Below are 115,343 nucleotides of genomic sequence, written 5' to 3'. Positions count from 1 at the left end.
GGCGATGATCTGGCACCAGGCGTGCTGAAAATCGTTAAGGTCTACCTGGCGGTTAAACGTCAGATCCAGCCTGGTGATAAAATGGCAGGTCGCCACGGGAACAAAGGTGTTATCTCTAAGATCAACCCGATCGAAGATATGCCTTACGATGAAAACGGTACTCCGGTAGACATCGTACTGAACCCACTGGGCGTACCATCGCGTATGAACATCGGTCAGATTCTGGAAACCCACCTGGGAATGGCAGCAAAAGGGATTGGTGACAAAATCAATGCCATGCTGAAACAGCAACAGGATGTGACCAGACTGCGTGAGTTTATCCAGCGTGCTTATGACCTGGGTTCAGATACCCGTCAGAATGTCGACCTGAACACTTTCTCAGACGATGAAGTAATGCGTCTGGCAGAAAACCTGAAGAAAGGGATGCCAATTGCGACCCCGGTCTTCGACGGTGCTAAAGAAAGTGAAATCAAAGAGCTGCTGACTCTGGGTGGTATCCCGACTTCAGGTCAGATCACTCTGTTTGATGGTCGTACCGGTGAGCAGTTTGAGCGTCAGGTAACCGTAGGTTACATGTACATGCTGAAACTGAACCACCTGGTTGATGACAAAATGCATGCGCGTTCTACCGGTTCTTACAGCCTTGTTACTCAGCAGCCGCTGGGTGGTAAAGCTCAGTTCGGTGGTCAGCGCTTCGGTGAGATGGAAGTGTGGGCACTGGAAGCATATGGTGCTGCTTATACCCTGCAGGAAATGCTGACTGTTAAGTCTGATGACGTTAATGGCCGTACCAAGATGTATAAAAACATCGTTGACGGCAACCATCAGATGGAACCAGGCATGCCGGAATCCTTCAACGTATTGTTGAAAGAGATCCGCTCGCTGGGTATCAACATCGAGCTGGAAGACGAGTAAGCACTCGCAGCTGTACAGGTTACAGGGTGTCCGGTAAATCACCGGATACCCTGAGAAGTCTCACTCCGACGGGAGCAAATCCGTGAAAGACTTACTTAAGTTTCTAAAAGCGCAAACTAAAACCGAAGAGTTTGATGCGATCAAGATCGCTCTGGCCTCGCCAGATATGATCCGTTCCTGGTCTTTCGGTGAAGTTAAAAAGCCAGAAACCATCAACTATCGTACCTTTAAGCCGGAACGTGATGGTCTGTTCTGTGCGCGTATCTTTGGTCCGGTAAAAGACTATGAGTGCCTGTGCGGTAAGTACAAGCGTCTCAAACACCGTGGTGTGATCTGTGAGAAGTGTGGCGTAGAAGTTACCCAGACTAAAGTTCGTCGTGAACGTATGGGTCACATCGAGCTGGCTTCTCCTACAGCGCACATCTGGTTCCTGAAATCACTACCATCCCGTATTGGTCTGTTGTTAGACATGCCACTGCGTGATATTGAGCGCGTGCTGTATTTCGAATCTTATGTCGTTATTGAAGGCGGCATGACCAACCTCGAAAAGCGCCAGATTCTGACTGAAGAGCAGTATCTGGATGCACTTGAAGAGTTTGGTGATGAATTCGACGCTAAAATGGGTGCAGAAGCGGTTCAGGCCCTGCTGAAAGGCATGGATCTGGAGCAGGAATGCGAACAGCTGCGTGAAGAGCTGAACGAAACCAATTCTGAAACCAAGCGTAAAAAGCTGACCAAGCGGATCAAACTGCTGGAAGCCTTTGTTCAGTCTGGTAACAAACCAGAGTGGATGATTCTGACAGTACTGCCAGTATTGCCACCGGACCTGCGTCCTCTGGTACCACTGGACGGTGGCCGTTTCGCGACTTCAGATCTGAACGATCTGTACCGTCGTGTGATCAACCGTAACAACCGTCTGAAACGCCTGCTGGATCTGGCTGCACCTGACATCATCGTACGTAACGAAAAACGTATGCTGCAGGAAGCGGTCGATGCATTGCTGGATAACGGTCGTCGCGGTCGTGCAATTACCGGTTCTAACAAACGTCCTCTGAAATCTTTGGCCGATATGATCAAAGGTAAGCAGGGTCGTTTCCGTCAGAACCTGCTGGGTAAACGTGTTGACTACTCCGGTCGTTCAGTAATCACCGTTGGTCCATACCTGCACCTGCATCAGTGTGGTCTGCCTAAGAAAATGGCTCTGGAACTGTTCAAACCATTTATCTATGGCAAGCTGGAACTGCGTGGCCTGGCAACGACTATCAAAGCTGCCAAGAAAATGGTTGAGCGTGAAGAAGCTGTCGTCTGGGATATCCTGGATGAAGTTATCCGCGAACACCCGGTACTGCTGAACCGTGCACCAACCCTGCACCGTTTGGGTATCCAGGCTTTCGAACCAGTACTGATCGAAGGTAAAGCGATTCAGCTGCACCCGTTAGTTTGTGCGGCCTATAACGCCGACTTCGATGGTGACCAGATGGCTGTTCACGTACCGCTGACGCTGGAAGCCCAGTTAGAAGCGCGTGCGCTGATGATGTCTACCAACAACATCCTGTCTCCGGCAAACGGTGAACCTATCATCGTTCCTTCACAGGACGTGGTACTGGGTCTGTATTACATGACCCGTGACAGAGTCAATGGTAAAGGCGAAGGCATGGTCCTGACCGGACCTAAAGAAGCTGAACGCGTATACCGTGCGGGTCTGGCGGAGCTGCATGCTCGCGTTAAAGTCCGTATTACCGAATACAGCCTGAATGAGCAGGGCGAACTGATCCCTCAGACCAGCCTGATCGATACTACTATCGGTCGTGCCATCCTGTGGATGATCGTTCCAAAAGGTCTGCCATATTCAATCATCAACCAGGCATTGGGTAAAAAGGCAATCTCTAAGATGCTGAATACCTGCTACCGTATCCTGGGTCTGAAACCTACCGTAATTTTTGCGGACCAGACCATGTATACCGGTTTTGCTTATGCAGCCCGTTCCGGTGCATCAGTAGGTATTGATGATATGGTTATCCCGGCCAAAAAAGCCGAGATCATCAGCGAAGCTGAAGCTGAAGTTGCTGAAATCCAGGAGCAGTTCCAGTCAGGTCTGGTTACTGCCGGTGAACGTTACAACAAAGTCATCGATATCTGGGCTGCAGCTAACGAACGTGTTTCAAAAGCGATGATGGAAAACCTGCAAACTGAAACTGTGATTAACCGTCACGGTGAAGAAGAACAGCAGGTCTCTTTCAACAGTATCTATATGATGGCCGACTCCGGTGCTCGTGGTTCTGCTGCTCAGATTCGTCAGTTGGCGGGTATGCGTGGTCTGATGGCGAAACCAGATGGTTCAATCATCGAAACACCTATCACGGCAAACTTCCGCGAAGGTCTGAACGTACTCCAGTACTTCATATCGACGCACGGTGCCCGTAAAGGTCTGGCCGATACCGCACTGAAAACAGCGAACTCCGGTTATCTGACTCGTCGTCTGGTTGACGTTGCTCAGGATCTGGTGGTTACCGAAGACGATTGTGGTACCCACGAAGGTATCATGATGACTCCGGTTATCGAAGGTGGTGATGTTAAAGAACCACTGCGCGAACGTGTACTGGGTCGTGTCACCGCTGAAGACGTTCTGAAACCAGGTTCTGCAGATATTCTGGTTGCCCGTAACACTCTGCTTGATGAGCACTGGTGTGACGTGTTGGAACAGAACTCTGTCGACAGCGTTAAAGTACGTTCTGTGGTTGGTTGTACTACCGACTTTGGTGTATGTGCTCACTGTTATGGTCGTGACCTGGCTCGTGGTCATATCATCAACAAAGGTGAAGCTGTCGGTGTTATCGCGGCACAGTCCATCGGTGAACCTGGTACACAGCTGACGATGCGTACGTTCCACATCGGTGGTGCGGCATCTCGTGCGGCTGCTGAATCCAGCATCCAGGTGAAAAACAAAGGTACTATTAAGCTTATCAACGCCAAGTCGGTAACTAACTCAGCTGGCAAGCTGGTAATTACCTCACGTAACGTTGAACTGAAGATGATCGATGAATTCGGTCGTACCAAAGAAAGCTATAAAGTTCCTTACGGTTCTGTGATGGCCAAAGGTGATGGTGAGCAGGCGAATGCCGGCGAAACCGTAGCTAACTGGGATCCACATACCATGCCAGTTATCACCGAAGTGAGTGGTTTCCTTCGCTTTGTTGATATGAATGATGGCCAGACAATCACCCGTCAAACGGATGAGCTGACCGGTCTGTCTTCAATCGTGGTTATGGATACTGCTGAGCGTACTTCAGGTGGTAAAGATCTGCGTCCGGCACTGAAAATTGTCGATGCGAAAGGCAACGATGTGATGCTGCCAGGTACTGATATGCCTGCACAGTACTTCCTGCCTGGCAACGCGATTGTTCAGCTGGATGACGGCGTACAAATCAGTTCCGGTGATACCCTGGCGCGTGTTCCTCAGGAATCCGGCGGTACTAAAGATATTACCGGTGGTCTGCCACGCGTTGCTGACCTGTTCGAAGCTCGTCGTCCTAAAGAGCCGGCGATTCTGGCAGAAATCAGCGGTATTATTTCCTTCGGGAAAGAAACCAAAGGCAAACGTCGTCTGGTGATCACACCTGTTGATGGCAGCGAACCTTACGAAGAGATGATTCCGAAATGGCGTCAGCTTAACGTGTTTGAAGGTGAGCGTGTTGAACGTGGTGACGTAGTTTCCGACGGACCTGAATCACCGCACGACATTCTGCGTCTGCGTGGTGTTCATGCGGTAACCCGTTATATCACCAACGAAGTTCAGGATGTTTACCGTCTGCAAGGCGTTAAGATTAACGATAAACACATCGAAGTTATCGTTCGTCAGATGCTGCGTAAAGCGACCATCGCCTCTGCCGGAAGCTCTGAGTTCCTGGAAGGCGAACAGGCTGAAGTTTCACGTATTCTGATTGCTAACCGTGAACTGGAAGCGAACGGCAAAATCGGTGCAACTTTCCACCGTGACCTGCTGGGTATCACTAAAGCTTCACTGGCAACCGAATCGTTTATTTCTGCGGCATCGTTCCAGGAAACGACTCGTGTGCTGACCGAAGCAGCAGTGGCTGGTAAACGCGATGAACTGCGTGGTCTGAAAGAAAACGTCATCGTGGGTCGTCTGATCCCTGCCGGTACGGGTTATGCCTACCACCAGGATCGTATGCGCCGTCGTCACTCAGGTGAAGCACAGGTAACTCCTCAGGTTACAGCAGATGAAGCATCTGCCAGCCTGGCAGAGTTGCTGAATGCCGGCCTCGGTGGCAGCGACGAGTAATATCGCATGACATCATGATATAAAACCCTGCTCCGGCAGGGTTTTTTTATATGTCGTCAGACAGGGAAATGGAGCAAATCATGAGGATCCTTTGTGTGCCCGGCATGTTGTTGGCAATGCTGGTGGCTGCACCTACAGTAAATGCTTCAGAACCAGTTCAGAGAATGTTCCAGGACTGGCAGGTTACCTGTAATAACCTGAATGATTGTGATATCCGCAATGTGGATGAAAATATGCGTGTGGTCCTGAAACACGAAGCCGGTCCGCGGGGAGATATCTCGCTGGATATTATGGGGTTTGATATTGATAAACCTTCAGGTATCTGGCTGGACGGCCAGTTATGGGATAACTCTCTGACTCCGATCAGTTCTGATGAAGAACATGATTATGCAGGCTACCATACTGATTCACTGCAGGATGTTCAGGCCTTTATTCAGGCCGCCAGAAATGCTAAGCGAATTGCTTTAACTCCGGATGAAGACGACGATACCGGATCGTTAAAAGGTTTAGATGCATCGTTGCTGTTTGTTGATGACATACAGGGGCGGTTAGATAACCAGACAGCTCTGCTGCGCGTTGGTGCCGGTGTCCCGGCGCAGGTGCCGTTACGTTATGCGTTTGAAATTCCGCCGACCAAAGTTCCGGCGATTTTCCCGGTCAGTGATGCCAATGCACTGATTAATGAAGTGTTGCAGACCCAACAATCGGTACTGGATGATGAAGAGTGCTCACCAGAAGCCGACGATATTGCGCGCAGTAAAGTGGAACCTCTGGATAAGAAAAATGTGCTGGTCATGATTAACTGCGTCACCGGCGCTTATCAGTCATCAGGCATTTTATTTGTGACGCCACGGAATCATCCGGATCAGGCAAAAGAAGTCGAACTCACATTACCACTGAAAGATGATCAGGGAGATCCTCAGACGATCAGTTGGTTCACAGATGTCAGTTATGATCCTAAGACGGCAATGCTGACGCATATTGCTCGTGGCAGAGGGATCGCCGATTGTGGTGAAAGCGGTGCCTGGCGCTATGACGGGCATAATTTTCAGCTAATGAGTTATCACAATCAGCCGGACTGTGATGGTGGAGCTCCCGGTAACTGGCCTTCTGTCTGGCTGACTCCGGGATTCAAAGAATAACGCCGATGATAAAACGGGCGCTATGCGCCCGTTAGTTTTTTCAGGCAGACTCTCTGCCAAAATAATATTCCCAGTCTTTCCACACCGGTTGTAGTCCCGCCCGCTGCAAAGCCGCAGCGACTACCTCTGGCCGACGATGATCATCTGGTGAGAACTGTTCCAGTGCATCATTGTTCTCTGCATAACCTCCGGGTGCTGTCTTTGAAAAGGCGCTGGCAGTGGTAACCACAATCGGAATTGCATGATCGCGAAATGTCGGAGATTCGCGGGTAGAGAGTGAGATATCCGTTTGCGGAGAGAAAATGCGAAATGCACACATGCTCTGCAACAACTGTCGTTCACTCATCAACGAGGCCGGGGTAATTCCCCCGGCACAAGGTCGCAGACGAGGGAAGGCAACGGAATAACGTGACTGCCAATAGTGTTTCTGTAACCAGTTAAGGTGCTCGCCCATCATCAGACAATCGGTGCGCCAGTGGCCTGACAATCCGGCCAGCACCCCAAGACCGATTTTATCAATCCCGGCACGGCCCAGCCTTTCAGGGGTTTGCAGACGAAATAAGAAATCCTGCTTATTCCCCCGTAGATGGTGTGTCGCATAGCAGGAGGCATGGTAGGTTTCCTGATATACCAGCACACCGTCCAGACCCAGGCCGCGTAACTCCCGATACTCCTGTTCCTTTAATGGCTGAACCTCCATCATCAGTGAGCTGAATCTGCGTCTGATATCCGGAAGATGCCGGCGAAAGTAATCCATTCCCACTTTGGTCTGATGTTCACCGGTTACCAGCAGTAGCTGATTGAAACCCAGTTGACGTATCGCTTCACACTCCTGGCTAATCTCCAACCCGTCGAGTGTTTTGCGCCGGATGCGATTGCTCATTGAAAAGCCGCAGTAGGTACATTCATTAGCACACAGGTTTGAAAGATAGAGTGGTGCGAAAAAATTAATCGTGTGACCGAAACGCTGGCGCGTCAGTTGCTGTGCTCTGGCAGCCATAGGTTCGAGATAAGCTTCCGCGGCAGGGGAAAGTAATGCCATCAGGCCAGTGATACCACTCACCGCACCAGACAGTGCGCGTTCTACCTGCTGCTGCGTCTGGCTGTCGATTTGCAGACGTAATGCATTCTGATCCAGCGTTTGCCAGTAATCAGAGAATTCAGCCATTGCTGTTCTCCTCTACCAGCCCTGCATCAAGAAATGCCGTTAACGGGCTACTTGGGCTGGCGTGATGCTGAATAGCGGCAGGGCCTCTGGCCAGGTAACCGGCTTCGGTGGCTAGCGCAAAAGCTCTGGCGGTAGCGACAGGATCGCGGGCAGTGGCAATGGCAGTATTCACCAGCACAGCATCAGCTCCGTACTCCATAGCTTCGCAGGCATCCGAAGGCAAACCAATTCCGGCATCTACAATCACCGGGACATTGGCCTGCTCTATGATGATTTGCAGAAAGTCGCGGCTTAGCAGCCCTTTATTACTGCCGATTGGCGCACCTAATGGCATAACCGCAGCACACCCGACGGCTTCCAGCCGCTTACACAACACAGGGTCAGCCCCGCAATAGGGTAGTACCACAAATCCTTCTTTTACCAGCTGTTCTGCGGCTTTCAGGGTTTCTATCGGGTCTGGCAGCAAGTAGCGACTGTCGGGGTGAATTTCGAGTTTTACCCAGTGAGTACCCAAAGCTTCCCGGGCCAGGCGTGCGGCGAATAATGCTTCACCGGCAGTCTTGGCTCCGGAAGTGTTTGGCAGCAACATCACGCCGGATTGCAACAGTGGCGCCAGAATATCATCCTGTCGGCTGTTGAGATCGATTCGCTTCATTGCCAGGGTGGCCAGTTGAGATCCCGATGCCTGCAATGCTTGCTGCATAACGGTTGGTGAAGAAAATTTTCCGGTGCCCGTCAACAGACGAGAGCTGAAAGTTTTATCTGCTATTTTTAACATTGTTAGCCTCCGGCAATGACCTGAAAAACCACGACATCATCATTCTCCTGCAGCAGATATTCTGGCCAGCCAGCGGCGGGGATTATCTGGCCATTGACCGCCAAAGCCGTACCTTTCTGGCGTACCCGGAGTTGTTGAAGCAACTGGCTAAGGGGACAGGAAGGGCTGACAGATATCAGTTTGTCATTAAGCGTAATCTGCATGGGCTTCTCCGCATACCGGACAGTCTGCAGCCGGTGTGAGTTGCAGACGACGCCATTGCAGTTCACGACCGTCAAACAGAATCAGTTGCCCTGACGCAGCACTGTGACCGGTAGCGATCAGCTTGATTGCTTCCAGCGCCTGCAGGCTCCCCATCATGCCAACCACCGGCCCTGCGACTCCACTGTTACGGCAGTTTCGCTCTGGTTCTGCCGAATCCGGCCACAGACAACGGTAACATCCCTGCGTCCAGGGAGGCGTCAGTACCAGCAACTGCCCGCTGAATCCTACCGCACTGGCAGAGACCAGCGGGATCTGTTGTTCAATACACCAGCTATTCAACAACTGACGGGTCGCCATATTGTCACTACAGTCGAGGACTAGTGTGGGTCTGGCCGGTAAGCGGTTTAGCTGCTCAGCATCTATCCGTTGTGCCAGGGCATGCAGGTGAACCGAAGGATTGAGTTCATGCAGTGTGCTGGCTGCCAGTGTCGCTTTCTGTTTGCCGGTGTCATTGCTACGGAACAGGATTTGCCGTTGAAGGTTGCTGATGTGCAATGAATCATCATCAGCCAGCAACAGTGTACCTACACCGGCAGCTGCCAGATACAGAGCGGCTGGTGAGCCTAGCCCTCCCAGCCCGACGACCAGAACAGTTGAGTTGGCCAGTTGTTCCTGACCCACCGGGCCAATTTCCTCCAGCAACAGTTGGCGGCTGTAACGCATAAAATCCTGGTCACTGAGCATCTGCGGTACCTCTGTGTGCTTCAGCCACCCGTGACTGCAACTGTGCCACGGCATCTCGCCAGTCTGCCGCTGCCGTAATCGCACTGACGACGGCAATACTACCTACTCCGGTGGCCAGTACGTCAGCAGCTCTGTCGATACTTATCCCGCCAATCGCGACGGTAGGTATTCCGGCCAGTTGCCGGACATGATGACGCAGGTTGTCCAGCCCCTGAGGCTGAGATGGCATCTGTTTGGTATTTGTCGGGAAAACATGACCGAGCGCGATATAGGAAGGGTGAAGAGGTAAAACCCTGGCGATTTCATGACTATCATGGGTTGATACCCCTAAACGCAGGCCAGCCTGCAGGATCGCATCCAAATCCGCAGTGTCTAAATCCTCCTGTCCGAGGTGTACGCCATAGGCACCATGTTTAATGGCCAGTTGCCAGTCATCGTTAATAAATAACCGAGCCTGGCGGGCAGCCGCCAGACGGATACTATCGATGATGGCCTGTTCTTTTTCGGCGGCACTGCCTTGTTTCATCCGCAACTGCAGGGTCATTACCCCGGCATCCAGCAGCCGGGCTATCCATTCAACACTATCTACTACGGCGTATAACCCACAGCGCAGTGGTACCGGCGGAAATTTCTGCGTCATTATTTCGCCTCCGCATCCGCCACTACCTGCTGATAAATTTCACTACCGCTGTCGCGGAAACGCTGAGACATTTCCAGCATACCTTCATCAATCACGACCGCCGGCCCCGGGTTTTTGCTGGCAAAATCACGGACTTCCTGGCTTATTTTCATTGAGCAGAATTTTGGTCCGCACATCGAACAGAAGTGAGCGACCTTACCGGATTCCTGTGGCAGGGTTTGGTCGTGATAGTTGCGGGCAGTCTCCGGGTCGAGAGCCAGGTTAAACTGGTCTTCCCAGCGGAACTCGAAACGGGCTTTAGACATAGCATTGTCGCGGATTTGTGCTCCGGGATGCCCCTTAGCGAGGTCAGCGGCATGAGCAGCAATTTTGTATGCGATCAGTCCCTGTTTTACATCTTCTTTATCCGGCAGGCCGAGGTGTTCTTTCGGGGTGACGTAACACAGCATTGCGCAGCCAAACCAGCCGATCATCGCGGCACCTATGCCTGAGGTGAAGTGATCATAGCCAGGCGCGATATCTGTGGTCAGCGGGCCGAGGGTATAAAATGGAGCTTCATGGCAATGCTCCAGCTGCTCAGTCATATTCCGCTGAATCATATGCATCGGGACGTGGCCCGGACCTTCGATCATGACCTGAACATCATACTCCCAGGCAATTTTAGTCAGTTCTCCCAAAGTATGCAGTTCAGCGAATTGTGCTTCGTCATTCGCGTCCTGAATGGAGCCCGGACGCAGCCCGTCACCTAATGACAGAGAAATATCGTAGCTGGCACATATTTCACAAATCTCCCGGAAATGGCGATAAAGGAAGTTTTCCTGATGATGCGAAAGGCACCATTTCGCCATAATGGAACCACCACGGGAAACGATCCCCGTCAGACGTTTTGCGGTCATCGGGACATAGCGCAGCAGGACACCGGCATGAATAGTGAAGTAATCGACACCTTGCTCAGCCTGCTCCAGCAGCGTGTCTCTGAAGATCGGCCAGTTGAGATCTTCAGCGATCCCGTTAACTTTCTCCAGCGCCTGATACACCGGTACTGTTCCTACCGGGATCGGGCTGTTGCGCAGGATCCACTCACGGGTTTCATGAATGTTCCGACCGGTAGACAGATCCATCAGGGTATCAGCCCCCCAACGGGCAGCCCAGACCAGCTTTTCGACCTCTTCTTCGATAGAGGAGGTAACCGCAGAGTTACCAATGTTGGCATTGATTTTCACCAGAAAATTACGACCGATAATCATCGGTTCAGATTCCGGATGGTTAATATTGGCCGGGATAATTGCCCGACCGGCAGCCACTTCCTGGCGCACAAATTCGGCAGTGATGGTTTCCGGGAGCGGGTCAAAAAAATGTTTGCCCGGATGCTGCTGAAGCAATACCTCACCGGAAATCCGCTCACGCCCCATATTTTCACGCAGGGCAATAAACTCCATTTCCGGAGTAATTATTCCCTGACGGGCATAATGCAACTGGGTAACACAGTGCCCTGACAATGCTTTACGGGGCTGAGGCAAATGTTGGAAGCGCAGGTCGTCGAGGGTTTCATCTGCCAGGCGCTCGCGGGTATAGGCTGAGCTGGTGGCAGGAATATCTGCCGAGTCCTGACGTTGTTCAATCCACGCTTGGCGAATTCGTGGAATACCACGATGAATATCCGGGGTAGCGGTTTCGTCACCAAACGGACCTGACGTGTCATATACAGGAATCGCTTCGTTTTCTTCAACAACAGGATTTTCAGTCGTTCCGCCAATCCGGGTTGGGCTTAGTTGTATTTCACGCACCGGAACTCTGATATCCGGGCGTGACCCGGTGAGCCAGCGACGCCGCGAGGCCGGAAACGACTGACTGCTCAGTGAATTAATGAAATTACGTGCTTGTTCGCGTTTTTCACGACGGGATAATTTTTCAGACATAGCTCTATTTCCTGTAATCAAAGAAATACGCTTGTCCGGAGTTCGGATGGAGTGACAGAGAGATATGCCGGCAGGCACACTCAGGCTGAACTGTACTCTTGTTCCCTTCGCAGGTACTAACCTGATCAGGTTCCGCGGATCCCGAATTAACGGTCTCAGCCCCGGGGGGCACTCCGACAAGATAACAGGCTGCAGAAAATTTAGATGATGCAGCCATGGGTGATAAGTCACCGTGGCTCAGCATAGAGCGGTTCAGTGTGAAGTACAAGCCCCTGGTGTTTGTCAGGTTGGTCTTCTGTGTGAACGGCTGCATTTTTCTGCCAGACGCTGACATTACTCTGGTGGGTGGTACTATGGGGTTCACAGTGATCGTCGTGATATATCAGAAAAACAATAAGGTGATGATTGATGGAACGCGAAATAACCGCTTCAGACAGCGGCTGGTGGGTAGTGAGTCAGCTGAATAAACTCTGGTTACCCGGGGGAGAACTTCCCCACGGCAACGCTAAGGATTTTTCGCTCAGTGGTTCTCGTGGCCAGCCGATAGGGGAATGGCAGGGCGAAACTGTCTGGCTGGTGGATGACTCAAAACCTCAGGATATGGCGTCACTACGCCAATTGCTACAGGGTGACAGCGGGTTATTCAGAATGGCCGGACGCGGAGTTCAGCTGGCAGAATTTTATCGCTCTCATCGCTATTGCGGTTATTGTGGCCAGGAAATGCATCGTAGCAGGACAGAATTTGCCTGTCTGTGCGGGCATTGTCATGAGCGTTATTACCCACAGATAGCTCCCTGCATTATTGTTGTTATCCGCCGGGGAGATCAGTTATTGCTGGCGCAGCATGTCAGGCATCGTAACGGAATTTACACCGCCTTAGCCGGATTTACCGAAGTCGGAGAAACTCTGGAACAAACTGTTGCCCGTGAGGTTATGGAAGAGAGCAATATTAAAATCAAAAACCTGCGTTATGTCGCCTCACAACCCTGGCCTTTTCCACAATCGCTGATGATGGCTTTTCTGGCTGATTATGACAGCGGCGAGATACGCATCGATCCGAAAGAGCTGCTGGATGCTGGCTGGTATCGTTACGATGAATTACCACAGCTTCCTCCTCCGGGAACTATTGCACGCCGGTTGATTGAGGATACGGTAGCATTATGCCGGCAGGATGAGGAGTAACCGGCAGGTAACAGAAACGTTACCTTACTGGTGCAGAGTTAGAACAAGTATGGGTTTGTGTATATAATACGCGCCTGATTTCGAGAGAGCCTGATTATGAGCGAATTAAAAAACGACCGTTATCTGCGTGCCTTACTGCGGCAGCCAACGGATGTGACTCCGGTATGGATGATGCGTCAGGCAGGCCGCTATTTGCCTGAATATAAGCAGACCCGGGCAGAAGCTGGTGATTTTATGTCACTGTGTAAGAACGCTGAACTAGCCTGTGAAGTAACTCTGCAACCTTTGCGCCGTTATCCTCTGGATGCAGCTATTCTTTTCTCTGACATTCTGACAATTCCGGATGCGATGGGGCTGGGGCTGTATTTCGAAACCGGTGAAGGGCCCCGTTTTTCTTCTCCGATAAGCTGCGCGGCAGATGTCAAAAATTTGCCAATCCCGGATCCGGAGCAGGAACTGGGTTATGTAATGAATGCAGTGCGTACCATCCGCAAAAATCTGCAGGGTGAGGTTCCGCTGATTGGCTTCTCCGGCAGTCCGTGGACGCTGGCCACTTATATGGTCGAAGGCGGCAGCAGTAAGGCCTTTACCAAAATCAAAAAAATGATGTACAGCGATCCTTCGGCATTGCATGCCTTGCTGGATAAACTGGCAGAGAGTGTCATTCTGTATCTGAATGCACAAATCCGTGCCGGAGCGCAGTCCGTGATGGTATTTGATACCTGGGGTGGCGTATTAACCGGTCGTGATTACCGGAATTTCTCGCTCTATTACATGCATAAAATTGTTGATGGTCTGCTGCATGAAAATGAAGGCCGCCGGGTTCCTGTGACTCTGTTTACTAAAGGTGGTGGGCAGTGGCTGGAGGAGATTGCAGATACCGGATGTGACGCGATTGGTCTGGACTGGACAACTGATATCGCCAATGCCCGCCAGCGGGTCGGACATCGGGTGGCTTTGCAGGGCAATATGGACCCTTCGATTCTCTATGCCCCTCCGGCGCGTATTGAGCAGGAAGTCTCGACCATTCTTGAAGGATTTGGTCAGGGTGAAGGACATGTATTCAACCTCGGTCACGGTATTCATCAGGATGTACCTCCTGAGCATGCCGGAGCTTTTGTTGAGGCCGTTCACCGCCTGTCTGCGGCATACCATAAATAATGTCAGCCGACGTTGCGGCGCTTAAAGCTGAACAGCTTTCACGGGCAGCAGAAGTTGTCCGTGAAGGACTGAGCGAGGATTTCTCTCCGGCCTTTATTGGTGGAGGAGATGTCGGTTTTGAGCAGCAGGGCGCCGTGGCAAGGGCTGCATTTGTGGTGCTACGCTGGCCGTCTCTGCAAATGGTGGAACACCGTGTTGCGCGGGTTCCGGTCACCTTGCCCTATATTCCTGGTTATCTCTCCTTTCGTGAATGCCCTGCTTTACAGGCAGCCTGGCAGCAACTGGAACATCGCCCGGAGTTATTGTTTATTGACGGGCATGGTATTTCCCATCCCAGGGGCTTAGGCGTGGCCAGCCATTTTGGTTTACTGGCCGATGTGCCGACGATTGGTGTGGCCAAAAGCCGGTTATGTGGCGACTATTTGCCACTGGCGGAAGAAGTGGGTGCCTGCCAGCCATTATTATTCCGGCAGCAGCAGGCTGGCTGGGTACTGCGCAGTAAGCAACGTTGTAATCCGCTGTTTATTTCTGTTGGCCACCGCGTGAGCCAGCAAATGGCACTTTACTGGACTCAGCAATGCCTGCGCGGCTATCGTTTACCTGAACCCACCCGACTTGCTGATGCCGTTGCTTCACAGCGCAAAGGCTTTCAGCGCTGGCTGGAACCACAATAACGCTGTGAAATGGTGGCTTTTGCGTTACACTTCTGCCAGCTAATTTATAATGAGTACTTGTCATGTTACGTAACCCCATTCACCTGCGTCTGGAAAAACTGGAAAGCTGGCAACATGTGACCTTCATGGCTTGTCTGTGTGAGCGTATGTATCCGAACTATCAGGCATTCTGTCAGCAGACTGAATTTGCAGATCCACATCTTTATCGGCGTATTCTTGACCTCGTCTGGGAAACGCTGGTGGTGAAGGGTGCTAAAGTTAATTTCGATTCTCAACTTGAGAAGCTTGAAGAGGCTATCCCTGATGGAGAAGCCTTTGATGTTTATGGTGTCTACCCGGCAATAGATGCCTGTGTAGCACTGAGTGATTTACTCCACGCCCTGTTAAGTGGTGAAAGTTTGACCTACGCAGTGGAAGTGAGTAAAACATCTATCACGACTGTTGCTATGCTGGAAATGACTCAGGCTGGCCGGGAAATGACCGATGAAGAGCTCAGAGAGAACCAGGCCGTCATTGACGAATGGGACCTGCAATGGGAAATATTCCGCTTGCTCGCAGACTGCGAAGAACGCGATCTGGAGTTGATCAAAGGGCTGCGTGCTGACCTGCGGGAAGCCGGAATTAGCAATATCGGTATAAGTTTTAACCAGTAAGACGATAAAACGTGATTTCAGGCCTGATTTAGCATACCAGAAGGCTTCACATCAGCCCCCTGTCTGGTCTACATTTGGGGGGCTAAAAATTGTGGCTATCGGTGTGTGCAGACTGAAGGGTGTCGGAACATTTGGCTTTTCACTCGCATTCGTTGCTTAGCAGGCGATAAATACACTTTAAGGATAACTTATGAACAAGACTCAACTGATTGATGTGATCGCAGAAAAAGCGGACCTGTCTAAAACCCAGGCTAAAACTGCACTGGAATCTACTCTGGCTGCGATTACTGAGTCTCTGAAAGAAGGTGATGCAGTTCAGCTGGTTGGTTTCGGTACTTTTAAAGTTAACCACCGTGCAGAACGTACTGGCCGCAACCCGCAGACTGGTAAAGAAATCAAAATTGCAGCTGCAAACGTTCCTGCGTTCGTTTCCGGTAAAGCTCTGAAAGACGCCGTTAAATAAGCGTTGCACCCCGGGTGCGAAACGTTTAGTTAACAGAAGGGGCAGCAATTTGCCCCTTCTGTTTATTATCTTCAGCTTCTGTCTCATCCCTGTCTGCTGCTTTCCTTTGTATAATTATCTCATTCGTTGCTCTGACCGGCTGTCATGAATATGAAGGAGAGAAAATGTATTTCACCGGACGGAAAAGTATTTTTAGCCTGGTCTGTTTGTTGCTGGCAGGCTGCAGTTCTTCCCAGAAACTCCCGCCATTCAGTGCCTCTGGCTATCTTGCCGATCGGGGTGTCGTCCGCTTATGGCGAAAAAATACCGCTTCTGATGATGTCACGATACGTGTCCTGTATACGCCGTTCGACCAGGGAGTGAGCGAAGAATCGGAATATCACTGGCACGATGACAAACTCGTTTCTGTCAGCCGACATATCAGTGGTGCTACATCAGACGATGTGACTCTGAGATTTGATAATCAGGGTAATGTCAGTTTTATGCAGCGTCAGCTGAAAAACCACCGCGAATCCGTCAGCCAGCAAACGATTGAGCTTTATCAGTTTGATGCCGGCAGGATGTTGAGCATCAGTAACGCATTACAGGCAGGGAAAATACGCCTGCAGCAGGGCATATGGCAGCAGAGGAATACGGTCATCACCTGTGATCACCAACAGGTTCAGGCGGGGCTGGGGCCGGAAGCATTACAGGTGATTAGTCAGAGTAAATCTGGTACAGCTCCGTTGTATATCTCCTGGCTGCAAGGTCCGCAGGGCACACAATTACTGAAAGCCACCACCGATAATTTATGCCATAACCAGCCAACAGCCGAAGATCTGTAGCCGGAAGATTGAAGAACGCCAGCAATAAAAAAAGCAGGCCGAAGCCTAATGCCGATCGTTTAAGGATCATTTGACCGATCCGGTGGTTGGTGTAAAAAGGGTTCATGTGCAGACATGGACCCTTTTTAAATGGAACTTTCGCAAGCTCTCGGCATTATTAATCTCACTGCTCCCGAAGAAGTACAAAGCCTCTCTGACCTGCTCTCTCCTGACCTCATCCGACAGGCGTTTTCCCTCACTGATACCGTCACGCTGCGTAAGCGTAAACTTCCCCTTGAGTCGATGGTCTGGCTGGTTATCGGTATGGCCATATTCAACAATAAGCCCATGAGCCATATCGTGAATTTGATGGATATTGTTGACCGGACCGGACGGTCATTTACCGCACCCAGCTCTGTGATTGCCCGCCGAAAAACACTGGGCGAAGATGCCATCCGGGTCCTGTTTGATCTCACTCAACAACACTGGCACGAAGAAGCCAGACATCCCCTCTGGCACGGGTTGACGCTTAATGCTGTTGATGGCGTTGTCTGGCATACCCAGGACACTCCTGAAAATGCAGAGGCCTTCGGCAAAGCATCTAATCAGCATGGTGAACGCGGTTATCCTCAGGTTCGTATGGTGTGTCTGATGGAACTCAGCAGCCATCTGCTGCGTGCAAGTGTGTCAGGTCGCTACGATATCAACGAAATGCGGCTGGCCGCTCAGCTGGCAGAAAATGCACCGGATAACAGTATTACGCTGTTTGATAAGGGCTTTTACTCTTTAGGGTTGTTACATGACTGGCATAATGCAGGTGAAAATCGCCACTGGCTAACGCCGCTGAAAAAGAACACTCAGTATGAAGTGGTACGAAAGCTCGGCAGGCAGGACGAACTGATACGACTGAAAACCACGCCTCAGGCCAGAAAGCAATGGAAAGGCCTGCCGGAAGAACTCATAGTGAGGCTAATCAGGCGGAAAGTGAACGGGACGGAACGGCAGGTAGTCACTTCCATGACAGATGCGATGCGTTATCCGGCGACTGACGTGGCAGAACTTTATAAGCATCGCTGGGAAATCGAGCTGGGATATCGTGAGGCAAAGCAGTTTTTACTGGGAAACCGCTGGACGCTGAGAAGCCGGTTGCCCGATCTGGTGAAGCAGGAGCTATGGGGAATACTGCTGACGTATAACCTGGTGCGTTACCAGATGATTAAAATGGCGTTCAGCCTGAAAGGAAATTACCTGCCTTACCAGTTGAGCTTCAGCGGTGCAGTATCAGAGATATTACGGCTACTGATCGGTCTGCCGTGGGCTTCACCGGGAGCCATCCCGGGTCACCTTAAACACTTTTACAGTAATGCCGGGATGCTGAAACTGCCACCACGACGAGAACGGGAATATGTGAGAGAAGTGAGGGAGAAAAGGTCGAAATATCCCTTTAAAAACAATGCCGGTCACCTTAAGTGACCGGCATTAGGCCGAAGCCTGCTCTGTCATGACGGGTATCGCCTGAGGTTATTTGGAACGATTAATGGCCCGATAGCCAATATCATTACGGTAGAAACTGCCTTGCCATGAGATGGCTTTTGCCAGCACATAGGCATTTTTCTGTGCTTCTGCTACATCAGAACCCAGTGCTGTGATGCAGAGTACCCGTCCGCCGTTAGTAACGACGTCATCACCCTGTAAGGTTGTTCCGGCATGGAACACTTTGCCGTCAAGTTCGTCAGCTGCTTCCAGACCGGAAATAACATCACCTTTACGATACTGGTCAGGATAACCGCCAGCAGCGATAACCACACCCAGTGAAGGGCGTGGATCCCATAATGATTCCTGCTGGTCCAGCTGACCTTCACAGGCCGCCAGACATAATGTCACCAGATCAGACTGCATACGCATCATGATTGGCTGTGTTTCCGGGTCACCAAAACGACAGTTAAATTCGATAACCTTTGGCTGACCTGCGGCATCAATCATCAGTCCGGCATACAGGAAACCAGTGTAAACATTTCCTTCGGCTGCCATTCCACGGACAGTTGGCCAAATCACCTGATCCATGACTCGCTGGTGGACTTCATCGGTCACCACAGGGGCCGGAGAATATGCACCCATGCCACCGGTATTAGGGCCGGTATCTGCATCACCGACGCGTTTATGGTCCTGACTGGTAGCCATAGGCAGAACATGTTCGCCATCGACCATCACAATGAAACTGGCTTCTTCGCCGTCAAGGAACTCTTCAATGACAATGCGGTGACCAGCATCGCCAAAGGCATTTCCTGCCAGCATATCGCGTACAGCATCTTCAGCTTCCTGCAGGGTCATCGCGACGATAACGCCTTTCCCGGCGGCCAGACCATCAGCTTTGATAACAATCGGTGCGCCTTTCTCACGCAGATAATTGAGTGCTGGCTCGACTTCGGTGAAATTCTGGTATTCCGCTGTCGGAATCTTATGGCGTGCCAGGAAGTCCTTGGTGAACGCTTTAGAACCTTCCAGCTGAGCTGCAGCCTGAGTCGGGCCAAAAATTTTCAGCCCTGCGGCACGAAAGGCATCAACCACACCAATAACCAACGGCGCTTCAGGTCCGACAATCGTCAGATCAATCTTATGTTGCTGAGCAAACGCCAGCAGCCCCTGAATATCAGTCGCACTGATATCCACATTTTGCAGGGCAGATTCCCGGGCGGTACCGGCATTACCCGGAGCCACATAGACTGCTTCTGTTAACGGTGACTGGGCGGCTTTCCAGGCCAGCGCATGTTCACGCCCGCCGTTACCAATAATTAAAATTTTCATCGTTACAACTCCTGATCAATTAATGGCGGAAATGGCGCATATCAGTAAAGATCATCGCGATGCCATGTTCATTGGCTGCCGCAATGACTTCATCATCACGGATTGAACCACCAGGCTGGATGACACAGGTAATTCCGACGGCGGCAGCTGCATCAATACCATCACGGAACGGGAAGAAGGCATCAGAAGCCATCGCAGACCCTTTCACTTCCAGCCCTTCATCTCCGGCTTTGATACCAGCGATTTTCGCTGAATAGACACGACTCATTTGACCGGCGCCGATACCAATAGTCTGGTTATCCCGTGCATAGACAATCGCGTTAGACTTAACAAACTTCGCGACTTTCCAGCAGAACAGGGCATCACGCATTTCCTGTGCGCTTGGCTGACGCTGGCTAACAACGCGCAGTTGTGATTCATCGACCATACCCAGATCACGATCCTGAACCAGCAGGCCGCCATTAACCCGTTTGAAATCCAGTGCTGCAGTGCGCTGGTTCTGCCATTCGCCGCAAATCAGTACGCGGACGTTCTGCTTAGCTGCTGTTACTTTCAATGCGGCTTCACTGGCTGAAGGAGCAATAATAACTTCAACGAACTGGCGGCTGATAATAGCCACGGCAGTTTCTTCATCCAGCTCGCGGTTAAATGCGATGATACCGCCAAACGCAGAAGTCGGGTCAGTCGTATAAGCGCGCTCATAGGCCTGCTTAATATCGCTGCCAATAGCCACGCCGCAAGGGTTGGCATGTTTGACAATCACACATGCAGGTTCTGCGAACTCTTTTACGCATTCGAGAGCTGCATCGGTATCGGCAATATTATTATAAGAAAGAGCTTTACCCTGTAACTGTTGGGCTGTTGCGACGGAAGCTTCTGCAACATTCTCTTCTATATAGAAGGCTGCATCCTGATGGCTGTTTTCACCGTAGCGCATATCCTGTTTTTTGACGAAGTTCAGATTCAGGGTACGCGGGAAACGTCCGGAAGGAGTTTTGTCTTCATTATTATAGTAAGCCGGCACCATCTGACCGAAGTAGTTGGCGATCATACTGTCGTAGGCGGCAGTATGTTCGAATGCTTTGATAGCCAGGTCAAACCGGGTTTCCAGTGTCAGGCTGTTATCATTAGCTTCCATCTCTTTAATCAGCAGAGAGTAATCGCCGCTGTTAACCACAATCGCAACATCTTTATGGTTCTTCGCTGCTGAGCGCACCATGGTAGGTCCGCCAATATCGATATTTTCCACTGCATCTTCCAGGCTGCAACCTTCACGGGCAACTGTCTGAGCAAACGGATACAGGTTCACGACGACCATGTCGATAGGTGCTATCTGGTGTTCTGCCATAATCGCATCATCCTGGCCACGGCGTCCCAGAATCCCGCCATGGACTTTCGGATGCAGTGTTTTCACACGTCCGTCCATCATCTCCGGGAAGCCGGTGTAGTCAGATACTTCGGTAACAGGCAGGCCGGCATCTGCCAGCAAACGGGCAGTACCGCCGGTAGATAGCAACTCAACGCCGCAGGAAGTCAGTGCTTTGGCAAACTCAACAATACCGGTTTTGTCAGAGACACTCAGAAGAGCGCGGCGTACAGGACGACGATGTTGCATAGTGAATGTAATCCCCTGGATTGGTTTCATTTATAGAAAGAAAGAAGTCTTAAAGAAATCTCTGAAAGCAAAACTACACATTTATCTGCTTTCACAAACGTCTCAGCCCCCCGTTTCTGCATGGCGGCATTGTAGCGAAAACGTTTGCGTGATGCCCGGCTAAATTTGGATTTATAGCGCTTTGTGAGTAACTTTGTGGATAACAGGGTATAAATGGCATGTTTGCTGTGTATTGCAGCAAACAGTTATTTTTTTTGAAATTAGCAGTTGCGCCTTTTTATGAACTCCCTATAATGCGCAACCACTGAGACGGCAAAGCGCGATGCGCAGCGACGTGACAGGGACTGAAGCGATTCGGTCCGGAGAAAAAATCACGAAATAGTGGTTGACTCCTGAGGTGAAAAGCGTAATATACGCCACCTCGCAGCGACAACCTAAGCGGTTGAGTTGCAACGCTCTTTAACAATTTATCAGACAATCTGTGTGGGCACTCGCAGGATTGATATCAGCGTCTCCGGACGTAAAAAATATCAAGTCTTAAGAGTGAACACATAATGAAATTCATTATGAGTGTTTTACACTTGAGCATCGCTTAACTCGTTTAAGCAAATCAAACTTTAAATTGAAGAGTTTGATCATGGCTCAGATTGAACGCTGGCGGCAGGCCTAACACATGCAAGTCGAACGGTAGCACAGAGGAGCTTGCTCCTTGGGTGACGAGTGGCGGACGGGTGAGTAATGTCTGGGAAACTGCCTGATGGAGGGGGATAACTACTGGAAACGGTAGCTAATACCGCATAACGTCGCAAGACCAAAGTGGGGGACCTTCGGGCCTCACACCATCGGATGTGCCCAGATGGGATTAGCTAGTAGGTGGGGTAACGGCTCACCTAGGCGACGATCCCTAGCTGGTCTGAGAGGATGACCAGCCACACTGGAACTGAGACACGGTCCAGACTCCTACGGGAGGCAGCAGTGGGGAATATTGCACAATGGGCGCAAGCCTGATGCAGCCATGCCGCGTGTATGAAGAAGGCCTTCGGGTTGTAAAGTACTTTCAGTCAGGAGGAAGGGTGTAGTCTTAATACGGCTATGCATTGACGTTACTGACAGAAGAAGCACCGGCTAACTCCGTGCCAGCAGCCGCGGTAATACGGAGGGTGCAAGCGTTAATCGGAATTACTGGGCGTAAAGCGCACGCAGGCGGTCTGTCAAGTCGGATGTGAAATCCCCGGGCTCAACCCGGGAACTGCATTCGAAACTGGCAGGCTAGAGTCTTGTAGAGGGGGGTAGAATTCCAGGTGTAGCGGTGAAATGCGTAGAGATCTGGAGGAATACCGGTGGCGAAGGCGGCCCCCTGGACAAAGACTGACGCTCAGGTGCGAAAGCGTGGGGAGCAAACAGGATTAGATACCCTGGTAGTCCACGCCGTAAACGATGTCGACTTGGAGGTTGTGCCCTTGAGGCGTGGCTTCCGGAGCTAACGCGTTAAGTCGACCGCCTGGGGAGTACGGCCGCAAGGTTAAAACTCAAATGAATTGACGGGGGCCCGCACAAGCGGTGGAGCATGTGGTTTAATTCGATGCAACGCGAAGAACCTTACCTACTCTTGACATCCAGAGAACTTAGCAGAGATGCTTTGGTGCCTTCGGGAACTCTGAGACAGGTGCTGCATGGCTGTCGTCAGCTCGTGTTGTGAAATGTTGGGTTAAGTCCCGCAACGAGCGCAACCCCTATCCTTTGTTGCCAGCGATTCGGTCGGGAACTCAAAGGAGACTGCCGGTGATAAACCGGAGGAAGGTGGGGATGACGTCAAGTCATCATGGCCCTTACGAGTAGGGCTACACACGTGCTACAATGGCGCATACAAAGAGAAGCGACCTCGCGAGAGCAAGCGGACCTCATAAAGTGCGTCGTAGTCCGGATTGGAGTCTGCAACTCGACTCCATGAAGTCGGAATCGCTAGTAATCGTAGATCAGAATGCTACGGTGAATACGTTCCCGGGCCTTGTACACACCGCCCGTCACACCATGGGAGTGGGTTGCAAAAGAAGTAGATAGCTTAACCTTCGGGAGGGCGTTTACCACTTTGTGATTCATGACTGGGGTGAAGTCGTAACAAGGTAACCGTAGGGGAACCTGCGGTTGGATCACCTCCTTACCTGAAGATACGTTCCCGCGAAGTGTCCACAACAGATTGTCTGATAGAAAATAAAGAGAGCAGTAATCTTCTGCAGGCTTGTAGCTCAGGTGGTTAGAGCGCACCCCTGATAAGGGTGAGGTCGGTGGTTCAAGTCCACTCAGGCCTACCAAATTCTTTCTCATACGGCGTTACGACTCCGGCTCGCATAGTTCACTATGCGTCGTGAAGCCATGCCTTGTCTGATAAAGAATTAAGGTACAGAAGTTTACCCATCGATGGGGCTATAGCTCAGCTGGGAGAGCGCCTGCCTTGCACGCAGGAGGTCAGCGGTTCGATCCCGCTTAGCTCCACCATCATTCAGTATGCTCACTGAATACTTATCTTAAAGATGACTTACGAGTCATGTTTAAGATATTGCTCTTTAACAATCCGGAACAAGCTGAAAATTTGAAAACAATGAATGACGAAAGTTATTCAGAGTCTCTCAAAAACTTTTACGATTCATAGTCGTTGCAAGACGTCTGTGGGTTGTGAGGTTAAGCGAATAAGCGTACACGGTGGATGCCCTGGCAGTCAGAGGCGATGAAGGACGTGCTAATCTGCGAAAAGCGCCGGTAAGGTGATATGAACCGATACAGCCGGCGATGTCCGAATGGGGAAACCCGGTGCACTCAGTGCATCATCGTTAACTGAATTCATAGGTTAACGAGGCGAACCTGGGGAACTGAAACATCTAAGTACCCAGAGGAAAAGAAATCAACCGAGATTCCCCCAGTAGCGGCGAGCGAACGGGGAGCAGCCCTGAACCATCATCAGTGTGTGTGTTAGTGGAAGCGTCTGGAATGTCGCGCGATACAGGGTGAAAGTCCCGTACATGAAAATGCACACATCGTGAGTTCGAAGAGTAGGGCGGGACACGTGGTATCCTGTCTGAATATGGGGGGACCATCCTCCAAGGCTAAATACTCCTGACTGACCGATAGTGAACCAGTACCGTGAGGGAAAGGCGAAAAGAACCCCGGCGAGGGGAGTGAAAAGAACCTGAAACCGTGTACGTACAAGCAGTGGGAGCACCTTTATGGTGTGACTGCGTACCTTTTGTATAATGGGTCAGCGACTTATATTCTGTAGCAAGGTTAACCGTATAGGGGAGCCGCAGGGAAACCGAGTCTTAACTGGGCGTTAAGTTGCAGGGTATAGACCCGAAACCCGGTGATCTAGCCATGGGCAGGTTGAAGGTTGGGTAACACTAACTGGAGGACCGAACCGACTAATGTTGAAAAATTAGCGGATGACCTGTGGCTGGGGGTGAAAGGCCAATCAAACCGGGAGATAGCTGGTTCTCCCCGAAAGCTATTTAGGTAGCGCCTCGTGAATTCATCTCCGGGGGTAGAGCACTGTTTCGGCTAGGGGGCCATCCCGGCTTACCAACCCGATGCAAACTGCGAATACCGGAGAATGTTATCACGGGAGACACACGGCGGGTGCTAACGTCCGTCGTGAAGAGGGAAACAACCCAGACCGCCAGCTAAGGTCCCAAAGTCATGGTTAAGTGGGAAACGATGTGGGAAGGCTCAGACAGCCAGGATGTTGGCTTAGAAGCAGCCATCATTTAAAGAAAGCGTAATAGCTCACTGGTCGAGTCGGCCTGCGCGGAAGATGTAACGGGGCTAAACCATGCACCGAAGCTGCGGCAGCGACACTATGTGTTGTTGGGTAGGGGAGCGTTCTGTAAGCCGTTGAAGGTGGGCTGTGAGGTCTGCTGGAGGTATCAGAAGTGCGAATGCTGACATAAGTAACGATAAAGCGGGTGAAAAGCCCGCTCGCCGGAAGACCAAGGGTTCCTGTCCAACGTTAATCGGGGCAGGGTGAGTCGACCCCTAAGGCGAGGCTGAAAAGCGTAGTCGATGGGAAACAGGTTAATATTCCTGTACTTGGTGTTACTGCGAAGGGGGGACGGAGAAGGCTATGTCATCCGGGCGACGGTTGTCCCGGTTTAAGCGTGTAGGCTGAGGTTCCAGGCAAATCCGGAACTTCTTAAGGCTGAGGCGTGATGACGAGGTACTACGGTACTGAAGTGACAAATGCCCTGCTTCCGGGAAAAGCCTCTAAGCTCCAGGTAACACGAAATCGTACCCCAAACCGACACAGGTGGTCAGGTAGAGAATACCAAGGCGCTTGAGAGAACTCGGGTGAAGGAACTAGGCAAAATGGTGCCGTAACTTCGGGAGAAGGCACGCTGGCGCGTAGGTGAAGGGACTTGCTCCCGGAGCTGAAGCCAGTCGAAGATACCAGCTGGCTGCAACTGTTTATTAAAAACACAGCACTGTGCAAACACGAAAGTGGACGTATACGGTGTGACGCCTGCCCGGTGCCGGAAGGTTAATTGATGGGGTTATCCGCAAGGAGAAGCTCTTGATCGAAGCCCCGGTAAACGGCGGCCGTAACTATAACGGTCCTAAGGTAGCGAAATTCCTTGTCGGGTAAGTTCCGACCTGCACGAATGGCGTAATGATGGCCAGGCTGTCTCCACCCGAGACTCAGTGAAATTGAAATCGCTGTGAAGATGCAGTGTACCCGCGGCAAGACGGAAAGACCCCGTGAACCTTTACTATAGCTTGACACTGAATATTGAGCCTTGATGTGCAGGATAGGTGGGAGGCACTGAAGTACGGACGCCAGTTCGTACGGAGCCATCCTTGAAATACCACCCTTTAATGTTTGATATTCTAACGTAGACCCGTCATCCGGGTTGCGGACAGTGTCTGGTGGGTAGTTTGACTGGGGCGGTCTCCTCCCAAAGAGTAACGGAGGAGCACGAAGGTTAGCTAATCACGGTCGGACATCGTGAGGTTAGTGCAAAGGCATAAGCTAGCTTGACTGCGAGAGTGACGGTTCGAGCAGGTGCGAAAGCAGGTCTTAGTGATCCGGTGGTTCTGAATGGAAGGGCCATCGCTCAACGGATAAAAGGTACTCCGGGGATAACAGGCTGATACCGCCCAAGAGTTCATATCGACGGCGGTGTTTGGCACCTCGATGTCGGCTCATCACATCCTGGGGCTGAAGTAGGTCCCAAGGGTACGGCTGTTCGCCGTTTAAAGTGGTACGCGAGCTGGGTTTAGAACGTCGTGAGACAGTTCGGTCCCTATCTGCCGTGGGCGCTGGAGAATTGAGGGGGGTTGCTCCTAGTACGAGAGGACCGGAGTGAACGCACCACTGGTGTTCGGGTTGTCATGCCAATGGCATTGCCCGGTAGCTAAGTGCGGAAAAGATAAGTGCTGAAAGCATCTAAGCACGAAACTTGCCCCGAGATGAGTTCTCCCTGACTCCTTGAGAGTCCTGAAGGGACGTTGAAGACGACGACGTTGATAGGCCGGATGTGTAAGTGCAGCGATGCATTGAGCTAACCGGTACTAATGACCCGTGAGGCTTAACCTTACAACGCCAGAGGCGTTTTGCAGAGACGCAAAAGAATTTTCAGCGAGTTCCTGATAGTTAAATTAAAAAATTAGCAGTGTTCTGCGGACGAACGTCCGAAGGATTTTGCGCTGAGACAAGGCGGCAACTGCGTGATGAGAAGGAGCATACATGAGTATGTGACTGAACAGCACAAAGGCAGTCAACGCAGTATCAGTGAAAAAGACACAGGACACGGCACCAAGATTTGCCTGGCGGCTAGAGCGCGGTGGTCCCACCTGACCCCATGCCGAACTCAGAAGTGAAACGCCGTAGCGCCGATGGTAGTGTGGGGTCTCCCCATGCGAGAGTAGGGAACTGCCAGGCATCCAATTTTGTGTGCTGATATGGCTCAGTTGGTAGAGCGCACCCTTGGTAAGGGTGAGGTCCCCAGTTCGACTCTGGGTATCAGCACCAGATAAAACATGATTTCGGTATAAAAGAATTTGCCTGGCGGCAATAGCGCGGTGGTCCCACCTGACCCCATGCCGAACTCAGAAGTGAAACACCGTAGCGCCGATGGTAGTGTGGGGTCTCCCCATGCGAGAGTAGGGAACTGCCAGGCATCAAATAAAGCGAAAGGCCATCCTCAGGGATGGCCTTTTTGCTTTGGTAAATTCTGAACCCCGGTGATTTATTACCTGTTCTGCTGTTCTGCTGTTCTGCTGTTTCGCGAGAAGCGAAATACTCTCCGGGCGTTGGACAACGTACCGGCTGCTATCTGAACCTGCAGAAACAGAATCAATAAAAAAGCCACCCTGGCGGGTTAATGCCGATCGTTTAAGGATCATTTGACCGATCCGGTGGTTGGTGTAAAAAGGGTTCATGTGCAGACATGGACCCTTTTTAAATGGAACTTTCGCAAGCTCTCGGCATTATTAATCTCACTGCTCCCGAAGAAGTACAAAGCCTCTCTGACCTGCTCTCTCCTGACCTCATCCGACAGGCGTTTTCCCTCACTGATACCGTCACGCTGCGTAAGCGTAAACTTCCCCTTGAGTCGATGGTCTGGCTGGTTATCGGTATGGCCATATTCAACAATAAGCCCATGAGCCATATCGTGAATTTGATGGATATTGTTGACCGGACCGGACGGTCATTTACCGCACCCAGCTCTGTGATTGCCCGCCGAAAAACACTGGGCGAAGATGCCATCCGGGTCCTGTTTGATCTCACTCAACAACACTGGCACGAAGAAGCCAGACATCCCCTCTGGCACGGGTTGACGCTTAATGCTGTTGATGGCGTTGTCTGGCATACCCAGGACACTCCTGAAAATGCAGAGGCCTTCGGCAAAGCATCTAATCAGCATGGTGAACGCGGTTATCCTCAGGTTCGTATGGTGTGTCTGATGGAACTCAGCAGCCATCTGCTGCGTGCAAGTGTGTCAGGTCGCTACGATATCAACGAAATGCGGCTGGCCGCTCAGCTGGCAGAAAATGCACCGGATAACAGTATTACGCTGTTTGATAAGGGCTTTTACTCTTTAGGGTTGTTACATGACTGGCATAATGCAGGTGAAAATCGCCACTGGCTAACGCCGCTGAAAAAGAACACTCAGTATGAAGTGGTACGAAAGCTCGGCAGGCAGGACGAACTGATACGACTGAAAACCACGCCTCAGGCCAGAAAGCAATGGAAAGGCCTGCCGGAAGAACTCATAGTGAGGCTAATCAGGCGGAAAGTGAACGGGACGGAACGGCAGGTAGTCACTTCCATGACAGATGCGATGCGTTATCCGGCGACTGACGTGGCAGAACTTTATAAGCATCGCTGGGAAATCGAGCTGGGATATCGTGAGGCAAAGCAGTTTTTACTGGGAAACCGCTGGACGCTGAGAAGCCGGTTGCCCGATCTGGTGAAGCAGGAGCTATGGGGAATACTGCTGACGTATAACCTGGTGCGTTACCAGATGATTAAAATGGCGTTCAGCCTGAAAGGAAATTACCTGCCTTACCAGTTGAGCTTCAGCGGTGCAGTATCAGAGATATTACGGCTACTGATCGGTCTGCCGTGGGCTTCACCGGGAGCCATCCCGGGTCACCTTAAACACTTTTACAGTAATGCCGGGATGCTGAAACTGCCACCACGACGAGAACGGGAATATGTGAGAGAAGTGAGGGAGAAAAGGTCGAAATATCCCTTTAAAAACAATGCCGGTCACCTTAAGTGACCGGCATTACCCTGGCGAGTGGCTTTATCACTCAGTACTAAAACTAAAACCCGGTCACTCTCATCCTGTGCTGCCGGACGTTTAAGGGGCTGTTGTGCTGACCTTCATTTCCAGGTCACCAAAATAGTGCTGTTTAATCTTTTCCCATTGCCCGTCGGCCATGATTTTCTGTATCCCCTGGTTGATAAGCGCCTGCGTTGAGGTATCTCCCTGGCGGACACCGTAGGCTGATCCCGCGCTGAACAGTTTGTCATCCGTTACTTCCGGGCCCAGCAATGCAAAGTCTTTGCCTGCCGGTTTGTTCAGGAAGCCATAAGTTACAGCAGCCCCCGGAACCAGAGAACCATCCAGTCTGCCCGCTTCCAGATCCTGATAAATCGAGTCCTGATCAGGATAAGTTACGACATCAATCCCTTTTGGAATCCAGTACTGACGCGCGTACATTTCCTGTATTGACCCCTGCAGGACGCCAATATGTTTCCCCTGTAAGGAGGCAACATCCGGTAATAATCCACTGTTCTTGCGAGCGACCAGTTTAGAAGGCGCATGGTACAGGTAATTACTGAATGCTATTGATTTTTTACGTTTTATGGTGGCACCCAGTGGTGAGATAAAATCGACCTTTTTGGCAAGCAGGGCCGGAATTTCTGCATCGAAACTGGTGATAACATAGGTACATTTGATTTGAACTGCCTGGCAAATCGCGTTAGTCAGATCAATTTCAAATCCGGCAGGATTCCCTGAGGAATCACGGAACTGAAACGGCGGATAAGACAAATCAGCAGCGACCCGTAAGGTTTTTTCAGCAGAAAAACAGCTGGTACTGAGTAATAAAGCACAGCCGGCTGCCAGCAGCAGAGAGGTTTTCATAAGCAATCTCCGGTAATTAAACGTTATTTTTCTGCCAGTGATTAAATTCATCACGTACTGACTGTAAATGCCGGGGATGCTGCAAATCACTGGCCGTCATCGCCAGGGCTTTTGCTGCATCCAGCATTGCGGCAATTCCATACTCAGAACCTGCCGCCAGAGCAAATTCCGGGGTGTGTGGCCGGACATCACCAATACGCAGGTAAGGGTGGATGGCCGCTGTTAACTGACTGACATTACCGATATCCGATGATCCAACCCCACCTTGTTCCGGTGGATTTTCGACGGTCAGCCCTAATAATCCCAGATTGTCTGCAAATAACCCTGCCAGTGCCTGGTTATTATTCCGCTCCGCGTAGGTCAGCCCTTCAACAATTTCGAGTCTGGCACCTGTCATCATCGCTGCGCCATTAGCCACCGCATAAACTTTCTGTTTAACCTGTTCCAGCCCAACCCGGGTGGCGGCCCGCAGCAGGAAGCAGGTCTCAGCATACTCAGGGACAATATTGGTTGCACTGCCACCGTGGGTGATAATCCCATGAACCCGCACATCATCAGTGAATAACTGACGCATGGCATTAATGCCATTGAAAGTATGGATCACGGCGTCCAGAGCGCTGATCCCCAGATGTGGAGCAGATGCGGCATGTGCAGCTTTACCGTAGAATTTAAAACAGGCGTCTACACAGGCCAGGGCTCCACGGACAGCCATATTTTTCTCCCGCGGATGGAACATCATTACTGCATCCACCCCGTCAAAAACTCCGGCATTGGCCATGATAATCTTGCCACCACCTTCCTCTTCTGCCGGGGTACCTATAACTTCAATCGTTCCACTAAATTCCGGAAAGGCCTGAATGAATGCCAACGCAGCCGTTACCGAAGCCGTACCAATCAGGTTATGTCCGCAGGCGTGCCCAAGCCCCTGCAGTGCATCGTACTCGGCCAGAAAGGCGATATGCGGACCGGGTTTACCGGAATCAAATGTGGCACGAAACGCCGTTTCAAGCCCTGCCACTGACTGTTGTACCGAAAAACCTGCCGCCTGAAGTGGAGCTATCAGCCGTGCTGCGGACTGATGTTCCTGGAAACTCAGCTCAGGGTTGGCATGTATCTCTTTTGCCAGGTTACCCATCTCACCGGCCAGCCGGTCAACGGATAAAATTATTTTATCTTTTATATCACTCACAGTGCTGCCATCCTGAATATTCTTTTGTCTGTCGCCAATTGATTGTCAAATCATAAGAGTACAGATATATCCTTGTCGCAGGCAAAATCCCAATTCAGATTTTTTATTAAGCAGCGATACTATAATAAAATTATTTTATGATAATGATGCTGCCGTTAAGAGGTGACTGATGAACGAGAAAGACTGGTTAATTATTGCGACTGTCTGGCATCAGCAGAATATTACCCGCGCAGCGCGGCAGCTTTATCTGACTCAACCTGCGCTGAGCTATCGTCTGAAACAGATCGAGCAGAAACTCGAAATTCAGTTATTTGAAGGCAACGGCCGAAAACTGGTTTTTAGCGCACAGGGGCGTTATCTGGCAGAACATGCCACCAAAATGCTGACAGAATCACAACAGCTTCGGCAGACACTTCAGGCACTTCGCCATCCGGGACCGGGAGAATTACGACTGGGCGTGACCAGTAACTATGCGGCATATTGTCTGCCAGAAATACTGGCCGGTTTTTGCCAGCAACACAGTGATCTGCATGTGAACGTAGTTAGCGGTCTGAGCAAAGAGATGTATGAGAAGCTTCAGCGTGATGAAATTGATATTGCGGTAACCAAAGACGATTATGGCTGGAAGGAACAAAAGCGGTTGATCCGAAAAGATCAATATCAGCTGATCAGTGCCAAACCGATCGACATGGAATTGCTGCCGCAGTTACCACAGATTTATATTAATCATGGTGGCCATACTGCTCAGTTGATTGAAAGGTGGTGGAATGCCCATTACCGGCTTGCGCCCAGGATATCGATGCAGGTTGATAAACTGGAGGTCTGCCTGGCGATGGTAGTTCACGGACTTGGATATGCCATTATCTCTGGCTATCAGACGCTGCCAGAGTCTTTGTTTTGCCAGCCACTGAGTCTGGAAGGTAACGATTCTGACAGTTATACCTGGCTGCTTTACCGGCAGCAGGGTTTGCTGAATCCGGCTCAACGATCGTTTATTGAATTATTTTCAGAATTAAGCTGAAAGATTTTCATCATAGGCCGATCTGTATCGACTTTTCAGGCACTGCACGTTAATCTTGGCTGTCTGGATGTCTAAACGTTTATATGGTTAATTGAGGTATCAGGTAATGCCAATCAGAGTGCCGGATGATTTACCCGCAGTTAATTTTCTGCGAAATGAAAATGTGTTTGTTATGACCTCGTCCCGTGCGCTGGTCCAGAATATCCGGCCGTTAAAAATTCTAATCCTTAACCTGATGCCGAAAAAGATCGAAACTGAAAATCAGTTTCTGCGGCTGCTGTCTAACTCGCCTCTGCAGTTAGATATTCAGCTATTACGGATTGATAATCGTGAATCGCGAAACACGCCAGCTGAGCATCTGGATACTTTTTACTGTAATTTTTCCGATATCCGGGATGAAAACTACGATGGTCTGATTGTGACCGGGGCTCCACTGGGTCTGGTAGACTTTGATGATGTCGCGTACTGGCCACAGATTCGTGAAGTGCTGCACTGGGCGAAAGACCACGTGACATCAACTCTGTTTGTTTGTTGGGCAGTTCAGGCAGCTCTGAATATATTGTACGGTTTACCGAAACTGACCCGCGAACAGAAGCTATCCGGGGTATATGAGCATAATGTGGTTCAGCCACATGCGTTGCTGACCCGTGGTTTTGATGATCAGTTTCTCGCTCCACATTCACGGTACGCAGATTTTCCGACCGAAGTTATTCAAAATCATACGGATCTGGATATATTTGCGGTCTCTGAGCAGACCGGGGCCTATCTGATGGCCAGCCGTGACAAGCGTCTGGTCTTTGTCACCGGCCATCCGGAATACAATGCCGATACTCTGTCAGGTGAGTATTTCAGAGATATCGGTGCAGGTATTGACTCAGCATTACCCTATAACTATTTCCCGGAAAATAATCCACATCTGACGCCGAAAGCCAGCTGGCGCAGCCACGGTAATCTGCTGTTTTCCAACTGGCTTAACTATTATGTCTACCAGATCACGCCATTTGATCTGAAACATATGACTCCGACACTGGAATAACCGGTAAGCCCCGGGAAGCTTAATCGCTGTCCCGGGCGAGAATGTCTTCGATCGCTGCCCGTTGCTGCTCAGTAAATTCCGGACTCTTCAGGGCTGAGACCGCTTCATCAATTTGCCGGGTTTTACTGGCGCCAATCAGTACCGATGTCACCAGCCCGTCCCGCAGCAACCATGCCTGCGCCATCTGTGCCAGACTTTGCCCCCGTTCAACCGCCAGGCTATTTAGCTGACTAATAACCGCCAGTTTTGCCTCACTTAACCGTTCGCGGGTGAGGAACGGGCTGTTACCGGCCATTCTTGAATCCGCAGGAATGCCCTGTAAATACCGGTCACTGAGTAAACCACCGGCCAGAGGAGAATAGGCGATACAACCCACGCCTTTATCCTGCAACGTTCGGAGTAACCCTTGTTCCGGCAGGCGTTGGAACATCGAATATTTTGTCTGATGAATAAGGCAGGGGACCCCTTGTTGCTCCAGCATTTCAATAGCGCGCGCTGCAAGCTCGTCCGGGTAATTTGATATACCGACATACAGAGCTTTGCCCTGACGAACAATGTCAGCCAAAGCCCCGACCGTTTCACTGAGAGGTGTATCGGTATCCGGACGGTGGTGATAGAAAATATCCACATAGTCCAGGCCCATCCGTTTCAGGCTTTGGTTGAGACTGGCCATCAGATATTTACGAGACCCCCAGTCACCATAAGGACCTGGCCACATGGTATAGCCGGCTTTGGTGGAGATGATCAGTTCATCACGCCAGGCATGCAAATCCTGTTTCAGAATCCGGCCAAAACAACTTTCTGCGGCACCTGGCGGGGGGCCATAATTATTAGCCAGATCAAAGTGAGTTATTCCTTTGTCGAACGCATGCAACACTAATTCTCTGCCACTGTTGCCAGGGGTTTCTTCCCCGAAATTGTGCCACAGCCCCAGAGATACGCGCGGTAACAACAGACCGCTCACACCACAGCGGGCATAAGTCATACCTTCGTAGCGTTGATTATCAGGTTGATAGATCATGGCAGGTTCTCCGTCACTCAGGGAATGGAATAAATGAACATTGCGGGTAGTTTTACCCGCACTTGATCGCAGAGGGGTCAGTTAATTTCCACATCAACACACAGCGCATCATAACGCCAGTACTCATAATCGCAATCTATCACCTGGCGGTGTTGATTCTGGTTGATACGGGTGATGCAAATACCAGGGCTGCCGGAAGCGACATTCAGTGCCGGAGCAGAAAATGCCGGTAACGGTCCAGGCAACACGGTAAAACGTACTCCGCCGTAGCGTATATTGTAGAGTTTTTCATACAGTTCGGTCAGTGACCGGGTCAGGTCTTCCTGTAATAAACCAGGAAAAAAAGCCGGATTAAGGTAATGCTCGACGTACAGAACTGCCCGACCATCAATTCGTCTCAGCCGGCGAATGCAGTACAGATTCTCTCCCTGGGCAACTGACAGCTGTTGTGCCAGCAGGGGGGTTGCAGGTATTTCACTGGCGCTGAGTACTTCGGTTTGTGCTTCGCGCCCCTGTAGTGCAGCCATTTCATGAAAGTGGCTACGCAGTAACGGGTTGTAAACCAGCCGCGGAGGCGCAATAAACCAGCCCCGGCGCAGTTCCCGGTAGATTTTTCCGCGAGCTTCCAGAAGTGCGAGGGCTTCACGTAAGGTGATGCGGGTCGTGGAATATTCTTCACTTAACCGCCGTTCTGCAGGCAGTCGTCCCTGATCAAACTCACCACTATTCAAACGGTTAAGTAATGATTCCGCGATCATATCGACAGTTTTTATGCTGCTGGTGGTCACGTGTCTGCCCCATATTAGTGCTTATCTGCACTCACTGAATTCATTGTGGTAACCAACGTCAGGCTGAATCACCAACATTGTCAGTTCTGCCAGCCCGCAGAGTATTGTAAAAATCCAGATATCACAACGCTGTCATAAAATTTTCATACTATGTCGCTACATTGGCTTGGATTTTGCTGGACTAGACCAGTGTCCTTTAACCTAATCGCAGGAGCCCGACATGAAAGCCAGTATTTTAACTCTCTTATCCGCTGCCATTTTTGTAGCTTTGCCGGCAGCACATGCGGCAGATACCAACCTTGCCGCGCTGGAAAAAGCAGCACGCAGTGAAGGACAGGTCAATAGTGTCGGGATGCCAGACAGCTGGGCTGACTGGAAAGACACCTGGCATGACATTACGACCAAATACGGTATCAAACACAGCGATACTGATATGTCATCTGCTCAGGAGCTGGCGAAATTCGCTGCCGAGAAAGACAATGCCAGTGCTGATATTGGTGATGTAGGCGCTGCTTTTGGCCCGATAGCCGTTGCTAAGGGACTGGCTCAGCCTTACAAACCTACCCACTGGGACCAGGTACCTGACTGGGCGAAAGATCAGCAGGGTAACTGGATGCTGGCATATACCGGCACCATCGCATTCCTGGTCGATAAACAGCAGGTGAAGGATATTCCGCATAGCTGGGCCGATCTGAAAAAAGGCAAGTATGTAGTCACTATCGGTGATGTAGGCGTGGCTGCTCAGGCTGCTAACGGCGTACTGGCCGCAAACTATGCTCTGGGCGGCACAGAGAAAGATCTGACACCTGCACTGAAATTCTTTGGTGAACTGGCGAAAGAGGGCCGTCTGGGTCTGACTGATCCTGTTATTGCCAATATCGAGAAAGGCGAAATTCAGGTGGCAGTTGTCTGGGACTTTAATGGCCTGAACTACCGTGATCAGATTGATAAAAGCCGCTATGAAGTAGTGATCCCGTCTGATGGTTCTGTGACCTCTGGTTACACCACCATTATCAACAAATATGCCAAACACCCGAATGCCGCCAAACTGGCCCGTGAGTACATTTTCTCTGATGCCGGACAGATCAATCTGGCCCGGGGTTATGCCCGCCCAATCCGTGCACAGTACATTAAATTACCGGCCGACGTTCAGGCCAAACTGCTGCCGGCTGCTGAATATAAAAATGCCCGTCCTATTAAAGATCAGGCTGCCTGGGACAAATCTTCCAAACAGTTACCTGCGCTCTGGCAGCAGGACGTAATGATCAATATGCAGCAGTAAGTCTGTCGAGTAATGAGGTAAATGATGAAAACAATCCTGGTGGTACTTGATGGTCTGAGTGATGTGGTGGCTGAGCATGCAATGGGGTATCTGTATGCTGAATGTGCACAGGGTAATGGGCAGTATTATCCCATGACCTGTGAATTACCGTCACTGTCACGGCCATTATACGAGTGTATTCTGACCGGTGTTCCGCCGGTGCTTAGCGGGATAATTCATAACGGGGTGAACCGCCTGAGCAACCAGCAAAGCATCTTTCATTATGCACGGGCAGCCGGCCTGCGTACTGCAGCGGCGGCCTACCACTGGGTGAGTGAGCTTTATAACCGCAGTCCTTACGATGCGGTTCGTGACAGACATACGCAGGCTGAAGAGTTGCCGATTCAGTTCGGCCACTTTTATTCCGATGACGGTTATCCGGACTCGCATTTGTTTGAAGATGCCGAGAGCCTGCGGCGGTTACATGATCCTGATTTTCTTCTGATTCACCCAATGAATATCGATGATGCCGGCCATAAATTTGGCCTTAATTCATCTCAGTATCGTAACCGGGCACGGATGGCCGATGGTTATTTATCTCACTGGATGCCAGAGTGGTTAGCACAAGGCTACCAGGTCATCGTGACGGCTGATCATGGAATGAATGATGATCGGTCGCATGGCGGAACCTTACAGGAAGAAGTCCGTATTCCGTTGTTTGTATTTGGTGACGCATTTTCTAAACAGAGTGGGCTACAGCCACGTCAGACAGAACTCTGTGGTTCGGTGTGTGAAATCCTTGGGGTAGCGCATGATAAACCAGTGTGTCAGGCACTGCTGTCTGTGACCGCGGGGACGGGTAAATGAAAGGCAAACGGATAGCTCTGTTATGGTTACTGCCATTTGCGGTGTTTTATATTGCGTTTCAGGTGGCCCCTCTGGTGTGGGTCGCCGGCAACAGTTTCTGGAGTGATGTTAACAGTCGCTGGGGTCTGGATAACTACCATGACATTCTGACCTCACCTTTTTATCTGCAGGCCTTACGGTTCTCGCTGGATATCTCTTTCTGGTCAAGCTTTTACGGTTTAATTATTTCGCTGGTGGCAGGGTACTCATTGCATCAGTTGGGTAATGGGCGTTTCCATCGTTTTATGATGGCATTCACCAATATGACCAGTAACTTCGCCGGGGTGCCGCTGGCGTTTGCTTTTATTATTTTACTGGGACTGAATGGCTGTCTGACGCTGCTGATGCGCCATTACGGGCTGGGAAGCAGCTTCCGTCTGTTTTCCCGCGACGGGATGATCCTGATTTATACCTGGTTCCAGATCCCCCTCGGTGTATTGCTGCTGTTTCCTGCATTTGAAGGGCTGAAAAAAGACTGGCAGGAATCAGCGGCATTACTCGGCGCCGGACGCTGGAATTACTGGCGTTTAATCGCCTTGCCGGTGCTTTCTCCGGCATTGCTCGGCACCTTTGTGATCCTGCTGGCTAATGCCTTAGGGGCATATGCCACTATCTACGCGCTGACCAGCGGTAACTTTAATGTGGTCCCCGTAAGGATTGCTGCGCTGGTGTCCGGCGATATCTCTCTCGATCCGTATATGGGTAGCGCGTTAGCAATGTTGCTGGTGGTACTGCTGACGGTGATCACTGTGGTGCAGCAATATCTGGTCCGCCGCAGTTACTTAACCGCTAAACATTCCTGAAGGGAGTCACTATGTCTCGGGCCGAAAATATTTACCACCGGGTCATCAGCAGCCTGTTGCTGATTATCCTTGCTCTGCCACTGGTTGCTACCCTGCTATATGCCTTGTCACGTGAATGGAGCGATACCGTGTTGCCGCAGGGGCTGACACTTTCGTGGTTTATCGAGTTATGGCAAGACCCGCGGTTTATAGCTGCATTAGGACACTCATTACTGATTTGTCTCGGAGCATTACTGGTTTCATTATTGCTGGTGCTGCCAGCAATGTTTGTGATTGCTTACTATTACCCTAAGCTCGACGGGGTGATGAACGTACTGATCCTGATGCCATTTGCTGTTCCACCGGTAGTTTCTTCGGTTGGTTTACTGCAACTATACTCGTCTGAACCACTCATGCTGACCGGCTCTCCGTGGATTCTGATTGGCTGTTATTTCACGATTGCTTTGCCGTTTATCTACCGGGCGATTTCCAACAATATCCAGTCAGTGAACCTGAAAGAACTGATTGATGCCGCTCACTTGTTAGGCGCCGGAACCTTTAAAGCGGCCCTGTTTGTGGTGCTGCCTAACCTGCGTAAAGGTGTGCTGGTTGCAGTATTGCTGTCGTTCTCATTTCTGATTGGTGAGTTTGTGTTTGCTAACCTGCTGGTCGGCAGCCGCTATGAGACGTTACAGGTTTATCTCTACAATATGCGCAATGGCAGTGGCCATTTTACCAGTGCATTAGTGATCTCTTATTTTATTGTCATCCTGGTGGTTACCTGGCTGGCCAATCTGCTTAACCGTAAATGAGGCACAACATGGCCACTTTGAATGTCAGAAAACTGAACAAAAGCTATGGTACCACCCCGGTATTCCACGACATCGACTTTACTGCCAGCGAAGGAGAGTTCGTCACTCTGCTGGGACCCAGTGGTTGCGGTAAATCAACACTGTTACGTTGTCTGGCAGGTCTGACTGAGGTTGATAGCGGGGAGATCCTGCTGGAAAACAAAAACATTGTGAATGTCCCTGTTCAGCAACGTGGTGTCGGCATGGTGTTTCAGAGCTATGCACTGTTCCCGAATATGACCGTTGAAAAGAACGTAGCATTTGGCCTGAAGATGCAAAAACTGCCAGCCGGTGAAATCCGCCAGCGGGTGGCTGAAGCGCTGGCGCTGGTGGAACTGAATGAGTTCGCTTCACGTTATCCGCATCAGTTATCCGGTGGTCAGTGTCAGCGTGTTGCTCTGGCACGCTCTCTGGTGACCCGACCAAAACTGCTGTTACTGGATGAACCGTTATCTGCGCTGGATGCACGAATCCGCCGCCATCTGCGGGATCAGATTCGTCTGATACAGCAGGAACTGAAACTGACGACTATCTTCGTGACTCATGATCAGGAAGAAGCTCTGACCCTGTCAGACCGTATCGTTCTGATGAATAAAGGTAAGATTGTGCAAAACGGGGCTGCGGAGGATCTGTATACTCAGCCGGCAGATTTGTTTGCCGCAGGCTTTATCGGCAACTACAATTTGTTAACGGCCGAACAGGCTAAGCAACTGACCGGACAATCATTCAGTTCTCATGTGGCAATTCGTCCCGAGACACTTCGGTTCTGCCAGACTGACCAGGGATTATCTGCACGCATCCTTAGCAGCAGCCTGCTGGGGAATGTGATCCGCTATCGTGTCGAATGCCAGGGAATTGATCTTTCTGTGGATATCCTCAACCACGGTCACAATGATCTCTATCCTGCCGGCCAACAGCTGGGGCTGCAGTTGGATCTCTGTGCAGTACGCCAGGTCGCCTGAGCAGGAAACAGTGAAGGTTTCACTTCTGGATGTCGATGTTAAGGAATCATCACCCGATTGTCCGGCGCGGCTGGTCGATATTGCGAAATATCGCTGGCCGGAGGAGGAGTACGGACTTTTCGCCAACAGGATGGGAAGTGTGATGGAGAAGGAGCAACCTTAACGTGTTAACTTTACTTAATTTATTATCGGCCGTCGCGTTGCTGGTCTGGGGGACACATATTGTCCGTACCGGAATTATGCGGGTGTATGGTGCTGATCTGCGGCGGGTCATCAGCCGCAGTGTTGAAAAAAAACCAATGGCTTTTCTGGCCGGTATTGGTGTGACTGCACTGGTTCAAAGCAGTAACGCGACCACCTTACTGGTCACCTCATTTGTTTCTCAAAATCTGATGAGCCTGACCCCGGCGCTGGTCGTGGTGCTGGGTGCAGATGTCGGAACGGCTATCATGGCCCGTATCCTGACGTATGATCTCTCCTGGCTGTCACCGCTGTTTATTTTCGTCGGTGTAATTTTTTTCCTCAGTCGTAAACAAACACGGTTGGGCCAGATAGGCCGAACCGGAATTGGCCTTGGGTTGATTTTGCTGGCACTGCAACTTATTGTGCAGGCTTCGCACCCCATTACTCAGGCAGCAGGGGTTCAGGTTCTGTTCTCCTCACTGACGGGCGACATTATTCTGGATGCGCTGGTGGGAGCGGTATTTGCGATTATCAGCTATTCCAGCCTGGCTGCAGTACTGATTACCGCAACGCTGACTGCCACCGATGTGATTTCGTTTAAAGTAGCACTCTGTCTGGTGATTGGCGCCAACTTCGGCAGCGGCTTGCTGGCAATGATCAATAACAGCCGGTCGAATGCCGCCGGTAAGCGGGTAGCACTGGGCAGCCTGCTGTTTAAGCTGATTGGTTGTGTGATTATCCTGCCGTTTGTCAATCTGATTGCCGGTGGGCTGGCACATGTTCCCATGAGTGATGCCGAACTGGTGATCTCGTTCCATGTGTTTTACAACGTGATCCGCTGTATTGCGCTGGTGCCGTTTAGCGGTGCAATGGCAAAACTTTGCACCCGTCTTATCAGTGATGATGTGGAAACTGATCTGCGTCTGAAACCCAAACATCTGGACTACACAGCTCTGGATACACCCGCACTGGCTCTGGTGAATGCTGCCCGTGAGACCCTGCGAATTGGTGATGTTATCGAACAGATGCTGGAAACTCTGACCAAAGTACTGCACGGGGAGGTTCGTGAGGACCGAAATATCCGGCGTCTGGATGACGATGTTGACGTGTTGTATACCGCAATCAAACTCTATCTGGCGCAGATGCCGAAAGAGGATCTTCCTGAGCAGGAATCGCGGCGTTGGGCGGAAATTATCGATTTGGCTCTGAACCTGGAACAGGCTGGCGATATTATTGAAAGAATGTCTGCTGATGTGGCGGCCAAATCTCTGGCGGCACACCGACCATTCTCTGCTGACGGAGTGCAGGAACTGGAAACGCTTCAGGAACAGCTGCTGAAGAATTTACACCTCAGCCTGTCGGTATTTATTTCACGGGATATGCCTACGGCGAAACGGCTGCGTCGGGCTAAACACCGCTTCCGGATACTCAATCAGCGCTATTCTCTGGCGCATGTTAATCGTCTGCACCAGCAAAATGTTCAGAGTATCGAAACCAGCTCTCTGCATCTTGGTTTACTGGGGGATATGAAACGCCTGAATTCGTTATTCTGCGCAGTGGCTTACAGCATACTGGAACAACCGGAAGAGGATGAAAGTCGCGATTAACATTAAGAGATGCCGGATATCCGGCATCTCTTAATCACAGATTATTTCTTTTTAATTGGCTTACCTGACCAGTAGCCGGAAATCAGTGAACCAGACAGGTTATGCCATACTGAGAACAGGGCACCTGGCAGGGCAGCCAGTGGGGTAAAGTAAATTTTCCCGAGGGTGGCTGCCAGACCGGAGTTCTGCATTCCGACTTCCAGCGCCAGTGTCCGACAGGTCGATTCATCAAAGCCGAACAGCTTGCCTCCCCAGTAACCGCCCAGCAATCCGATGGCGTTATGCATAATTACCGCAGCAATTACCATCAGTCCTACCGAACCGATAAACGACTGGCTGCCGGCAACTACGGCACTGATAATCAGCAGAATGCATAACATTGAAAATGCTGGCAGATAAGGCTCAACTTTTTTCACCAGCGACGTCAGGCTGTGGTGAACAATGAGGCCCAGTCCGATTGGGATCAGTACGATTTTTACAATACTCCACAGCATCCCGGCGACATCGACCTGGATATGAGTATCAACATAAAGACGAGTCAGCAACGGAGTCGCAAATACCCCTACCAGAGCGGAAACGGATGAAATGGTGACAGATAAAGCAACATCACCTTTAGCCAGGTAAATCATTACGTTAGAAGCTGTTCCGCTGGCGACACTTCCGACCAGAATCATCCCGGCGGCTAAATCAGGGGGCATATGGAATAGTTTTGCTAAACCCCAGGCCGCCAGCGGCATCACGAAATAGTGCAGAAACGTACCGGCAATCACAGGTGCCGGACGGGTAAGAACCCGTTTAAAATCATCAATATTAAGTGTCACGCCCATACCGAACATGATAAGCATCAGTAACTCACTAACCCAGGGACCGACAGGCAAAAAAGTGCCCGGAGAGTAGTAGGCTGCAACGGACAACAAAATTGCCCAAAGCGGGAACAGGCGGGTGATTTTGGCGAGCATAGCCAGAATTCCTTATTATTTTAACTAAATGAGATACGCATGATTGCCACAGAAAACATGCTTTAAGGGTACTTACAGGTGAAATTTAATCATAACATTTCGATCTGACGACAACAGGGGATTGGCAAAAATTCAGCGTATGTGCTTTGAATATCGGTAAAAGCAGTGAATTATCAGGTGAATGTCAGGAAGGGTAGCGTATGGTTCAGCGAACCTTGCAGACCGCAGAGTATCTCCACGGCCTGCCGGTGATAAATTATTCGAAAATATGCTGATGCAGGGTACGAACTGCAAACTCGGCGTCGTTACCAGGGACCAGGAAGCACAAATTATAGCTACTGGCGCCGTAACAGATCATCCGCAGATTAAACTGCTCCATGACACCAAACACGGCTTTGCCGATTCCGCGGGCATGCGCCAGATGGTTTCCAATCAGTGCAACCAGTGCCAGATTTTCTTCCACTTCTACCCGACACAGTGAAGAGAGCTCAGTCAGCAATCCCTGAGTCAGCAGGCTGCCCTGATGGGTGGATGAACCGGTGGTATCCAGTGTCAGAGCCACACTGACTTCCGAAGTAGTGATCAGGTCTACCGAAATATTGTGTCGGGCCAGGATAGCAAACACTTCCGCCAGAAAACCCCGAGCGTGTAACATGTTCAGGCTATGCAGAGTCAGCAAAGTCTGGTTGCGGCGCAGTGTGACCGCACGGAATAACGGTTGTTGTTTGGTCTCATTGTAAACGATAGTGCCACCGGCGTCGGGAGCTTTACTCGATCCAACGAATACCGGAATTCCGTTTCTGACCGCAGGCAATAAGGTTGCCGGATGCAGAACTTTAGCGCCGAAAGTTGCCATTTCAGCGGCTTCTTCAAAGGTAATTTCGTCGATACGTCTGGCTGCCGGGACGATACGTGGGTCAGTGGTATAGATCCCCTGCACATCAGTCCAGATATCAATACGCTGTGCCTGTAATGCTTCACCCAGTAATGCGGCGGTATAATCGCTGCCGCCACGGCCCAGAGTGGTAGTCAGACCACCTTCTTCACGCCCGATAAAGCCCTGGGTAATCACCAGAGACTCGCTAACCAGTGGTGCCAGTGATGCCTGAGACAACTCTGCGACAGCGACAACATCCGGTTCAGCATGCCCAAAACGGTCACTGGTACGCATTACTTTGCGCACATCAAACCATTGCACAGGGACATCCCGTTCACGGACTATTTCGGTAAACAGCAAGGTTGATAACAGTTCACCATGGCTGACTAATTCATCCGTCAGCTCGGCAGAAGGGGTAAGGGCTGCTTTGTCTGCCAGCAGCGAGACATTTTCCAGAATCCGCGCAATTTCTTCACGGATCACTGCGGCTGCACGAAGCTTATCCACAATGGCATACTGAATATGGCCTAGTTTTTCCAGTAATTGCTGACGTCCTTCAACCGGCTGACCTTCAGCCAGTGAAACCAGCAAATTGGTCACGCCGGCAGAAGCAGAAAGCACCACCAGTTTAACGTCAGAACGGGATAATACGATATCAGCGCTACGATTCATTGCTTCGAAATCAGCAACGCTGGTTCCGCCAAATTTAGCAACGATTAATGCGGATTGGGACATTCAAAACAGCCTCGTGTCAGGATCTTTAATTCAGCCTTAGCACAAGGGAGAGCGGAAACAGGCAGACTGGTGTGACAGAACAACGAGTCAGCCAGAAGCGCCCCACCTTGATAAACGTTTATTATAAACGCTACGACAGTGACAACCCAGAGGATTCAGCCTCTGTAGTCGACAAACAAACACACCGCATGCTTGCAGCCTCGGCGTCACTCCCCATAGTATGCCGTCATTGGATACGGTTCCTCTGACATACTGCCTGGGTGACGCGCCTCTTCTGGTCTACGTAAAATACGTAAGAACTTCTTTAGAAATAGCCGGTAATCCGCTGGCTGTCAACGGCTATCGGCCTCCAAAGCTTCATTTTGTACTAAAGCAATCAATGTGCAGGGAAGTGCCGGACACTGACCACTGCTGACAGGATGCAATTTTTTCTCTTCATCCAGGCTGAACAGTGGAATAGCCCCATGATTTTTCTCCAGATAATCATCCCAGCCAAAGTTTTCACTCAGCCTGGTTGCTTTAATGGTCGCTCCTGAGGAGATTAACCGGCTCAGATGGCCAAAAGTATACTCCGGGCTGAATAAGGTTTCCTGGCGGCGGAAGCGCGGGCTTTCGCGATCATTTTTACCACGGCCGGCTACACCACTGCCGGAACGTATTGCGGCAACCTTATTTTTTCCCAGGATATGGCTGAAATGATACGCTGCCAGTGCGTTCTGGTGCCGGTTAGAGGACATCGCTAATACCCGTGATGTGGTATTCAGGTCCAGATAGTTTTCCGCATGTTCCGACCAGGCATAGCCAAAGTAGGCCGGGAGCCCTTCCATCCTTGCCTGACGATAGTTTTCCCAGCTGTTATCGGTGACCTGTACTGGCAGATCCTGCTTTTGCAGTGCCAGTGCCAGTGCGCGGGCAACAGAGTTTGCCCCGACAATCAGTACCCCACGCGGCTGTTTTTTCTGTACCCGTAACCAACGGGCCATTGGCAGACTGGTCAGACTCTGCAATACCACTGTGCCGATAATGATCGCAAACACTACGCTTATCAGCCGGTCAGCTCCCGGATAGCCATTTTTCGCCAGTGTCAGAGCAAACAGCGAACTGACCGCGGCGGCCACGATACCGCGCGGGGCAATCCAGCACAGTAACAGCCGGTCCCGCCAGTGGAGTGAAGAACCCAGGGTTGAGGCTGCAATACATAATGGCCGTGCCACAAACTGAATGACTAACAGTACGCCGACCAGTGGCCAGCCCATGGCGAACAACCCACCGATATCGACCCTTGAGGCCAGAATGATAAACAGCCCTGAGATAAGCAGTGCCGACAGCTGCTCCTTAAATTCGATGATGTCAGTCAGGTCGAGATCCCGCATATTTGCCAGCCAGATCCCCATCACGGTCACAGTGAGCAGTCCGGACTCGTCTGCCAGTAAATTAGACAGACCAAACACTCCGAGCATAATGGCCAGCACCGCAAAGTTTTGCAGGTAACCCGGCAACCAGACTCTGCGCAGTGCGACTCCGGTAATCCACCCGGCAATAGCGCCGATGGCCAAACCAACGCCGACTGTTTTACCCAGAGTCAGAAACAGATGAATGTAGGACTCTGATTTCTGATGTAATACGATAAATTCAAATACCAGCAGGGTGAAAATTGCCCCGACCGGGTCAATAATAATTCCTTCCCAGCGCAGCACCTGATTGATAGTGTTTTTCGGGCGTACGACCCGCATCAACGGGGCGATCACAGTCGGACCGGTAACTACAGTAACTGCGCCAACCAGTGCTGACAAACCCGCAGGCAGATGTAGCAAAAACAGGCAGGCGAGGGTAATCACCAGAAAGGTAATCAACATTCCGATGGTAACCAGGTTACGCACCACTCCACCCAGACCACGGATTTCTTCAAAACGTAGGGTAAGCGCACCTTCGAACAAGATTATTGCTACAGATAGTGATACCAAAGGGAACAGTAAATTTCCGAATAACAGGTCTGGCTGTAAAATGTGAGTCACGGGTCCGAGCAAAATGCCGAAAACGAGCAGCGGTAAAATAGCCGGTAAACGTAGCAACCATGCCAGCCACTGGGCAGCCAGTGAACTGATGCCAATGATGACCAATAATATCGGGGCCGATAACGCCATAAATTTTTTTCCTTTCAACAGCAAGAGTCGTCATACTGAGTCTAATCTTACGCCGGAGTGGCCGCTGAATTCAGCCACGTCGGGGTAGTTGTTTAATCATAGCTTCACTTTGTGGCAATGTATGACTGCGGTCAGCATATCCGGAAGTGAATTTATGCTGAAGCCAGATTCACAGTTCATTAATCAATAAGAGTGTTGTTATGAAAAATATTAATCCGACACAAACTGATGCATGGAAGGCGCTGCAACAGCATTTCTCCACTATGAAAGATGTGAGCATTGCTGAACACTTCGCACAGGACCCTCAACGATTCTCCAAATTCTCCGCCACTTTTGATGACCAAATCCTCATCGATTATTCTAAAAACCGCATCAACGCCGAAACGCTGGAAAAGCTGTTGGCACTGGCGAAAGAAACCGATCTGAGTGGGTCCATTGCCTCGATGTTCTCTGGTGAGAAGATCAACCGCACCGAAGATCGCGCAGTATTGCATGTTGCTCTACGTAACCGCAGTAACACTCCAATCCTTGTTGATGGCAAAGATGTGATGCCGGAAGTTAATGCGGTTCTGCAGAAGATGAAAAGCTTCTCAGAACGCATTATCAGTGGAGAATGGAAAGGCTATACCGGCAAACCAATCACTGATGTGGTTAATATCGGCATCGGCGGCTCAGATTTAGGGCCGTTTATGGTTACAGAAGCTCTGCGTCCGTATAAAAATCACCTGAACATGCATTTTGTTTCCAATGTTGATGGCACCCATATTGCTGAAACATTGCGGGACCTGAGCCCGGAAACGACTCTGTTCCTCGTGGCGTCAAAAACGTTCACTACCCAGGAAACCATGACCAACGCGCATAGTGCTCGTGACTGGTTCCTGGCCAGCGCAGGTGATGAAAAACACGTTGCCAGCCATTTTGCGGCTCTGTCCACCAATGCCAAAGCGGTATCGCAGTTTGGTATTGATACTGACAATATGTTTGAATTCTGGGACTGGGTTGGCGGACGCTACTCATTATGGTCAGCGATTGGCCTGTCAATTATTCTGTCGGTAGGTTTTGAGAATTTTGAGCAGCTGCTGAGCGGCGCTCATGCCATGGACCAGCACTTTGCTAATACTCCGGCAGAGAAAAACCTGCCAGTGCTGCTGGCACTGATTGGTATCTGGTACAACAATTTCTACGGCACTGAAACAGAAGCCATTCTGCCTTACGACCAGTATATGCACCGCTTCGCTGCCTATTTCCAGCAGGGCAATATGGAGTCTAACGGTAAATCTGTTGACCGTACAGGCAAAGCTGTCGATTATCAGACCGGACCGATTATCTGGGGTGAGCCAGGAACTAATGGTCAGCATGCGTTCTATCAGCTGATTCATCAGGGTACCAAAATTATCCCTTGTGACTTTATTGCTCCGGCCATTACTCACAATGCGCTCAGTGATCACCATCCGAAGTTGCTGTCTAACTTCTTTGCACAGACCGAGGCTCTGGCGTTTGGTAAATCACGTGAAGTGGTAGAGAAAGAGTTTACTGATGCTGGTAAAACTGCCGCAGAAGTAGCGCACATTGTTCCGTTTAAAGTGTTTGAGGGTGATCGCCCGACCAACTCAATCCTGCTGCGTGAAATCACACCTTTCTCTCTTGGTGCACTGATTGCTCTGTATGAGCATAAAATCTTTACTCAGGGTTCAATTCTTAACATCTTCACGTTTGATCAGTGGGGTGTTGAACTGGGCAAACAACTGGCTAACCGTATTCTGCCGGAACTGGGTGGTGATGAAAAAGTCAGCAGCCATGACAGCTCTACAAATGGCCTGATTAACCGTTATAAAGAATGGCGTTAACAGCTAATTAACGATTTAAAAACAAAGCGGCAGCAGTGCCGCTTTTTTTTATGCCTACGCCTGAGGAATACTGCAAGCCGTGCCGGGATGCGCTATTGTGCGGATGAACCGTTTGGTAGTTTTTGCAGGTTATTTTTTTGGGGGGCAGAATGTCAATATCAGAGAATACAGAAAAGAAAACGCTGGGCGCGATTATCGCGACCATTCTACAGTGGATACTGAATATCGGGTTGATTGCACTGGCAATAATCCTGGTAATTTTCCTCGGTAAAGAAACTCTGCATCTGGCCAATGTGTTGTTTCATACCGGCGAAGAATCTTCATCCTATTTGCTGATAGAAGGGATTGTCATTTATTTCCTGTACTTTGAGTTTATCGCCTTGATTGTGAAATATTTTCAGTCCGGTTTTCATTTCCCGCTGCGTTATTTTATCTATATCGGTGTGACGGCGATCATTCGTTTAATCATTGTTGACCATAAAAATCCCTTTGATACGTTATGCTACTCCGCTGCACTGTTGATTCTGGTCGGGACTCTTTGGCTGGCGAATTCAAAAAGACTGAAAAGGGAATAATCGCTGTTTCAGGATTCAGATTATGCTGTTTTACCAGGGTCTACTGCACAGAAGATCCTGCTCAACAGGTGTGAGTCTGCTATAGTGCCGCAGTGAAATGCTCTGCGGCACTCTCCTTAGATTACCGTCGCGATAATAACTGATTTTCCGGGAACCCGAATGTCTGTACAGGAACTTCTCAAACTCTATCAGCTTCAATGGCTGTCACTGAGCGCGCCAGAGCTGTCCCCCGGGGTCCGAAGCTGGCTGTTTGAGGAACTTTCAATGACCACCAGACTGGAGTCTTACTGCCAGTCATTAACGGTTGATGTGCTACGGGAAGGGTTTATCGATAGTCAGTCGTTACTGGCACATGAAGCCGGGGATTGTGCATTTGACCACCAACAACGCTACTGGCTGCGTGAAGTCATGCTCAGCGGCGACAATGTTCCCTGGCTGATGGGACGAACCATTTTGCCGGAATCAACGCTGACAGGACGTGATGCAGCACTGACCTCACTCGGGGAATGCCCGTTAGGTCGTTACTTATTTTCTTCGCCATTACTGAGTCGTGATTTTATTCGTCCCGGAAAAAATGATGATTTGTGGGGCAGATATTCATTACTTCGTCTTTCTGGAAAGCCCCTGATGTTAACCGAAATTTTTTTACCGTCATCTCCCCTGTACCAGGACGGAGTGAAAGGATGACAGGATCTGTGCAGGACACCGTAAAAGTAACCAAATTCCAGGCGTACAAACGCCTGATGCGTATCGATAAACCTATCGGTACTTTGTTATTAATGTGGCCAACTCTCTGGGCGCTATGGCTGGCCGGGCTGACATTGCCGCCGCTATCTGTACTGGTGGTCTTTGTTCTGGGCGTTATTGTGATGCGTGCTGCCGGTTGTGTGATCAATGATTATGCCGACAGAAAAGTAGATGGTCATGTGAAACGGACCAAACTACGGCCATTACCCGCCGGGCTGGTCACAGAAAAAGAAGCAAAAATATTATTTATCAGCCTGGTGCTAGTGGCATTTTTGCTGGTGCTGACCATGGGCAGTCAAACCGTGTTGTTATCTGTCGGTGGGCTGGTGCTGGCCAGCGCATACCCGTTTATGAAGCGCTATACGCATCTGCCGCAGGTGGTGCTGGGGGCGGCATTTGGCTGGGCTATCCCTATGGCATGGATGGCTGTGAGTGGGTGCTTACCTTTAGCCTGCTGGCTGGTATTTCTGGCAAATGTCTGCTGGACGGTCGCTTATGATACGCTGTATGCCATGGTCGATCGTGATGATGATCTGAAGATTGGAGTAAAATCGACGGCAATTCTGTTTGGCCGTCATGACAAACTGATTATTGGTTTGTTGCAGTTAGCAACCCTGGTTCTGCTGATTATTGCCGGTAGCTTACTGGGTCTGAATGGCTGGTTTTATCTCTCTCTAGTGGTCGCTGCCGGTTTCTTTATTTATCAGCAACGTCTGGCTGCCGGACGTGACAGAGATGCCTGCTTCCAGGCGTTTCTGAATAATAATTATGTCGGACTGGTGATTTTTGCCGGCATCGTCCTGAGTACTTTACCTTTTATTAATCTGATGTAGCCGGTATCAGCAAAACAAAAGGGCGCTCCCGTTAAGGAGCGCCCTTTTTGCTGGCGACAGCAATCACCGGTAATTATTCGCTGTCGCTGGCAATACCATTTTCGATGGTCTGACGGACATCGCTGGTGGTCAGGTCCAGCAGAATTTGCCGCATCATCCCTGTTTTCGACAGATCAGCATCATCTTTATCACTGATATAGCCTTCGTCACGCAAAGTAAGCACTAACCCGGTAAATACAGCTTTATCGAAGAATTCTGGTGCATTAATGCCATGCAATACTGACAGTCGCTGTGCCAGGGTCCGGCTCTCTTTTTCCAGCGTTCCCCGGTTAATCGATGGTTTTGCATTCAGTATGGCAAAGGTAATGGCGTAGCGTTGTAGTGTCTCTCTGACACCAGCAGCCAGCAACCCAAGCACCCGGGCATTTTCAGGAACTACTGTGAAGTGATCATTTGCTTGTGAAATCAGTTGTTGATTGACCAGCTCAGCACACAGACTATCAAGTACATCTGGTAACTCCGCAGTTTCCCAACGCAGGAACAATTCACTTTTCAACATCGGATAAATCAGTGTGACTTGCTGCAGCAAATCGTGTTTGCTCACCGTTTTATGCTGATGAATAATCGCAGCAATCAGCGACGGCATGACCAGCAGATGCAGAATATTATTCCGGTAATAGGTCATCAACACTGCCTGCTCTTTCGGCAGGATGATCATTTCACCAATGTTGTCATGTTCGGTAGTGAATTTATTCATGCTCATGGCATGATCAATTAATTCCTGAGCACTCATTTCCGGAACCGTGCTGCCACTGGTGTAAGGCACGTTACGCAATAAGCTGGTGTAACACTCCAGCTGCTGAATCAGCTGCTCACGGGTCAGTGAACGTTGCGGTGATGCCAGCAATGCGGTAACGCACAGGTTCATGGCATTAGCAGCGCCGGCATTGTTAATCCGTACCATCACCTGACGAGCAATGTCATTAACGACCGGGGTCATCCATGCCGGGCGTTGTGGTTCAATCGGATCGATGGCTTCGCGCCATTCCGGGACATTATTATTCAGATAGTTAACCAGCGGCAGAGGCTCTCCGAAGTTAACGTAACCTTGCCCCAGATTGCGCAGCTTGCGTAACCCACGCAACATCTGCAACAGGCTCTCTTTCTCTTTGGTCGCTCCGCGCAACTCTTTGGCATAAGTCGCGACTTCCATTACGTGCTCATAACCAATATAGATGGGGATCAACGTAATTGGCCGGTTACCACCACGCAGCATCGCCTGCAGGGTCATGGTCAGGGTGCCGGTTTTTGGCTCAAGTAACCGTCCGGTACGGGAACGGCCGCCTTCAACAAAATATTCTACCGAATAGCCACGGCTGAATAATTCACCGAGATATTCACGGAATACTGTTGAATACAGTTTGTTGCCTTTAAAGGTCCGGCGGATAAAGAAAGCGCCCAGATGGCGGAAAATCGGCCCGGCAGGCCAGAAGTTCAGGTTAATCCCGGCCGCAATATGCGGAGGTACCAGCCCCTGATGATACAGCACATAGGAAAGCAGCAGGTAATCCATATGGCTGCGATGGCAGGGCACATAGACCAGTTCATGACCGTCCTGAGCCAGCTGGCGAATGCGTTCGCCACCGCTGACATTAATGCCTTTATACAACCGACTCCACAGCCAGCCCATTACACGGTCTGTGATACGAATGGCTTCATAGGTAAAATCAGCAGCAATCTCTTCCATCATGGCCACTGCATTTTTCTGTGCCATATCGTAGGAGATTTTCTTACTGCGAGCCTCATCTTCCACGGCTTTGGCAATGGCTTTGGATTGCAGCAATTTATTGAACAGATCCTGACGAGCAGGCAGGCGTGGGCCTACCGCTGCCAACCGCTGGCGGGAAAAATGGATATGCGCCACCCGGGATAATTTATGGGCAATGGTCTGATCTGTGCCATGCTCATCCGCCATCTGTCGCAGAGAGACTTTTGGCGAAAAGCGCACAAAGCTGTCGCGGCCGAGCCACAGGATAGCGAAGAATTTCTGTATTCCGTTCAGCTCGCGCAGCAGCGGGGTATTTCCGCCCTGAATCTCTTTACCTGGCGCACGACCGAACATCACTGATACCGGAACCAGCTGAACATCCAGTGCCGGATTATTGCGGTGCAAATCCAGGTAATCATGGAATATTTTGACGGTTTCCTGATTCGGGGTGAAATAGGGCAGCAACCGTGGCCCGTCATGGATAAACACATGACGTGGCAGGAAATGACCATCTATCTCAACAGGCAGCAATGGATCAGGCAGATCATGCTTCAGGCACTGCTCCCGCATCGCCAGGAGATCGGCTTTGGAATCATACGGAAATACATAGATAATAGGACGCGTGGGATCCAGACCCAGTTCGGAGACAGGGTCTCCCGGTATCACCTTGCTGTTAACCAGCAAAGATAATGGAAAACTCAGTAATTTATAATAAAGTTTACGCCAACCTGACATAGACAAATCTGCAGCCTCTTATGTTAGCAAAGCGGCGCAAGCATACCAGAAACTGCAAAGAATATCTGTGAGGATGCAAGTAAACATGTCTGAGAATGACGGAAATTTTATCACGAAAAGGAGTAACCCCTGATGGCGGGTACAACAGCAGGATGGCGGCGGGTAATTAAAGCGGCAGGCTACTCGTGGCAAGGATTGCGGGCAGCATGGAAACACGAAGCCGCCTTTCGCCAGGAAACTGTGCTTGCTGTCGTGGCGGTGATTATTGCTGCCTGTCTGAAGATAGACACGGTATCGCGTATTCTGTTGATTGGTTCAGTAGTACTGGTGATTATTGTTGAAATTCTGAATAGTGCTATTGAGGCGGTCGTAGACCGTTTCGGACCGGAGCTCCATCCTTTATCTGGTCGGGCAAAAGATATGGGCTCCGCGGCGGTGTTTATCGCTTTACTGTTGGCAGCCTTTGTCTGGGTTTCAGTATTGTGGCAGTGGTGGTGAGTGGTGGAATAGTAACCGACAGTTGTTTGTTTTATGACGGTTTTTAGTTTTCATTTCCCAAATACCTGTATATACTCACAGCGACTGTATAAACAACCAGGGGGCGGGATGAAAGCATTAACCAGCAGGCAGCAGCAGGTCTATGACCTGATTCGCGACCATATTCAACAGACAGGGATGCCACCGACTCGCGCTGAGATTGCTTCCCGACTGGGATTTCGCTCCCCTAATGCTGCTGAGGAGCATCTGAAAGCTCTGGCCCGCAAAGGCGTGATTGAGATTGTTTCAGGTGCCTCACGTGGCATCCGGTTATTGATGGAAGAAGAGACAACCGAAGGACTGCCACTGATTGGACGGGTTGCGGCAGGTGAGCCACTGCTGGCTGAGCAGCATATTGAAAGCCATTTTCAGGTGGATCCGGCCCTGTTTAAGCCAGCGGCTGATTTCCTGCTGAGAGTCAGCGGTACATCGATGAAAGACATTGGTATTATGGACGGTGATCTGCTGGCTGTTCATAAAACCCAGGATGTGCGAAACGGTCAGGTAGTGGTTGCCAGAATCGACGATGAAGTCACGGTTAAACGCTGGAAAAAGCAGGGTAATACCGTACATCTTCTGCCGGAAAACAGTGAGTTTTCCCCTATTGTTGTCGATGTCCGTGAACAAAACCTGACGGTAGAAGGCCTTGCTGTTGGTGTTATTCGCAACGGTGAATGGCTGTAAACTACAGTCATCTGTTCCGGTATCCGGTTTTTCGGCCGGTACTGTAATCCCGGCCATGCGGGGCGTTCTGAAATAGCGACCCCGGGCCCGAAATTTTCGGGCCTGCCTGTCTTAGTCAGTTTTCTGTGAAATAACCTATTCCCCGTCGCCGTATTCAGCTGCAGGATAATCCATGTCTTTTTTTAACCGTACCGATAAACAGCTCTGGCGACTGGCGTTGCCAATGATTCTGTCGAATATCTCCGTACCGTTGTTGGGACTGGTTGATACTGCAGTCATTGGTCATCTGAACAGTGCGGTGTATCTGGGTGGAGTTGCAGTAGCAACCACCATTACCAGCTTTCTGTTTATGTTATTACTTTTCCTGCGAATGAGTACCACGGGGCTGACGGCTCAGGCCTGGGGTGGAAAAAATAACCCGGCGCTGGTCCGTGCACTGGTGCAACCGATGATTGTCAGCCTGCTGGCAGGTGTGCTGTTTTTATTGTTTCGGCAGCCGCTTAGCCATCTTGCCACTCTGGTTATCGGTGGGGATCCGGCTATTTTGCAGCAGGCTCGCGAATTTATTGATGTTCGCTGGCTAAGCGCACCGGCGACTTTTGCTAACCTGGTTATTCTGGGATGGTTGCTGGGTGTTCAGTATGCCAGAGCACCTGTCATTCTGTTGGTCGCGGGGAATCTGGTAAATATTATTCTGGAGTTGTTGCTGGTTCTGCATCTGCACATGGGGGTGCGGGGCGCGGCCGGGGCAACAGTGATTGCCGAATATGTGACATTGCTGACTGGTATGGTGCTGGTGTGGCGGGTGCTTAACCGTCAGGGAATTCAGCTGCGTTCATTACCGGGCGGTTGGCGGGGAGACATCAAACGGGTACTGGGCCTGAACCGTGATATTTTGCTGCGTTCATTGCTGCTGCAGATCTGTTTTGCCTCGCTGACGATGACAGGAGCCAGACTGGGAGGCGACATTGTCGCGGTGAACGCCTTGCTGATGATGTTTCTGTCGTTTACCTCCTATGCGCTCGATGGATTTGCTTACGCAGTAGAGGCAGTTTCTGGTGAGGCCTATGGCGCCCGGCAATCAGGGCGGTTACCGGAAGTCTGGCATGCTTCCTGCCGTCAGGCCGGGATCGTGGCTGTGGCATTCTCACTGATTTATGCACTGGCCGGACCCTATATTGTCAATATGTTGACATCCTTACCCTCGCTACGGCAACTGGCCGATCACTATCTGATCTGGCAGGTTATTTTACCAATCGCAGGGGTAGGATGTTATCTGCTGGACGGTTTATTTGTTGGTGCTACCCGCGGTAAAGAGATGCGGAACAGTATGGCGGTAGCTGCTGTAGGTTTTGGCCTGACGCTGTGCACCATCCCCTGGCTGGGAAATCACGGAGTATGGCTGGCTTTGTGTGTGTTTATGCTGCTGCGCGGGATCACTTTGTGGCGACGCTGGAATTACCATCAGCGCCATCAGAGCTGGTTTGCTCCCTGAGAAACGTCAACGGGTGACTAACGTCCGGGGCGCTTTTTTGTTTCAGTAGTATGATCATGCTGGCAATGGTCCGGGGTCTCACAGGCCGCAATTTCTGCGCATTTTTCGCATAAGCCATGCACTTCTATGACCGTATGACGCAGCGCAAATCCCGCCAGTTTAGCCTGGGTACCAATCAGCTTTTCTACGCCTTCAGCATGCCGTTCACTGACCGAAGCACAATGGTCGCAAATTAACATCACCGAAGTGTGAGATGGGTGTTCAAAATGCGGGCAGACCACGTAACTGTTGTTGGAGGCCACCCGGTGAATAAAACCCTGCTCCAGCAGGAAATCCAGTGCGCGGTAGACTGTTGGGGGTTTAGCCTGCGGTTCACTAATCCGTAGTTTATCCAGCAGATCATAAGCACTGATCGCACCATACTGTTCAGCCATCAGACGTAAAACTTCAGCACGCTGGGTCGTCATACGCACCCCACGCTTCATGCAAAGGTTCTGCGCCTCAGCAAGAATTTGTGCAGGAAGTTGGTTTTGCATGATAGCTTTCTCCGACAAATGGTCTCCGATAATGCGCTATCTTAGCATGACTGGCATTTTAATGTTGATGATGTGTGTCGGGAGCAGCAACCTTTAGGCACCGGAAAGCCATATCGCTGCCAGCTTCATCATCTGCAGCATTAGCTATTTCGCTCTGCGATAAACAGCACTCTGCATATATAAACGGATAAACATAAATTTTATTTTCTTACTTAAAGAATAATTGCGCAGATAAGCCAGCAGGCAGCTTCTGACGGTATGTAGCTGTTTGTCAGAAAGGTGGAACTGATTTTTTCCAGCTAATTCTTTGATTCGTTTAAAACATTTTTCCATGACCAGCGCGAGCAGCGGGTGCTGACGCCGTGAATATCGGGTTTTAAGCGATTTATAAATCTCCATAACTGCAATCAGATCATTGATATCTTTACTGTTTACATGGGTTGACAGACTACCCTCCCGCACCCGGTAATTGACCAGTGGGATCTTAATCCGGGCAACGCTTGACGACGACAAATAGCACAACGGGATAGCTGCAATATCTTCGTAGATTAGCCCCTCAGGAAACTGAATGTTGTTGTTAGTCAGTAATGATCTTTTGTAAATTCTTGACCATGTGAACCATTTCGCCTGCCTGAATACCGGAATCAGGGAATCAGTCTCACCGCCATTAACGTTCTCTGTTGGCAGAGATGAACAACTGAAATATTCCGGGGAGCCTGTGTTTCGAATGATATTGGCATCGAATTCCACCAGATCAGCAGAAGAGTGTTTTATTTTCTTATTAAAGATATCGAAAAAATATTCGGTATAGCTATCATCTGAGTCAAGAAAAGAGACCCATGCTCCTGAACTGGCATTTAACCCGGCATTTCTGGCTGCAGAAATTCCTTTATTTTCCTGATCGATAATATGGATCTTTTTATTTTGATAACCAGCAATAGTAGTCACTATTTTCTCGCGGGTATCATCGGTAGAGCCATCATTAACAATAATAAGTTCGGCAGTGTCGTCCATATACCGGAGAACAGAAGAAAGACACTCTTCAATATACATTCCAACGTTATAGCAAGGTACAATAATACTTAATTCTATAGTCATTCTGGTGGCTTACGATAAGAAATGCTGTCTGGCAAAAGGGTATGCCTTTGCAGATTTCAGGTCAATGAAATTTAACTAATGCTTTCGGTTTCCATTCAGTTTACCAAAGAAAATTCGGCAGTGTTGTGGCTAAATAATAGCCAGTTTATTTACTGTCAGGCAGATGCTAAGTTAACTTAACTGACTAACTATTATCATGGTAATTGTTTCTTTTGCTAATTATAGCTGCCGGATTATCAGAATATTTTTATTAGTCATTAATAAAAAGCCTCAATATTATTTTTCGGCTGAACCCCGGCTTAGCTTCTGTGATATGCCGTTGTACGATTATATTCTGAAGCAGAAAAACTATTATGATTTACGTCGGAATAAATTAAAAATGTCGGTTTTGCCTTACCCGGTTTATTTCGTCAGACAGGGTAGAATTTCAGGAGGGGGAGAGAGAGGTGCAATAACTGGTGGTTGTACCGATGGATTGCTGAGATCCAGTCTGCTTTTTAGTTGGCGGACCTGACGTTAATTTATGCTATTATCCTGCCCCTGATCACAATCCACAGCAATTTAACGATGATTTCATGAATATTCAGACCGACACTCCTTTGGCCCGGGCTCCGCAACAGCAGGATAGCGCGAGTGCAGTTTTTCAGGCTGATCGCTTCTCAGTAGCCCCAATGCTCGACTGGACTGATCGGCATTGCCGCTATTTCCATCGTAAGCTGACAGCTGAGACGCTGTTGTACACCGAAATGGTGACTACCGGTGCGATTATCCATGGCAAAGGGGATTACCTCGCTTTTTCTCAGGAAGAGCAGCCCGTTGCACTGCAACTCGGCGGCAGTGATCCGCTGGCATTAGCGGAGTGTGCCCGACTGGCAGAACAGCGGGGCTACAGCGAGATTAACCTGAATGTCGGGTGCCCGTCTGATCGGGTACAGAATGGTCGTTTCGGGGCTTGCCTGATGGCTGAAGCAGAGCTGGTGGCCCGCTGTATTAAAGCGATGCGTGAGGTCGTGACTATTCCGGTGACGGTGAAAACCCGTATCGGGATCGATGAGCAGGACAGCTACCAGTTCCTTTGTGATTTTATCGGTACCGTGGCTGAGCAAGGTGACTGTGGTTCCTTTACTCTTCATGCCCGTAAAGCCTGGCTTTCAGGTCTGAGCCCGAAACAGAACCGTGAAATACCACCGCTGGATTACCCACGGGTTTATCAGCTTAAACGCGATTTCCCACATCTGCGGATGGGAATCAATGGCGGAATAAAGACCCTGGAAGAAGCAAAGGTCCATTTGCAGTATATGGATGGTGTGATGATGGGGCGTGAAGCCTATCAGAATCCCGGCTTGCTGGCTCAGGTCGATCAGCAAATTTTTGGTGCGGCAACTCCGGTGCCTGACTCTGCAGAGGTCGTTCGCTCAATGTATCCTTATATTGAAGCTGAACTCAGTCAGGGAACTTACCTCGGACACATTACCCGCCATATGCTGGGGCTGTTCCAGGGAATTCCGGGAGCAAGACAATGGCGTCGCCATTTAAGTGAAAATGCACATAAACCAGGTGCTGATGTTCGCGTAGTTGAGCAGGCACTGGCGCTGGTGGCAGAACGTTGATCATTTGCCGGAGATTTTCCGGCAAATATAAACTGATTTTCACACCACTCTTTAGTTATTTTCACCACTCCAGCTGAATATCTGATTTATTTTATTAATAAATTTCAGCGGGTTATGTTTTTTACTGGCTGGCACGATTCTTGTAATACTCCCTGCAGTCTGAAAATAGTCATTATTCGCTGAGGAGTGGATCATGGAATTATTATTTGTCGCCGGCTTTTTTGTTATGTTGCTGTTGACCGGTGTGTCGGTGATCGGTGTTCTGGCTGCCTTGCTGGTCGGTACCGTGGTAATGCTGCTATCTGGTTTCCTGTTTATCGCCCTGAAATTACTGCCCTGGCTATTACTGGCGGTAGCGGTTGCGTGGGTCTGGCAGACGTTTGGTCGTTCCCGTCCGGAGCGAGCAGCAAACCAGCGTTTTGACAAAACCATGTCAAAAATCAACAGGATGAACCAACGCTGGTAACCAATAAATGAACCGCAGAGATTTCACCGGCAATCTCCGGAAATGTGAAACAGCACATATTTTTTACTGACAAAATCTGCGATGATATTTCCAGATGTTCACAGGAATTTATCGCTCTGACCCTACACCAGCGCGAACTAAAAAGAAAAAAAGGGCTTCCTTCGGGAAGCCCTTTTACATTGCCAGAAAATAAATGTCTGAAGAAAATTCAGGGGATCAGCAAGCTGGACCCGCGGGTCGCACGGCTTTCCAGTTGACGATGGGCTTCTGCCGCATCTTTCAGCGCGAATTTCTGAGATTCCGGAACATCGACTTTAATGGCTCCGCTGGCCAGCAGAGTGAACAATTCATGGCTGGCGGCATCCAGTTCGGCAGCATTAGTGATATAGCCGAACAACGATGGTCGGGTCACAAACAGCGAGCCTTTCTGGTTAAGAATAGCCAGATTTACCCCGGTGACCGGACCGGAAGAGTTTCCGAAACTGACCATCAGCCCACGCCGTTGCAGGCTGTCCAGTGAAGCTTCCCAGGTATCGTGACCTACCGAGTCATAAACAACCGGCACTTTTTTGCCATCAGTCAGGTCGCGAACCCGCTCCGCAATATTCTCTTCCCGGTAATTGATGGTTGCCCACGCCCCGGCATCGGTCGCGATTTTTGCTTTTTCTGCTGAACCCACGGTACCAATTAACCGGGCGCCAAGTGCTTTGGCCCACTGGCAGGCAATCAGTCCCACTCCGCCTGCGGCGGCATGGAACAGGAAAGTTTCACCGGCAGTGACCGGGTAAGTCTGGCGTAGCAGATACTGAACTGTCAGCCCTTTCAGGAAAGAGGCTGCGGCCTGCTCATAAGAAATGCTGTCCGGTAGCACCACCAGACGATCTTCATTCACAATATGGCTTTCACTGTAGGCCCCTGCCGTCGACTGAGCATAGACTACTCGATCGCCGGGTTTTACCCTGCTGACCGACTTACCGGTTTGGGTCACAATCCCGGCAGCTTCAGTTCCCAGGCCTGCAGGCAGTGAAGGAGGTGGATATAAGCCACTGCGGAAATAAGTATCAATGTAGTTAATACCAATGGCTTTGTTTTCTACTACCACATCATGTTCGCCGGGCTCAGGCAGGGAAAATGCTGCCCATTCCAGAACTTCCGGCCCGCCATGTTGGGCATACTGAATACGGTTTGGCATAACAGCTCCTGTGAAAACGTTGTGAACGCCTGGTGTACAGGGCGACAATCCAGTGGAAAAAAAAGTATACTGTGACGCCCCCTTGTTTAACACTGGTAATGATATTCACTATGGCAGGAAATAAACCCACGAACAAATCCAATGAAACCCGCGACCGTCAGCTGGAAGGGGTAAAAATGCCCCCGCACTCTGTCGAAGCCGAACAGTCGGTGCTCGGGGGATTGATGCTGGATAATGCGCGCTGGGATAACGTTTCCGAGCGGGTAGTGGCCGAAGATTTTTACAGCCGTCCACATCGGTTAATTTTTTCCGAGATGCAGCGTTTGCTGGAACTGGGACAACCGATTGACCTGATTACCCTGTCGGAATCACTGGAAACCCGTGGTGAGCTGGAAATGGTCGGGGGGTTTGCCTACCTGGCTGAACTGGCAAAAAATACTCCAAGTGCTGCTAACATCGGTGCCTATGCGGATATTGTCCGTGAGCGGGCAGTGGTGCGCGAAATGATTTCTGTAGCTAACGAAATCGCAGATGCAGGCTTTGATCCGCAAGGGCGCAGCAGTGAGGATCTTCTGGATCTGGCTGAATCCAGCGTGTTTAAGATCGCCGAAAAGCGATCTAATAAAGACGATGGTCCGCAGAATATTGAGCAGGTACTGGAAGCTACCATCAACCGGATTGAGTCGCTGGTAGGCACTCCCCATGATGGTGTGACAGGGGTAGATACCGGTTATCAGGATCTGAACAAGAAAACGGCGGGATTACAGGGGTCGGACTTAATTATCGTGGCAGCCCGTCCGTCGATGGGGAAAACGACTTTCGCCATGAACCTGTGTGAGAACGCAGCGATGTTGCAGGATAAGCCAGTGCTGATTTTCAGCCTGGAGATGCCCAGTGAGCAGCTGATGATGCGTATGTTGGCCTCATTATCGCGAGTGGACCAGACCCGAATCCGTACCGGACAACTGGATGATGAAGACTGGTCACGTATTTCCGGCACGATGGGCATTCTGCTGGAAAAGAAAAATATGTTTATTGATGACTCTTCCGGTCTGACTCCAACCGAAGTACGTTCACGGGCACGGCGTATCTTCAGGGAAAACGGCGGTCTGAGCATGATTATGATCGACTACCTGCAACTGATGCGGGTTCCCGCGCTCTCTGATAACCGTACACTGGAAATTGCCGAAATATCCCGTTCACTCAAAGCGCTGGCAAAAGAGCTGAATGTGCCGGTAGTCGCACTGTCTCAGCTTAACCGTTCTCTGGAGCAACGTGCTGATAAACGGCCAGTCAATTCTGACTTGCGTGAATCCGGGTCGATTGAGCAGGATGCGGATTTAATCATGTTTATTTATCGTGATGAGGTCTATCACGAGAACAGCGACCTGAAAGGTATTGCGGAAATCATTCTTGGTAAACAGCGTAACGGCCCAATCGGTACTGTCAGACTGACATTTAATGGCCAGTGGTCTCGTTTCGATAATTATGCTGGTCCACAGTATGATGATGAGTAACCACCGCTACATGGCCAACTGATTAAAAATAGTGTTGGACAACCCCCTAAAAAATACGGTTATCTGTGATGATGTACTTACAGCATCACGGAATAACGCATGACCAGAATTGATGATTACGATATAAAAATTCTCACGCTGCTGCAGTCGAATGGCCGGCTGACTAATCAGGAGCTGAGTGATCTGGTAGGGTTATCCGCTTCCCAGTGTTCCAGGCGCCGTATTCATCTGGAACAGACCGATAAAATCCTTGGTTATTATGCCAGATTGTCTCCGGATACGATTGGTCCGGAAATTACCGGGCTTATTGAAGTCCGGTTAATGAACCATACCCCGGCCTACGTCAATGATTTCCATCAGCATGTTGCTGCTAATCCTGCCATTACCGATGCCTATAAAACCACCGGAGATGCCGACTATTTGCTGAAAGTGACGGTGGGTGATCTCAACTCCCTGAGTGCGCTGATAAGTCAGTTGGTGGCGGGTCATCAGAGTGTTGCTCACGTGAAAACATCAGTGATACTCAACCGTATTAAAGAAGGCGGGATCATGCTGCCTGGTAACGAACTGCCCGTGAAATAATCAACAACGGTTAACTATTATCGTGCATTTTTTGCCAATTAATGCATAAATGGTGCATCAGGATTCATTCCGGTGCACGAAGTGCTGATCTCCCGTCCGGGGGTTACACCCTGTATCTGCTCCTGACTTCTGTAATATCAATAAGATAATAATCCGCCCCCGCAGACTGCCGGTCACGGCCGTCAGTGTGGCGCGTTTTTTGCTTACACAACACTTTGCACTCATTGATCAATTAGGGTTTGGCTATGACAGTAATAAAAACTGCGGCAGAAGAGACCGTGCCGCACAGTCTGGTGGAAGATGCACTGGCGATTTTGTTTGGCACCTTACTGGTGTCTTTCGGCATCATTATGCTGAAACAAGCGGGGGCTTTGACGGGAAGTACCGCAGGGATTGCGTTTTTGATTAGTTATGTCACACCGTTGTCTTTCGGTTCGGCATTTTTTCTGATCAATTTACCGTTTTACTGGCTGGCGGTTCGCCAGATGGGCTGGGAATTTACCCTGAAAACGTTCAGTGCGGTTGGGCTGGTGTCATTGTTTACCCACCTGCATCCATTATTTATTCATTTTTCTCAGCTTAACCCTTTCTATGCAGCCCTGTTTGGTAATATTGTGATGGGCATGGGATTCATTGTGTTATTCCGCCATAAAGCCAGTCTGGGTGGCATTAACATTCTGGCACTCTGGCTGCAGAAACGAATTGGTCTGCGTGCCGGTAAACTGCAAATGTGCGTCGATACCTGTGTGGTACTGGCCTCGCTGTGGGTGGTTTCACTGCCTATGCTGCTGGCATCGGTATGTGGTGCCATAATACTGAATCTGATTATTGCAATGAATCACCGTCCTGGCCGCTATATGGTCTGAACAGGCAGCGGCTCAATAACATAGATAATGATGGAGAAGTACAACGTGTTTCAACATGTCGATGCCTATGGCGGCGATCCCATCCTTTCGCTGATGGAAAAATTCAAAGAAGACCCGCGTCCGGCTAAAGTTAACCTGAGTATCGGTCTCTATTATAACGAACAGGGGATCATTCCTCAGTTACAGGCTGTGGCAGATGCAGAGAAACGCCTGCAAAGCGCCCCGGGTCAGGCATCGCTTTACCTGCCAATGGAAGGTATTGCTGCATATCGTAAAGCCATCGTTACCCTGTTATTTGGTGAAAATAACCCACTGGCGGAAAGCGGCCGTATTGCCTGCATTCATACCCTTGGTGGTTCTGGTGCACTGAAAGTAGGTGCTGACTTTCTGAAAGCCTACTTCCCGGGTTCTGACGTTTGGGTCAGCGATCCTACCTGGGAAAACCACATCGCGATTTTCGCTGGTGCTGGTTTTAAAGTGAACCGCTATCCGTGGTATGACCATGAAACTCACGGAGTAAAATTTGCTGAGTTCATCGATACACTGAACGGCCTGCCGGAACAAACTATCGTATTACTGCATCCGTGCTGTCACAACCCAACCGGGGCCGACCTGACGCCTGCGCAATGGGATCAGACGATTGAAGTACTGAAAGCTCGCAAACTGATTCCGTTTATGGATATCGCTTATCAGGGCTTTGGTGCCGGAGCTGAGCAGGACTGTTACGCTATTCGCGCTGCAGCAAAAGCAGGGCTGCCAGCGCTGGTCAGTAACTCTTTCTCCAAAATCTTCTCATTGTATGGTGAGCGTGTTGGTGGGTTATCCGTGCTGTGTGAAAGCAGTAACGAAGCCGATTGCGTTCTTGGACAGCTGAAAGCAGCTATCCGTCGTAACTACTCCAGCCCGCCGACTCACGGTGCAACGCTGGTTATGACCATTCTGAATGACAGTGAGCTGCGGGCCAGCTGGCTGGCAGAGCTGGAAGAGATGCGGGTGCGTATTCTTGATATGCGCCAGGCTCTGGTGACTGCTCTGAGCCATGCGCTGCCAGGCCGTGATTTCAGCTACCTGGAGAAACAACGCGGGATGTTCAGCTATACCGGACTGAGCGCGCAGCAGGTTGACAGATTACGCGAAGAATTTGGTGTGTATCTGATCGGCAGTGGCCGTATGTGTGTTGCCGGGCTTAACAGCCGCAATATCCATCAGGTCGCCGAAGCTTTCGCTGCTGTAATGTAACTGCCCAGTAAACGGCGCATTATTGTAAATACGGGCCCTGGAAAGGGCCCTTTTTTATGTCTGAAAATCAGTAATACTGAAACTGTTAAATCTGTAGTGCAGTGTTTAATATTCAGGCCGGTCAACTGGCTTATTGTGTGCCTGTTATCGCTGATTCTGTACCGCTGATGTTTCCCGGGAGTTAAATCCGGCCTTTCCGGTCAGGTTCGTTTTACCCCCGGGTTGCACGTAGCTTCTGAAAGCAGTCTCAGTAAGATTTGAATGAAACCTGAGACAAAAACAACAGGTCGTACTGGCCTGGAGGTTTTAGACATTCCCGGTGTGTTTATTTTTTTAGGTGCGACTGGCGGATTTTAATTTCTCCGGTACTCCAGGTGTCTTCCGGGCTGGCTGTCGAATCCAGCAGACGGTTCAGTGCTTCATGAATCTGCCGATCGACCCGCTGGCTCACGGTCGTGAGTTGTCGTGAAGCACTACCCGCTTCATCTATATCATCAAATCCGGCAATTCCCAGCGGAGGTAATCCCAGTTGCATCTGCTGATCCATCACCCCTAAAGCCAGAATGTCGTTTTCACAAAACAGTGCATCAACGCGCTCTGCCGCTGGCGTAGTTTCAATATACCTGGCATAAGCATCGGCGGCGGCATGTCTGTCATAGTGCCCGGCCACTAACATCACTGATAACTCTTTGCCTGATTCGGCCAGGCCATCACGAAAGCCCTGCATACGAAACAGATGGTTAGAAGGGGCTTCCGGGCCTTTCATATAGCCATAACGGGCAAAGCCTTGTGGTGCCATCAATCGGGCAATCTCTTTCCCTGCGTCATAGCCGTTGTTGTAAATCCGGTCAAACCTGACCAGTTCACTGTTACGCCCCACCTGAACCAGCGGCACATGATGCAGATTTTCTGCCATGGCAATTACGTTTTCGCTTAGTACAGCCCCTAAAAACAGAATCCCGTCAACCTGTAGCTGGTCGGCCAGTGACAGTACTTCGGTATCATTAACCCCGGAAAGATTAATCAGCAGGGCAATACAGCCACGATTTTGCAGTTGTTTGGTAGCTTCATTTAGCAGTATCAGACAGTGCGGGTTTTTCATTTCATCGATAACAATACCAATGATATTGGTCTGCTTTTTCGACAGACTGCGCGCCAGAAGATTAGGCTTATACCCCAACTTTATCGCCGCTTCCCTGACCTTTGTTCTGGATTTTTCGGAGATAGATGACCCTTCGGTAAATGCTCTGGAGACCGTCCATTTCGAGACGCCTGCAGCTTTAGCCACATCACTTGCTGTGGCTTTACCAGATTTTATTGATTCGTCGTTATCGGTCATGATGAGTGTCACGCTTTAATTGTGTTGTTTTTAACCCAGGGATAGCGGGGATCCTTCCCCAAAAATACAAGATATCAACGGGTAGTCGAACCCGCGAAAATGCTGTATTGCAGGCATCAGAGCGTGTAATAAACAGCAGATCAGGTTTTAAGGTGATGAGCTGATGACACAAACAGCTGACTGTGTTTACGAAGCATTTCGTTCAGTGTTACGGGAAGTACTGAAGGCATTATAGCGGGGGAGTGAGCGCAGAGAAATGATAAGCCGGTAAATTGCAGCAGCTTCCCTGATCTTTGCAGACCAGGGAGGCAGGGATCTTATAACGTTCCGGTCATATACTGTGCTTCGCCGTAGCCAAAGCTCCAGTCGCCTTTGTTATTACTGATAAAAGAGATCATCAGGTCATTGCCTTCAATCCCGCAAACGCGCTGGAATTCTTCTGCCAGGCGCTTCATAAATAATTGTTTTTGTTCATCGCTACGCGGGCTGGTAAATACCCGAACCATGACAAATTTTTCCGTGCGGCTGAATCCCAGTCCGGTATCCTGAAATACCATATTGCGGGCTTTGTTTTCCTGAACAATCTGATAACGATCCCGCTCCGGAACTTTAAATGCTTCCAGTACCACCTGATGTGCAGTATCCAGCAAAGTCTGGATATCATTTTCGCTACGACCTTCAATCATATCAAATTGTAATAATGGCATTATGCTGCTCCTGAGCCCGGGAAATTGTTGTTATTCTGTCGTGTAAACCGGTGCAGAAAAAGCGCTGACAGCGAATTGATTGTTTTTCTGAGTGAACAATAATGATGAAACAAAGCCATGCTGATGCATTGTGGAGCCATTTGCACTGGCTGAGGGTACTGGCCGAAAAAGGCAGTTTTACCCGTGCCGCTGAGCAGCTGGAAGTGAGCAAAGCGGCCATGAGCCAGAAGATAAAAGAGCTGGAATCGATAGCCGGCGTCGCGTTAGTTCAACGTACCACCCGGAGTGTACGCCTGACTTACGAGGGCCAAAAGCTGGTGGATGAGATACGCGAACCTTTTGAACAGATAGAACAAAGCTTTAATGCTCTGCGGGATGCCAGCGGACCATTGCGTGGAGTGGTGCGGGTCACGGCCCCGGTAGCTTTTGCCCGTCAACAATTAGTGGGACATATTCGCAGCTTTCTGCAGCAGTATCCGGAGGTTCTGATTCAGCTGGAAGTTTCAGACCAGTTAGTTTCACTCAGTAGTGAAGGATACGATCTGGCGGTGAGGCACAGTCATCGTTTGCCGGAAACCCATGTAGTGTTACCGCTCTGCAATACCAGAACTTTGTTGGTGGCAGCTCCGGATTATCTGGCTGCTCATGGAGTACCGGATGACCCCCGCCAGCTGGCAGAGCATAGCTGCCTTTACTATCCGCGCGGCAATGAACGACCGCAATGGCGGTTATCTCATCCACAAACCGGTGAAACCCGGTCGGTGGCAGTTAAGGGCGGGTTTGCGACCAATAACAGCGAGTCGATTCGTGATGCTGCCATCAGCGGGTTGGGGATAGCAATGCTGCCGGATTTCAGTGCCAGAGCGGCTCTGGAAAACGGAGAGTTAATCCCGGTGCTGGATGAGTGGCAGGTGGTGGGTGGATTTGCGGATAAAATATGGCTGGTCAGGCCGTATTCGGCACAGGTACCCCGTGCCGTTACGGTATTCAGCCACTGGCTGAGAGAAGGTTTTCAGAACAGCCGTTGAAATTCCCTGCCAGTGACTGGCTACCCGGGTTAGCTTTACCGGGCTGTGGCTTATTTCTGCCCCATTCTGGCAAACGCTTCCGGGTACCTTGCTCCGGCAATATTTTCCGGCCGGAAACTTTGTTCCAGGGCCTGTTTCTCGGCATCTGTCAGCAGTATCGCTGCCGCGGCCACATTCTGCTCAATGTACGGGATTTGTTTAGAGCCGGGGATTGGAATAATGTCTTCTCCCTGAGCCAGCACCCAGGCTAACGCTATCTGTGCCACAGTACAGCCTTTTTCTGCTGCAATCTGTTGGATGATCTTCAGCTGGCGCTGGTTAGCCTCTGCATTTTCTGCCTGAAATCGTGGTAGTGTTTTTCTGAAATCACCTTCCTGCAATTGTGCCGCGGAAGCGATAGTTCCGGTCAAAAATCCTCTGCCAAGCGGGCTGAAGGGTACGAACGTGATACCCAGTTCCCGACAGGTATCCAGTACTCCATTGGTTTCTACATCGCGAGTCCAGAGGGAATATTCACTCTGTAATGCGGCAATGGGATGGACTGCATGGGCGCGACGCAGAGTGTCCGCTGAGACCTCTGACAGGCCTATCATTCGTACTTTTCCTTCGGTAACCAGATCGGCCATAGCACCGATACTCTCTTCAATGGGTATCTGAGGATCGACCCGGTGCAAATAATAGAGGTCAATAACATCGGTTTGCAGGCGTTTCAGAGAAGCTTCGGCGACCGCTCTGGTATTTTCAGGGCTGCCATCAGTCCCGGTAATCTCACCAAAATCAGTACGCTGGCGATTAAATGTCAGGCCAAACTTAGTGGCAATCGTGACCTGATCCCGACAGGATTTCAGCGCATTACCCAGCAAAATTTCATTCCGATAGGGGCCATACACTTCAGCAGTGTCAAAAAAGGTGACCCCGAGCGCGACTGCATGCTGTAGTGCCTGCAGAGAGGCTTTATCATCAGTCGCGCCATAAGACTGGCTCATACCCATACAGCCCAGCCCGACAGCAGAGACCTGAGTGTTTCCCAGAGTGCGATAATTCATGATGTTTCCCTGTGATAATTATTGGTTGATTCACTCATCATAAGTCGCATTACTCTGTATGATAACCGCTACAATCATTATCAGGTCATTCTAAAATTTAGAACAATGGATCGAATTCAGCTTTCACAACTGGTGGTATTTGTTACCGTGGCTGGCACCGGTAGCTTCCGTGCCGCCGCGACACAACTGGGGATTGCACCCTCTGCGGTCAGCCATGCAGTTTCAAGCCTGGAAAGCAGCCTGGGTATCAGACTGCTGGCACGTACTACCCGTTCGACCCAACCCACCGAAGAAGGCTATCTGTTGCTATCGCGGGTCAACGGGCCGCTATCGGATATCGGTAATGCGCTGGCGGAAGTGCCGGATCTGACCGGCAAGCCGTGTGGACCATTGCGCCTGACTATGCCTTCTCTGGCAGCAGAGCAGCTGGTGGTACCACGTTTACCTGAGTTTATGGCGCGCTTTCCGCAGATTGAGCTGGATATTCGTACTGCCGATGGGTTTGAGGATATTGTGCAAAGTGGTTGCGATGCAGGGATCCGGCTGGGAGAAAACCTGGAAGCAGATATGATTGCAATCCCGTTGGACCGGCCTCGCCGTAGCCTGATTGTAGCCAGCCCGGCTTACTTTGCTGATCATCCTGAGCCCCGTCACCCCCGGGATTTGAGTGAGCATAACTGCATTCGTCGCCGTTTTCAGAGTGGCCGTGTTTACCGCTGGGAACTCACTCAGAATAGTCAGCCATTCAGTATTGAAGTCACAGGCAATCTGATTTTGCCTCAGCAATCTCTGATTCGCCAGGCGGCACTGGACGGTATCGGGCTGGCTTTCTTGTTTGAAGAGTCGGTGGCGGAGGATCTACGGGCAGGGCGGCTGAAATCAGTGATGGAGGCCTGGTGTCCGGAATTTAATGGCTTTTTCCTGTATTACCCGTCAAGACGACAGATGCGTCCTGCGTTGCGGGCCTTTATCGATTTTTATCGTTATCAGAATAAGTAAGCTGCAAGAGGTCCATGGATGGGGCGGAGGGTTGCAGAGAAATAAGTGATGGCGGCCGGAGCCGCCGCCATCGCTTGTGGTCAAACGATTATGCTGCCGCGCTATTTCGTAGTGTATTGATATCAATAACAAAACGATATTTTACATCGCTTTTCAGCATCCGCTCGTAAGCATCGTTGATCTGTGCAATATCAATCAGTTCAATGTCGGAAATGATATTGTGTTTACCACAGAAATCGAGCATTTCCTGAGTTTCAGCAATTCCGCCAATCAGAGAACCTGAAACACTGCGACGTTTGAAAATCAGGCTGGCAACACTGGGTGCCGGATGGTCATGTTCAGGAACGCCGACCAGAGTCATATTTCCGTCGCGTTTCAGCAGATTAATAAACGGGGTCAGATCGTGCTGGGCTGCAACAGTGTTCAGAATAAAATCGAAACTGTTGGTGTGTTTTGCCATCTGGTCCGGATCTTTAGACACGACCACTTCATCAGCACCCAGACGTTTACCATCGGCAATTTTAGACGGAGAAGTCGTAAACAGCACCACTTTGGCTCCCATCGCGTGAGCGATTTTCACTCCCATATGCCCAAGCCCGCCCAGTCCGACAATACCCACTTTCTGACCAGGACCGACTTTCCAGTGGCTCAGCGGAGAATAAGTGGTGATACCGGCACAGAGCAGCGGCGCGACGCCAGCCAGATCCAGATTTTCAGGAACCCGCAATACGAAATCTTCATGAACCACAACATCTGAGGCATAACCACCGAAGGTCACTTTGCCATCAAACCGGTCTTTACCGTTATAAGTGGACACAAATCCGTTTTCACAATACTGCTCCAGGCCATCCTGACAGCTTGGACAACTGCGACAGGAATCAACCATACAGCCGACACCAACAATATCACCGGTTTTAAATTTGGTGGTGGCGCTGCCGGTAGCAATAATACGGCCAACAATTTCGTGCCCCGGAACAACCGGGAAAACAGTGTTATGCCACTCATTGCGCGCCTGGTGAAGGTCAGAATGGCAGACTCCGCAAAACAAAACTTCAATCTGCACATCATGTTCGCGAAGCTGACGTGGCTGGTAGCTGAACGGAGCGAGAGGGGATTTTTCGTTCTGTGCGGCGTAAGCATGGATAATATTCATTATTTCTCCTGTCAGACAGACAACAAACACTCCCGCACGGGGATCGTGCGGGAGAGTGAACCTGAACTTCAGGATAGTCTCTGACAGGGAAAATAGGTATGCCTGATTGTCGCTGAATGTTGCCTGTTTCTGCAATTCAGAGAGAAACAGGCAAATCCAGCGGAGAAGGGAACTAAATATAACCTGATGAAATTATTTAGTTTTAAGCAACGGTTTCAGGAAGCGCGCAGTATGTGATTCTGCACATTCCACCACCGTTTCCGGCGTACCAGCGATCAGAATCTCTCCTCCGCCACTACCGCCTTCAGGGCCCAGATCGACAATCCAGTCAGCTGTTTTAATCACATCGAGGTTATGTTCAATCACCACGATGGTATTTCCCTGATCACGCAGTTGGTGCAGTACTGCCAGCAGTTGCTGAATATCGGCAAAGTGCAGACCGGTGGTCGGCTCATCCAGAATATACAGTGTCTGACCGGTGCCCCGTTTCGATAATTCACGAGCCAGTTTCACACGCTGTGCCTCACCGCCTGACAGGGTGGTGGCAGATTGCCCCAGACGAATATAGGACAACCCGACATCCATCAAAGTCTGCAGCTTACGTGATAACGCAGGGACAGCTTCAAAGAAATCACGGGCTTCTTCGATAGTCATTTCCAGTACTTCGTGGATATTCTTGCCTTTGTACTTCACTTCCAGGGTTTCACGGTTATAGCGTTTCCCCTTGCACTGATCACAGGGCACATAGATATCCGGCAGGAAGTGCATTTCAACTTTAATCACCCCGTCGCCCTGACAGGCTTCACAACGTCCTCCACGAACGTTAAAACTGAAGCGTCCCGGGGTGTAACCACGGGTACGTGCCTCAGGAACTCCGGCAAATAATTCTCGTACCGGAGTAAAGATACCGGTATAAGTCGCCGGGTTAGAACGCGGAGTACGTCCAATCGGGCTCTGGTCGATATCGATAACTTTGTCAAAATGCTCCAGGCCGTTGATATCACGGTAAGGCGCTGGCTCTGACAGCGTTGCACCATTTAACTGGCGCTGGGCAATCGGGAATAACGTATCGTTGATCAGTGTCGATTTACCTGAACCTGAAACTCCGGTAATACAGGTAAACAAGCCGACCGGTAAGGTCAGGGTGACATCTTTAAGGTTATTTCCCCGTGCACCGGTCAGTTTCAGCACTTTAGCCGGATCGCCTTTGACCCGCTCAGCCGGAACTTCAATTTTCCGTTTGCCACTCAGGAACTGGCCTGTCAGAGAGTTTTCGTTGGCCATAATGCTGTTAACATCACCCTCGGCCACCACCTGACCACCATGCACCCCGGCTCCCGGACCGATATCGATGACATGATCGGCGGCGCGGATAGCATCCTCGTCATGCTCGACCACAATCACGGTATTTCCCAGATTACGCAGATGAATCAGCGTACTCAGAAGACGTTCATTATCGCGCTGGTGCAGTCCAATGGACGGTTCATCCAGCACATACATCACGCCAACCAGTCCGGCCCCAATCTGGCTGGCCAGACGGATGCGCTGGGCTTCCCCACCGGACAGTGTTTCGGCTGAACGGGAGAGTGACAGATAATTCAGGCCGACATTCACCAGAAAACTGAGTCGTTCGCTGATCTCTTTCAGTACTTTCTCGGCAATCGCAGCCCGCTGGCCGGTCAGTTGCAGTGAGCCAAAAAATTCTGTCGCATGGCCGATACTCATTTCCGAAATCTGCGGCAGGGTAGTCTCAGCAACAAACACATTGCGAGCCTCTTTGCGCAGACGGGTGCCGTCACAGCTGGCACAGGAACGGTTGCTAATATATTTCGCCAACTCTTCGCGCACTGCATTGGATTCCGTTTCTTTGTAACGGCGCTCCATATTATGCAGCACACCTTCGAACGGATGACGACGCACCGAGGTGTCACCACGATCATTAACATACTTAAATTCGATGTTTTCTTTGCCCGAACCGTTGAGGATCACTTTCCGGATGTTATCGCTCAGGGTGTTGAATGGAGCTTCGATATCGAAATGGTAATGCTCGCTCAGTGAGCGCAGCATCTGGAAATAGTAGAAATTCCGTCGATCCCAGCCACGGATAGCTCCACCGGCCAGAGAGATCTCTTCGTTCTGGATCACCCGTTGCGGATCAAAAAACTGCTGCACGCCCAGGCCATCACAGGTCGGACAGGCACCGGCCGGGTTGTTAAAGGAAAACAGCCGCGGTTCCAGTTCGCGCATGCTGTAACCACAGACAGGGCAGGCAAAATTAGCTGAAAACAGTAGCTCTGGCACCGAACTGTCATCCATATCGGCGACAATCGCAGTTCCGCCGGACAGTTCCAGCGTAGTTTCGAACGACTCGGCCAGACGGGTGGCCAGATCATCACGAACTTTAAAACGATCGACCACCACTTCGATGGTGTGTTTTTTCTGTAATTCGAGTTTTGGCGGATCAGAGAGATCGCAGACTTCTCCGTCGATCCTTGCGCGGATATATCCCTGGGCTGCCAGGCCTTCCAGTGTTTTGCTGTGCTCACCTTTACGGTCTTTGATAATCGGAGCCAGCAGCATCAGGCGGTTGCCTTCAGGTTGTTGCAGGACCTGGTCAACCATCTGGCTGACGGTTTGTGCCGCCAGTGGAACACCGTGATCCGGGCAGCGTGGCTCACCAACGCGGGCAAACAGCAAACGCAGATAATCGTGAATTTCGGTAATAGTACCGACTGTCGAACGCGGGTTATGTGATGTCGATTTCTGTTCGATAGAAATAGCCGGAGACAGACCTTCGATATGATCGACATCCGGTTTTTCCATCAGTGATAAAAACTGACGGGCGTAAGCCGACAGCGATTCAACATACCGACGCTGACCTTCCGCATACAGCGTGTCGAAGGCCAGTGACGATTTACCTGAACCAGACAAACCCGTGACTACGACCAGCTTGTCACGGGGGATAATCAGATTGATGTTTTTCAGGTTATGGGTGCGGGCACCCCGTACTTCGATCTTATCCATTCACCTTTCCCGGATTATCAGCGTCGTCCATGCCTGCAGACGAGACATGGGGAGAATCAAACACACCATTATGGCATAAAAAATAAACTGATTAAATATCCAGTGGTTTACAGAAAAAGCGGTGCGGGGTTCCGATAGCACAAACAACACCAGGATACGAAAGCCGGGTAAGAGAGCAGTGTAGTGCTGTGGCGGTATCGTACCGGAACCCGGCTATCGTCTTAAGGGACAGGGGATTGTATTTTTTATTTTCGGCTTTCGGTGGGCGACAGAGTGACCGTTACATTGTGATTAAAAAGTGTGTCACTGGCACGGGGTTGAGGGCCATCACAAGCGTCTGTCTGTCGGAATTTACGGCCAGGAGGTCTGCAGATGGAAGCCGGTTCGAAAGTATCAATAACATCACGTGACGTGGTATGATTATCCGCTTAGACTCAGAGCAATTATTCTTCAGGAGAGACCTATATGGCCAGTCGCGGCGTAAACAAAGTAATTCTTGTCGGGAATCTGGGGCAGGACCCGGAAATCCGTTATATGCCAAATGGTGGTGCGGTTGCCAACATTACACTGGCCACGTCGGAAAGCTGGCGTGATAAGCAGACTGGTGAGAACAAAGAGATCACCGAATGGCACCGTGTGGTTCTGTTCGGCAAACTGGCCGAAGTTGCCGGTGAATATCTGCGTAAAGGTTCTCAGGTATATATCGAAGGTCAGCTGCGTACCCGCAAATGGCAGGATCAGGGTGGACAGGATCGTTACACTACCGAAGTTGTGGTTAACGTAGGTGGCACCATGCAAATGCTGGGCGGCCGTCAGCAGGGTGGTAACGGCGGCGCTCCGGCTGGCGGACAGAACAACAATGGCTGGGGCCAGCCACAGCAGCCTCAGGGCGGCAACCAGTTCAGCGGCGGCGGCAGTGCTCCGGCAGCACGCCCTCAGCAGAACAGTGCACCGGCCAGCAGCGAACCACCAATGGATTTCGATGACGATATCCCGTTCTGAATGACATATATTTAAGATTGTTAAGTAAATTTCAAACTGGTTTATTTAACTAGTTGGTTTTACTGGCTATAAATGGAAAACATAACCCTTTTAATGTGTAAACATTAGAAGGGTTTTTTTGTTTATAGTCCACCCCTGTAACCTTAAAAAATCGTACAATTTAAAAATTGTAAACTTAGAAGTCTTTGGCTATTCTTGTTTTGTCAATGAGGGTGGTGCAATGAAAATAGAGCTAGTCACACATAAGACGGGTGAGCAGATACCAATAATGCTGGATGCTTCTGGTATGCCAGTAGTTTTGCCCAATGAGTTTATCCTAGCCAGACGATCCCTCAGTACCAACACATTGGTTCGGAATTTGAGAGAGCTGTCAGTGCTCTATCGTTGGCTGGATAAATCAAGTTGTGATCTATCTGCGAAATTACTGGCTCAAAACTCATTCAACGAAGCTGAATTAAAAGGTGGTATGGTCGAAGCTTTAAGAATCGATCAGTCCAATGGACGTATAAGTGCCGTAGCGCCTAATACCTTTAATCAACGGCTAACAACTATCCGGCAATTTATCAGTTGGTGCATGGACGTACTGACTAGTCAGTTGCCCCTATCTTCCTTGGACTATGAGCGTTTAAGGGAGAGGAAGTCATTTTTGCTCAATACGTTGGATGGTAGCTTTATGTCTGCCACACCAATGAGAAAGAGTCTTCGAAAGGGCCTAAATGAGGCTGAAGTTGATTTCTTACTTGAGGTATTGCACCCCGAAACTGAGCAGGGTTTTGGACGAGATTCTGCTGTAAAGTTTAGAAATTATGTATCTGTTGGGCTGATGCTATTTTGTGGTTTAAGGCCTGGTGAGCTGCTTAGCCTCAGGGTAGAAGATATTCAGGTTGGTGCGATTTCGGCGATAAAGGTTGAACGTAGACCAGCGGATCCGCTAGATGTAAGGCGACCCAGGCCTCAAATAAAGCGTAATGGTCGAGTCATTCCGATTGAAAATAAGCAATTTGCATTTGCTTTGAATGAGTACATTGTTACTTGGCGTGAAGTGCTTGAAAGTAAAAGCCAAGACGAATCAGATTATTTAATCTTGAGTGATGAGGGGGCGCCTTTATCACAATCCTCAATTACACAGTTTTTTCAATTGTTGCGATCGCAATACGCTGACCATCTTCCTGACAACTTAACGGCCAAGTCTCTTAGGCATACATTTTCATCTCGGCTTGAGCGGGTGTTGCGTGCTTCAGGAATGGATGAACAGCGCAGAAGAGAAGCGCTGGCCTTGCTGCGTGGCGATAGTAGTTTGGAATCGCAAGATACTTACATAGCCCAAGAAGTAGAAGAGCAGGCAATCAAGTCGTTGAAGCGTTACCAGGCTGAAATAATGTCAGAGAGGTAGCCGGAGTGAACACAAGATTATCGAAAACACAGGCCGTCGGGCAGTTTTGGTCTGAGATAGAGATATTAATTACCCGTGAAGGAAAGGAAGTTGATATATCCGGTGATATTTGGAGGTTGCCGTATTCAACGCGGGATAATTCAACCCTGAATTTCACTAAGATCATTAACTCCGAAATCAGAGAATCGTTCAAAGGTCATGTTGCCGACCGACTTAAGCGAATATCTACCCACGCGGGCTATGCAGCGTATCAGGATGTCTGGAGAGAGGTGCTGAGACATTGGGATAACCCAGCACCTCAAATTGATACAGAGTCGCACTTAATAGACCTGTTTGAAATTGCTATCAATCGTGCTCGTTCACAAAAAAGGTTATGGGCAATGTACAGGCCCATACAATGGTACATCTGGAACGCGGACAATAATCCAGAATATGGCTTTTCGGAAATTTATGCACAAGAACTCGAGGCCTTAGAGTTACCAGGGAACCCGAAAGGTGAAGCTGTTCGGATGGAAGATCCCGAAAGTGGTCCTCTGCACAAGTCTCTTGAACTACCTCTCTTAGTCAATGCACTTAAGTCGGATGAGGGGCGATCATTAGAACATTTGCATCAGAGGGTTGTGGTTGCTCTTTCCATAGCAATTGGTCGTAACCCGGCTAACCTAACATTTCTGCGTGAGTCTGATTTTGAACGGCTGGCTCCCGGAGGTGAGGACCCGTGCTACATCATTCGGATGCCGAGAATTAAAAAGCGATTTGTGAATCCAAGAGACGATCTTTTGGCTGAATATCTCGATCCACACTTTGGCGTCATGATCGAGCAGTTGATAGAAATCAGTAAGTTGGTGCCGTTGAGCTTTGCAGATAGGGCCTTTGTTAATCCGGAAGAGCGACCATTGCTAATTAATATGAATGGAAATAAAGCGGCCATTTTATCCAAAGATCTTGATAACGCATTTAATCTGACAAGCAGCGATATATCACGTTTACTCAGTGCGTTCGTAAAACGCCACAATATTATCTCACCGCTCACTGGTGAATTAATGCGCGTTACTCCAAGGCGGCTGCGCTACACCTTAGCAACAGGCTTGGCTGCAGAAGGAATCAGTAAGCGTGAGCTGGCCAGAATACTGGATCATACTGATACCCAGCACGTGAATGTCTATTTTGAGATGGCAGCCAGAATAGTTGAACACCTTGATAAGGCAATAGCGAAAGGATTCTCAAAGTACCTTAATTTTTTCAGAGGTAGATTAATCAATAGTGATGAAGACGCTATCAATGGTGAGCGAGATGACAAGCATCTAATGTTTTTCGATGAGCAAAACCCTGCTGATCAGGCTGATATTGGCGTGTGTGGCGAATCCAGTGTTTGCCACCTTGATCCACCTTACTCATGTTATTTGTGTCCCAAATTTCAGCCTTATCAGCACGCTAACCACGAGCATGTACTGGAATGCTTGCTGAATGGTCGTGAAGAGCGTTTAAAAAAGTACGAGAATGCGCGACTGGGCATACAGCTTGATGAGGTGATCGCAGCGGTCGCACAAGTAGCTAAACTCTGTGAAGAAGGGGGGCACAATGTCTGATGGTCGCTCTAATCGCAAGACTAAGGTCGTCCCTTTCGTCGATCGTCTTGAGCGTGACAGGAATGAAAACCTCAAATCTTTAGTCAGCAAAGCAAAGCTAATGAAGCTAGTAGGGTTTGAGTCGGTTGTTTGGGATGACCCCGAGTGGCAAGTCGAAGCAGGTCGCCTGGTCAAGTTGACTGGTAAAAACACGAAATCAGCGTCTTTTGGTTTTTCGCTATCCCCGAAGCTAGGCGCTGAGTCACTAGACGGTTGCTGGGAGCTGGCTGCCAAAGCGCTATTCGTTCTCAGGTTCCACAGAAAGCATCAATCAACACCCAATCAGCGTAATTTCATTACCGCTATTGGATATGTTTCATTTGCTGCGAAACAGATCGGTCAAGAGCTGGCCAGACTGACGCCAGAGTCGCTGGATAATGCGTGCGTGCTAATTTCGAAACACTACAGTGATACTACCGCCTATAACCTACACAAGCATGTTGCAGAGTTCGCGGCACACTGTGATGCCAATGGCTTATGCAGAGTTTTATTACAGTACAAATACGCCAAAATGAAGCGTCCTGCTAGTACCGGAGGTATAAGCCATAAAAGGTTAGATGATCCTGTGGTTCTGGAGACGAAGTCGGACAAGCTAGTCGATCCCGCGGTGTTTCGAGTCATTGGCGAACTTTACTCAAAGGTTCCCAAAGATCATAAGTATCGTTTCTATATTCTGATGTTGACGTTACTTGTTTGTACAGGAAGGCGATTCAGTGAGATTTCACTTCTACCCAATCAGCAATTGTCTTTTGATGATGAAGGTAACCGCTATATCGAATACTTCCCGCGAAAAGCAAGTCGTGGAGATGCTTTCACTCCAAAGCGCAGGCTTTATTTACCGTCCGAAGTGACTCTCATCGTCAGAGATGTGCTCGTCGAGTTAGAGGAAATCACATATCAAGCGCGTTCAACAGCGGAAGAAATGCACAAAGTTGGTGGGCCTGACATTAGGTTTTTGGATACCATACAGGAAGGTGAAAAGCTATATGCGGCTGATTTAAAAGAATTGGGGATCAGTCATACTGTTTTGGGGGCTACTGGCTGGCTCAGGAAGCGAAACCTCACGTGGCCAGATCATAGTGCGTTAACTAAGCGGGGAATTAAGCCTGCAAACCCGATATTTTTCACTTATAAAAGTGGATTGGTTGAATACTGTTGCCGTAATTGCTCGGAAGAATATCTATCGGCTTTCCATACGGACCAATTTGGAAAAGAATACTATCTACAAGATCTTTTATTCATTCGACCACTTGGGCTTTCTAGTGGGAGCTATGCTCATTGGATGGCCACAAGCTGTACTCAGTCCATGTTTACTACCTTTCTCCGCTATTTCCCTGAGCTTGCCGCTGAATATGCATCCAGCCGTATCGAGGTAGATTTTACCAGTCATCATTTCCGTCACACGCTCAATACCCTGCTTGATGAAGGTGGATTAAGTGATCTACTGCAAACCGAATGGTTTGGTCGAACCAACCCAAGAGACACCAAAGCCTATCAGCATACATCCCGTGAAAAACGTGCACTGATGCTCCGTGAAGATATCAAAAAAGGCTTGGTTGGTGGTCTGTTAGTTGAGCAAATCAAAGTAATTCCGTTAGAAGTACAGGACGCTATTCTGAAAGCGCGAATTCAGGCAGTACATGATGTTGGTACGGGTATCTGTATCCACAATTTCTCACAAACACCCTGCGAGCGGCATTTGCAATGTTCGGCAGATTGCAAAGACTATGTGTGGGTAAAAGATGATAAGGGGCGATTGGATGATCAAAAGCGCCAATACGCAATGGCCGCGCTAGCCAGAAAAAATGCTGAGAAACAATTAATTAGCAACAAGCCCAAAAAGAGCGCAGATTGGTTAGCTCATAACGATAAAAAACTCAAAACTCTGGCTGTGCAACTGGCTGATAACGGGGTGGAACACTTTGATCCCGAAAAATATTTAAACGAGGTAGAGCATGGTTAATCGCTTCAGGAGAATGTCCGACAGTGACATCAATGCAATAGTTACCGATTTGGACCGCTGGGCACTCGGCGAGCTTGGGGCAAAACTCACTTGGGCTGCGTTGGAAGAGCGTTTTGGCTTTAGTCGTCAGTCGCTTCAGGCCAAGTCCGAAATTAAAGCCGCTTACGACAACGCCAAACGGTCACTATCGGGTGGCTTGGTGAAAACTAAAGATCAGGCAACTAAAGAGGCGAAAGAACTTCAGATAGAGGTGGATCGCCTCAAAGCCGAGCTAGAGGCCTACAAGCGAAAGGAAGAACAATGGCTACGCCGCTGGCAGCAGATCGCTTTCCATGTGCGGCAGAAAGGCATGCAAATGGACAGCGTTGATAAAATTCTACCGGAAGGCGTGGAGATACCTTCTCATAGAGATACAGCTCAAATTTTGCGACCGTTTGATAAGGAAATCCCACCTTCTGGGAAAGGATAAGCAATGATAAAAATTGACTAAGAAATCGTGTGTTTCAAGATATGGATTTTGAACTCATTTTAAGACCATCCTTTACCATGATTAAGCATTAAATTTCAGATGTTTATTGTAGATTTGGCACTAGCCCTCAGCTACAGTGTAAGCATACCTGTTTTAGTTCCAGACACTTTTTGAGGTTTCCGGTTTTTCAGCCATCAACCGGTATTCTTCCGGCGTCAGGTTATTCAGGGATTCATGAGGTCGCTCGCGGTTATATTCTGTCAGCCAGCGCTCTGTAATTTCCCGTACTTCATTCAGTGTTCTGAACAGATAAAAATCCAGTATTTCAGTCCTGTATGTCCGGTTAAATCGTTCAATAAAAGCATTCTGAGTGGGTTTTCCGGGCTGAATGAACTCCAGTTGCACACCGTGATCTTCAGCCCACTGGGACAGTATCAGTGAGATAAATTCCGGTCCGCTATCCATCCTCAGTTTCAGCGGATAGCCACGGTGAGCAACAATTCGATCCAATACTCTGATGACCCGCTGAGCAGGAATATTCAGGTCAATCTCTATGGCCAGTGCTTCACGGTTAAAGTCATCCACCACATTGAATGTCCGGAAACGTCTGCCACTGACCAGAGCATCGTGCATAAAATAAACCGACCAGCTCTGGTTTATTGCCTCTGGTGTCGCCAGCCGCGCCGGATTACGTACCGGCAAACGCTGTTTTCCTTTGCGTCTGAAATTCAGTTTCAGCAGGCAGTAAATCCGGTGAACCCGCTTATGGTTCCAGACATGGCCCTGCCGGCGAATGATCTGAAAAAGCTTCTTAAAACCGTATCGCGGATAGCGCTCAGCGAGTTCTGTGAGGGCTTCAATGACAACGTCATTACGCCGTGTATCCGGTTTGTAGAAAAATACCGTCCTGCTCAGTGATAATGTCCTGCATGCCTGACGTGTGCTCATTGTAAACTGCGAGATCAGATAATGGGCGAGCTCACGCTTTATCACTGGTTTTAAAGCTTTTTTTCGATAACGTCTTTCAGTGCACGGTTCTCAAGACTCAGATCAGCGAACATCTGTTTAAGACGCCGGTTTTCGTCTTCCAGGTCTTTGATTTTGCGGATATCAGAAGCTTCCATTCCGCCATATTTCGCTTTCCAGTTGTAATAGCTGGCTTCTGAAATTGCGGCCTCGCGGCAGACATCCTTCACCGTTCGGCCGGCTTCAACAGACTTCAGAACGGCGATAATCTGGTGTTCAGTAAATCGGGCTTTACGCATAGCGATCTCCTTCAGGGAACATATTCAGTATGTCCGAAGATCTCTAAAAGTGAATGGTTCTTTTGGCAGGGATACTTACACATCCTTGCGGGATAAATAATCTGATTGTCAAGTTAATTAGTATTAACCCAGTCAATAAGGAAGTTGTATTAATCTGTAGATAATCATTTTTTACTAGGTATTACTATGCATCGGCCAACCAATATTTATTCCAGTGTTATAGACGATCTCATTGTATGGATAGAGCATAATCTTAGCGATGATCTTTCCATTAAAAGTGTAGCTAGTCGTGCCGGTTACTCTCGTTGGTATCTCCAGCGAATTTTCAAAGAATACATGGATATTTCTCTTGCTACCTATATTCGTCATCGGAGATTGGAAATGGCAAAATTAGATATTGTAGAGAATAGATATAAAATACTAGACGTTGCTATCAAATATGGTTATAGCAGTCAACAGGAATTCACGCGTGTATTCAAGCGAATTACTGGTTACCCCCCAGCCGAATACCGAAGAATTATCCTTGAAAAAAATTTATAATTGATAAAATCGCATTTTTACACAGAAGGACGATAATTACTATTTTCAGCAATGAGTGCAACCTTTAATCCTGGGTTGAGATTTTCAATTTGTAATTCGAAACCATGCAACCTGGCAACAGAACTTACAATTGACAACCCGATACCAGTTCCTGATACATCATACCCTCCGTCTGCACGGGAATATCGGTTAATAATGTCAAGGTAATTTTCATCTGTTATTCCATTGCCATTATCCTGTACCACAATATTAGTTTTATTCTTCGAGGAAGAAAAGATTAATGTGATAATGCTTCCGGAAGGGCAATATTTAAAAGAGTTCTCTACAAGGTTGAATATTGCTTCAAATAATAATCCCTTATCAGCATAGATAAAACCATCACTATCGAGAACCTCAAATTTGGTCCCTGTTTCGACACTATAAGGTTCGAAGATCTCCTCTATATCATTCTTTAGCTCAGAAAGATGAAAAAAGGACATGCCAGAATATTTTGTACGACTCTCAATGGAAGAAATTCTCTGAAGCGCAGAAAATCTTTTTAGGATCATTTCTATTTCACTTTCGGCGATGCTCAGGACTTCCTGCTCTTTTTTACCAGTATTGATAGCTGCTAGCTGAGATATTTCACTGATTACACCTCGCAGCCTAATTAGAGGCGAAAAAAGGTTGTGGGAAATATTCTTATTAATGGCATAGATTTCTCCAGTTAACTTTTCAATATCTTCCAGCATAATGTTTATATGTTCTACTAGTGTATCAATTTCATTATTACCAGTCATATTATGAATCCGTTGTCGAAAATCACCCTGACTAATAACCCTGGTAATCTCTTGAATATCCATTAGGTCTCTAACTGTTTTTACACTACGAATGACTCCAATTATTCCAGCACCGAGTGACATAAATGCCAGGCATGTTAATGTAGCAGTAAAAATAATAAGTTTCATTTCTGAAATGAGTTTTATATACACACCGAAATATAAAACATCACCATTTGCAAGCTCTTTCCTTACCATCCTGATTTCATTGGGGATTCCTGCTATTCTTGCTCGGTAAGGCTTTATGGAATATTCATTTCTTGGAGGTTCAGTTGTAATATTTCCAGCAATATATTCTCCTGTCGAATCAAAAACCCCTCCATAAAAAACCTGTCTATAATCGTTCGTTAGCCTATTATTCAATGCCTGAATCATCTTATCTATCGGTAGCATAGAAATTGTATTCACCTGATTAAATATGGCTTGATCGTTCTGCACAATGAGGATGTTCCTTGCCTGGTAGTAAACTGAAAGAGATAATATAACAATACATAACGCCGAGACCAAAAGCGCAATGAATGACATTCTAAAGTATGTGGTTTTAAATAGACTCTTCATTATCATCCGGGGATTTAAGGACGAAACCAGCACCTCTGAGATTTATAATTTGCAGAGATGAAGACAACGCATCAAGTTTTTTTCGAAGATTATTTATATGAACATCGATCACTTTCGTACCAGGATCGAATTTGTATCCCCAGACTGCTTCGAGGATCATCGGTCGGGTAATGAGAATACCATGATTGCGCATTAACATGTTCATCAGCCTAAACTCAACACTTTTGAGTGGCATGTAAACCTTACCAAAACAGAGCGTCTTCTCGATAAGATCAAGTTGAATACCTTCTACGCTCAGCATACTGGTATCAGTGATTACTTTACTGAAGCGTAGATGAACAAGAATTCGTGCGACAACTTCTTCAGATGAGAAAGGTTTGACAATGTAATCCTGACAACCAGCTGAAATACCTGAAACACGATCATCTACTGAATTCATACCACTTATCATGATCACCGGCGTATCACTCTTGATAGCACGAATTTTTTTCAGTAGTTCAATACCATCGAGGTCCGGCAGCACACGATCAAGAGTAATCAGATCATAGCTTTCGTTCTCAAGACAACTTATCGCCTCTGCTGCTGTAATCACATGTTGTGCCGAAATTCCTGCTTCAGCCAACGCATGTATTATTTCACGAGCGAAGAACTCATCATCTTCGACGCAAAGTACACTACTCATGAATTATCTCCATACTGTCAGTCGAAGCAGTCACTGGACTGCCATACTTCACAGACCAGTGAACTGCGGGCCGATATATTAAAGCATGGTTCTACCCGGGAGCCATTTCTTCATCAGGCAGAAAAACACTGGGATGAACAGTACAGCCAATATAGTGGCACTTAGCGTCCCTCCGATAATACCTGTTCCTATAGCAATACGACTGTTTGCTCCCGCACCCGTTGCTATCGCTAGTGGAAATACCCCCGCCAGAAACGCTAGAGATGTCATCAGGATCGGCCGAAGACGTGAACAGGCACCACGCAAAGCCGACTTACCCGCGTCCATTCCACTGCGATACTCACTTTCAGCAAATTCGACAATCAGGATCGCATTCTTGGAAGATAAACCAATAATAGTCAGTAATGCGACCTGAAAATAGACATCATTGTAGAGGCCCCTGAGAAAAATAGCGCATAATGCTCCTACTACACCCAATGGGATTACCAGCATGACACAAAATGGCACACTCCAGCTCTCATAAAGAGCTGCAAGACAGAGAAACACAACCAGAATAGATATTCCATACAACGCTGGCCCACTTCCTGATGCAATTTTTTCCTGAAGTGAAAGTGCGCTCCATTCACCGATGGTACCTGGAGGAAGTGACTGTTGAAGTTTCTCTATTTCCGCCATCGCCCGGCCAGAACTGATCCCCTTAGCTCCGGTTCCGTCAATTTCATAAGCAGCGTTACCGTTAAACCTTACAAGAGAATCTGAGCCTCGTGTCCATTTCGCTGTAGTGAAGGCTGATAATGGTGCCATCTTCCCGCCACTACCTCGAACAAACCATTTGTTTAAGTCATCTGGCCCTGAACGGGAATCAGGCTGCCCCTGCATATACACTTTCTTAACCCTTCCGTGGTCGAGAAAATCATCAATATAACTCCCTCCCCAGGCATTACTTATGGTACTAGTAACATCACTGTTTGTTAGAGAGAGCACACGGGCTTTAGTGAAATCGACATTAAAATCGAGCTGTGAAGTATCTGGCAGAGAATTACTTCTGACCATGGACAGCAGGGGATCCTGATGTGCTTTTTTCAGCAACATATCTCTCAGACTAGCTAGTTTGGCTCGTGATGTACCATCGGTTGCTTCAAGCTGGAAGCTGAAACCATCTACCTGCCCCATTCCTGTTACTGCAGGAGGTGTCGAGACCACAATTCGTGCATTGATAATATTTCCCAGCATTCTTTTTGCGCGTGCAGCAACAGCACCAGCGGTATTATGTTCACCTTCACGCAGATCCCAGTCTTTCAGGCGTATAACCGCGATGCCAGCATTCTGACCGCTACCGCTGTAGTTGAAACCATTAACATTGAAAACATTGGTAATATTATTCTTTTCGGAGGTTTCAAAATAGTTTCGGATTTGATCGCCAATCTTCTGTGTCTGAGGTAATAGACTGCCAGCCGGTAAGGTGTACTGAACTGTAAGATAGCCCTGATCTTCTTCAGGCAAAAAACTGGTAGGAATAGTGTGGAACATGAAAATAACTCCAGCCAGGATCGCGCCGTATAACACGCACAGTTTTGCAGGTTTACGAAATAGCTTAACAAGACGATGACTGTAACGGGATTCCAACCGGCTATATCCACGATTGAAAAGATGGAAAAAACCTTTTGATGGTGTGTCTACATGGCGTAGAAATGTTGCACATAGTGCAGGTGTGAATATTAACGCAACCACGACAGACAACAGCATGGCTGAGATAACAGTGACAGAAAACTGACGGTAAATAACCCCCGTTGACCCACCAAAAAAAACCATCGGCAGAAAAACAGAAGAAAGGACCACAGCAATGGCTACAAGTGCTCCTGAAATTTGTGACATGGCCTTAATTGTTGCTTCTTTAGGCGACAAATGTTCGAACTTCATGACTCTTTCAACGTTTTCAACCACGACAATTGCATCGTCGACTAACAAGCCGATAGCAAGCACCATACCGAATAACGTCAGGGTATTAACAGAATAGCCACAAGCTGCCAGTACGCCGAAAGTCCCCAATAATACAACAGGTACTGTCAGCGCGGGGATTAATGTAGCTCGGATGTTTTGCAGGAAAACATACATCACTACTACTACCAATAAAATCGCTTCAAAGAGAGTTTTGACCACTTCTTCTACAGAAATTTTTATAAACTTTGTATTGTCTTTGGGATAGACAACAGTATACCCCTGCGGCATATTTTTCTGATATTCTGCAACCCTATTTTTAATCAGTGTTGCAGTATCGAGCGCATTTGCACCCGGAGCCAGCATCACCGCAATCCCCGCAGCCGGATAACCATTCATTTCGGCCTGAGTACCGTACTGTTCGTTGCCAATACTGACTTTTGCCACATCAGAAAGCCGGACGACCGAACCGTCGGAATTCGTTTTAACAATGATATTTTTAAACTGATCCGCAGTTTGTAAGCGGGACATAACGTTGACGGTTGCTGTCATTGCCTGCCCAGGAGCAGCAGGCTGTGCTCCAATGCTCCCGCCTGATACATCAGTATTCATTGACTGCACAGCCGTTTTAATATCCGACGGCATTAGGCTGTACTCAGCTAGTTTGGCTGGATTGAGCCATATTCTCATTGCATGTTGCGAGCCAAAGATTCTTACATCCCCAACGCCGGGTAAACGTGAAAGAGTATCCTGCATGTTACTGGCGACCCAGTCGCTAAGATCTGAAGCCGTCGCTTTGCGTGTTTTATCATATACAGCCATCATCAAAAGATAATCAGGTTGGCGTTTAATCACCACGATCCCCTGAGAAACAACCGCAGCCGGTAAACGAGACTCTACACGTGCGACCTGGTTTTGTACTTGAACCTGGGCGATGTCTGGATTGGTTTTCTGGTCAAAGTAGACGTCAATCTCAACCCCACTAGTCGAACTACTTGTACTGGTGAAATAGAGCATGCCATCAAGGCCGGTTAACTGCTGTTCCACGACCTGAGTAACATTGTCTTCCAGGGTTTTAGCTGAAGCACCAGGATACGTCATTGCGATCTTAATTGAAGGCGGCGCAATATCAGGATATTGAGCGATCGGTAAATTAAGCAGGGAAATAGCTCCGGCCACCATGATTAAGATGGCAATCACCCATGCAAATATCGGTCTTTGAATAAAGAAACGTGAAATCATGATTCCCCTGACTCCTTTATTTTTTTGACGGTGACATCATCACCAGGAGATACACGATTATTTCCAGCTGTTATAACACGGTCACCATTCCGGAGGCCCTGTGTAACAATCCAGTTCCCTTTATAATCTCCATCCGTGATGATATTTACCTCTTTGACTTTGCCGTTAGGCGATACAGTCATCACCGATGCCTGACCATTATGGTCAAAAGTTACAGCGCTCTGAGGTACCAGGGCGGCACTTTGATAATGTATCCCTGGCAATATCGCGCGAACAAACATACCTGGAAGCAGACTATGCATAGGATTAGGGAAGACGGCTCGCAATTTAATAGTACCTGTAGAAGGATCTACAGCCGCTTCGGCAAGTTCAAGTTTTCCAGCCTGCGAATAAATAGTGCTATTCCCCAACATCAGCCTAACCTGTTCTTCCTTACCACCATTATCCATTCTCAGCTTATGCCATTGGTCTGATGGCTCCTGAAGATCGACATATATCGGATCCAGTTTGCGAACGTCGGTCAATGAATCGGATTGATTAGCCGTTACTAGGGCTCCGGGCGTCACCGTCGATACTCCCGCAATACCGGAAATCGGTGAGCGAATTGTGGTTCTATCAAGATTTATTGCAGCAGTCTCAAGATCGGCCTTTTTCTCTTCAATATTTGCGGTGTCTTGCTTGTATGTTGACAATGCATCATCAACATCCTGTTGGGAAATAACATTGCTGCTTAGTAAGCGGTTATAGCGCAGGTACTTCAGCTTTGCAGAAAACAGTTCCGCTTTAGCACTGTCCACAGCAGCAATAGCCTGATCATAAGCTGCTTTATAAGACGCGGGATCCACCAGATAGAGTACTTGGCCTGCATGTACAAACTCTCCTTCCCTGAAGGCCCGTTTCTCAATAATACCTGTAACCTGAGGCCTAACCTGTGAGATGAGTGTTTCACTGGTTCGTCCAGTCAATGTTACTGATGTTGATACGGGTTGAAGGTGGATTAACTGAGCGAAAACAGCTTTTTTTTCGCTACTGGATGATGCCTGCTCCTGTTTGCACCCCATCAAAGCAGCACACAGGACTATCAGATAAGTGAATTTCATTTCAGACATCAGCAGTACCTTGAAAATATTTTTGTAGCACCTAAATAAGCATCAGATTTACCTGGAGAATCCAGCGAGATGATGTTTATTTGATGGGCAGCTAACACAGTTCTTTTTATCTTAAGAACATGAATAGTATCATCCATGTCCCCGTTAATACCGGATATAGAGATAGTACCGAGTTCTCTACCAAAGGGACCTGAGGGTTCGGAACCCAACTGTGCGGCAAACAGACTAAAACTGGGGGAAATAAGTATTGCGGTAATGGCAAGTGTTGATATTTTCATGTTCAATTCCTAATGAGTAAGGAAGAATTTCGTGAACATGATATTATGTCTTTGGCTATTTGATGATTTATTAAAAATTAACTTGACATTGGTTTTTTTATGGATCAGATCGCCCAGGCGATACACACGCTTTCTGCCATGCATGCCTTCGTCAGTGATCCTACCCGCCGATAGTGGGCACGCGACTAAGTGAGCAAACTCTTAACCAGAGGTGACTCATATGTCAAAGTCCGTATCAACCAGTAAGAAACCGAGTAAGCAACATTCCCCAGAATTTCGCAATGAAGTTCTTAGACTTGCTGAGCGCATCGGTGTGGCTGTTGCCGCCCGTGTAAGCATACTTGCAAAAAGAACCATTAGCTTTTAGAGATTTTCCGACCTACTGAATAGGTTCCCTGAAGGAGATCGCTATGCGTAAAGTTCGATTTACTGAACACCTGATCATCGCCGTTCTGAAGTCTGTTAAAGCCGGTCGTACGGTGAACGATGTCTGCCGCAAGGCCGCAATTTCACAAGCCAGCTATTACAACGGAAAGCGAAATATGGCGAGATGGAAGCTTCTGATATCCGAAAAATCAAGGATCTGGAAGATGAAAACCAGCGTCTCAAACAGATATTCGCTGATCTGAGTCTTGAGAACCGAGCACTGAAAGTGGTTATAGAAAAAATGCTTTAAAACCAGTGATAAAGCGTGAGAACGCCCATTATCTGATCTCCCAGTTCACAATGAGCACACATCAGGTATCCAAGACATTATTTTTCTACAAACCGAATACACGGCGTAATGACGCTGTCGTAGAAGCCCTCACAGAACTCGCTGAGCGCTATCCGCGATAGGATTTTAAGAAGCTTTTCCTGGTTATTCTTATCCCTAGTCTTGAACAACATATCACGAGTTCGCGCTCATCTGACAGAAGAAACAAGATGGCACTGAACTCCTTGCTTATGTAACCACCATGCAATATTACTATGATAATCAGCTGCTGGTTCAAAGGCAGTGATAATACTGCCATGAGGTGAAGTTGTAAGTGCAAGTAATCGGTTGAATCCTTCCGGGTATTTTCAATTCGGAGGTAATATATTTGTCCATCCAGATGACGAATCTTTGTATCGAGATGTTTTTTAGCTATATCCAGGGCTATCAGTGTCGCTGTATTCATTGGTTTTCTCCACTTGTGACGGATACAGACATTACAAGTTGTAGAGAATAGCTAACTCAAATGCTAGTCGGATGCGCTCAATAGGTTTCACGGACCGGAATTTATCTCACTGACTGGATTGGCCCAATGGAACGAAGATCATGATGTACAGCTAGATTTTATTCAGCCGGGACAACCCACTCAGAATGTTTTTATTGAACGATTTAACCGGACATACAGGACTGAAATACTAAATTTTTATCTGTTCAGAACACTGAATGAAGTAAGGGGAATTATAGATTGCTGGCTGAAATACCGGAAACCTCAAAAAGAGTATGTAACTAAAACAGGTCTACTTACAAGATGACCTTGCGCTACTCTGGAATCAGTCTGCCGGAAGTATAACGTTGGAGTTTATCAGTTACTGGAAAGCCGGAGTGCTGGAACATAAGGTAAATTCATTAACTGATGAGGAACGTTGCGCGTTACAACAACAAGTGGAAAATACCCCGGGGCGGTTTGGTGACAGACATTGTCGGTTAACTGTGATTGGTCATGTGAATGAAATTGATGATTTTGTCCTGGTGCTGGAACGATGTTTTCTTACAGAGCAGGAAATCACTGACTGGGAGAATGGTGAAGTTATTGAAGATCCCTGGCCAACCAGGATTTCCCGGCTGGAGTAAGGCTGTTTTCTACTTTAATTCGATATTGTTATGTTATAACATTGCAGTAAATGATCTCAGGTACCCTCGAATGACCAAACCTACAAGTGCCGAAAAACAGCAAATTCTGGAGATGGCAGCAGAGCACTATATGAACCCACAGCAGCAGGAGTTTCTCCGTCGTTTACTCTGGCATGAAAGACAAGAGCTTTTGGAACATATAGAACGAGCAAAAATACAACTGCTCGAGCAAGAGGATACGGGGGATGAGGGTGATATTGCTCTCAGAGAAGAATCTCTGCGCCTGATTCTCAGACAAATCGATCGTGAGAGTCGCTTACTGCCAAAATACGATGCTGCATTGTTACGTCTGGAAAATGGCAAATATGGTTTTTGTATTGAAACCGGAGACCCGATTGGTCTTCCGAGATTGTTACTGAGACCGACGACAGAGTTGAGTATTGAAGCAAAAAGCAAAGAAGAAAAGGCAGAATTACATTATCGGAAGAATAAATAACCATATCATTTTAATTGGTATTATTTGTTCTGATTAAAATAAGGGTGTTATGCAATGACGATAAAAACAAAATTATCCCCAACAGACCTGCCGGATGTTCAGTCTGAAAAAGGAGAAGCAACAGAATCACTCTCCCGGGTGGGTATGGAGCAGATAGATCTGCCGGTAGAAATCTCAGGAAGGCCTGTTTCAGCAAAGGTCAATGCGGGTATCAATCTACTGAGTTCTCCTGATGCTGAGAAAGGCATTCATATGTCACGCCTTTACTTGTTACTTGATGAGCTGACTCAACATGAAATTACGCCTAAGTTACTGGAAAGGGTGTTGAATAAATTTCTGAAATCACATCACGGCCAGAGTGACGAGGCTAATATTGACGTTTATGGCGATATCCTCCTTTCAAGAAAATCATTAACTTCCAATCTGTATGGATGGAAGGCGTACCCGATACATCTGAGTGCAGAGTTAAATAAGGGCCTTGCCACCACTCTGAAAGTGGGTATCCCTTATTCCTCAACCTGTCCGGCGTCTGCTGCACTGAGTCGGCAAGTTGCCGCCTCACAGTTCAGGGACGACTTTGCCAACCGTACCGATGATGTTCCTGTTGACGAAGTCGTTGAGTGGTTAACAGAGAGGGGTATGCCAGCAACACCCCACAGCCAGCGTAGCTGGGCCTGGATAACCATTGTGTTATCGCCAGCTGCGGATTCATATCCTATCGAAGAAGTGATTGATTATACTGAAACCGCACTGGGCACTGCTGTTCAGACCGTAGTAAAGCGCAGTGATGAACAGGCTTTTGCCGTCGCTAATGGCAAGAATCTTATGTTCTGTGAAGATGCCGTACGCCGGTTATCTAAAGCTTTTCAGACTGCACCATTCTGTGAGGACTTTGAAATTTACGTCGAGCATCAGGAAAGTTTACACCCACACAATGCCGTTGCCCGTATTTACCGCAAAGGAAACAAAAATGTTACGTAAAAATCCATCAGGACAGGTTCCTCAGGTTTCAACGAAAGCCTACATTGATCCAACTGCTATTATTTGTGGTCGGGTTATCATCCGTGATGATGTGTATGTCGGACCTGTAGTGGTTAACTGAAACTTACCATGGCTTTAGAGTTTTTCCGGAACAATCGTTCTGATTCATTCGGCGTCAGACCTCCATTATATTGATGAGGTCTGAATATCCCATGATGTTATTTATCATCGCTGCGCACCGGCCGTGAGCACAAGTGGCCATTTGAACTGATATGCAGGCTGCTGGTACTGCTTGTCAGCCGTTCACTCGATAATTTTGGCTATCAACGCTCCCGCTGGAGCTGTGAGCTTCTTGCCATAAAAATTAATGATATAACCGGATGAATACTTCATCCTGGGACAGTCCGTCTCTGTTTGCCTTCGGCAGGCCTGGTATGGCGTAGATCGGCTCCCACTTTGCATCTACGCGCCCAAAACAAGGATGAAAAATGGCAGCAATCCGTGAGGCGATGACTAGCAGGTTCCCGGACAACAGAAACGCATCCCCATCAGGCCGGAACGAAAATTGATCCTACCCGGCCGGTGCCCTGCAGCGTGGGTCAGGAAAGGTCTGCTATGTGGGCGGCAACAGTAAGGATTGATCATTATTTATCAGCCGGTTTAATCACCGTGGATAAATCACGTCGAACGATTATGGCAGGCGCTGCACGATATTATAACCCGTAACCACCAATACCGTTCAATGTGGTAGTTACTAGGAAAAGTACGCCATTTTATGGAAACCTCCAATCTGTTTCTCGGGAGTAAACATAGCCAGATAGAAGTGTAGAGGTACTAGACGGGTAGGATCAGAAACAAAAGCCATCTTTTTGAAGACACAACTATTTACTCAAAATGAATACAATATGCCGAGAGTGAGTGCCGCTTCATCACGCCGGAACACGAACGGACTCTCTTCAGCATGCTTATCCAGCCAGATATAGTCGGTGCTAGCCAGCCATCCCCAGTGCGGGGTGAACTGATGACTCCAGGTTAGGCTGATATCCGCACCATAAAACCCACCAGGTGCATGATACCGCGCATAGTCTGTGCGGCGGCTTTGCGCAGCAGTTACACCATATAAGGTGTTCATATACCGGCTATCGCCAAATAATGCAGCAGTATTGAATGCCATCGTGTCGGTGCTGGTCTGGAGAGGGATCAGAGTGGCGGAGGTCTGGTAATTCACGCCCTGGCTATCGTTCAGCGGCAGGGTTGCTTTACCTTCCAGTGTTAGCCATGGAGTGACCGACCAGCCAATAGCAAGAGCCGTGTTAACCGTGGCTTTAATGTTTCCCATGCCTTTCAGCCTGTCGCTGCCGTCCCGCCAATCCGAATTCCGTTCTGAGCGTCCCAGATCATAGCCAAGAGTATGTTCGAAGTAGAGTCCGCTGTCGCTCTGCAGGTCATAGCCAATTCCTTTCTGCGAATCAATAAAAAATGCCCCGTCCCGAGCCTGCACCAGCGGAACCAACTGCCAGCGTTGCTTATCTGACCCGCTGTAACGGGGCAGGCTCTGACCTGCCATCCCGATAGAAAAATTCTTCTGTGATGATGCGGTATCATCTGCCCGTGCTACACCTGCAGTACCCGTTAGTGCTAAACAGGTCATATACAATGTGAGTTTTCTGGTTATCATTGTGCTTCTCCTTACCTGAATCGTTAGTAAGCGGTTGCCAAGGCCCGCGTATGCCTGGTTAATATACGAAGGCAGTGTCAGTAAACTGTCAGTGATTTATGAAGAAACGGTCAAGGTGGCCTGAATGTCCGGGAAACGAATACTGATTATTGAAGACGATGCGGATGCAGCGGATGTGCTGGGTGCGTATTTACGACGGGAAAACTATGATGTGTCTATGGCGCACGATGGTCCGTCAGGACTAGAGATGTGCCAGCGTCTGCGACCTGATCTTATCCTGCTTGATGTGATGCTCCCAGGTATGAATGGCACTGAAATCCTTGCCGCCGTTCGGCGTAAAGGGAACACTCCGGTTATCATGGTAACCGCCATGAATGATATGCCGGATAAAATTGGTGCCCTGCGCTACGGTGCCGATGACTATGTCGTTAAACCTTATAATCCCGGTGAAGTGGTGGCACGTGTCCAGGCGGTATTACGACGTGCCTCGCAGGTACAGGAGGTGCAGTCATTACGCTGGCAGGGGCTGGAGGTGGATACCACCATGATGACGGCGGGGGTCAGTCATAGCGATGGCAAGCTTACCAGCCTTGAGCTGACTCCTACCGAATTCAGTCTGTTGACCACACTGATGGGTGCACCAGTACGCCCCTTTTCACGCCAGACCCTGCTGGAACGCTGCCTGCCGGAAAGTGACGCGCTGGAGAGGGCGGTCGATACCCATGTCTATAACCTGCGTAAAAAACTTGAAGCTGCCGGAATTTCTGAAGTGCTGGTAAATGTGCGCGGTGTCGGCTACCGGTTCCGTCAGCCATGAAGACGCTACAGCAGCAGACCCTGTGGCGCTGGATTTGCTTACGGATCCTGGCGCTGGCAGTGGGTTCCGTGGTGGTGATTGCGCTGTGTATGTGGCTGCGTTTTGCCGTTGAAAGCCTGTGGATACAGTACCGGATGCCACCGGCCCTACGTGAGGAGTTTGTCCTACTGCGCGCACATCCGGCATCGGACCCGGCCCGCTTTCATCAGATTGTGGATGCATGGTGGGGTATCAGCTACTCAGACCCCTCCATCGCGTCGGCGGACTGGCTGACTGTCGGGATTCTGGTGGTAGTCATTATCCCGTTCATTGTGGTGCTGGGGTTACGTTCTGCGCGGCCATTGGCGGCGCAGTTCGGCCACCTGACGGCGGCCGCCAGCGCTGTATCCTCGGGTAATTTCAGTGCCCAGGCTGCGCAGGTGGATAATGCTCCGTTGGAGATGGGCCGCTTTACCCGTGATTTCAATACTATGACTCAGCAGCTGGCGCGCTATGAGCGTGAACTGCGGGCGTCCCATGTGGCGATGGCCCATGAGTTGCGTTCGCCACTGACGGCGGCGATTGGTCGTCTGCAGGGAATGATGGACGGCGTGTTTACCCCTGAACCCCGGCAACTGGCGATGGTCATGAAACAACTGCAGCTCCTCAGCCGGCTGACGGATGAACTGCACCTGCTGTCGCTGGCTGATGCCGGTCAGCTCAGTCTGAATAAATCGGTGACGGACCTGACGGGGCTTCTGTGCGAGCGGGCGGCGTGGCTGGCTCCGCAGGCACAAGACGCGGGGATGCGCTTCAGCGTTACCGCTGATGTCCCCTGTATCTGTGAAGCTGACCCAGTCCGTCTGGGGCAGGCCGTGACCATCGTGATGGAAAACGCCCTGCGCTATGCCGCAGAAGGGGGCGTGCTGACCGCCGTGGCCCGTAAAGTGCCGACAGGATGTGAAATGGTTTTCTGCGACTGTGGTCCGGGCGTACCTGAAGCATTTCTCTCGGTGATGTTTGAACGCTTCACTCGCGCCGACTCTTCACGGGCGCGGCATTCCGGCGGCAGCGGACTAGGCCTGTCCATCGCGCGCGGCATCTGCAAGGCTCACGGGGGTAGCATTCATGCCTCCCGGGGGGAGTCGCAGGGGCTGGTTATCACCATCACGTTGCCTGCCGGAAATGTCCACGCATAAATCTGCCGTCTTGACAGACTCCTGACAGAAAGCAGGGGTAAATCCTGACACTGTTCCGGTTGAATGACCGGAACCTTGTTCAGGAACACTGCCATGACGGAAAATATTTCTGACCTGACCGACTGCGTTCGGCAGGTAATGCGCCATCTCTTTACGTTTCACCGGTTGGCGCTACCGGGATACTGCCTGCTGGCGCTGCCGGTTGTGCTGCTGCTGACTGCCTGCGACGGAAAGCCGGAAAAACAGACGGCTCCGCCACGACCGGTTCGTACTATCACGGCCCCCGTGGCGGCAGGTACTGGTCTGCTGATCCGAACCGGTGAAATCCGTCCGCAGGACGAAGTGGCCCTTGGCTTCCGGCTTGATGGGCGCCTGCTGATGCGCGCGGTAGACGTGGGTGACAGCGTGACGGCGGGGCAACTGCTGGGAACGCTGGAAAGCGATACGCAACAGAATCAGTTCGAGAGTGCCCGCGCCGACTTTACCAGTGCGCTGGCCACTGAACGTCTGGCAGCACTGAACCTGAAACGCATGATCCAGCTTATGCCCTCCGGAGCTATTGCTCGCGTTCAGCTTGATACCGCCCGTTCAGACTGGCAGACTGCAGCGTCACGGCGTCAGAGCAGTGAGGCCGCCCTGAAGACGGCGCAGGAGAATCTCAGCTGGACGCGTCTGACCGCACCGGCCGCAGGTGTGGTCACGCAGGTCAGCGCTCAGCCAGGGCAGGTGCTGATGGCCGGCCAGCCACTGGTCACGCTGGCTGTCAGTGGTGGCCGGGATGCCGTGATCGATGTTGTGGACCCGCAGCAGTTTTCCCGCCATACCGGCGTATTCATCATTTCTCTCACCCGGGACCCGGTAGTGAAATGTACCGGCGAGCTGCGGAATATCAGCCCGCAGGCAGACCCGCAGACCCGCACCTGGCGCGTGCGTATTCACCTCATCGACCCGCCAGTCAGCATGATGCTGGGGGCCAGCGTGCAGGTCAGGCAGGCTGCATCCGGGCCGGGTCTGATATCCCTGCCGGCTTCGGCGTTGACCTGGACGGGCGGTAAACCGGCGGTGTTCGTGGTCAACAGACTCTCGCACCAGTTGGAACTTAGACCCGTTACCCTTGGCGGATATACCACCAGCGCTATCCTGGTGTCTACCGGCGTCGTGTCCGGCGATGCGGTAGTGACTGCCGGTGTCAATCAACTGCGACAGGGGGAAACAGTTGCCTTCGGGGAGGCTGCAGAATGAGGCGCATCTCCTTCAATCTCTCGGCCTGGACGCTGAATCATCAGCAACTCATCACCTTTTTTATGCTGCTGGTGATGGCCGCAGGCATCCTGAGCTATGAAAAGCTGCCACGTAACGAAGATCCGTCCTTTACGATTAAGACGGCGGTAGTCTCAGCCTCTTGGCCGGGAGCTACCGTACAGGATACGGTCAACCTGGTGACGGACACGCTGGAGAAAAAGCTGCAGGAAATTCCGTATCTGGATTATGTGGAAAGTGATACACATGCCGGTCAGTCGGTGATCTTTGTCAACCTGAGAGATGATACCCCGCCCAGGCAGGTGCCCGGCATCTGGTATCAGGTGCGAAAGAAAATGCAGGATATTGCCTCATCACTGCCCTCCGGCGTACAGGGACCGTCGGTTGATGACGAATTTGAGGATACCTTTGGCACTATCTATGGGTTTACCGCCGAGGGTTTTACTCTGCAGGAACTGCGCGACCGGGTGGAGGATATTCGCCGCGACCTGATGTCGCTGCCGGACGTGGGGAAAATTCGCTTGATCGGGGAGCAGGACGAACAACTCGTTATCGCTTTCTCCCCGCGCCAGTTGGCGGGCATGGGGATCACTCTGCAACAGGTCAGCGATGCCCTGAAGGCGCAGAATGCGGTCGAGCCTGCCGGCACGCTGCGCACGGCCCGCGAAAAGGTCTTGCTTCGCGTCAGCGGCGCGCTGACGTCGGAAAAAAGCCTGCAGGCGGTCACGCTGCATATCGATGGTCGTTATATTCCTTTGACCGCTATCGCCACCGTCCGGCGCGAAACGGCAGAGCCTCCGTCGCCGGAGTTCCGCGTTAACGGAAAACCGGCCATCGGTCTGGCTATTTCCATGGCTGCAACCGGGAATATGATCGACTTCGGTCTGGCCCTGAAGGCCCGCATTGGGCTGCTCAGCCAGCAGCTGCCCCACGGTATTGAAATGGTTAAGGTCGCCGACCAGTCGGCCGTGGTCGCCAACGCTATCAGCGGATTTGTTCGCGTGCTGGCTGAGGCGGTCGCCATTGTACTTGCCGTGTCTTTTGTGTCGTTGGGCCTGCGCGCCGGAATGGTGGTGGCCGCAGCGATACCACTGGTTCTGGCGCTGACCTTTACCGGCATGCTGCTTGCCGGTATCGGTCTGCAACGTATCTCGCTCGGTGCGTTGATTATCGCGCTCGGGCTGCTGGTTGACGATGCCATGATAACGGTTGAAACCATGATATCCAGGCTTGAAGCGGGTGATTCACGCCGCGAGGCGGCCACGTATGCCTTCAGAACAACTGCGTTTCCGATGCTGACCGGGACGCTGGTGATGATTGCCGGGTTTATTCCTGTCGGATTTGCGGCCTCCAGCGCGGGGGAATACTGCTACACGTTGTTTGCTGTGATGCTGATTGCGCTGCTCTGTTCATGGGGGGTTGCCATCCTGTTTTCGCCGCTTATCGGTGTGAGGATTTTACCTGTAAAACTAAAAACTCATCCGGACAGGAGGTCTCCGAGTAGGCTTCGGGCGGGATATCATCGTCTGCTGACCATGATTCTACACCACCGGGCAATGACTGTCGGGGTTGCACTGGTTCTGCTGGGGTTGGCCGCGTATGGCACGACATTTATGCAGGGTGAATTTTTCCCTGCCTCTGACCGGCCCGAACTGCTGGTCAGCCTGACGCTGGAAGCTGACGCTTCTCAGAGCGAAACCGGGCGTCAGGTTACACGATTAGAAAAAGCGTTAATCCGTGACCCGGATGTTGATCATTTTTCAAGTTACATCGGGTCAGGTGCAATACGCTTTTACCTGCCGATGGATGTCCTGCTAGATAATGAAAATACCGCCCAACTGGTGGTGGTGGCGAAGGACTTGCGGTCACGTGACAGGCTGAAAAAAACGCTGAATGATTTGCTCTCCAGTCAGTTCAGAGACATCATCAGCCGTGTTTCCCCGCTGGAACTCGGTCCTCCGGTGGGCTGGCCGGTGAAATACCGCATCACCGGACCTGATTACGGACAGGTGAAAGCGATTGCGCATAAGCTGGCGTCAGTGCTGGGTATGTGTCCCTGTACACGTGAGGTTAACCTCAGCGCGGGAGAGCCGGAACGGGTCATCACACTCAACGTTAATCAGACGGCCGCCAGGGCAGCGGGTGTATCTTCGCAGCTTATTGCTCAGATGCTGAACACCGTATGGTCAGGGTCGGTGGTGACGAAGGTGCGTGATGGCAATCGTCTGATTGATGTGGTGCTGCGCGCGAATGACGCGGAACGTCAGGATTTAACGACGTTGTCCGGTCTGCTCCTGACAAATGACCTGGGGCAGAAAATCCCGCTGAGCCAGATTGCGACACCTGAATGGGGGGTGGGTGACCCGGTCATATGGAGGCGTCAGCGGCTGCCTTATATTACCGTACAGACCGATGTGGCACCTGGGATGCGTGCGGAGACTGTCTCAAAACAACTGCTGCCATCGGTTAACCGGCTACGTGCCACACTGCCACCTGGTTATCAGGTAGAGGAGGGCGGGACGGTGGCAGAATCAGAGAAAGGCAACAACTCTGTGTACGTCATGCTGCCGGTGACTCTGATGGTGATGATGGTGTTGCTGATGATACAGCTTCAGCTGTTTTCCCGGATGCTGCTGGCTCTACTGATGGCGCCCTTTGGTCTGATTGGTATCGTGCTGGCGATGTTGCCAACTGGCACCCCTCTAGGGTTCGTCGCACTGCTGGGCATTATCGCGCTGGCGGGGATGATAATCCGTAACTCGGTGATTCTTATCAGTGAAGCTGACAACTATGTACGGGAGGGAATGATGTATGATGCGGCGATCATCTCCGCAGCTGGGCACCGTGCTCGGCCGATACTACTGACTGCCTGTGCGGCGATACTCGGGATGCTGCCGATTTCAGAGCAGGTATTCTGGGGGCCAATGGCGTATGCAATTATTGGTGGATTATTGGTGGCAACACTGGTGACGCTGACGGTTCTTCCGGCTGCAATGAGCCTGGTTATGCAGAAAGAACAGTCATGGTCAGACAAACGGTGTTTAGTACGGCATTGATTCTAGCGATGGTGTATGTTTATTCAGTAAGTATAACTTTCTGAAATAAAGGTAATGGTAATTTCCCCGTAAACCAGTGTGTTCATAAGTGAAATTCTCTACTAGCCTGAATTTAGGAGTATCTCGATGACCCGAATGGCAGCGAGGCTCAACGATCACGTTTTACTGATAGCGGCAGTCGTTACACAGATGGAAGGAGTATCGGAAGATACTTCCTTAATCATTAATCATTCTGATATTTGCTCTGGATACCACTTAATCTCTAGCATGGATCCTTAAAAGAACTGGATTTGGTGGGTGCTAGGGGGGACTTTAAACGATATTTGAGGGGATTGTTACGTTACGAGTCACAGGGAAACTGAAAAATCAAAATTTATAACATGGGATTTTATTATATTGCATTGATTTTATTTGATTATTTATCATCACCCAGATTTTAATGATTTATAGTTCAATATGCTTTTATCCCCCTGACGCACACCTTCACATGTTATCGACACCATCTTAGCGAATCAGTTGAGTATCAAAGACTGTTATATCAGTAGGTTACTACCATAAAAATCAGCAAAGTGTTAACTCTAACAATATTCTTCAGAGAAGCTCATTGCCAACCGGCTTTTGATTCAAATAATCCTTCATTTTTTCGTTCGACTCTTTAATTTCATCAAGGTCAATACCATTAAGTAACTCCTCAATAATTTTACTCCCACGCGGATGGCGAACATCGATTTTTTTGTCAGATTTTTTTTGTATAAACGCGTTCATATACAACTCCAGTATGTATTTAATAGTGCATTGGTAATGATTATTTTACTATCGGCAGTACTCGATTTTCTCCTGTGCATATTCAAGAGGCAGGAACAAATGGCAGTTCAGCCTCAGGCTGTGCTATTAAAAGACTCGAAAAGTACATTATCCGTAGGGTTTTCCCAGTCCAGAGAAGTCCATAGTGCTCCTCGTTCTTTTAGCTCATCTTCTCCATTAGTTTTGAGCTAAATTAGCTTCCGTTGTCCGTCTGCAGTCTTTTCGAGACTCGTCCTGATGATTGTCTCAGACACCCCACCACTACCCCGTAATGTCTGGCCAGCATCGAGCGCCCGACATTACGGGGTAAAATTATTTACTACATATAGTTGTACAATATTTCTTAAGATATCACCATCTTCTTGAGGAATTCCTCCCCTAAGTGTGGGGTTCAGAGCAAAAGCGCTCTGTTGAAAAGCATCAGACCGAGTGTCTTCTGTCATCCTACAGGTTTAGTTAGCTTCTCCCTCTGAGTATTTGCATTCACTTGACAGCCCATTTGCATTTTACTTGACTACCTGTTTGCATTTCACTTGGATATCTCTAACAAAAAATGAAGGCAAGTCACCTACTATGCTGACAGGCAGTTGTGAGCGAGGAGCGGAAGTTAGCGTTTCAAGTTTAACCGATCCATTGAACTTTATAAGGCGATATTAAGAACCTATCTCAATAGGCGATAAAAACCGTTTTTAAAGCTGCCAGTTTTGATGCGCCAACCCTGTTATCATGGGTTCAACCAACAGGCATAATACCCGTTGCAAGCTGAACCCTATTATCTATTGGGATAGGCTCTAAAGCTGAAAATGTATTCTAAGTAGGAACAACTAATAGATAGGTTGGATTGACCATTGCGAGTAGCTCGGATTCATCAAATAACATTTTATGAGTGCAACTTCAACCACTTAACCAATACTGCATCTGAGGTTACTATTTGTCTTTTTTCTATTTGTTTGTTAATTCCATCTATTTTGTTATGTTTCGCGCCATGAGTTGGCTCGAGATCGACAATCATTTTTTCAAACATATGATGATATCTAATAAATGCCTCTTCGGATGAACTTACTCTCGGAAGGGTTGATGCCATATAGAACATAGCGTTTATAGTCCCTCGCAAATAATGTTCTAGATTTGCAGTCAGCATTTCAATATAAGGACTAGATTCAGCGTTATGAACGATAGAATTTCTTAATATATATAACCTATGAATTTGCAATGTTACCTTCTCTGCATGTTTAATAATCTTACTTCCCATCTCCCTATGATTATTGCATAGTAATAATAATTTCCTGAACATATATGCTGAATATGGATAATTAACCAGCCAAGATTCAATTTGTGAACTGATACTTCTATCTTTAAAATAAGTGTACAAATCAGCCAGGCTTGCATGGTTAAAATCAATGGCCGACCCCGCAGAATCAGTGACAATCATCGATTCTGATAAAATGATGTCGCGCATCAAGGCCATCTGCTTAACAATATAGTCGACCCCGATGCAGGGTACAACGGAATAAATGACGTGTTCATCATGCGTTAGGTCATTTGAAGATACACCAAGTGTTAGAGATTCCAGCGCTGACCAGTATGAGGTGTAACGACTTTCCTTTGAGCTTTTACTAATTCCATTCCTTAAAAAATGGAATGCGGAACTGATTTTCTTTAAAGATTTAGAGGGAGATTGTGTGTATATTTTCCCCATGGAATTCATGAAAAATGAAAATTCACTGAGTGTTAATCGATCTGTGTTGGCGTTTATTTCATTTTCAAATTTGGCTATATTAGTAATATGACCTGATGAATCTTTTACTGTAAATGAACTATGTGTATTAATATCATTTCGGCCAATTATGTAAGCTACAACATCTAACGATTCTTCAAGGATGGCTTCGGCATTCACTCTCGCAGATAATACCGAGCGAGCAATGGTATTTATATTTATTTCTACAGCCTTTTTATTTTTTCCTGTTATTACCGGTTGATAAATACATCCATTGAAAGTTACTGACTGCTGCGTGGATTGGAACATGTCATGTAATTTATTACTCTCTATCGTGATTTTTACATCATATTCTGTTGGTTGATTACATAATTTTGACCGCCATGAAGAAAATCTTGAAGAAAATAATTCTCCATTTTTACCTAATAGAATGCGCTTATATAAAAGATAGCATTCTGAAATAGGCATGCCAAGGGTAAGAACAACACTCATCAACCCATTTGATAAATTAGCAATTTTCTCATAATCAAGATCACTAGGTTTCGAAGTCAAATTTAGCTCAATCTCAATGAGTTCAATGGCTTTTTCAATATAATAAGTTTCAAAACTATCAACTAACTGATTGACCATGCTCTGAATGAGCTTCTGTTTTTTTTCAACTGGGCTTCTGCCCGAGTCTCGGAGAAGCTCTTTAGTTTCAAGAAGACTTATCAGAGTTTGAGGGATGTCTTCAAATATCGGTTGCGCGGCGACCACATCTTTTTTTAGCAGTTCCAGCAACTCTTCGGCTGCCCGGGCACGTTTATCGATCCCTTTGTATTTGTCACCAAACTGGTAGAGAAAAAGTAACTCGTTTGAGGCGTTCAACGGGTTGTTGAAGCTGACCCTATCTGTATCAATGCTATTTTTGTGGGAAAGATTCCCCCAACATTCAATGAAAAAGACCTGCCTAGGCGTACAGCCTTGCTTATTGAGTTGCTTATCGATTCTCATGCGTGTTGCGTCCCTGCGTTGGGATGTTATAATAGGTCAATATTACATAATTTCTAGCCGTTGTTGTACTGGCAGCGGCCGTTACCGAAAAATAAGACCCTTACTTGCTCGCCTGTGGCTTTGTTCCCGGACTGGTTAGGGTCGTCCCTTTTGAAACCGCCATTTATGGCGGTTTTTTTATGTGTTTTTAGAGAGGTGTCCTGCTCCCCCGTAGATCCGCATGTTCAGATGTTTGTAATGTCAGCTCCTGGCACGCAGCAGACATTCAGATGAACCCATTTCACACATCGAATGTTTACAGTCAGAACTTGTTGGCAATGGTCAAGTAATTTGCGAACGGTCGCCAAGTAATATGCGAAAGGGGGTCCAGATCAAGTGCGATTACGCACCCTCACATCTTGCCATGGCTTCTTGAATGATTTCAGCCGCTCTTCGGCATACATTTTTGAAACGACAGTTTTCCTCTTCCAGCTCTTTCGGCTAAGAGATGCGGGCAGCATCCATCCTGCCAAACTACAAATGCCATTGATAAAAGCTGGCACTACTGATGCCGTGCTCCCGATAAAGCTCCGAGAAAGGTGTGCCTGCTTCGGTTTGTTTTAAGAATGGCGATAATCTGGCTGTCAGTAAAACGAGATTTTTTCAAAGAATTTCCCCTCAGTTCAGATTACGAGAAAATTCTACTTATGAACATACCGGTTTTATGGGGGGATTACCGGGAGACTGGGTGCCTGTCTACGGAATAGATCCTTGGTCTGACAAGTTTTTGGCCAATTACAGCTCGAAACGGTGTAAATACCAAGGTTTGATATAGAGTTGATAGCAATAGAATTAATGAATTTTATTTCGCCAAGATCTTGCTAAAATGCGAATCAATGTTTGATCGAAATAACCAGCCTTTGAAGAGCCGCCTTATTGATTTCGGGTGTTGGATCCACTTGAGTTGCTCAGATGATATCGCTGAAAGTGTTAATATTCTAACTTTACACTTAGCGGATAGTAGTACCACAGTTTCTGTCCAGAAAGTGAACAATATTGGGGATAAATTGACATTTTATCCTTTTGTTATGATAAAAATGAATGTTTTCAATTGGTTGTATTATTTTTTCTTACTTTATGTGAACTACCGTTCTGATTGGCCTTTCCGGCTATCCGTACCTGATAAAACCCTGCTTAGGCAGGGTTTTGTGTTTAGGGGATTCCATTACGCTTTGGTGTAAAAGTCGGACTACTCCAAAGCCAACGGCTCAATCACCTCAGCAATTTCCGGTAAATCGCTCTCTGGTAGTGGTAACAAAGGGCGTGGCAGGTTGTCGCGGGCAGTCAGGCCAAGAATTCCGGCTGCAGCAGCGATAACCCGCAGGCTGCCGCCATGCTTGCGAAACAGCGCCCATAAAGGTTCCAGCCTGGCACTCAGTGCCATGACCTGTTGAGTATCACCGGCTACCGCTGCCCGGGTTATTTGTTTGCTGATGCGCGGGAACAGGCCGCCGCATACCGAATACCAGACTTCACAACCAGCAGTTAAACCACTCGCCGCAAAAGCATCTCCACTGATACCGATAACGGTGCCGGGGTCAAGCTGGCTACGCAACTGGCTGATCCGTTGTTTCACTGTATCGTGATCCCCGGAGATGCCGGGAATTTTCACTGAGCGTACTCCTGGCAATGCCGAGAGCTGTCCGAGTAGCTGGTCTGAATAGCGAAAGTGGGTGGTTGAGGGATTATCATAAATACAGACAGGAAGTGAAACCTGTTGGGTGACTGTTTCAAACAACCGGTAGACTTCTTCGTCGCGCAGAGACTGGTAGCAAATCACCGATAGCAGTAATGCATCAGCTCCAGCCTGCTGTGCATCTTCTGCCAGCCGCAAAATTTCATCGCCACTGACAGAACCAACACAGGCCATCAGAGGAATATCTCCGGCCAGCTGGCGCGCGAGTTGTATCACGCGCTGGCGCTGCTGTCGGGTCAGATAGGCGTAACTGCCTGTTGACCCTAAAATACCCAGTGAATCTACCCCGGCAGCGGTCAGGCGCGCCATAATCCGGGAGAAACTCTCTTCATCCAGTTGGCCATTACTTAACGGCGTTAACGGGAAAGCACATAACCCACTGAACATAGAAATACTCCTGAGTGTAAGTTTGTCGCTTAATACGGTTATCAGCAGGGGACCCGGTAACGGGGCCACTTTTACTGGCGATCTGTTAATCTCGCTAGTCAGCAGATTGCCGGTTGTCCTGTAAGCCTGTAAACCCTAAGAACTCACGTTGCTTACTCCCTGAGCCCGGTAGGTGACGATACCAGAAACAGGAGGCGGGGTGTTGAAATCATCATCGCTAAATGCTGTTATAAATCCTGACAGCAACGAGAAAAGCAGGGGAATGCACTAGTGTTACAGTTCAGCGAATGGTTCAGCCGGAATGGCATCGAATGTTCCCGGGTGATTGCCTGTGATGACGGGTTTCCCAGACATTCTCACGATGAGTATGTGATCAGTGCCAATCTTAGCGGCATTGAGGAGATCTGGCTGTCAGGAAAAAACTTAACCGCAAAAAGCGGACAGGTCACCCTGTATAACCCTGCCTCTATCCAGTCCTCAAAATTTGCACAGCAGAGTGTAGAATTTATCAGTATTCATTTGCCACAATCGGTTATCAAAAACCTGATGACACAGGAAAATCTGAGTAGTCACTCCCATGTCCCTGTGCTGCGGGAAGGTGTGTTTGATGATCCGCAGCTGTTTAATGCTATCTGCCGGTTTGCGGATTCGGCTCGCGAAGATAACGACCTGCTGCAACAGCAGGAGTTGTTGCGATTGTGTAGCGAATTGCTGGAACCCTCAGCTTCTCTGGCGGGAAATGAAGAACTGCAAATCAACAAAGTGATTGACTACCTGCGTTGCCATCTGACTGAAAAGCCCTCTCTGGAAACCCTGGCGCAGATTGCCGGATTAAGTAAGTATCATTTTATCCGGTCGTTTACCTGCTATACAGGGCTGCCGCCCTTGCAGTATCACATGCAACTCCGGCTGCATCAGGCCCGTAATCTGTTACGCCGCAATGTTCATCCGCTGGAGGCCGCGATCAGTCTCGGATTTTACGATCAGAGCCATTTTATCAATGCATTTCGGAAAGTAATGGGAATCACTCCTGGTCACTATATTGCTCTGTTAGGTCTTAGTCGGTGATAAATTCGTGGTAGCCGGAGACAATAACGGTGAGGGCGAAGTAACTGAAAATAATGGCAGAGGCGATATAAGAAAACTTCAGTAAACGGTTTCCCATTAGTTTGCCACCCAGACTCCCGACCAGACAAAGTGCGCAGGTCCAGAGGACTCCTGCAATAAAAAAGCCGCTAAGAAACCATCCTGAAGATGCCACACTGTGCTGCCCCATCCTTGAAATCAGTGCTCCGCCGACGGTAGCGAACCAGAGGATAGCTGAAGGAGAAGACATGGCCAGCATTACGCCACGGCCAAATTCCCGACTGAGCGAACGTGACTGAGGAGCTTCGCCACTGTTTAAGGCTGTTGACTGACGGAAGGCCGCCATTAGCATTTTTACCGCAAACCATACCAGCATCGCACCGCCACCAATCCACAATACCCAGCGTACGGCGCTGAACTGCAAGAGTACCGCCATACCTGCCAGTGCCAGAATGGCATAAGCCAGATCACCGAAGCAGGTACCAATCCCCAGCCAGAAGCCATGAAAATAACCGCGCTGCATTGCCAGCGTCATCATAGCGATATTGGCAATTCCAATATCCAGGCACAACGAAAGGCTGAGTAAAAAGCCATTAGAAAACTGAAGCATTGGGTCAGTCCCTGATTAAAATTTAGAGTGTGATAGCTGCCAAAATCTTGCTGCAGGCGCTGTTAACGCCGCGAAGTGGCAATCTCATCACAAGCCACTAATAAGGTATTGGAAATAATTGCGCCGGGAGTCTTGCCGGGAGTATACGCAGTTACGATTTCTCTGTCTGCGGAGCAGAGGGGGAAGAGGGTGAGGAAAAATAGCGGGAGGGGGTGATACCAAATGTCTTACGAAACCCATGAATAAAGGCGCTCAGGCTGTCATAGCCTACAGCAAGGGAAACTTCGGTAACACTTTGACCGGTAAACAGTAATTCCAGAGCATGCAGCATTCGGGCTTGCTGCCGCCACTGGCCCGGGGTGATTCCGGTTTGTTGCCGGAAGCGGCGCGATAAGGTACTCAGTGACATACCGGCCTGATGAGCCCACTCTTCGATACTGTTGTTAAGATCAGGTCTGTCCAGCAGCCGATGGGCAAGTTGCTGTAATCTGGGTTCGGAGGGCATGGGTAAATGAAAACCGCCTTGTTTAAGTAATGTGACTTCATGGGTCAGACTGTCCAGCAGACTGAGAACATGCCCGGGTTCCAGAAACGGAGCATCTGCCAGCCGGCAGATCATCGCATCGGTCAGCAGAGTCTGGGTAAAAATTGCCGGAACCTCCGGAAATGCATCGCTAAGAGCAGGTTGCAGGTACAGACAAATTCCCTCAATAGCTCCAAACCAATGGGTACCGTGATCCAGTTCGCCGGGAATCCAACAAAACTGCCCCGGCAGTACGCACGTGACCTCATCGCCAGTGTGCAGGATGACCAGCCCATGGTGGATCGCAATAATTAATCCCTGCGGATGCCGGTGCTGCTCCAGAAAAGTACCTTGTTCCCGGCGTTTTCCGGTTAATCGCAACGGAGTGACCGGCAGATCTTTATCGATCATTGGCGTCTCCAGCCGCAGTACCGGTGACGATTCTGAGCAATTCTCTGACGGGTTGGCGTTAGCCGCGTTTTCGGGGGCCGGGTACACTGTGAACTCCTGACGTTAACCAGCTGTTTATTTTAGCGGCTTGTTAGCGGGTAATCACTTTTCTCTGGAAATAAAACCATGTCGCAGTCACCTCTGGCCCTCTCTTCAGAAAGGACACTCTCATCAACCCTGCTTTTCGCGGGGATCATTCTGGTTGGTGCTAATCTCCGCGCTGCGATCACGGTGGTCGGCCCGGTGCTGTCTGATATCCGCAACAGTACCGGAATATCAGATTCTGCGGCGGGCTGGCTGAATGCATTACCGTTACTGATTTTTGCTCTGTTGGCTCCGGCAGCCCCAAAGATGGCTGCAAAGTGGGGGATGGAAAGAGTTATCGGGCTGGCTCTGGCAGTGCTGGTGGCAGGTATTGCCTGGCGTTCAGCCGGAGGTAGTGTCGCCCTGTGGGGGGGAACCTGTATCCTCGGGGCTGCCATCGCACTATGTAATGTCTTACTGCCGGCGCTGGCAAAACGGAGTTTTCCCTCGAAAGCCGCGAGAGTGATCGGTGGCTATGCAGCGATGATGGGGGTGATTGCAGCGGTTGCTTCCGGGGCCGCGGTCATGCTGGCAAACGGTGAGCCTGAAGGCTGGCGTCGGGCGCTGGGCGCATGGGCTGTGCTGGCTGTTATCGCCTTACTGGTCTGGCTGCCACAGCTGCGCACCCGTACCCGTCCAGCGCACAGCCGCCTGGCGGCACTGGATCCCCATCCGGAACAGTACCGTTCCCCCTGGAAAAGCAGTACCGGCTGGCAGGTTGCCTTGTTTATGGGGTTACATTCGACAGTATTCTATGTGCTGGTCGACTGGTTCCCTGCTTATGCACAAACCGTCGGTATTTCTGCTGCAATGGCCGGTCGTTGCCTGTTCATTTATCAGTGTATTGCAGTACTGGCCAATCTGAGTATGACGGTTATTATGCCAAGGGTGCAGGATCAGCGCGGACTGGGATTACTCTGTTCGGTTCTCATTCTGGCCGGGGTCAGTGGTTTGTATTATCAGCCGGGTCTGGCAATGCTGTGGCTGGTGCTGGCCGGAACAGGGGCAGGTATTGCCATGGTCGTCTGTCTGTCATTATTTAATTTACGCAGTCAGGGTCACAGTCAGGCAACTGCGTTGTCAGGTATGGCGCAATGTATCGGCTATCTGATGGCAGCGGCAGGCCCTGCTCTGGTCGGAGTTGCGGTGCAATATACCCATCAATGGGCTGTCCCGTTTACTCTGCTGATGGGGCTCGCGTCGGTGCAGATAGTGATCTCGGTACTGGCAGGCCGTAACCGCACCATTGGCTGACAATAGTGGGCGGGAACGGGTCAGTATTTGATGTTGTACTTTTTTAGCTTATCGAACAGTGTGCTCTTGGCAATGTGAAGTTTTTTTGCGGCCTGGGTTAAATTGCCTTTCTGATTATTCAATTCCGAAACTATCAGGCGGCATTCGAAACTTTCGACAATATCGGTCAGTGACAGATTTTGCAGATCTTCATCCTGTTCCTGCTGGCGGTTAATCCCAAGTACAAATCGTTCTGCTTCGTTTCGCAGCTCACGGATATTACCAGGCCACTCTCTGACCATTAACCGGGTCAGTTCTGATTCACGAATTTCCCGTGGCTCGCGGTCAAAAAGCTCTGCGGCTTTGGCAACGAAATGGCTGAACAGCAAAGGAATATCTTCCGGACGTTCACACAGTTGCGGCAACGAGATGCTGGCCATATTCAGCAGGAAGTGCAATTCCGGGCGAAGATTAGTGTCGTTCTTCATTGCTGCCAGTTCAGGTTTTCCTGAGCCGATCACCCGCAGATCAATCGCTATCCGCTGGTGGGCTCCCGGCCGCTCAAAGGCTCTTTCCTGCAATGCACGGCTGAGTTTGCTCTGGATAGCTGCCGGGAGGTATTCAACTTTATCAAGGAACAGTGTTCCCCCGCGGGCAAATTCCAGTTTACCGATTCGGGCGGCGGGCGACTCCGTTGAAAAACCAGCCTCATTGCCAAATAATTCGCTGTCAAACAGCCCCGCAGGCAGGGCCGAGCAGTCTACCGTAACAAACGGGCCTGTCCGGCCACTCATTTCATGCAGGCAATGGGCGGCCAGAGCTTTTCCTGTCCCTGATGCACCGTAAATCATGACATTCGCCGGTGTTGTGGCGATATCAGTCAATGTGTTTCTGATTTCGGTCATTACCAGTGAATTACCCAGCAAAGCATGCTCAGGCAGACGTGTATTGGCCAGTTGCCTGCGGAGCTGACGGATCTCCTGTTCCAGACGACGTTTATCCAGTGCCCGTTTTACGACATTAGTAAATTGCTGTGCATTAAAAGGTTTTGGCAGGAAATCATAAGCACCGTTATGCATTGCGGTCACAGCAGTTTCAATATCACCATGACCGGTAATGATGATCACCGGGATTTCCGGTACCCGCCGGTTAAGTTCCTTCTGAAATTCAAAGCCACCGATACCAGGCAACCGCATGTCGGTGACAATAATCCCCTGGTGACGAAAATGGGCAAGGTGTACCCTGGCATCCTCGACTGAAGCTACACCCAGAATCTCAATACCTTCCAGTTGCAAAGCCTGCATACAGGCCAGCCGCACATCAGGATCGTCTTCAATTAACAGCACCGAATAATTACTCATCAATTGTTTCCTTGTCATTCGGGGAAGCCAGTGGCAACCGCAGGGTAAAACAAGCCCCGCAACTGAGGTTTTCGGCCTGTAAGGTACCACCATAGGAACGAACGATATCTGCCGAAATGGCCAGACCCAACCCTAGTCCGTTATGGGTTCTGGTCGTAAAAAACGGCTCAAAAATATGCTTCAGAAGATCTGGTGCAATTCCCGGCCCGTTATCTTCAACAGCAAGCAACGCCTGGTCGTCCTGCTGAGACCAGCGTACCGTAATGGTGCCATCTTTGCGCTGGCTGCCAATTGCTTCAATGCTGTTGCTGATCAGATTGACCAATACCTGTTCCAGGCGGGTGCTGTTACACAGACACCACACCTCTCCGGACGGCGCCTGCCGTTCAAAATGGATCTGCTGCTGATTGATACGGTGAGTAAGCATAATCAGTGCATTATCAATACTGGCTGAGACAGAAACTGGCCGGGTCAGGTCATCACTATTACGGGAAAATGAACGTAATTGCTGACTGATCCTGCCAATAAAACCAACCAGCTCTACGATTCGGTTCAGGTTGCTTTTAAGGATGTCCGTCTGCCCTTGCGCCAGAAAACGTACTGAGTTTGCAGAAAGCACACTAATGGCGGAAAGCGGCTGATTAATTTCGTGAGCAATACCGGCTGACAACTGGCCGATCACTGCCAGTTTTTCGGTTCTGATCAGCTCCTGCTGCATTGCCTCCATTTTTTGTACCGACAGAATGCGCTCCTGAATTTCTCTGGCCAGCGAGGCATTCTGAATTTCCAGTTGCTGGCTACGTTCCTGCACCAGCTCTTCCAGATGACCATAGGCGCTCTCCAGTGCCTGCTGGTTATCGAGTTTCAGACGGATGATATGCTGACGCTGAATAAATAAAGAGATGACGGTAAATATTATTGCCAGAGTCACTCCCGTCAGCGCCACAATAATCGCGGCTGATGAGTAAACCGAATCTACCGGGGACAACTGAGCAAGGGTCAGATTTAGCTGAGGAAGATACTGATTAATCTGAATATAATCGCGACCGTTAAACCTGACATGATAGCTGTCAGCTGCGATTTTTTCTCCGCGGTAGCCGGTGAGAGGAGGAATGACTTTATTATTGTACTGATGTGTTTTTTCGCTGGCAGCAATTTGTTGCGGGCTGAGAGGCCCGAGCGAGTGAAACAACATGGATTCATCGGAAGAGCTGACAATAATATTATTATTATCCAGTAAAAACATTTTATTAAGGTAGTTAGATTTGCTGTTTGCCAGCGCTTCGATATCAATTTTTACCACCACTACCCCCAGTTTTTTTCCCTGCGAGAACACTGCATTTGCCTGGTAGTAGCCTGCCACCGACCCGGTGGTTCCGATACCGAAAAAGTGTTCAGTTGTGGTGCTGATACTATTAACAAAGTAGGGACGGAACTGAACATCGTGGCCGGTAAGATCCTGCTGGCTGGCCGCGATAATTTTGCCGTCGGCATTCGTGATAAATACCGACAACGCCCCGACTTTGTTCTGTATTGAACTGATTTTTCTGACCACTTCCGCCTGCAACCCTGCGTCATTCTGCTGAGAGAGAAAATGCCGGATGGTTTCATCCAGAGACAGGGCATAAGGGATAAATTCATAGCGGTGAATATTGAGTGACAGTTCATGTCCTGCCCGCGATAGCGCCTGGTTAATCAACTCTGTCTGTGCTGAGACTTTATTCTGTGCGTACAGAAAGCTGAGCACGGTGATACCGGTCATGCAAAGAATAAATATTCCTGCCAGCCACCTGAAGTGACGAAGCGTTTGCGGATCGGTTTCAAGATGCCTGCGTTCCTGTTTCAAGGGGGGACCTTTTCAGTTGTTGGTTACCAGATTAAGAAAGGGGCTGTGCATTGAGCAGGGTAGTGGATTATACCGGCCATTTGTAGCCTTTGTGTTTGTATTTTGTTTTTATTTGGTTTCATTACCGGTATTGCTCACCAAAACAACCTCTGTTTTCCTTCCGTGACCCCGGGGTAGTTTGCAACAACATTATCAATTTGTTGGGAATTAAATCGCCTGCGTTTCTGTACTTTCTGATAATGAGTATTATATATATCACTTGCCATTAAGTTAATTGTGTTCGATTTTCCGGATAATGATAAATAAACCGTTCGGATTTCCGGATGGTTATTTTACCCCACAATCAAAAAGTGCTTTTATTGATTTTAAATACTGAGTTCAGGTCTTTTTGAACGCTGATTTAATCATAAAACTCAATAAATTCTTATTGTTATCTCAACAGTTAAACTGTGGTTTTTGGTGTTATCTTTGATGAAATCAATTTCATAACTATATGTATTTTAAGTTATTTTTAAATTTATTCTCTGTTAAATATTCTACGAATAATACTGAACCTTAACATTTAATTTCATATCAAAAACATTTGTTACATCTGAATTTACGCATCCTTAAAATTGGGTATAACATTCTGCAATGTTGAATTGATGTTGGTTTTTTATTAAATGAATTATCAGCAATCATGCGGATGATTAAATCAATAACATCTTTTCTGCTTTTAATTTTTGGAGCAATTGTCAATGAAAAATGAAATTATTCGGGATGACTCTCCTGCTGAATACAATTTGTCCCGCAGAAAGGTGCTGCTTGGTGGTCTTATTTTATTAGGCAGTAGTTATCTGGGCCCATCGCTTCCGGCCTGGGCAGATACGTTAAATGACCAGGCTACCATCGACCAGTTTATGCAGTTATCACAATTACTTGTTAATCATCAGCTTGATCCGGTAACAGGGCAGCGTCTGGCTGCTGCGATGATCAGTGGCAACATGATTACACGGCAACAGATAACCAGTCTGCTGGCTGTAGCTCAGGCCCGTCAGGCAAAAGTGGTTGAGGATTTTTTCTCAGATATTCCACAGGGTGAGCTGAAAAATGCGGCTCTCAGCATTATCTCTGCCTGGTATAAAGGTGTACTGATTGATGCACCCGGGGCTGAGGTGTTTGCTTATGAAAAAGCCTTAATGTATCAGCCGACTATCGATGTGATGACCATTCCGACCTATGCCATTACCGGCCCTAATGGCTGGAGCTCCCATGCAGCTCCGCTGGCCGATATGCCGGACTTCTAAATCAATAATATTACCGGTTAATACGTAACTTCTTTTGTGGCGCAGGCGCGACAAGGGGAATTACGGCCGGAACTTTGCTGGAAAATATCATGAATGCAGATGTGATTGTGGTTGGCACCGGGGTTGTCGGTTGCCTGATTGCTGAACAGTTACTCGATAGTGGCCACTCCGTTGTGATGCTGGAAGCTGGCCCGCGGGTCGAACGTTGGCAGATTGTCGAAAACTACCGAAATTTACCACCGGTTTCCCGGTTACATTTTAATGCCCCTTATCCACCGGAGCCCTGGGCTCCTCATCTGATGTCGGCCACGCCTGAGCAGGCCGCTGAATATCTGCAACTGGAAGGTCCTAATGCCCGGGCCTATCAGCAGGGATATGTTCGTTATGCCGGCGGAGCAACATGGCACTGGGCTGGAATTTGTTGGCGGTTAACTCCGGAAGATATGCAGCTAAAAACGCTCTACGGTGTTGGCCGTGACTGGGCTTTTGATTATGCCACCCTGGAACCTTATTACACCCGTGCCGAATATGCTCTTGGGGTCTGTGGACCTTCTGAGCCGGAACTGCAATGGCCCCCGGTTCGTTCCAAACCTTATCCGATGGGCCGTCTGCCTTTCGGGCCGGGTGAGCAACGCTTTACCGACGCGGCTGCCTCTATTGGCCTGACAAATCTGCCTTCAGCTCAGGCGCGTAATAGCGGTATTGCTTACGGGGATCGTCCTGCCTGTTGCGGTAATAATAACTGCATTCCGGTCTGCCCGATTGGTGCGAAGTACGATGCAGCAACTTCACTGACACGTATTGAATCCAAAGGCGGCAAAATTCAGCCAAATGCGGTGGTCTATAAAATAGAAACCGGTGCGGATAATAAAGTCCAGGCAGTTCACTATTTTGACAATAACAAACAGACTCACCGGGTGACCGGGTCTGTCTTTGTTATTGCCTGTAACGGTATTGAAACTCCGAAACTACTACTGATGTCTGCGGACAGCAGAAACCCGCACGGTGTAGCAAACAGCTCAGATCAGGTGGGACGCAATATGATGGACCAACCGAAGCTGGTAGTAGAACTTGAGCTGGCTGAACCCGCCTGGACCGGCGTTGGACCGGTGCAGGGAAGCAGTATTATGGAAACCTCTCAGGGCAGTTTCCGTTCTGAATATTGCGGGGCGTTGTTCCGTTTCAACAATATGGCTCGCAGCCGGATTGGTGCTATGGCGGCGCTGGAAAAAGGTCTGGTGGGTAAAGCACTGGATACTGAAATTCGTCGTCTGTCAGCCTGTACCACCGAAATTG

Annotated in this window: 90 protein-coding genes, 3 tRNA genes, 4 rRNA genes, 6 pseudogenes and 2 riboswitches (2 of these 105 only partly in view); of the genes and pseudogenes, 63 read left to right on the top strand and 40 right to left on the bottom strand. The window is 49.3% G+C overall.

Translation table 11 applies throughout. The features are described from left to right. The 3 genes from rpoB to A7K98_RS18545 form a co-directional block, all read left to right on the top strand. Positions 1–915, top strand: the end of a protein-coding gene (rpoB, locus tag A7K98_RS18555; RefSeq protein WP_087489888.1) for a DNA-directed RNA polymerase subunit beta. The gene continues 3,114 nt to the left of window position 1, outside the view; only the last 915 of its 4,029 coding nucleotides appear in the window; the start codon falls outside the window, past its left edge; its stop codon occupies positions 913–915. 82 nt (positions 916–997) lie between these two features. Continuing rightward, positions 998–5,218, top strand: a complete 4,221-nt coding sequence (gene rpoC / locus A7K98_RS18550) for a DNA-directed RNA polymerase subunit beta' (protein WP_087489887.1) — start codon at positions 998–1,000, stop codon at positions 5,216–5,218. Between the two features lie 50 nt (positions 5,219–5,268). Then, positions 5,269–6,360 (top strand): DUF1176 domain-containing protein, encoded by a 1,092-nt coding sequence (locus A7K98_RS18545; RefSeq protein WP_087489886.1) that lies wholly within the window; start codon positions 5,269–5,271, stop codon positions 6,358–6,360. Between the two features lie 40 nt (positions 6,361–6,400). On the opposite strand, the gene thiH is transcribed toward A7K98_RS18545, so the two are convergent. Genes thiH through thiC form a run of 6 tightly spaced genes read right to left on the bottom strand, consistent with a single transcriptional unit; the run spans position 6,401 to position 11,813 of the window. After that, entirely contained in the window at positions 6,401–7,528 is a 1,128-nt protein-coding gene (gene thiH, locus A7K98_RS18540) for a 2-iminoacetate synthase ThiH (RefSeq protein WP_087489885.1), read from the bottom strand. Further along, complete coding sequence (locus A7K98_RS18535) at positions 7,521–8,306, bottom strand: thiazole synthase (RefSeq protein ID WP_087489884.1); 786 nt, start codon at positions 8,304–8,306, stop codon at positions 7,521–7,523. The genes thiH and A7K98_RS18535 overlap by 8 nt, the downstream gene beginning before the upstream one ends. A gap of 2 nt (positions 8,307–8,308) precedes the next feature. Beyond that, the gene (gene thiS, locus A7K98_RS18530) at positions 8,309–8,509 is read right to left on the bottom strand and encodes a sulfur carrier protein ThiS (RefSeq protein WP_087489883.1); all 201 of its coding nucleotides are present in this window, start codon (positions 8,507–8,509) and stop codon (positions 8,309–8,311) included. Continuing rightward, positions 8,493–9,254, bottom strand: a complete 762-nt coding sequence (locus A7K98_RS18525) for a HesA/MoeB/ThiF family protein (protein ID WP_087489882.1) — start codon at positions 9,252–9,254, stop codon at positions 8,493–8,495. The genes thiS and A7K98_RS18525 overlap by 17 nt, the downstream gene beginning before the upstream one ends. After that, entirely contained in the window at positions 9,244–9,897 is a 654-nt protein-coding gene (gene thiE / locus A7K98_RS18520) for a thiamine phosphate synthase (protein ID WP_407703124.1), read from the bottom strand. The genes A7K98_RS18525 and thiE overlap by 11 nt, the downstream gene beginning before the upstream one ends. Continuing rightward, positions 9,894–11,813 carry a phosphomethylpyrimidine synthase ThiC gene (gene thiC, locus A7K98_RS18515; protein ID WP_087489880.1) on the bottom strand — a complete coding sequence of 640 codons (1,920 nt, stop codon included), beginning with the start codon at positions 11,811–11,813 and terminating at the stop codon, positions 9,894–9,896. Before thiC ends, thiE begins: the two co-directional genes overlap by 4 nt. An 85-nt stretch (positions 11,814–11,898) precedes the next feature. Further along, a riboswitch (TPP riboswitch) is annotated at positions 11,899–11,999 on the bottom strand. A gap of 222 nt (positions 12,000–12,221) precedes the next feature. On the opposite strand from thiC, the gene nudC reads away from it, so the two are divergent. The 7 genes from nudC (at position 12,222) to A7K98_RS18480 (ending at position 18,222) form a co-directional block, all read left to right on the top strand. Continuing rightward, the gene (gene nudC, locus A7K98_RS18510; protein WP_087489879.1) at positions 12,222–12,995 is read left to right on the top strand and encodes an NAD(+) diphosphatase; all 774 of its coding nucleotides are present in this window, start codon (positions 12,222–12,224) and stop codon (positions 12,993–12,995) included. Positions 12,996–13,091: 96 nt separating this feature from the next. Then, a complete protein-coding gene (gene hemE / locus A7K98_RS18505; RefSeq protein ID WP_087489878.1) occupies positions 13,092–14,156 on the top strand; it encodes a uroporphyrinogen decarboxylase in 1,065 nt (354 codons plus the stop codon). After that, positions 14,156–14,830: a deoxyribonuclease V gene (nfi, locus tag A7K98_RS18500; protein ID WP_087489877.1), complete on the top strand. Its 675-nt coding sequence runs from the start codon at positions 14,156–14,158 to the stop codon at positions 14,828–14,830. Before hemE ends, nfi begins: the two co-directional genes overlap by 1 nt. Positions 14,831–14,892: 62 nt before the next feature. Then, positions 14,893–15,483 carry a YjaG family protein gene (locus A7K98_RS18495; protein WP_087489876.1) on the top strand — a complete coding sequence of 197 codons (591 nt, stop codon included), beginning with the start codon at positions 14,893–14,895 and terminating at the stop codon, positions 15,481–15,483. A gap of 190 nt (positions 15,484–15,673) precedes the next feature. Continuing rightward, entirely contained in the window at positions 15,674–15,946 is a 273-nt protein-coding gene (gene hupA / locus A7K98_RS18490) for a nucleoid-associated protein HU-alpha (RefSeq protein WP_007886275.1), read from the top strand. A 164-nt stretch (positions 15,947–16,110) separates the two neighbouring features. Then, entirely contained in the window at positions 16,111–16,770 is a 660-nt protein-coding gene (locus A7K98_RS18485; protein WP_087489875.1) for a DUF1481 domain-containing protein, read from the top strand. 129 nt (positions 16,771–16,899) lie between these two features. Further along, positions 16,900–18,222, top strand: a complete 1,323-nt coding sequence (locus A7K98_RS18480; protein WP_087487838.1) for an IS4 family transposase — start codon at positions 16,900–16,902, stop codon at positions 18,220–18,222. 48 nt (positions 18,223–18,270) lie between these two features. Here A7K98_RS18480 and purD read toward each other — a convergent pair whose 3' ends face one another. Continuing rightward, on the bottom strand, positions 18,271–19,554 hold the full coding sequence (gene purD / locus A7K98_RS18475; RefSeq protein WP_087489874.1) for a phosphoribosylamine--glycine ligase: 1,284 nt from the start codon (positions 19,552–19,554) through the stop codon (positions 18,271–18,273). A gap of 19 nt (positions 19,555–19,573) precedes the next feature. Next, complete coding sequence (purH, locus tag A7K98_RS18470) at positions 19,574–21,169, bottom strand: bifunctional phosphoribosylaminoimidazolecarboxamide formyltransferase/IMP cyclohydrolase (protein ID WP_087489873.1); 1,596 nt, start codon at positions 21,167–21,169, stop codon at positions 19,574–19,576. Positions 21,170–21,788: 619 nt separating this feature from the next. On the opposite strand from purH, the gene A7K98_RS18465 reads away from it, so the two are divergent. The 8 genes from A7K98_RS18465 (at position 21,789) to A7K98_RS18425 (ending at position 28,941) form a co-directional block, all read left to right on the top strand. Continuing rightward, positions 21,789–23,330 (top strand): 16S ribosomal RNA (locus A7K98_RS18465). A 74-nt stretch (positions 23,331–23,404) separates the two neighbouring features. After that, positions 23,405–23,481: transfer RNA gene (locus tag A7K98_RS18460), tRNA-Ile, on the top strand. 108 nt (positions 23,482–23,589) lie between these two features. Beyond that, positions 23,590–23,665, top strand: a tRNA-Ala gene (locus A7K98_RS18455). 181 nt (positions 23,666–23,846) lie between these two features. Next, positions 23,847–26,750 (top strand): 23S ribosomal RNA (locus A7K98_RS18450). A gap of 229 nt (positions 26,751–26,979) precedes the next feature. Further along, positions 26,980–27,095: ribosomal RNA gene (gene rrf, locus A7K98_RS18445) — 5S ribosomal RNA — on the top strand. 14 nt (positions 27,096–27,109) lie between these two features. After that, a tRNA-Thr gene (locus tag A7K98_RS18440) sits at positions 27,110–27,185 on the top strand. Between the two features lie 32 nt (positions 27,186–27,217). Beyond that, a 5S ribosomal RNA gene (gene rrf, locus A7K98_RS18435) occupies positions 27,218–27,333 on the top strand. Together the 16S, 23S and 5S rRNA genes with 3 tRNA genes alongside form the textbook arrangement of a ribosomal RNA operon. Positions 27,334–27,618: 285 nt before the next feature. Beyond that, positions 27,619–28,941 (top strand): IS4 family transposase, encoded by a 1,323-nt coding sequence (locus A7K98_RS18425; RefSeq protein WP_087487838.1) that lies wholly within the window; start codon positions 27,619–27,621, stop codon positions 28,939–28,941. Between the two features lie 81 nt (positions 28,942–29,022). Here the strand turns inward: A7K98_RS18425 and A7K98_RS18420 are convergent, their stop codons facing one another. Together A7K98_RS18420 and A7K98_RS18415 are read right to left on the bottom strand one after the other, a co-directional pair. Next, complete coding sequence (locus tag A7K98_RS18420) at positions 29,023–29,811, bottom strand: transporter substrate-binding domain-containing protein (RefSeq protein ID WP_087489871.1); 789 nt, start codon at positions 29,809–29,811, stop codon at positions 29,023–29,025. A 16-nt stretch (positions 29,812–29,827) separates the two neighbouring features. Next, positions 29,828–31,000, bottom strand: coding sequence for a M20 family metallopeptidase (locus A7K98_RS18415; protein WP_232461563.1), 1,173 nt, complete (start codon positions 30,998–31,000; stop codon positions 29,828–29,830). A 169-nt stretch (positions 31,001–31,169) separates the two neighbouring features. Here A7K98_RS18415 and A7K98_RS18410 point away from each other — a divergent pair, with 169 nt between their 5' ends. Together A7K98_RS18410 and metA are read left to right on the top strand one after the other, a co-directional pair. Further along, positions 31,170–32,021 carry a LysR family transcriptional regulator gene (locus tag A7K98_RS18410; protein ID WP_087489870.1) on the top strand — a complete coding sequence of 284 codons (852 nt, stop codon included), beginning with the start codon at positions 31,170–31,172 and terminating at the stop codon, positions 32,019–32,021. 106 nt (positions 32,022–32,127) lie between these two features. After that, the gene (gene metA / locus A7K98_RS18405; protein WP_087489869.1) at positions 32,128–33,057 is read left to right on the top strand and encodes a homoserine O-acetyltransferase MetA; all 930 of its coding nucleotides are present in this window, start codon (positions 32,128–32,130) and stop codon (positions 33,055–33,057) included. Between the two features lie 19 nt (positions 33,058–33,076). Here metA and A7K98_RS18400 read toward each other — a convergent pair whose 3' ends face one another. Both A7K98_RS18400 and A7K98_RS18395 read right to left on the bottom strand, forming a co-directional pair. After that, on the bottom strand, positions 33,077–34,078 hold the full coding sequence (locus A7K98_RS18400; RefSeq protein ID WP_087489868.1) for an aldo/keto reductase: 1,002 nt from the start codon (positions 34,076–34,078) through the stop codon (positions 33,077–33,079). A 77-nt stretch (positions 34,079–34,155) separates the two neighbouring features. Continuing rightward, positions 34,156–34,836, bottom strand: a complete 681-nt coding sequence (locus A7K98_RS18395) for a UTRA domain-containing protein (RefSeq protein ID WP_087490585.1) — start codon at positions 34,834–34,836, stop codon at positions 34,156–34,158. A 250-nt stretch (positions 34,837–35,086) separates the two neighbouring features. Here A7K98_RS18395 and A7K98_RS18390 point away from each other — a divergent pair, with 250 nt between their 5' ends. From A7K98_RS18390 to A7K98_RS18365, 7 genes are read left to right on the top strand one after another with little or no spacing between them, the layout of a single operon-like run. Next, entirely contained in the window at positions 35,087–36,148 is a 1,062-nt protein-coding gene (locus A7K98_RS18390) for an ABC transporter substrate-binding protein (protein ID WP_087489867.1), read from the top strand. 24 nt (positions 36,149–36,172) lie between these two features. Then, positions 36,173–36,994 (top strand): alkaline phosphatase family protein, encoded by an 822-nt coding sequence (locus tag A7K98_RS18385; RefSeq protein WP_087489866.1) that lies wholly within the window; start codon positions 36,173–36,175, stop codon positions 36,992–36,994. Further along, the gene (locus A7K98_RS18380) at positions 36,991–37,836 is read left to right on the top strand and encodes an ABC transporter permease (protein WP_087489865.1); all 846 of its coding nucleotides are present in this window, start codon (positions 36,991–36,993) and stop codon (positions 37,834–37,836) included. The genes A7K98_RS18385 and A7K98_RS18380 overlap by 4 nt, the downstream gene beginning before the upstream one ends. A gap of 11 nt (positions 37,837–37,847) precedes the next feature. Beyond that, the gene (locus A7K98_RS18375) at positions 37,848–38,627 is read left to right on the top strand and encodes an ABC transporter permease (RefSeq protein ID WP_087489864.1); all 780 of its coding nucleotides are present in this window, start codon (positions 37,848–37,850) and stop codon (positions 38,625–38,627) included. 8 nt (positions 38,628–38,635) lie between these two features. Beyond that, positions 38,636–39,628: an ABC transporter ATP-binding protein gene (locus A7K98_RS18370; RefSeq protein ID WP_087489863.1), complete on the top strand. Its 993-nt coding sequence runs from the start codon at positions 38,636–38,638 to the stop codon at positions 39,626–39,628. Positions 39,629–39,638: 10 nt separating this feature from the next. Continuing rightward, entirely contained in the window at positions 39,639–39,791 is a 153-nt protein-coding gene (locus tag A7K98_RS21440) for a hypothetical protein (RefSeq protein ID WP_157666015.1), read from the top strand. 1 nt (position 39,792) lies between these two features. Continuing rightward, positions 39,793–41,418 (top strand): Na/Pi cotransporter family protein, encoded by a 1,626-nt coding sequence (locus A7K98_RS18365; RefSeq protein ID WP_087489862.1) that lies wholly within the window; start codon positions 39,793–39,795, stop codon positions 41,416–41,418. Between the two features lie 41 nt (positions 41,419–41,459). Here A7K98_RS18365 and panS read toward each other — a convergent pair whose 3' ends face one another. The 3 genes from panS to A7K98_RS18350 form a co-directional block, all read right to left on the bottom strand. After that, complete coding sequence (panS, locus tag A7K98_RS18360) at positions 41,460–42,377, bottom strand: ketopantoate/pantoate/pantothenate transporter PanS (protein WP_087489861.1); 918 nt, start codon at positions 42,375–42,377, stop codon at positions 41,460–41,462. A gap of 256 nt (positions 42,378–42,633) precedes the next feature. Then, entirely contained in the window at positions 42,634–43,989 is a 1,356-nt protein-coding gene (lysC, locus tag A7K98_RS18355; protein ID WP_087489860.1) for a lysine-sensitive aspartokinase 3, read from the bottom strand. A gap of 87 nt (positions 43,990–44,076) precedes the next feature. Then, a riboswitch (Lysine riboswitch) is annotated at positions 44,077–44,271 on the bottom strand. 50 nt (positions 44,272–44,321) lie between these two features. Then, positions 44,322–46,133 (bottom strand): cation:proton antiporter, encoded by a 1,812-nt coding sequence (locus A7K98_RS18350; protein WP_087489859.1) that lies wholly within the window; start codon positions 46,131–46,133, stop codon positions 44,322–44,324. Positions 46,134–46,333: 200 nt separating this feature from the next. Here A7K98_RS18350 and pgi point away from each other — a divergent pair, with 200 nt between their 5' ends. The 4 genes from pgi to ubiA all read left to right on the top strand — a co-directional run bounded on the left by pgi (position 46,334) and on the right by ubiA (position 50,135). Next, the gene (pgi, locus tag A7K98_RS18345) at positions 46,334–47,980 is read left to right on the top strand and encodes a glucose-6-phosphate isomerase (RefSeq protein WP_087489858.1); all 1,647 of its coding nucleotides are present in this window, start codon (positions 46,334–46,336) and stop codon (positions 47,978–47,980) included. A 149-nt stretch (positions 47,981–48,129) separates the two neighbouring features. Further along, positions 48,130–48,555 (top strand): phosphate-starvation-inducible protein PsiE, encoded by a 426-nt coding sequence (gene psiE, locus A7K98_RS18340; protein WP_087489857.1) that lies wholly within the window; start codon positions 48,130–48,132, stop codon positions 48,553–48,555. Between the two features lie 159 nt (positions 48,556–48,714). After that, complete coding sequence (ubiC, locus tag A7K98_RS18335; RefSeq protein WP_087489856.1) at positions 48,715–49,242, top strand: chorismate lyase; 528 nt, start codon at positions 48,715–48,717, stop codon at positions 49,240–49,242. Further along, a complete protein-coding gene (gene ubiA, locus A7K98_RS18330) occupies positions 49,239–50,135 on the top strand; it encodes a 4-hydroxybenzoate octaprenyltransferase (protein ID WP_407703088.1) in 897 nt (298 codons plus the stop codon). The genes ubiC and ubiA overlap by 4 nt, the downstream gene beginning before the upstream one ends. A 73-nt stretch (positions 50,136–50,208) precedes the next feature. Here the strand turns inward: ubiA and plsB are convergent, their stop codons facing one another. Then, positions 50,209–52,638 (bottom strand): glycerol-3-phosphate 1-O-acyltransferase PlsB, encoded by a 2,430-nt coding sequence (plsB, locus tag A7K98_RS18325; RefSeq protein WP_087489855.1) that lies wholly within the window; start codon positions 52,636–52,638, stop codon positions 50,209–50,211. 132 nt (positions 52,639–52,770) lie between these two features. Between plsB and A7K98_RS18320 the strand changes: the two genes are divergently transcribed. The 3 genes from A7K98_RS18320 to dinF all read left to right on the top strand — a co-directional run bounded on the left by A7K98_RS18320 (position 52,771) and on the right by dinF (position 55,354). Continuing rightward, positions 52,771–53,136 (top strand): diacylglycerol kinase, encoded by a 366-nt coding sequence (locus tag A7K98_RS18320; protein WP_087489854.1) that lies wholly within the window; start codon positions 52,771–52,773, stop codon positions 53,134–53,136. A 108-nt stretch (positions 53,137–53,244) separates the two neighbouring features. Beyond that, complete coding sequence (gene lexA / locus A7K98_RS18315) at positions 53,245–53,859, top strand: transcriptional repressor LexA (protein ID WP_087489853.1); 615 nt, start codon at positions 53,245–53,247, stop codon at positions 53,857–53,859. A gap of 172 nt (positions 53,860–54,031) precedes the next feature. Next, on the top strand, positions 54,032–55,354 hold the full coding sequence (dinF, locus tag A7K98_RS18310; RefSeq protein WP_087489852.1) for an MATE family efflux transporter DinF: 1,323 nt from the start codon (positions 54,032–54,034) through the stop codon (positions 55,352–55,354). 17 nt (positions 55,355–55,371) lie between these two features. Here the strand turns inward: dinF and zur are convergent, their stop codons facing one another. Both zur and A7K98_RS18300 read right to left on the bottom strand, forming a co-directional pair. Beyond that, complete coding sequence (gene zur, locus A7K98_RS18305) at positions 55,372–55,890, bottom strand: zinc uptake transcriptional repressor Zur (protein ID WP_087489851.1); 519 nt, start codon at positions 55,888–55,890, stop codon at positions 55,372–55,374. A 144-nt stretch (positions 55,891–56,034) separates the two neighbouring features. Then, the gene (locus tag A7K98_RS18300) at positions 56,035–56,988 is read right to left on the bottom strand and encodes a glycosyltransferase family 2 protein (protein WP_087489850.1); all 954 of its coding nucleotides are present in this window, start codon (positions 56,986–56,988) and stop codon (positions 56,035–56,037) included. Between the two features lie 671 nt (positions 56,989–57,659). Here A7K98_RS18300 and dusA point away from each other — a divergent pair. After that, positions 57,660–58,598 carry a tRNA dihydrouridine(20/20a) synthase DusA gene (gene dusA, locus A7K98_RS18290; RefSeq protein WP_232461651.1) on the top strand — a complete coding sequence of 313 codons (939 nt, stop codon included), beginning with the start codon at positions 57,660–57,662 and terminating at the stop codon, positions 58,596–58,598. 190 nt (positions 58,599–58,788) lie between these two features. After that, entirely contained in the window at positions 58,789–59,064 is a 276-nt protein-coding gene (pspG, locus tag A7K98_RS18285; RefSeq protein WP_087489847.1) for an envelope stress response protein PspG, read from the top strand. Positions 59,065–59,272: 208 nt separating this feature from the next. Here the strand turns inward: pspG and A7K98_RS18280 are convergent, their stop codons facing one another. After that, entirely contained in the window at positions 59,273–60,256 is a 984-nt protein-coding gene (locus A7K98_RS18280; protein ID WP_087489846.1) for a quinone oxidoreductase, read from the bottom strand. Between the two features lie 110 nt (positions 60,257–60,366). On the opposite strand from A7K98_RS18280, the gene dnaB reads away from it, so the two are divergent. The 4 genes from dnaB (at position 60,367) to A7K98_RS18260 (ending at position 64,460) form a co-directional block, all read left to right on the top strand. Continuing rightward, on the top strand, positions 60,367–61,773 hold the full coding sequence (dnaB, locus tag A7K98_RS18275; RefSeq protein ID WP_087489845.1) for a replicative DNA helicase: 1,407 nt from the start codon (positions 60,367–60,369) through the stop codon (positions 61,771–61,773). Positions 61,774–61,872: 99 nt separating this feature from the next. Then, complete coding sequence (locus tag A7K98_RS18270; protein ID WP_087489844.1) at positions 61,873–62,355, top strand: Lrp/AsnC family transcriptional regulator; 483 nt, start codon at positions 61,873–61,875, stop codon at positions 62,353–62,355. Positions 62,356–62,600: 245 nt separating this feature from the next. Continuing rightward, complete coding sequence (locus tag A7K98_RS18265; RefSeq protein WP_087489843.1) at positions 62,601–63,221, top strand: YitT family protein; 621 nt, start codon at positions 62,601–62,603, stop codon at positions 63,219–63,221. 45 nt (positions 63,222–63,266) lie between these two features. Continuing rightward, positions 63,267–64,460, top strand: coding sequence for an amino acid aminotransferase (locus A7K98_RS18260; protein WP_198361120.1), 1,194 nt, complete (start codon positions 63,267–63,269; stop codon positions 64,458–64,460). A gap of 325 nt (positions 64,461–64,785) precedes the next feature. Here A7K98_RS18260 and A7K98_RS18255 read toward each other — a convergent pair whose 3' ends face one another. Beyond that, positions 64,786–65,799, bottom strand: coding sequence for a LacI family DNA-binding transcriptional regulator (locus A7K98_RS18255; RefSeq protein WP_087489842.1), 1,014 nt, complete (start codon positions 65,797–65,799; stop codon positions 64,786–64,788). A 317-nt stretch (positions 65,800–66,116) separates the two neighbouring features. Then, positions 66,117–66,506 (bottom strand): tautomerase family protein, encoded by a 390-nt coding sequence (locus tag A7K98_RS18250; protein ID WP_087489841.1) that lies wholly within the window; start codon positions 66,504–66,506, stop codon positions 66,117–66,119. Positions 66,507–66,610: 104 nt separating this feature from the next. Between A7K98_RS18250 and A7K98_RS18245 the strand changes: the two genes are divergently transcribed. Further along, positions 66,611–67,534: a LysR family transcriptional regulator gene (locus A7K98_RS18245; protein WP_087490582.1), complete on the top strand. Its 924-nt coding sequence runs from the start codon at positions 66,611–66,613 to the stop codon at positions 67,532–67,534. Positions 67,535–67,584: 50 nt separating this feature from the next. On the opposite strand, the gene A7K98_RS18240 is transcribed toward A7K98_RS18245, so the two are convergent. Further along, positions 67,585–68,580 carry an aldo/keto reductase gene (locus A7K98_RS18240; RefSeq protein ID WP_087489840.1) on the bottom strand — a complete coding sequence of 332 codons (996 nt, stop codon included), beginning with the start codon at positions 68,578–68,580 and terminating at the stop codon, positions 67,585–67,587. A 105-nt stretch (positions 68,581–68,685) separates the two neighbouring features. On the opposite strand from A7K98_RS18240, the gene A7K98_RS18235 reads away from it, so the two are divergent. Then, positions 68,686–69,579 carry a LysR family transcriptional regulator gene (locus A7K98_RS18235; RefSeq protein ID WP_087489839.1) on the top strand — a complete coding sequence of 298 codons (894 nt, stop codon included), beginning with the start codon at positions 68,686–68,688 and terminating at the stop codon, positions 69,577–69,579. Positions 69,580–69,667: 88 nt separating this feature from the next. Here the strand turns inward: A7K98_RS18235 and A7K98_RS18230 are convergent, their stop codons facing one another. Next, positions 69,668–70,732 carry an NAD(P)-dependent alcohol dehydrogenase gene (locus tag A7K98_RS18230; protein WP_087489838.1) on the bottom strand — a complete coding sequence of 355 codons (1,065 nt, stop codon included), beginning with the start codon at positions 70,730–70,732 and terminating at the stop codon, positions 69,668–69,670. 192 nt (positions 70,733–70,924) lie between these two features. Beyond that, entirely contained in the window at positions 70,925–73,756 is a 2,832-nt protein-coding gene (gene uvrA / locus A7K98_RS18225) for an excinuclease ABC subunit UvrA (protein WP_087489837.1), read from the bottom strand. A 465-nt stretch (positions 73,757–74,221) separates the two neighbouring features. Between uvrA and A7K98_RS18220 the strand changes: the two genes are divergently transcribed. From A7K98_RS18220 to A7K98_RS18200, 5 genes are all read left to right on the top strand, one after another. Next, positions 74,222–74,758, top strand: a complete 537-nt coding sequence (locus A7K98_RS18220) for a single-stranded DNA-binding protein (RefSeq protein WP_087489836.1) — start codon at positions 74,222–74,224, stop codon at positions 74,756–74,758. A gap of 220 nt (positions 74,759–74,978) precedes the next feature. Then, on the top strand, positions 74,979–76,151 hold the full coding sequence (locus A7K98_RS18215) for a tyrosine-type recombinase/integrase (RefSeq protein WP_087489835.1): 1,173 nt from the start codon (positions 74,979–74,981) through the stop codon (positions 76,149–76,151). Positions 76,152–76,156: 5 nt separating this feature from the next. Next, positions 76,157–77,740: a tyrosine-type recombinase/integrase gene (locus A7K98_RS18210; RefSeq protein ID WP_087489834.1), complete on the top strand. Its 1,584-nt coding sequence runs from the start codon at positions 76,157–76,159 to the stop codon at positions 77,738–77,740. Further along, positions 77,733–79,742, top strand: coding sequence for an integrase (locus A7K98_RS18205; RefSeq protein ID WP_087489833.1), 2,010 nt, complete (start codon positions 77,733–77,735; stop codon positions 79,740–79,742). Before A7K98_RS18210 ends, A7K98_RS18205 begins: the two co-directional genes overlap by 8 nt. Then, on the top strand, positions 79,735–80,211 hold the full coding sequence (locus tag A7K98_RS18200; protein ID WP_087489832.1) for a protein kinase: 477 nt from the start codon (positions 79,735–79,737) through the stop codon (positions 80,209–80,211). Before A7K98_RS18205 ends, A7K98_RS18200 begins: the two co-directional genes overlap by 8 nt. 153 nt (positions 80,212–80,364) lie before the next feature. On the opposite strand, the gene A7K98_RS18195 is transcribed toward A7K98_RS18200, so the two are convergent. Continuing rightward, a protein-coding gene (locus A7K98_RS18195) for an IS3 family transposase (protein WP_157666013.1) occupies positions 80,365–81,476 on the bottom strand; the annotation gives its coding sequence in 2 pieces (ribosomal slippage) (positions 80,365–81,215 and positions 81,215–81,476; 1,113 coding nt in all). 186 nt (positions 81,477–81,662) lie between these two features. On the opposite strand from A7K98_RS18195, the gene A7K98_RS21690 reads away from it, so the two are divergent. Beyond that, on the top strand, positions 81,663–82,016 hold the full coding sequence (locus A7K98_RS21690; RefSeq protein ID WP_087489830.1) for a helix-turn-helix transcriptional regulator: 354 nt from the start codon (positions 81,663–81,665) through the stop codon (positions 82,014–82,016). A gap of 17 nt (positions 82,017–82,033) precedes the next feature. Here A7K98_RS21690 and A7K98_RS18185 read toward each other — a convergent pair whose 3' ends face one another. The 5 genes from A7K98_RS18185 to A7K98_RS18165 all read right to left on the bottom strand — a co-directional run bounded on the left by A7K98_RS18185 (position 82,034) and on the right by A7K98_RS18165 (position 88,641). After that, positions 82,034–83,272, bottom strand: coding sequence for a sensor histidine kinase (locus A7K98_RS18185; RefSeq protein ID WP_157666011.1), 1,239 nt, complete (start codon positions 83,270–83,272; stop codon positions 82,034–82,036). Between the two features lie 103 nt (positions 83,273–83,375). Next, complete coding sequence (locus tag A7K98_RS18180; protein WP_087489828.1) at positions 83,376–84,074, bottom strand: response regulator transcription factor; 699 nt, start codon at positions 84,072–84,074, stop codon at positions 83,376–83,378. Between the two features lie 78 nt (positions 84,075–84,152). Further along, on the bottom strand, positions 84,153–87,254 hold the full coding sequence (locus A7K98_RS18175) for an efflux RND transporter permease subunit (protein ID WP_087489827.1): 3,102 nt from the start codon (positions 87,252–87,254) through the stop codon (positions 84,153–84,155). Continuing rightward, positions 87,251–88,363 (bottom strand): efflux RND transporter periplasmic adaptor subunit, encoded by a 1,113-nt coding sequence (locus A7K98_RS18170; protein ID WP_087489826.1) that lies wholly within the window; start codon positions 88,361–88,363, stop codon positions 87,251–87,253. Before A7K98_RS18170 ends, A7K98_RS18175 begins: the two co-directional genes overlap by 4 nt. Next, positions 88,363–88,641 carry a hypothetical protein gene (locus A7K98_RS18165; protein WP_087489825.1) on the bottom strand — a complete coding sequence of 93 codons (279 nt, stop codon included), beginning with the start codon at positions 88,639–88,641 and terminating at the stop codon, positions 88,363–88,365. The genes A7K98_RS18170 and A7K98_RS18165 overlap by 1 nt, the downstream gene beginning before the upstream one ends. Positions 88,642–89,051: 410 nt before the next feature. Here A7K98_RS18165 and A7K98_RS18160 point away from each other — a divergent pair. Beyond that, a pseudogene (locus A7K98_RS18160) lies at positions 89,052–89,475 on the top strand (transposase); the annotation flags it as partial. Between the two features lie 72 nt (positions 89,476–89,547). On the opposite strand, the pseudogene A7K98_RS18155 reads toward A7K98_RS18160, so the two are convergent. Further along, a pseudogene (locus A7K98_RS18155) lies at positions 89,548–89,801 on the bottom strand (IS110 family transposase); the annotation flags it as partial. Positions 89,802–89,889: 88 nt separating this feature from the next. Between A7K98_RS18155 and A7K98_RS18150 the strand changes: the two are divergent. The 6 genes and pseudogenes from A7K98_RS18150 to A7K98_RS21620 form a co-directional block, all read left to right on the top strand. Then, positions 89,890–90,147, top strand: a pseudogene (locus tag A7K98_RS18150) (integrase core domain-containing protein); the annotation flags it as partial. 40 nt (positions 90,148–90,187) lie between these two features. After that, entirely contained in the window at positions 90,188–90,466 is a 279-nt protein-coding gene (locus A7K98_RS18145; protein WP_087489823.1) for a hypothetical protein, read from the top strand. A gap of 70 nt (positions 90,467–90,536) precedes the next feature. Beyond that, positions 90,537–90,962: a TraR/DksA C4-type zinc finger protein gene (locus A7K98_RS18140; RefSeq protein ID WP_087489822.1), complete on the top strand. Its 426-nt coding sequence runs from the start codon at positions 90,537–90,539 to the stop codon at positions 90,960–90,962. A 54-nt stretch (positions 90,963–91,016) separates the two neighbouring features. Beyond that, complete coding sequence (folE2, locus tag A7K98_RS18135; RefSeq protein ID WP_087489821.1) at positions 91,017–91,943, top strand: GTP cyclohydrolase FolE2; 927 nt, start codon at positions 91,017–91,019, stop codon at positions 91,941–91,943. Next, positions 91,933–92,058 (top strand): annotated as a pseudogene (locus tag A7K98_RS18130) (carbonate dehydratase); the annotation flags it as partial. The gene folE2 and the pseudogene A7K98_RS18130, both read left to right, overlap by 11 nt. Positions 92,059–92,165: 107 nt before the next feature. Continuing rightward, positions 92,166–92,772, top strand: a pseudogene (locus tag A7K98_RS21620) (IS630 family transposase); the annotation flags it as partial. Between the two features lie 60 nt (positions 92,773–92,832). On the opposite strand, the gene A7K98_RS18120 reads toward A7K98_RS21620, so the two are convergent. Continuing rightward, the gene (locus A7K98_RS18120) at positions 92,833–93,621 is read right to left on the bottom strand and encodes a MipA/OmpV family protein (RefSeq protein WP_087489820.1); all 789 of its coding nucleotides are present in this window, start codon (positions 93,619–93,621) and stop codon (positions 92,833–92,835) included. A gap of 124 nt (positions 93,622–93,745) precedes the next feature. Here A7K98_RS18120 and A7K98_RS18115 point away from each other — a divergent pair, with 124 nt between their 5' ends. From A7K98_RS18115 to A7K98_RS18100, 4 genes are all read left to right on the top strand, one after another. Beyond that, on the top strand, positions 93,746–94,438 hold the full coding sequence (locus A7K98_RS18115) for a response regulator (RefSeq protein WP_087489819.1): 693 nt from the start codon (positions 93,746–93,748) through the stop codon (positions 94,436–94,438). Continuing rightward, positions 94,435–95,616 (top strand): sensor histidine kinase, encoded by a 1,182-nt coding sequence (locus tag A7K98_RS18110; RefSeq protein WP_087489818.1) that lies wholly within the window; start codon positions 94,435–94,437, stop codon positions 95,614–95,616. Before A7K98_RS18115 ends, A7K98_RS18110 begins: the two co-directional genes overlap by 4 nt. Before the next feature lie 93 nt (positions 95,617–95,709). After that, entirely contained in the window at positions 95,710–96,858 is a 1,149-nt protein-coding gene (locus A7K98_RS18105; protein ID WP_087489817.1) for an efflux RND transporter periplasmic adaptor subunit, read from the top strand. Then, positions 96,855–99,932: an efflux RND transporter permease subunit gene (locus tag A7K98_RS18100; RefSeq protein WP_087489816.1), complete on the top strand. Its 3,078-nt coding sequence runs from the start codon at positions 96,855–96,857 to the stop codon at positions 99,930–99,932. Before A7K98_RS18105 ends, A7K98_RS18100 begins: the two co-directional genes overlap by 4 nt. A 591-nt stretch (positions 99,933–100,523) precedes the next feature. Here A7K98_RS18100 and A7K98_RS21430 read toward each other — a convergent pair. The 4 genes and pseudogenes from A7K98_RS21430 to A7K98_RS18080 all read right to left on the bottom strand — a co-directional run bounded on the left by A7K98_RS21430 (position 100,524) and on the right by A7K98_RS18080 (position 105,568). Continuing rightward, positions 100,524–100,697 (bottom strand): hypothetical protein, encoded by a 174-nt coding sequence (locus tag A7K98_RS21430; RefSeq protein ID WP_157666007.1) that lies wholly within the window; start codon positions 100,695–100,697, stop codon positions 100,524–100,526. A gap of 919 nt (positions 100,698–101,616) precedes the next feature. Then, positions 101,617–103,446 carry a hypothetical protein gene (locus tag A7K98_RS18095; protein ID WP_087489815.1) on the bottom strand — a complete coding sequence of 610 codons (1,830 nt, stop codon included), beginning with the start codon at positions 103,444–103,446 and terminating at the stop codon, positions 101,617–101,619. A 416-nt stretch (positions 103,447–103,862) separates the two neighbouring features. Continuing rightward, positions 103,863–104,092: pseudogene (locus A7K98_RS21510) on the bottom strand (transposase); the annotation flags it as partial. A gap of 582 nt (positions 104,093–104,674) precedes the next feature. Further along, on the bottom strand, positions 104,675–105,568 hold the full coding sequence (locus A7K98_RS18080) for a dihydrodipicolinate synthase family protein (protein WP_087489813.1): 894 nt from the start codon (positions 105,566–105,568) through the stop codon (positions 104,675–104,677). Positions 105,569–105,838: 270 nt separating this feature from the next. On the opposite strand from A7K98_RS18080, the gene A7K98_RS18075 reads away from it, so the two are divergent. Next, positions 105,839–106,636, top strand: coding sequence for a helix-turn-helix domain-containing protein (locus A7K98_RS18075; RefSeq protein WP_087489812.1), 798 nt, complete (start codon positions 105,839–105,841; stop codon positions 106,634–106,636). On the opposite strand, the gene A7K98_RS18070 is transcribed toward A7K98_RS18075, so the two are convergent. Both A7K98_RS18070 and A7K98_RS18065 read right to left on the bottom strand, forming a co-directional pair. Further along, positions 106,626–107,264: a LysE family translocator gene (locus A7K98_RS18070; protein WP_087489811.1), complete on the bottom strand. Its 639-nt coding sequence runs from the start codon at positions 107,262–107,264 to the stop codon at positions 106,626–106,628. The genes A7K98_RS18075 and A7K98_RS18070 overlap by 11 nt on opposite strands. Before the next feature lie 151 nt (positions 107,265–107,415). Further along, complete coding sequence (locus A7K98_RS18065) at positions 107,416–108,285, bottom strand: helix-turn-helix domain-containing protein (RefSeq protein WP_087489810.1); 870 nt, start codon at positions 108,283–108,285, stop codon at positions 107,416–107,418. A gap of 78 nt (positions 108,286–108,363) precedes the next feature. Between A7K98_RS18065 and A7K98_RS18060 the strand changes: the two genes are divergently transcribed. Further along, positions 108,364–109,575 carry an MFS transporter gene (locus A7K98_RS18060; protein WP_087489809.1) on the top strand — a complete coding sequence of 404 codons (1,212 nt, stop codon included), beginning with the start codon at positions 108,364–108,366 and terminating at the stop codon, positions 109,573–109,575. Positions 109,576–109,595: 20 nt separating this feature from the next. Here the strand turns inward: A7K98_RS18060 and A7K98_RS18055 are convergent, their stop codons facing one another. Further along, positions 109,596–110,915: a sigma-54-dependent transcriptional regulator gene (locus A7K98_RS18055; protein WP_169715419.1), complete on the bottom strand. Its 1,320-nt coding sequence runs from the start codon at positions 110,913–110,915 to the stop codon at positions 109,596–109,598. Next, positions 110,908–112,761, bottom strand: a complete 1,854-nt coding sequence (locus A7K98_RS18050) for a sensor histidine kinase (protein WP_157666006.1) — start codon at positions 112,759–112,761, stop codon at positions 110,908–110,910. Before A7K98_RS18050 ends, A7K98_RS18055 begins: the two co-directional genes overlap by 8 nt. A gap of 737 nt (positions 112,762–113,498) precedes the next feature. Here A7K98_RS18050 and A7K98_RS18045 point away from each other — a divergent pair. After that, positions 113,499–114,047 (top strand): sugar dehydrogenase complex small subunit, encoded by a 549-nt coding sequence (locus A7K98_RS18045; protein ID WP_087489806.1) that lies wholly within the window; start codon positions 113,499–113,501, stop codon positions 114,045–114,047. A gap of 89 nt (positions 114,048–114,136) precedes the next feature. Continuing rightward, positions 114,137–115,343 carry the 5' portion of a GMC family oxidoreductase gene (locus A7K98_RS18040; RefSeq protein ID WP_198361119.1) on the top strand. 419 nt of this gene lie beyond the right edge of the window, so 1,207 of the gene's 1,626 nt are visible here — the first part of the coding sequence; the start codon lies at positions 114,137–114,139; its stop codon lies beyond the right edge, outside the window.

The organism is Tatumella citrea (assembly GCF_002163585.1).
Classification (GTDB): Bacteria; Pseudomonadota; Gammaproteobacteria; order Enterobacterales; family Enterobacteriaceae; genus Tatumella; species Tatumella citrea.
The sequence above is the reverse complement of the archived record's forward strand: the minus strand, read 5'-3'. Positions and strand labels throughout refer to the sequence as shown.

Coding starts and splice junctions, on each gene's coding strand:
- ubiC (WP_087489856.1), top strand. CDS start 48,715: ATGTCTGTACAGGAACTTCTCAAACTCTATCAGCTTCAATGGCTGTCA.
- A7K98_RS18180 (WP_087489828.1), bottom strand. CDS start 84,074: ATGAGTAGTGTACTTTGCGTCGAAGATGATGAGTTCTTCGCTCGTGAA.
- metA (WP_087489869.1), top strand. CDS start 32,128: ATGCCAATCAGAGTGCCGGATGATTTACCCGCAGTTAATTTTCTGCGA.
- A7K98_RS18320 (WP_087489854.1), top strand. CDS start 52,771: ATGGCGGGTACAACAGCAGGATGGCGGCGGGTAATTAAAGCGGCAGGC.
- dnaB (WP_087489845.1), top strand. CDS start 60,367: ATGGCAGGAAATAAACCCACGAACAAATCCAATGAAACCCGCGACCGT.
- dusA (WP_232461651.1), top strand. CDS start 57,660: ATGCTCGACTGGACTGATCGGCATTGCCGCTATTTCCATCGTAAGCTG.
- A7K98_RS18280 (WP_087489846.1), bottom strand. CDS start 60,256: ATGCCAAACCGTATTCAGTATGCCCAACATGGCGGGCCGGAAGTTCTG.
- A7K98_RS18300 (WP_087489850.1), bottom strand. CDS start 56,988: ATGACTATAGAATTAAGTATTATTGTACCTTGCTATAACGTTGGAATG.
- psiE (WP_087489857.1), top strand. CDS start 48,130: ATGTCAATATCAGAGAATACAGAAAAGAAAACGCTGGGCGCGATTATC.
- A7K98_RS18120 (WP_087489820.1), bottom strand. CDS start 93,621: ATGATAACCAGAAAACTCACATTGTATATGACCTGTTTAGCACTAACG.
- A7K98_RS18410 (WP_087489870.1), top strand. CDS start 31,170: ATGAACGAGAAAGACTGGTTAATTATTGCGACTGTCTGGCATCAGCAG.
- A7K98_RS18110 (WP_087489818.1), top strand. CDS start 94,435: ATGAAGACGCTACAGCAGCAGACCCTGTGGCGCTGGATTTGCTTACGG.
- thiS (WP_087489883.1), bottom strand. CDS start 8,509: ATGCAGATTACGCTTAATGACAAACTGATATCTGTCAGCCCTTCCTGT.
- thiC (WP_087489880.1), bottom strand. CDS start 11,813: ATGTCTGAAAAATTATCCCGTCGTGAAAAACGCGAACAAGCACGTAAT.
- A7K98_RS18420 (WP_087489871.1), bottom strand. CDS start 29,811: ATGAAAACCTCTCTGCTGCTGGCAGCCGGCTGTGCTTTATTACTCAGT.
- A7K98_RS18525 (WP_087489882.1), bottom strand. CDS start 9,254: ATGCTCAGTGACCAGGATTTTATGCGTTACAGCCGCCAACTGTTGCTG.
- A7K98_RS18095 (WP_087489815.1), bottom strand. CDS start 103,446: ATGAGAATCGATAAGCAACTCAATAAGCAAGGCTGTACGCCTAGGCAG.
- A7K98_RS18215 (WP_087489835.1), top strand. CDS start 74,979: ATGAAAATAGAGCTAGTCACACATAAGACGGGTGAGCAGATACCAATA.
- A7K98_RS18425 (WP_087487838.1), top strand. CDS start 27,619: ATGGAACTTTCGCAAGCTCTCGGCATTATTAATCTCACTGCTCCCGAA.
- pgi (WP_087489858.1), top strand. CDS start 46,334: ATGAAAAATATTAATCCGACACAAACTGATGCATGGAAGGCGCTGCAA.
- uvrA (WP_087489837.1), bottom strand. CDS start 73,756: ATGGATAAGATCGAAGTACGGGGTGCCCGCACCCATAACCTGAAAAAC.
- A7K98_RS18100 (WP_087489816.1), top strand. CDS start 96,855: ATGAGGCGCATCTCCTTCAATCTCTCGGCCTGGACGCTGAATCATCAG.
- A7K98_RS18255 (WP_087489842.1), bottom strand. CDS start 65,799: ATGACCGATAACGACGAATCAATAAAATCTGGTAAAGCCACAGCAAGT.
- A7K98_RS18060 (WP_087489809.1), top strand. CDS start 108,364: ATGTCGCAGTCACCTCTGGCCCTCTCTTCAGAAAGGACACTCTCATCA.
- A7K98_RS18245 (WP_087490582.1), top strand. CDS start 66,611: ATGAAACAAAGCCATGCTGATGCATTGTGGAGCCATTTGCACTGGCTG.
- A7K98_RS18205 (WP_087489833.1), top strand. CDS start 77,733: ATGTCTGATGGTCGCTCTAATCGCAAGACTAAGGTCGTCCCTTTCGTC.
- A7K98_RS18105 (WP_087489817.1), top strand. CDS start 95,710: ATGACGGAAAATATTTCTGACCTGACCGACTGCGTTCGGCAGGTAATG.
- plsB (WP_087489855.1), bottom strand. CDS start 52,638: ATGTCAGGTTGGCGTAAACTTTATTATAAATTACTGAGTTTTCCATTA.
- panS (WP_087489861.1), bottom strand. CDS start 42,377: ATGCTCGCCAAAATCACCCGCCTGTTCCCGCTTTGGGCAATTTTGTTG.
- A7K98_RS18270 (WP_087489844.1), top strand. CDS start 61,873: ATGACCAGAATTGATGATTACGATATAAAAATTCTCACGCTGCTGCAG.
- A7K98_RS18535 (WP_087489884.1), bottom strand. CDS start 8,306: ATGTTAAAAATAGCAGATAAAACTTTCAGCTCTCGTCTGTTGACGGGC.
- A7K98_RS18045 (WP_087489806.1), top strand. CDS start 113,499: ATGAAAAATGAAATTATTCGGGATGACTCTCCTGCTGAATACAATTTG.
- nudC (WP_087489879.1), top strand. CDS start 12,222: ATGGAACGCGAAATAACCGCTTCAGACAGCGGCTGGTGGGTAGTGAGT.
- A7K98_RS18400 (WP_087489868.1), bottom strand. CDS start 34,078: ATGATCTATCAACCTGATAATCAACGCTACGAAGGTATGACTTATGCC.
- A7K98_RS18175 (WP_087489827.1), bottom strand. CDS start 87,254: ATGATTTCACGTTTCTTTATTCAAAGACCGATATTTGCATGGGTGATT.
- ubiA (WP_407703088.1), top strand. CDS start 49,239: ATGACAGGATCTGTGCAGGACACCGTAAAAGTAACCAAATTCCAGGCG.
- A7K98_RS18115 (WP_087489819.1), top strand. CDS start 93,746: ATGTCCGGGAAACGAATACTGATTATTGAAGACGATGCGGATGCAGCG.
- A7K98_RS18480 (WP_087487838.1), top strand. CDS start 16,900: ATGGAACTTTCGCAAGCTCTCGGCATTATTAATCTCACTGCTCCCGAA.
- A7K98_RS18390 (WP_087489867.1), top strand. CDS start 35,087: ATGAAAGCCAGTATTTTAACTCTCTTATCCGCTGCCATTTTTGTAGCT.
- A7K98_RS18385 (WP_087489866.1), top strand. CDS start 36,173: ATGAAAACAATCCTGGTGGTACTTGATGGTCTGAGTGATGTGGTGGCT.
- dinF (WP_087489852.1), top strand. CDS start 54,032: ATGTCTTTTTTTAACCGTACCGATAAACAGCTCTGGCGACTGGCGTTG.
- hupA (WP_007886275.1), top strand. CDS start 15,674: ATGAACAAGACTCAACTGATTGATGTGATCGCAGAAAAAGCGGACCTG.
- A7K98_RS18200 (WP_087489832.1), top strand. CDS start 79,735: ATGGTTAATCGCTTCAGGAGAATGTCCGACAGTGACATCAATGCAATA.
- zur (WP_087489851.1), bottom strand. CDS start 55,890: ATGCAAAACCAACTTCCTGCACAAATTCTTGCTGAGGCGCAGAACCTT.
- A7K98_RS18235 (WP_087489839.1), top strand. CDS start 68,686: ATGGATCGAATTCAGCTTTCACAACTGGTGGTATTTGTTACCGTGGCT.
- A7K98_RS18165 (WP_087489825.1), bottom strand. CDS start 88,641: ATGAAAATATCAACACTTGCCATTACCGCAATACTTATTTCCCCCAGT.
- A7K98_RS18240 (WP_087489840.1), bottom strand. CDS start 68,580: ATGAATTATCGCACTCTGGGAAACACTCAGGTCTCTGCTGTCGGGCTG.
- A7K98_RS18055 (WP_169715419.1), bottom strand. CDS start 110,915: ATGAGTAATTATTCGGTGCTGTTAATTGAAGACGATCCTGATGTGCGG.
- A7K98_RS21690 (WP_087489830.1), top strand. CDS start 81,663: ATGCATCGGCCAACCAATATTTATTCCAGTGTTATAGACGATCTCATT.
- folE2 (WP_087489821.1), top strand. CDS start 91,017: ATGACGATAAAAACAAAATTATCCCCAACAGACCTGCCGGATGTTCAG.
- A7K98_RS18380 (WP_087489865.1), top strand. CDS start 36,991: ATGAAAGGCAAACGGATAGCTCTGTTATGGTTACTGCCATTTGCGGTG.
- A7K98_RS18495 (WP_087489876.1), top strand. CDS start 14,893: ATGTTACGTAACCCCATTCACCTGCGTCTGGAAAAACTGGAAAGCTGG.
- A7K98_RS21430 (WP_157666007.1), bottom strand. CDS start 100,697: ATGAACGCGTTTATACAAAAAAAATCTGACAAAAAAATCGATGTTCGC.
- A7K98_RS18220 (WP_087489836.1), top strand. CDS start 74,222: ATGGCCAGTCGCGGCGTAAACAAAGTAATTCTTGTCGGGAATCTGGGG.
- purD (WP_087489874.1), bottom strand. CDS start 19,554: ATGAAAATTTTAATTATTGGTAACGGCGGGCGTGAACATGCGCTGGCC.
- A7K98_RS18140 (WP_087489822.1), top strand. CDS start 90,537: ATGACCAAACCTACAAGTGCCGAAAAACAGCAAATTCTGGAGATGGCA.
- A7K98_RS18485 (WP_087489875.1), top strand. CDS start 16,111: ATGTATTTCACCGGACGGAAAAGTATTTTTAGCCTGGTCTGTTTGTTG.
- A7K98_RS18080 (WP_087489813.1), bottom strand. CDS start 105,568: ATGTTCAGTGGGTTATGTGCTTTCCCGTTAACGCCGTTAAGTAATGGC.
- A7K98_RS18265 (WP_087489843.1), top strand. CDS start 62,601: ATGACAGTAATAAAAACTGCGGCAGAAGAGACCGTGCCGCACAGTCTG.
- A7K98_RS18350 (WP_087489859.1), bottom strand. CDS start 46,133: ATGGCGTTATCGGCCCCGATATTATTGGTCATCATTGGCATCAGTTCA.
- lysC (WP_087489860.1), bottom strand. CDS start 43,989: ATGTCCCAATCCGCATTAATCGTTGCTAAATTTGGCGGAACCAGCGTT.
- A7K98_RS18250 (WP_087489841.1), bottom strand. CDS start 66,506: ATGCCATTATTACAATTTGATATGATTGAAGGTCGTAGCGAAAATGAT.
- purH (WP_087489873.1), bottom strand. CDS start 21,169: ATGCAACATCGTCGTCCTGTACGCCGCGCTCTTCTGAGTGTCTCTGAC.
- nfi (WP_087489877.1), top strand. CDS start 14,156: ATGTCAGCCGACGTTGCGGCGCTTAAAGCTGAACAGCTTTCACGGGCA.
- A7K98_RS18370 (WP_087489863.1), top strand. CDS start 38,636: ATGGCCACTTTGAATGTCAGAAAACTGAACAAAAGCTATGGTACCACC.
- A7K98_RS18070 (WP_087489811.1), bottom strand. CDS start 107,264: ATGCTTCAGTTTTCTAATGGCTTTTTACTCAGCCTTTCGTTGTGCCTG.
- A7K98_RS18545 (WP_087489886.1), top strand. CDS start 5,269: ATGTCGTCAGACAGGGAAATGGAGCAAATCATGAGGATCCTTTGTGTG.
- lexA (WP_087489853.1), top strand. CDS start 53,245: ATGAAAGCATTAACCAGCAGGCAGCAGCAGGTCTATGACCTGATTCGC.
- thiH (WP_087489885.1), bottom strand. CDS start 7,528: ATGGCTGAATTCTCTGATTACTGGCAAACGCTGGATCAGAATGCATTA.
- A7K98_RS18230 (WP_087489838.1), bottom strand. CDS start 70,732: ATGAATATTATCCATGCTTACGCCGCACAGAACGAAAAATCCCCTCTC.
- A7K98_RS18375 (WP_087489864.1), top strand. CDS start 37,848: ATGTCTCGGGCCGAAAATATTTACCACCGGGTCATCAGCAGCCTGTTG.
- A7K98_RS18395 (WP_087490585.1), bottom strand. CDS start 34,836: ATGATCGCGGAATCATTACTTAACCGTTTGAATAGTGGTGAGTTTGAT.
- hemE (WP_087489878.1), top strand. CDS start 13,092: ATGAGCGAATTAAAAAACGACCGTTATCTGCGTGCCTTACTGCGGCAG.
- A7K98_RS18170 (WP_087489826.1), bottom strand. CDS start 88,363: ATGTCTGAAATGAAATTCACTTATCTGATAGTCCTGTGTGCTGCTTTG.